The sequence below is a fragment of the Enterobacter cloacae complex sp. P1B genome, assembly GCF_014982345.1.
GTDB lineage: Bacteria > Pseudomonadota > Gammaproteobacteria > Enterobacterales > Enterobacteriaceae > Enterobacter > Enterobacter bugandensis.
In genome coordinates, this window is the sequence record NZ_JADCLF010000005.1 from 1 (window position 1) to 88713 (window position 88713).

An 88713-nucleotide genomic window follows, 5' to 3' on the forward strand; every position below is an offset into this window, starting at 1 on the left:
TTAAAGAGCAGTGCCGCTTCGTTTTCGCTGCGGCGCGGGGTGTGCATATTACGCTTTCCCGCTTCAGAGTCAAGCGTTTATTTCGCTTTTCTCTGCTGACCCGGCGGCGTGTGTGCCGTTGTTCCGTGTCAGTGGAGGCGCATTATAGGGAGTAATTCCGAAGCTGCAAGGATAAAGTGAAAATTATTTACTGACTGCTCACTTTCCAGGCAAAACGCATCCCAGACCTCAATTTTCGCCTGGTTTTTAAACAAAAACGAGCCGCAAGCGGCTCGTTTTTGCGTTTTGTGACTTACTGCACTGCCACAATACGATCGTCGTTGGCTTCCAGACGGATAACTTTGCCCGGAATCAGTTCTCCGGAAAGGATCTGCTGCGCCAGCGGGTTTTCGATCTGCTGCTGAATAGCACGTTTCAGTGGACGCGCACCATAAACCGGATCGTAACCATTCTCGCTCAGCAGCTTCAGCGCATCGTCGGAGATGTGAATTTCATATCCACGCTCTTCCAGACGTTTGTACAGACGCTGCAGCTGGATCTGCGCAATCGACGCAATGTGTTTCTCACCCAGAGGATGGAATACCACCACTTCGTCAATACGGTTAATGAACTCCGGACGGAAGTTATGGCTCACCACACCGAGCACCAGATCCTTCATATGGCTGTAGTCAAGTTCACCGAAACGTTCCTGAATCAAATCGGAACCCAGGTTCGAGGTCATGATGACGACCGTATTACGGAAATCGACCGTTCTCCCCTGCCCGTCCGTCAGACGACCATCATCCAGCACCTGAAGCAGGATGTTGAACACATCCGGATGCGCTTTTTCCACCTCATCCAGCAGGATGACGGAATAAGGACGCCGGCGCACCGCTTCGGTCAGGTAGCCGCCCTCTTCATAACCAACATATCCCGGAGGCGCACCGACCAGACGCGAGACGGAGTGTTTCTCCATGAACTCGGACATGTCGATACGCACCATCGCATCGTCGCTGTCGAACATAAAGTTTGCCAGCGCTTTACACAGTTCGGTTTTACCGACACCGGTCGGCCCCAGGAACAGGAACGAACCGATCGGGCGATTTGGATCGGAAAGCCCAGCACGGCTACGGCGAATAGCGTTGGAGACCGCTTCAACCGCCTCGTCCTGACCAATCACCCGCTGATGCAGATCCTGCTCCATACGCAGCAGCTTATCGCGTTCGCTTTCCATCATGCGCGCCACCGGAATACCGGTCCAGCGAGCGAGCACTTCGGCAATTTCGGCATCCGTCACTTTATTACGTAACAGACGCATGGTTTTGCCTTCAGACTGCGTGGCGATCTCAAGCTGTTTCTCCAGCTCAGGAATTTTGCCGTACTGCAGTTCAGACATACGTGCCAGGTCACCCACACGGCGAGCCTGCTCAATGGCAATTTTGGCCTGTTCGAGTTCCGCTTTAATGGTCTGCGTGCCAGAGAGGGAGGCTTTCTCGGCTTTCCACTCTTCTTCCAGCTCAGAATACTGGCGCTCTTTATCGTCCAGCTCTTCATTGAGCATATCCAGGCGTTTCTTACTGGCTTCATCAGACTCTTTTTTCAGCGCCTGCTGTTCCAGCTTGAGCTGAATGATGCGGCGGTCGAGTCGGTCCAGTTCTTCCGGCTTCGAGTCAATCTGCATACGAATGCTCGACGCCGCTTCATCGATCAGGTCGATTGCTTTATCAGGCAACTGACGATCGGCGATATACCGATGCGAAAGCGTCGCCGCCGCAACGATGGCCGGGTCAGTAATCTGCACATGGTGGTGCAGTTCATAACGCTCTTTCAGACCACGCAGGATCGCGATGGTATCTTCAACGCTTGGCTCGGCAACAAACACCTTCTGGAAACGACGTTCCAGAGCGGCATCTTTCTCAATGTACTGACGATACTCATCAAGCGTAGTGGCACCGACACAGTGAAGTTCACCACGCGCCAGCGCAGGTTTCAGCATGTTCCCGGCATCCATCGCGCCGTCGGCCTTACCAGCCCCCACCATGGTGTGCAGTTCGTCGATAAACAGAATGACATTGCCTTCCTGTTTCGCCAGGTCGTTAAGCACGCCTTTCAAACGCTCTTCAAACTCACCGCGGTATTTCGCACCGGCCACCAGCGCGCCCATATCCAGCGCCAGTACGCGGCGGCCTTTCAACCCTTCCGGCACTTCACCGTTTACGATACGCTGCGCAAGCCCTTCAACGATGGCGGTTTTACCGACCCCCGGCTCACCAATCAGTACCGGGTTGTTTTTGGTACGACGCTGCAGTACCTGAATCGTACGGCGGATCTCTTCGTCACGGCCGATAACCGGGTCAAGTTTGCCCTGCTCGGCACGTTCGGTCAGATCGACCGTAAATTTCTTCAAAGCCTGACGTTGGTCTTCGGCTCCCTGATCGTTCACGCTTTCACCTCCGCGCATTTTCTCAATCGCCTGAGTCACATTGGCGGTGGTTGCACCGGCAGATTTCAGCAGGTCGGTCAAGGTACCGCGTGATTCAAGCGCCGCCAGAACAAAGAGCTCCGACGAAATAAAGTTGTCCCCACGTTTTTGCGCCAGCTTGTCGCAAAGGTTCAGCACGCGCACCAGATCCTGCGACGGTTGAACGTCGCCGCCGGTACCTTCTACCTGCGGTAAACGGCTCAGTGCCTGATCAATAGCGGTGCGTAACTGGCCAGCATTAATGCCAGCAGACGTTAATAAAGGACGTACCGATCCCCCTTCCTGATTCAGCAAGGCGCTCATTAAATGAAGAGGTTCGATGAATTGGTTGTCGTGCCCCAGTGCAAGGGACTGGGCATCGGCGAGAGCAAGCTGGAATTTATTAGTAAGACGATCCAGACGCATAACTCCTCCCATAACAGGTCAAATTTGCTACTGGAGATTAAATGAGGTCATCCCTCAATTATTCAAGGTTAATGACCTGAATTATGTGAAAAGAAAACGGCACGTGCCGGATCGTCTTGATTCTTTAGGTTATATCAGCCAAATGAAACTTGCCATACGACCCGTCGTCTTGTCGCGGCGATAGGAGAAAAAATCACCCTTTTCGGTGAACGTACAGCGATCGCCGCCGAAGATCTGCGTTACGCCAATATTATTCAGACGCTGGCGGGCAAGCTGGTAAATATCCGCCAGATATTTTTCCCCGGCAGGCAGGAAGGCCTCAATGGCTTGCGGATCTTTTTCCATGAATGCTTCGCGAACCTCCGGCCCCACTTCAAAAGCACGAGGGCCAATCGCCGGACCTAGCCAGGCCATGATATTGGCGGGATCATCATTGAAGCAGGCGACGGTCTCTTCCAGCACGCCCTCGCATAAGCCACGCCACCCCGCGTGCGCTGCTGCTACCCCCGTACCGGCACGGTTACAAAACAGAACCGGCAGACAATCGGCGGTCATTACGGCACAAACCGTGCCCGGCGTATTACTGTAAGAAGCATCGGCGCGTTTGGAAGCGTAAGGTTCTCCCGTCAGCTTCAGTACCGCTTTGCCGTGAACCTGCTCCAGCCAAACCGGCTTCGACGGCAGATTTCCCGCAGCAAACAGACGCGTGCGGTTCTCTTCAACGTGTTCCAGGCTATCGCCGCAGTGCGCGCCGAGGTTTAAAGACTCCCACGCGCCCTGGCTCACGCCGCCAATACGGGTCGAACTACAGGCGGCCACGCCTGCAGGCAGCGGCCACTCCGGGACAATCAGCTTGGTCATAACCAGTCCACTTGATCCTTATGTTCTTCGAAATCGGCACGCATGGCATCAATGAGTTCCACCATATCCTGCGGGATAGGCGCATGCCATTCCATCTGGATACCACTGATCGGGTGATAAAGACGCAGCATGGTCGCGTGCAGCGCCTGACGATCGAATTTACGCAGTACGCTGATGAACTCATCCGACGCGCCTTTTGGCGGACGCGGACGACCGCCGTACACCTGATCCCCCACCAGCGGATGGGTAATGTGCGCCATGTGAACGCGGATCTGGTGAGTACGACCGGTTTCCAGGCGCAGGCGCAGGCGGGTATGAATACGGAAGTGCTCCATAATGCGATAGTGCGTCACCGCCGGTTTACCCATCGGATGCACCGACATATGGGTACGTTTCGTCGGGTGACGGCTGATCGGCTCTTCTACCGTGCCGCCAGCGGTCATGTGTCCAATCGCCACCGCTTCATATTCGCGAGTAATCTCACGCAGCTGCAGCGACTCCACCAGACGGGTTTGAGCGGGAACGGTCTTCGCCACCACCATCAGACCGGTGGTGTCTTTATCCAGACGGTGAACGATGCCTGCACGTGGGACGTCCGCAATCGGCGGATAATAATGAAGAAGTGCGTTAAGTACCGTACCGTCTGGATTCCCTGCGCCCGGATGAACAACCAGGTCGCGCGGCTTGTTGATCACCAGAATGTCATCATCTTCATAGACGATGTCCAGTGGGATATCCTGCGGCTCGAAGCGGATTTCCTCTTCGATTTCAGCATTGATGGCAACAGCTTCCCCACCAAACACTTTCTCTTTTGGTTTGTCCCAGATCTTGCCGTTTACCAGCACGCGCTGGTCAAGGATCCATTCTTTTATACGTGAACGCGAATAATCAGGGAACAATTCGGCCAAAGCCTGATCTAAGCGTTGACCGAGCTGATTTTCGGAGACTGTTGCGGTGAGTTCTACTCGTTGTGCCATAAACTGCTTCTTTGTTTAACGTTGGGTTTTACGGCTTTGCCGTTTAATATAGTGTGCTATTGTAGCTGGTCTTAATCGGGAGCAGGAACAGAGTTTCTCCCGGACAAACATTTGAGGAAAGTCAAAACGTCATGACGCGCATGAAATATCTGGTGGCAGCGGCCACGTTGAGCCTGGCTTTGGTGGGCTGCTCCGGTTCGAATGAACAGGTCCCTGACAATCCGCCGAATGAAATCTATGCGACTGCACAACAAAAGTTGCAGGACGGTAACTGGAAACAGGCGATAACGCAACTGGAAGCGTTGGATAATCGCTATCCATTTGGTCCGTATTCGCAGCAGGTACAGTTAGATCTTATCTACGCCTACTACAAAAATGCCGATCTGCCGCTGGCTCAGGCAACTATCGATCGTTTCATGCGTCTGAACCCGACTCATCCTAACATCGACTACGTCATGTACATGCGCGGCCTGACCAACATGGCGCTGGACGACAGCGCCCTGCAGGGCTTCTTCGGCGTAGATCGCTCCGACCGTGACCCGCAGCATGCGCGCGACGCCTTCAATGACTTCTCCAAGCTGGTGCGCGGCTATCCGAACAGTCAGTACGTCACCGACGCGACCAAACGTCTGGTGTTCCTGAAAGATCGTCTGGCGAAATATGAGTACTCCGTTGCGGAATACTATACCCGCCGTGGCGCATGGGTTGCCGTGGTTAACCGCGTAGAAGGTATGCTGCGTGATTACCCGGATACTCAGGCAACGCGTGACGGCCTGAAGCTGATGGAAAATGCTTACCGTCAGATGCAGATGACCGCTCAGGCTGAAAAAGTGGCGAAAATAATCGCCGCGAACAGCAGCAACACGTGATAGCGTTTCAATGCAAAACGGCAGCCCGAAGGCTGCCGTTTTTTTATTCAATTCCGACATCCGCTGAAGCGCTTTAGCCTCAACACATCCCGTCAACTATGACCGTAATTCGTACCTTCCACAAGGTAAATCTCATTTCTTCCTGCCCTGCCTCACAAAAAAGATTCCCTGACAAAAACCGACAAAATAACGTGATCTAAATCACACATTTTGACATTAGGTCGGGTATGCTGGAATCACCAAGACGGAAAGACAAGAGGTAAAATTTATGACAATGAACATTACCAGTAAACAAATGGAAATTACTCCGGCAATTCGCCAGCACGTCGCAGACCGTCTCGCCAAACTGGATAAATGGCAAACACATTTGATTAATCCACATATCATCCTGTCCAAGGAGCCCCAGGGTTTCATCGCTGACGCAACTATCAATACTCCAAACGGCCATCTGGTCGCCAGCGCAAAACATGAGGATATGTACACCGCAATCAACGATTTGATCAACAAGCTGGAACGGCAGCTCAATAAAGTGCAACACAAAGGTGAAGCCCGTCGCGCCGCAACGTCGGTGAAAGACGCCAGCTTCGCGGAAGAAGTTGAAGAAGAGTAATCCTTTAAATTGAGTGTACCGCCAACGCGCCTTCGGGCGCGTTTTTTATTGACAGGGTGAAAACAGTACGGGTACTTTAACGGTATCAATCACAGGATGACTTTATGAAACTTACGCCGTTCTTCTTCGCATTCTTTTTTACCTTCCCCTGAACGGGAGGCGTTTCGTCGTGTGATAAAGAATGCGAAGACGAACAACAAGGCCTCCCACACCGGGGGGCCTTTTTTATTGATAACGATAAAATGAGACAGGCAACACTATGACACCGGAAAACCCGTTACTGGATCTGCGAGTAAAAATCAGCGCGCTGGATGAAAAATTACTGGCGCTGCTGGCCGAACGTCGCGCCCTCGCCGTTGAAGTGGGCAAAGCCAAGCTGGACTCCCATCGTCCGGTCCGTGACATCGACCGCGAGCGGGATCTGCTGGAGCGTCTCATCCAGCTCGGCAAAGCGCATCACCTCGATGCCCACTACATCACCCGGCTGTTCCAGCTCATCATCGAAGATTCCGTTCTGACCCAGCAAGCGCTACTCCAGCAGCATCTCAATAAAACCAACCCGCACTCGGCGCGCATCGCCTTCCTCGGGCCTAAAGGCTCCTATTCTCATCTGGCCGCACGCCAGTATGCCGCACGTCATTTTGAAGAGTTTATTGAGAGCGGCTGCGCAAAATTCGCCGATATTTTTAACCAGGTTGAGACCGGCCAGGCGGATTACGCCGTGGTGCCGATTGAAAACACCAGTTCCGGTGCCATCAACGACGTCTACGATTTACTGCAGCACACCAGCCTGTCGCTGGTCGGCGAGCTGACGATCCCTATCGATCACTGCGTGCTGGTCTCCGGTTCAACGGACCTGAACACGATCGAAACGGTCTACAGCCATCCGCAGCCTTTCCAGCAGTGTAGCCAGTTCCTGAACCGCTATCCGAACTGGAAAATTGAGTACACCGAAAGCACCTCGGCGGCAATGGAAAAAGTAGCGCAAGCCAACTCCCCAACCGTTGCTGCGCTCGGCAGCGAAGCGGGCGGCGCGCTGTATGGCTTACAGGTTCTGGAACGCAATCTTGCTAACCAGACGCAAAACATCACCCGCTTCGTGGTGCTGGCCCGCAAGGCAATCAACGTGTCAGACCAGGTGCCGGCGAAAACCACGCTGCTGATGGCGACCGGCCAGCAGGCGGGCGCGCTGGTAGAAGCCCTGCTGGTGCTGCGCAACCACAATTTGATCATGACCAGGCTGGAATCACGCCCAATCCACGGTAATCCATGGGAAGAGATGTTTTACCTCGATATCCAGGCCAACCTGGAATCTGCATCCATGCAGAAAGCCCTTCGCGAACTGGGTGAAATTACCCGTTCAATGAAAGTGCTGGGCTGCTATCCGAGCGAAAACGTCGTCCCGGTCGATCCAAGCTAGCATTCGATAAAACGGCTTTTCTTCATCCCTGCCACATTAACCGGCAGGGTGAAGACGGCTCCGGAAAGCGGATACTTCGCCACCTCCTCCGCATCCATATTTTCCCGCGTGGTGGTAATGAACAGCGTTTTCATATCATCGCCGCCAAAGCAGACCATCGTCGGGCAACGCACCGGCATGCGGTATTCTTCCAGTTGCTCCCCTTGTGGAGAAAAACGCGCGATACGCCAGCCGTCAAACAGCGCGCTCCAGTAGCAGCCTTCCACATCCATCGCCGCACCGTCCGGTATCCCCTCGCCCTCTTTAAACTGACGAAACACCTCTCGCCTGCCGGGTTCGCCCTGTTCATCAACTGGCGTACGGTAAATTACGCCGTTTGGCGTATCAGAGGTAAACATCCACCGCTTATCCGGGCTAAACGCTAAGCCGTTATGACCGTGAATATCACACTGGATCACTTTCGGCGTCAGGTCGTTGTCGATGCGCATCAGCAGCGCGCCGTTGTAATCTCCCGGCCCCCAGAACGTGCCCGCATAGAAGCGCCCCTGGTGGTCGGTACCCCCATCATTAAAACGTGCGAGCTGCGGGTTTGAGGGGTTATCACACACCTTGCGCTGCAGGAGCCCATGCTTATCGGCAAGCCAGATGCCGTTGCGCATAGCGACGATAAAACCGCCTCGCTCACGCAGGGCAAAGCAGCCCACCTCTTCATGGAAGGAAAGCACGGTATGTTCCGCCGTCGGCAGGTGGTAGCGGTGGATCTCCCCTTCCAGAATATCCGCCCAGTAGAGCGCATTTTCTTCTGCGCTCCACGTCGGGCATTCGGGCAGATGCCCGGTGTAGTTCAACAGCAGCTGCGGTTCAGCCATGACAGTTCCCCAAAATGAAAAAAGCCAGCATTGCTGGCTTTCAGTATATACATCATTGGATTACTGGCGACTGTCATTTGCCTGGCGCAACAGCGTGCGGCTTTCACTCTGGAAACGCGTGGCGTAATCGCCGAACCAGTGCTCCACTTTGCGGAAGCTGTCGATAAACGCCTGCTTGTCTCCGTGCTCCAGCAGCGTAATGGCTTCGCCAAAGCGCTGATAGTAGCGCTTAATCAGCGCCAGATTATTTTCAGACGACATGATGATGTCGGCGTAAAGCTGGGGATCCTGCGCAAACAGACGCCCGACCATCGCCAGCTCAAGACGATAGATCGGTGAAGATAGCGCCAGCAGTTGTTCAAGCTGCACGTTCTCTTCCGCCAGATGCAGGCCGTAGGCAAAGGTCGCAAAGTGGCGCAGCGCCTGAATGAACGCCATGTTCTGATCGTGCTCGACCGCGCTGATGCGGTGCAGCCTCGCGCCCCAGACCTGAATCTGTTCCAGGAACCATTGATAGGCTTCAGGCTGACGGCCGTCGCAGTAAACCACCACCTGCTTCGCCAGGCTGCCGCTGTCCGGGCCAAACATCGGGTGCAGCCCGAGCACCGGGCCCGTATGCGCAGCCAGCATCGCCTGCAGAGGACCGTTTTTAACGGAAGCCAGATCCACCAGAATGCAGTCTTTTGGTAAAGGAGGAAGCTTCCCGATGATCTGCTCCGTCACGTGGATCGGCACGCTGACGATAACCATTCCGGCATCTTTCATCAGTTCCGGTGCTTGTGCCCAGTCCTCTTTTTCCAGAATGCGCACCTGATAGCCAGAAAGCGTCAGCATTTTCTCGAACAGACGCCCCATCTGCCCAGCTCCGCCAACAATCACCACCGGACGCAGGGACGGACAGAGGGTTTTAAAGCCCTTGTCGTTTTCGCTGGAATAGGATTCCCGCATCACGCGACGCAGAACATCTTCAATCAAATCCGGCGAAACGCCCAGCGCCTGCGCCTCTTTACGACGGGAGGCCAGCATTGAGGCTTCGCGCTCCGGGACGTAAATCGGCAGGCCGTATTTGCTTTTCACCTCACCGACTTCGGCAACAAGCGCCATACGGCGCGCCAGCAGGTCCAGCAGCGCCTTATCCACTTCATCAATTTGATCGCGCAGTGCGGTCAATTCAGCAACCATAACTACCCTCTTAAGCCAGACGCGTCGCCAGCTGGCCGCTTAAATCTTTATGGATCTCACGCAGCAGCGCATCTGTGGTTTCCCAGCTGATGCAGGCATCCGTCACGGAGACGCCGTTCTTCATCGCGCTGCGCGGCTGTTCTGATGACTGATTACCTTCATGAATGTTGCTCTCAATCATCAGGCCGATAATCGAACGGTTTCCGTCTTTGATCTGTGCGACCACGGATTCCGCAACCGCTGGCTGGCGACGGTAATCTTTATTCGAATTACCATGACTGCAATCTACCATCAGTGCCGGACGCAGTCCCGCCTGTTCCATCTCTTTTTCACACTGCGCCACGTCCGCAGGGCTGTAGTTTGGCGCTTTACCGCCGCGCAGGATCACATGACCGTCCGGGTTGCCCTGCGTTTGCAGCAGGCACACCTGGCCCGCCTGGTTGATCCCAACAAAGCGGTGCGGCATGGCGGCGGCGCGCATGGCGTTGATCGCCGTCGCCAGGCTGCCATCGGTACCGTTTTTAAAGCCAACCGGCATCGACAGGCCAGACGCCATCTCACGGTGGGTTTGCGATTCAGTCGTACGCGCACCAATTGCGGACCAGCTAAACAGATCGCCCAGGTATTGCGGGCTGTTTGGATCCAGCGCTTCGGTTGCCAGCGGCAGCCCCATGCTGACCAGTTCCACCAGCAGGCGACGCGCAATCTTCAGGCCTGCTTCCACATCAAACGAGCCATCCATGTGCGGATCGTTGATCAATCCTTTCCAGCCAACTGTCGTGCGTGGCTTTTCAAAATAGACGCGCATCACCAGATAGAGGCTATCGCTGACCTCCTCCGCTAATGCTTTAAATCGACGCGCATACTCAATGGCGGTTTCAGGATCGTGAATAGAGCAAGGACCACAAACCACCAGCAGGCGCGGATCGCGGCCAGCGATAATGTCAGAAATGGTCTGGCGAGAGTGCTCGATCTGAGCCTCCTGCGCGGCGCTCAGCGGAAACTCCGCTTTCAGTTGATCCGGGGTAATCAAAACCTGTTCGTCAGTGATATGTACGTTGTTCAGCGCGTCTTTTTGCATGATAGCGATCCTGTAAAGCTCGTTTGCGATAGTTGTTTTCCTCAGTGAGGTGAAACCACGATACCATAAAAAGTAAACATTTCAATCCAAAATACGTACACATTAGTTTACATTGGCACAATAAAGGCAAAAATCAGCCGCTAAAATCGTAAAGTTTAAATTACAGCCTAAATTTCTCCCGCCAGGCTATGCTGAAGAAAAAGGAGAAGGGTTATGCGATCGATTGCTTTCGTCCTGCTGTCGCTGTTTTTATCGGGCTGTCAGATTAATCCTTACACTTTCCAGCCCAACTGGACGAGCCCGGACTGGTTCAGCGCGGGTAAAGAAGACGCCATAAATGGCCTGCCGGTTAAAGATAACCAGACCCTGGCCGATAGTTTTAACGACCCCCACGTCGATCGTAATGAATATCTTCGCGGCTATGCTGATGGTCAGAAGAAAGTGTGTGAAGAAGGCTTTATTCATGCATGGGGATTAGCGGGCAAATCTTATCCAGCCAGTTGTGATACTGTTGAAAATGCAGCGAAACTGCATGCGTCATGGCAAAAAGGAATGGATGAAAGTATGCGTTCCAGCAGGCTTAATTAAGTCTGCTTTTATTCTTTGGAAAATAAACAACTGTAGGATTTAGCTTAGGTCAGCCATGGGCTATTTCTGACATAATGACGGTTCTGATAAACAATGGTATTCTGCCCGCAACTCTTAAGGACATCTATTTCCGGAGCGGTACGGCGGATTCTGGTGAGAAATTTATACTTGAACTCTTTGTTCCGACTCACTCTGGTGCTAATGCTGTTCCTTATGGTGGGCCCGGCGATGGCAGGCGCGCTCTCGGAGACAGATAAATCGGTACGTTCTATTGTCTCAGGCATAGTGAGCTATACGCGATGGCCGTCGCTTTCCGGTCAGCCTAAACTCTGCATCTATGCCACTTCTCACTATACGCACGCGCTCAGCGAAAACCAGGGGCATAACGAGTTACCTTATACCCCCGTTATTGTACGTAACGATCGGGAAGCCCTGGCCGCGACATGCGATGCTGTTTATTTCGGGACTGAACCACCTGCGAAACAACTTGAATTAATAAGTCAATATCAGGGCAGAGCATTGCTATTAATCTCAGAGCAAAATCCGGAATGTGTTATTGGCAGCGCCTTTTGCCTGATAATCGATCGTGGCCAGGTGCGATTTTCCGTCAATCTGGATGCGTTGACACGCAGTGGCGTCAGGGTTAACCCGGATGTATTGATGCTTGCACGGAATAAGCAGCATGGATAAAGATTTCATCTCGACGCAGCGTCCGACCTTTAAAAGAACGCTGAGGCGAAACAGCATGATAAGCGTCATCATCACAATGACGTTAATATGGCTGTTGCTCTGTTTTGCCTCGGTCGTAACATTAAAACAATACGCGCAAAAAAATCTCGAATTAACCGGCGCCACAATGAGCCACAGCCTTGAAGCCTCTCTGGTTTTCAACGATTCACTGGCGGCCAACGAAACGCTCGCTGCGCTGGGTAAGCAGGGGCAGTTTGCCGTAGCAGAAGTCATCAACGGGCATAAAAAGCGCTTTGCCTACTGGTCCTGGAACCCGAAGGATAATAACGACACGCTGGGGGCGCTGGTCAGCCGCTGGCTTTTCCCCGTTCCGGTTGCGCAGCCCATCCTGCACAACGGCGCGAAGATAGGTGAAATACGTCTTACCGCGCGTGACAGCCTTATCAGCCATTTCATCTGGATGTCGTTTGCCGTCCTCACCGGCTGTATTCTTTTTGCAACCGTCGTCGCGCTCACCATTACCCAGTCTCTGCACCGCGGCATGGTCACGGCGCTGCAAAATATCACCGACGTTGTGCATGACGTCCGCACCAATCGCAACTTTTCCCGTCGGGTGAAAGATGGGCGCATTGAAGAATTCCATCAGTTTGGAGAAGACTTTAACAGCCTGCTGGACGAGATGGAGGAGTGGCAGCTTAAGCTACAGGCGAAAAACGCTCAGCTGCTTCGTACCGCCATGCACGACCCGCTCACCGGTCTTGCTAACCGCGCTGCGTTTCGTAACAGTATTGCGGCATTAATGAATGACCCCTCGGCAAAAACAAACTCGGCCCTGCTCTTCCTCGACGGTGATAATTTTAAGTTTATTAACGACACCTGGGGACACGCGGCAGGAGACTGCGTGCTGATTGAAGTCGCCAGCAGGATGGTGGAATTTGGCGATAAACGCCATCAGTCCTACCGCCTTGGCGGTGACGAATTTGCCATGGTGCTGTACGGGGTGCATTCTGAACCAGAGGTTCAACACATTTGTGCTGCGCTAGCGCAGCAGTTTATCCGTCCGTTTGATCTGCACAACGGACAAAAAGCATCGATGTCACTCAGCATTGGCTTTGCTCTGGCGTGGGAAAATGCGTCCGTTGAAGCATTACTGGAGAAAGCCGACCGCAATATGTACCAGGTCAAGAACCAGCGTACAAAAACAATAAGTTAGGAAGGAAATTCTATGTTAAAACGTTACTTCGCGCCGTTAGTTATGGCCTCACTGGTTCTGGCAGGCTGTCAGTCGCCGCCCCAGGGCAAATTTACTCCTGAGCAAATCGCGGCGATGAAGTCATACGGTTTTAACGAACTGAACGGCGACTGGTCGCTTGGTATGTCGGACACCATTCTCTTTGATAAGAATGACGCCAGACTGCGCCCGGAAAGTGAAACACAGATCCAGTCCATGGCCTCTCGTCTGGCGAAAACTGGCCTGAATCACGCGCGAATGGACGGTCATACGGATAATTACGGTGAAGCAAGCTACAACGAAGCCCTGTCGTTAAAACGCGCCAATGCCGTGGCCGACGCGTGGGCGAAGGGCGCGAATATCCCGCGCAGCAATCTCACCACCCGGGGATTAGGCCAAAAATATCCGATTGCAAGCAACAGCACTGCACAAGGGCGCGCTGAAAACCGCCGGGTGTCAGTGGTTATCAGCGCGCCATAGGATTATTTAGCGGATGATTCGGTGAGCGACACGCCTGTTGCCGCTCGCCAGCGCAGCCAGTCAATCAGAACAAACAGCGCCAGACTCACGCCCATCACCGGCAAAGCCAGCCCCAGCAGTGCGCTGATGACCACGGTAACACCTCTTCCCCATCCTGACAGCGCCAGCCAGCTCTGAGTAAGCGTCTGCACCGGATTCATTGCCGACTTTGCCGGACGACGCATCCACCACATCCGGTATCCCCAGATGATAAGCACGCACAGGGCAAGGCCGAAAGCAACGAGCAGCAGCTGATTCACCAGCCCGAATAAGATCCCCATATGGAAATCCACGCCCCAGCGGGTCAGTTTTGCCATGAGCGGGAAGTCCTCGAATCGGGTTCTGTCGAGGATCTGCATCGTACCGGGATCAACCGCAACGGCGTCCACCTGAGTCGGCCAGCTGCGGTCGATTTCCGTCACTGTCCATGCGCGATCCATTGTTTTCGCCGGGCGGATCTCCAGCCTGTTGGCATCAATCCCCGCTTTACGCGCCGCGCTTAACACACCGTCAAACCGAGTCAGATCCATCGCCATTTCCGGCATCATCATTCCGCCGTGATGGCCACGGTGTTCGGCGTGCTCATCCACGCTCTCCGGCACGCCGGATAGCATCGTATTCACCTGCGGGGTTAGCCAGTTCAACTCAGCGCGCAGCTTATCAACATTCCCCCCCGCCCACTGGGACCAGGTCAGGCCGGTTGCAGAGAAGAGCAGCATGCCCCCCAGTAATATCCAGCCGAGCGTCACATGCACCCGACGACGGTTCTGGAAGCGATTGTTAATCCGGCGTTTTGGTCGGGTATAAAACCACAGGGCAATCCCTCCCAGTGCGGCCACCCACATCCAGGAAGCGGCCAGTTCGCTATAGAGCCGCCCGATATCGCCCAGCATCAGAGAGGTATGCAGATAATCAATGGTCTGACGCAGCGGTAAAATCCCGCTGGTGCCGTACACCGTCATATCCCCCCGCACCGCCAGGCTTACCGGATCGATAAAGATCGCCCGGTTTTCCGAAGGCCCCAGCGTCGGGTCAGCAAACATCACGCGGGTGGTTTCACCTTCAACCAGCCCCGGGCGAACGGCGTGCAAACGCAAATCTGAGCCAACGGCCTTTTCCGCCGTGGCGATTTGTTCCGCCAGCGGCTTTGGCTCTCCCACGGAATCCGTATGGAGCGCGTGCCGGTAGAGCGCATTCTCGAGCTGCGGGGTCGCCACGTACAGCGTACCGGTCAGCGCGGCGAAGAAGATAAACGGGCCGACAAATAGCCCGACGTAGAAATGGAGGCGACGCAGCAGGTTTCCCCATGCCGCGCGCGGAGTGCAGGTAGTCATACTTTTCCTTTTTAAGGCAAAAAGTTATCGATTGAGTTTTTAAAGGGAAAAAGCAGACTGCCGCGGCGGCGCGCGGGTATCAGGGTAAAGCCAGGGGAAAAAGTGCCAGTGGCTGACCGCCTGACGTGGCGGCTTAACGCGAAGCCTCTGCAGCACGATACTGAGCAGCACAATCAGCGCGAGCATCACGCCCGGCACGTGGGCTAACAGCACGCAGTAGCCGCACGCCTCCGCATGGTCGACAGGCATCGTGTGCGGCATATCGCCGTGATGCTCGTCCATCGACATCATGCTCATGTCATGATGCATGCCCGGCATGGCGCTCATGGGGTCTTTCTGCAGCGAGACGGAGATAAGGGGTGCTACCACGATCAGCAGGATCGCAAACAGCGCGGTCAAAGCCGCTGCGCGTTTCCGGTTAGGCTGATGCAGTACGTTATCCACTTCCCCTCCATTCAAGAGGCAAGCATTGTAAATGATTTATGACGAAAGGGTTAATGCGAGAGGTGCGATGGGATAAAAAAAGGGCCAGCCTTTCGGCCAGCCCTTTCTAACAGGATGTCGCTTAAGCGAATCTTAGTTCAGACGCTCTTTAATACGAGCAGACTTACCAGTACGCTCACGCAGGTAGTACAGTTTAGCTTTACGTACAGCACCACGACGTTTAACAGCAATGCTGTCAACTACCGGAGAGTGAGTCTGGAAGACACGCTCAACGCCTTCGCCGTTGGAAATTTTACGAACAGTGAATGCAGAGTGCAGACCGCGGTTACGAATAGCGATAACCACGCCCTCGAATGCCTGCAGACGTTTTTTGGAACCTTCAACAACCCATACTTTCACTTCCACGGTGTCACCTGGACGGAAGGAAGGTACGTCCTGCTTCATCTGCTCTTGTTCAAGTTGCTTAATAATGTTGCTCATAATTTAATCTCTTATCCTGGGTAAACTGATATTCGGGAGCGTATTACGCATTCCCATCATGTTCATGCTGCTGGTGCGCGTGTTCAGTTTTGAACTCGGCCAGCAACTTTGCTTGCTCTTCAGTCAGAGCCAGGTTTTCCAGAAGTTCAGGTCTTCTAAGCCAGGTTCGGCCCAGCGACTGCTTCAAACGCCAGCGACGTATCTCGGCATGGTTTCCAGACAGTAACACTGCCGGTACTTCCATCCCTTCTAACACTTCAGGACGAGTATAGTGTGGACAGTCCAGCAATCCATCGGCAAAGGAATCTTCCGTTGCCGAAGCTTCATGGCCCAGAACCCCCGGAATAAACCGGGCGACGGAGTCAATCAGCGTCATTGCGGGTAACTCACCACCGCTGAGAACGTAATCGCCGATAGACCATTCTTCGTCAATCTCGGTTTGAATTACGCGCTCATCTATCCCTTCGTAGCGCCCACAGACCAGAATCAGCTTTTGATTCATCGCCAGTTCGCTCACGCCCGCTTGATCAAGCTTGCGTCCCTGAGGTGACAGATATATCACCTTTGCGCCTTCACCTGCCGCGGCTTTTGCTGTGTGAATGGCGTCCCGTAAGGGTTGCACCATCATTAGCATCCCCGGTCCGCCGCCGTAAGGACGATCGTCCACGGTACGGTGCCGGTCATGAGTAAAGTCACGAGGACTCCAGCTCTGGATGCTCAGCAGGCCATTCTTTACTGCCCGGCCAGTTACCCCGTAATCGGTAATCGCGCGGAACATTTCAGGAAACAGGCTAATTATGCCAATCCACATAGCGCCGTCTTTTACCGTTTATCCGGAGAATTTAAAAACCAGGATCCCAATCTACTTCAATGGTTTGAGTAGTGAGATCGACTTTCTTGATAACCTGTCCATCGAGGAACGGGACCAGCCGCTCCTTGATGCCAAATGCATCTTTCAGGTTTGCCTTAATGACGAGAACGTCATTTGACCCGGTTTCCATCATATCGATGACTTTCCCCAGGCTGTAACCTTCAGTGGTGACTACCTGGCAGCCCATAAGGTCTTTCCAGTAGTAGTCGCCCTCTTCCAGCTGTGGCAACTGCGACGAATCCACGACAATTTCACAATTAGTCAGCGCATTCGCGGCATCACGATCGTCAATGCCTTTCAGCTTGATGATGATGTCCTGATTGTGGTGACGCCAGCTTTCCAGCTCGACCTCTTCCCACTTACCGGCTTTCTGGATGAACCAGGGCTGGTAATCAAAAATGCTATCAGCGTCTTCAGTGGAGGAAAACACTCTGAGCCAACCACGGATACCGTAGCAAGAACCCATTTTTCCCAATACGATCGGTTCAACAGGTGCTTTATTGCTCATCATGACCACCGTGACAGATTAAGCTGCTTTGTTTGCTGCTTTGATCAGCGTAGCAACGCGATCGGAAACAGTAGCGCCCTGGCCAACCCAGTGAGCGATACGATCCAGATCCAGACGGGTTTCTTCTTCTGCGCCAGAGGCCAGTGGGTTGAAGAAACCAACGCGCTCGATGAAGCGACCGTTGCGTGCATTACGGCTGTCAGTCACAACAACCTGGTAGAACGGACGCTTTTTAGCGCCGTGACGTGCTAAACGAATAGTTACCATAACATCCTCTTGTGTGAATAAAACAACCGGGCCCCATCGAGGAACGGAGCCCGGGTGTCATATTAAAAGCCCGAAAATTTTACTCATTTTCGGGCAAAAAGCAATCTCAAAAGCGATTAACGCCCTGGAAAACCGGGAGGCATCATGCCTTTCATGCCGCGCATCATCTTCGCCATGCCGCCTTTCTTCATTTTCTTCATCATGCGCTGCATGTCGTCGAACTGTTTCAGAAGGCGGTTAACGTCCTGCACCTGCATGCCGCAACCGGCAGCGATACGGCGCTTACGGGAACCTTTGATGATTTCTGGCTTGGCTCGTTCTTTCAGCGTCATGGAGTTAATGATCGCCTCCATACGCACCAGCACTTTGTCATCCATCTGGGATTTAACGTTGTCAGGGATCTGGCCCATGCCCGGCAGTTTGCCCATCAGGCTTGCCATACCGCCCATGTTTTTCATCTGACGCAGCTGCTCAAGGAAGTCGGTCAGATCGAAACCGTCGCCTTTTTTCAGCTTGCTGGCGAGTTTTTCAGCCTGCGCGCGGTCAACCTTGCTCTCGATATCTTCGATCAGCGACAGCACGTCGCCCATGCCGAGGATACGGGAGGCGATACGGTCCGGGTGGAACGGCTCCAGCGCTTCGGTTTTCTCGCCCACGCCGAGGAACTTGATCGGCTTACCGGTGATATGGCGAATAGAAAGCGCCGCACCGCCGCGGGCGTCGCCGTCCACTTTGGTCAGCACCACGCCGGTTAACGGCAGCGCTTCGTTAAACGCTTTCGCGGTGTTCGCCGCATCCTGACCGGTCATGGCGTCAACGACAAACAGGGTCTCTACCGGGTTGATAGAAGCGTGCACCTGCTTGATTTCGTCCATCATCGCTTCGTCAACGTGCAGACGACCGGCGGTATCCACCAGCAGCACGTCGTAGAATTTCAGCTTTGCTTCTTTCAGCGCGGCGTTAACGATGTCGACAGGCTTCTGGGCAACGTCGGACGGGAAGAAGTCCACGCCGACCTGCTCGGCCAGCGTTTCCAGCTGCTTGATCGCCGCCGGGCGATAGACGTCCGCAGAGACCACCAGCACTTTCTTCTTGTGCTTTTCGCGCAGGAATTTACCCAGCTTACCGACGCTTGTGGTTTTACCCGCACCCTGCAGGCCCGCCATCAGCACCACGGCCGGTGGCTGAGCCGCCAGGTTAAGCACCTGGTTCTCTTCGCCCATCGCCGAAACCAGTTCGTTACGAACGATTTTGACGAACTCCTGACCCGGGGTCAGGCTCTTGTTAACTTCATGACCAACCGCCTTCTCTTTTACGCGGTTGATAAAATCACGAACAACCGGCAACGCCACGTCTGCTTCCAGCAGCGCCATGCGCACTTCGCGCAGCGTTTCCTTGATGTTCTCTTCAGTAAGGCGTCCGCGGCCGCTGATGTTGCGCAGCGTGCGCGACAAACGATCGGTTAAATTATCAAACATTGTCTCTCGCCTGAGTAGAAACGTTGGGCCGCATTGAGCGACACATACACAGAATTTTGCCGGAGTATAACATGAAGGCGCCTTTGTTGTTATGCAACGGTTGGAGCAGGCGTCACGTAACGTTATACTGCTTCTCTTTCTTATTAAGACAACTGTCGATGCCTATATGCCTGTTTTCGCACTGATCGCCCTTGTTGCCTACTCTGTCAGCCTCGCGCTGATTATTCCCGGACTGCTGCAAAAAAACAGCGGCTGGCGGCGCATGGCTATTCTTTCGGCGGTCATCGCACTGATAAGCCACGCGTTTGCGCTGGAATCACGCATTATTCCCGGCGACGGCAGCGTGCAAAACCTGAGCGTCCTCAACGTCGGCTCGCTGGTCAGCCTGATGATCTGTACGGTAATGACCATTGTCGCGTCTAAAAATCGCGGCTGGCTGCTGCTGCCGATTGTCTATACCTTCGCGCTGATCAATCTGGCTTTAGCCACCTTTATGCCTAATGAATTCATTACGCATCTGGAGGCGACGCCGGGGATGCTGGTGCACATCGGCCTGTCGCTGTTCGCCTATGCGACGCTGATCATCGCCGCGCTTTACGCCATGCAGCTCGCCTGGATTGATTACCAGTTGAAAAACAAAAAACTGGCGTTCAACCATGAAATGCCGCCGCTGATGGTCATTGAGCGTAAGATGTTCCACATCACCCAGATAGGCGTGGTGCTGCTGACGCTCACGCTCTGCACCGGCCTGTTTTACATGAAGAACCTGTTCAGCGTGGAGAATATCGATAAAGCAGTGCTCTCCATCATCGCGTGGTTTGTCTATATTGTCCTGTTGTGGGGCCATTATCATGAAGGCTGGCGCGGTCGTCGCGTCGTCTGGTTCAACGTCGCGGGTGCGGGCATTCTCACCCTTGCCTATTTTGGCAGCCGCTTCATACAGCAATTTGCTGGCTAAGTTATAAAAGGAGTTCCCCCTGGAACACATCTCTACCACCACGCTGATCGTTATCCTGATCGTCATGGTGGTCATCTCCGCCTATTTCTCCGGCTCGGAAACCGGCATGATGACCTTAAACCGTTACCGGTTGCGTCATCGTGCTAAACAGGGTAACCGTGCCGCCCGCCGCGTTGAAAAACTGCTCCGCAAGCCGGATCGGCTGATAAGCCTGGTGCTTATCGGCAACAACCTTGTCAACATTCTGGCCTCAGCTCTCGGCACCATCGTTGGGATGCGCCTGTACGGCAACGCCGGGGTCGCGATTGCCACCGGCGTGCTGACGTTTGTGGTGCTGGTATTTGCCGAAGTACTGCCAAAAACCATCGCCGCGCTTTACCCGGAAAAGGTGGCCTACCCGAGCAGCTTCCTGCTGGCGCCGCTGCAGATCCTGATGATGCCGCTGGTCTGGCTGCTGAACATGGTCACGCGTGTTTTGATGCGGATGGTGGGGATCAAAGCCGACGTCACTATCAGCAGCGCGCTCAGCAAAGAAGAGCTGCGCACCATCGTGAACGAATCCCGCTCGCAGATCTCCCGGCGCAATCAGGATATGCTCCTGTCGGTGCTGGATCTGGAAAAGGTGAGCGTGAACGACATCATGGTGCCGCGCAACGAAATCGTCGGTATCGACATCAACGACGACTGGAAAGCCATTGTCCGCCAGCTGACGCACTCCCCGCATGGGCGCATCGTGCTCTATCGCGACTCGCTGGATGACGCCATCAGCATGCTGCGCGTGCGCGAAGCCTACCGTCTGATGACCGAGAAAAAAGAGTTCACCAAAGAGGTGATGCTGCGCGCCGCCGACGAGATTTACTACGTGCCGGAAGGTACGCCGCTCAGCACGCAGCTGGTTAAATTCCAGCGCAACAAGAAAAAAGTCGGCCTGGTGGTCAACGAGTACGGCGATATTCAGGGCCTGGTGACGGTCGAAGATATTCTGGAAGAGATTGTCGGAGACTTTACCACGTCGATGTCCCCTCCCCTCGCGGAGGAAGTGACTCCGCAGAACGACGGTTCGGTACTGATTGACGGTAGCGCGAACATCCGTGAACTCAACAAAGCCTTTAACTGGCATTTGCCGGAAGATGAAGCTCGTACCATGAACGGGATGATTCTGGAAGCGCTGGAAGAGATCCCGGCGGCGGGCACGCGGGTGCGCATTGAGCAGTACGATATTGATATCCTGGACGTGCAGGACAATATGATTAAGCAGGTGAAGGTGCTGCCCGTCACGCCACTTCGGGAAAGTATTGCCGAGTAAAGCGTAGGCCGGGTAAGGCGAATGCCGCCACCCGGCACTACAGGTAGCAAATTAGGCTTTCGCTTTCGCCACGGTCACCATCGCAGCGCGAATGGTACGGCCGTTCAGGGTGTAACCTTTCTGCATCACGCCCAGCACTTTACCGGCTTCAATCTCTTCAGATTCCACCATCGCAATGGCCTGGTGAACGTTTGGATCCAGCGGCACATCGGTATCCGCAATCACTTCCACGCCAAACTTACGCACGACGTCGAGCATGGATTTCAGCGTCAGTTCGATACCTTCGATCATCGCCGCGTTGTCCGGATTCGCTTTGTCAGCCACTTCCAGCGCGCGGTCGAGGCTATCGATCACCGGCAGCAGTTCGTTGACGAATTTCTCCAGCGCAAATTTATGCGCCTTCTCAACGTCCTGCTCGGTACGACGACGCAGGTTTTCCATTTCCGCCTTGATGCGCAGAACGGTGTCGCGTTCGCGATTCTGTGCTTCTACCAGTTGGGCTTCCAGATTCGCAATTTTTTCATCGCGCGGGTCCACCTGCTCAGCAGATGCGTCTGGCTCTACAGCCTCAACTTCATCGTGCTGTTCCGTGATAATTTCTTCAGGGGCTTGCCCCTCAGGCGTTTTCTGTTCTTTACTACTCATGAATTTCTCCGCGTTTTTCTGCATTCATCTCGCTAACTTCGCTTATTATGGGGATCAGTTTCCTGGATTCAAGGGAACAAGAGAGATTGTCATCATTCATCAGGCACAAGGACCTCCAGAAAATGAATAATCATTTCAGGTGTATTGGGATCGTCGGGCATCCGCGTCACCCTACCGCATTGACGACACATGAAATGTTGTATCGCTGGTTGTGTAGCAAAGGCTATGAAGTGATGGTCGAGCAGCAAATTGCGCAGGAACTGCAGCTGAAGAGCGTCAAAACCGGCACGCTGGCGGAAATTGGCCAACAGGCCGATCTCGCCGTGGTGGTGGGCGGCGATGGCAACATGCTCGGCGCGGCACGCACGCTGGCGCGTTATGACATCAAGGTCATCGGTATCAACCGCGGCAATCTCGGCTTTTTAACCGACCTCGACCCGGATAACGCGCAGCAACAGCTGGCCGACGTGCTGGAAGGTCATTATATCAGCGAAAAACGCTTTTTACTGGAAGCGCAGGTGTGCCAGCAGGACTGTCAGAAGCGCATCAGCACCGCGATTAACGAGGTGGTGCTTCATCCCGGCAAAGTGGCACACATGATTGAGTTCGAAGTTTATATCGACGAAATCTTTGCCTTCTCCCAGCGTTCTGACGGGTTGATTATCTCCACCCCGACCGGCTCAACCGCCTACTCGCTTTCTGCGGGCGGCCCGATCCTGACGCCCTCTCTGGATGCTATTACGCTAGTGCCGATGTTCCCGCACACGCTCTCCGCGCGCCCGCTGGTGATTAACGGCGACAGTACGATACGTCTGCGCTTCTCGCACCGCCGTAACGACCTGGAGATCAGCTGCGACAGCCAGATCGCGCTGCCAATCCAGGAAGGTGAAGATGTTCTTATTCGCCGGTGTGATTACCACCTGAACTTGATTCACCCGAAAGATTACAGCTATTTCAACACATTAAGCTCGAAGCTTGGCTGGTCAAAAAAATTGTTCTGATTTTGCATCCAGTACTTTACTGTATAAAAAACCAGTTTATACTGTATGAAAACACAGTTATGGTTTTTCATACAGGAAAACAATTATGCTGGCACAACTGACCATCAGCAACTTTGCCATTGTTCGTGAGCTTGAGATCGATTTCCACAGCGGCATGACGGCGATCACCGGCGAAACCGGTGCGGGTAAATCCATTGCCATTGATGCCCTCGGCTTGTGCCTTGGCGGCCGTGCAGAGGGCGACATGGTGCGCATGGGCGCAAACCGTGCCGATCTTTGCGCACGTTTCTCCCTGAAAGATACCCCTGCAGCCCTGCGCTGGCTGGAACAAAATCAGCTCGAAGATGGACGTGAATGTTTACTTCGCCGCGTGATCAGCAGCGACGGGCGCTCCCGTGGCTTTATCAACGGCACGGCGGTCCCGCTCTCCCAGCTCCGCGAACTCGGCCAGCTGCTTATCCAGATCCACGGTCAGCACGCGCATCAGCAACTCGTCAAACCAGAACAGCAGAAAGCCCTGCTTGATGGCTATGCAGGTGAGTACGCGCTTACTCAGCTTATGGCGGAGCACTACCGCCAGTGGCATCAGAGCTGCCGCGAGCTCGCCCAGCACCAGCAGCAAAGCCAGGAGCGCGCCGCGCGTGCGGAGCTGCTGGCGTACCAGCTTAAAGAGCTGAACGAATTCAACCCGCAGGCGGGTGAGTTTGAACAAATTGACGAAGAGTACAAGCGCCTCGCCAACAGCGGCCACCTGCTCTCAACCAGCCAGAATGCCCTCGACATGCTGGCAGATGGCGAAGACGTTAACCTGCAGAGCCAGCTGTATAATGTCCGTCAACTGGTCACCGAACTTGCCGGCATGGACAGTAAACTTTCTGGCGTACTGGATATGCTGGAAGAGGCCGCGATTCAAATCTCAGAAGCCAGTGACGAACTGCGTCATTATTGTGAACGGCTGGACCTCGACCCGAACCGCCTGTTTGAGCTGGAGCAGCGCCTTTCTCGTCAGATTTCACTGGCGCGCAAGCACCATGTCACGCCGGAAGAACTACCAGGCTATTATCAGTCTCTGCTCGAAGAACAGCAGCAGCTTGACGATCAGGCGGATTCGCAGGAAACCCTCTCTCTGGCCGTGAACCTGCATCATCAGCAGGCGCTGACCACGGCGAAAAAACTGCATGAGATCCGTCAACATTACGCTCAGGAGCTAAGCCAGCACATCACCGACAGCATGCACACGCTGGCGATGCCGCACGGTGTATTCACTATTGATGTCCGTTTTGAAGAGAACCACCTGACGGCAGAAGGGGCGGATCGCATCGAGTTCCGCGTCACCACCAACCCGGGGCAGCCGCTGCAGGCAATCTCCAAAGTGGCATCCGGCGGTGAACTGTCGCGTATTGCGCTGGCTATTCAGGTGATTACCGCACGTAAAATGGAAACCCCGGCGCTGATTTTCGATGAAGTGGATGTCGGCATCAGCGGCCCAACGGCGGCAGTGGTGGGTAAACTGCTGCGCCAGCTAGGTGAGTCAACGCAGGTGATGTGTGTCACCCACCTGCCGCAGGTCGCGGGATGTGGTCATCATCACTTTATTGTCAGTAAAGAAACCGACGGCGAAATGACCGAAACGCACATGAAGCCGCTGGATAAACGCGCGCGTCTGCAGGAGCTGGCACGACTGCTCGGCGGCAGTGAAGTCACGCGTAATACGCTCGCGAACGCGAAAGAACTGCTGGCGGCATAAACTTTTTCGGGATCTCAGGGTCATACAGAACAACAAAAACGCCGCCAGACCGGTTTCAAAGTGGGGCAAGGTCTATTATCATCGGCATATTACATATGAGCCGCGTTCTGCTCGGGCCCGAAAAGGAATCAAATCACTATGCGTTGTAAAATGCTGACCGCTGCCGCAGCGGTTCTTCTGATGTTGACCGCAGGCTGTTCCACTCTGGAGAAAGTGGTTTACCGTCCTGACATCAACCAGGGGAACTACCTTACCCCTAACGATGTGTCCAAAATCCGCGTGGGGATGACACAACAGCAGGTCGCTTATGCACTGGGAACCCCGATGATGACCGATCCGTTCGGCACTAACACCTGGTTCTATGTATTCCGTCAGCAGCCTGGCCACGAAAGCGTGACCCAGCAGACCCTGACGCTGACCTTCAGCAGCGCCGGTGTGTTGACCAACATTGATAACAAACCTGCCCTGACAAAATAATCAGAAGCCAGAAATGCAAAAAGGTGCTCAACGAGCACCTTTTTTGTTTTTCTTTATCCCTTCCCCCCTTTGGGAAGAGAGACAGGGTGAGGGGGAAACACGCTACTTAGCAGACTTCTCCGCGCGCTGACGACGCAGCTCTTTCGGGTCGGCAATCAGCGGACGATAAATCTCGACCCGGTCGCCCTCCCTCAGCACATCGCCCAGCTTCACCGGACGGCTGTAAATCCCGACCTTGTTCTTCGCCAGGTCGATATCTCTGCGAAGCTCAAGGATGCCGGACGCGCGGATAGCCGCCTCTACGGTTGCCCCCTCTTCCAGCATTACACGCTGTAGGTACTGCTTCTCCGGCAGCGCGTAGACCACCTCTACAGCAATCTTATGCGACACTGTAAACCTCTTTGGCGCGGGTGGTAAACGCCTGAACCATATTTGACGCCAGCTCTTTAAAGATGCGGCCAAACGCCAGCTCAATTAGCTTATTGGTGAACTCAAAGTCCAGATGGAACTCAATGCGGCAGGCGTCAGCGCTCAGTGGCGTAAACTTCCAGCCACCCATCAGGGTTTTAAATGGACCATCTACCAGATGCATCAAAATACTCTGATTGTTAGTCAGCGTATTGCGGGTGGTGAACGTCTTGCTGATCCCCGCTTTGGAGACATCCACCGCCGCAGTCATCTGCGTCGGGCCAGACTCCAGAACGCGGCTCCCGGTACATCCCGGGATAAACTCTGGATAAGACTGAACATCGTTCACTAACTGATACATTTGTTCCGCGCTGTAAGGAACGAGCGCAGTACGGCTAATCTGAGGCATAGCATTTTCCATGGTCACACAACGGACAAATAATAACATTTATCACCTGTTAAAAAAACGCTAAGCCTCATCTCGTGCTAAGATAGCGCGTTAGACCTCACAGGACGCAATGAGGTGACTTTTTGAAATCAGATTACCGACGGCTTTACGACACTTATGACGAAGAAAAAAGCACATAAACCAGGCTCGGCGACCATTGCGCTCAACAAGCGTGCTCGCCACGAGTATTTCATTGAAGAAGAATTCGAAGCTGGCCTTGCGTTGCAGGGCTGGGAAGTAAAATCGCTGCGCGCCGGGAAAGCCAACATCGGCGACAGCTACGTGATCCTTAAAGATAGCGAAGCCTTCCTGTTCGGCGCGAACTTTACGCCGCTGACCGTCGCCTCGTCGCACTACGTATGTGACCCAACGCGCACCCGTAAGCTGCTGCTGAACAAGCGTGAGCTGGAATCCCTCTACGGACGCATCAACCGTGAAGGTTTCACCGTGGTCGCCCTGTCACTGTACTGGAAAAATGCCTGGTGCAAAGTGAAAATTGGCGTCGCGAAAGGTAAAAAACAGCACGACAAACGTACTGACCTGAAAGAACGCGAGTGGCAGTTGGATAAAGCGCGCATTATGAAAAACGCAGGACGTTGATTCTGCACACTTATTGTACTATTCAATAAGTTAGCGTTCCGGGCTGGTATCCAGGAAGTGAAATCTGGTATACTTAGTTCAACACTATTGGGGCTGATTCTGGATTCGACGGGATTTGCGAAACCCAAGGTGCATGCCGAGGGGCGGTTTGCCTCGTTAAAAGCCGCAAAAAAATAGTCGCAAACGACGAAAACTACGCTTTAGCAGCTTAATAACCTGCTCTGAGCCCTCTCTCCCTAGCTTCCGCTCTTAAGACGGGGATCAAAGAGAGGTCAAACCCAAAAGAGATCGCGTGGAAGCCCTGCCTGGGGTTGAAGCGTTAAAACTAATCAGGCTAGTTCGTTAGTGGCGTGTCTGTCCGCAGCTGGCGTGCGAATGTAAAGACAAACTAAGCATGTAGTACCGAGGATGTAGAAATTTCGGACGCGGGTTCAACTCCCGCCAGCTCCACCAAAATTCTCCATCGGTGATTACCAGAGTCATCCGATGAAGTCCTAAGAGCCCGCACGGCGCAAGCCCTGCGGGCTTTTTTGTGTCTGCATTTTATCCCGCGAAGTTCTTAAAATATTCCGGCAACAATGGAACATTACGCCATCAAACATTGTTTCGCTCATGCTCAATGAGCCATTCTTTGCGCGAAATACCACCGCCGTAACCCGTCATCTTTCCATCTTTGCCAATTATCCTGTGACAAGGGATCACAATCGCAATCCGGTTTGCACCATTAGCTGCAGCGACGGCGCGCACAGCATTAGGCTTATTCATCCCTAGCGAAATGGCCTGATAGTGCGAAGTCTGTCCATAGGGAACTGCACGCAACTCATGCCAGACGGATTGTTGAAAATCACTGCCCGGGGCATCCACAGAGAGCTCAAACTGTCGGCGAGTTCCGGCAAAATACTCGCTGATTTCTTTTACTGTCTGCCGGGTATGGCTGTTTTCTCCGGTGACAATTCTGGCGTTAAATAAACGCTGGATATCGCGGAATTCCGTTTCTAACATCCGGCGATCGGTAAACTCCAGCAGACACACTCCCCGCTCAGTCGCGCAGACAAACATAGGCCCAAGCGTAGTGGTAAACCGATGAATGACAATCACCTCGGTTGCCTGAGTCGGCGCTGCGCCAGTAAGCCGCTTGTAGATGTAACCAAACCCGCTCAGGGATTCATAGCCATTGTCCAGCGCCACGTCAGTAGCCGCTCGTCCGCTTTTTAGCTCCTGCATGGCAACGTTCACCCGCTGCATTCGCTGGAAAGCCTGGAAAGTGATGCCGTGATGTTGCAGGAACCAGCGTCTTACCCGCTCCGGACTGATTCCGTGCTGGCGAAGCTGCGCGTCAGCCACACGGGATTTAATATCGCGCCTGACAAGCGCAAGCGCCTGTTCAACAAATAATGGCGCGCTGTGCGCATTTTCAGCGGGTCTGCAGACCTTACAGGGACGAAAGCCATCCGCCAGGGCGGATTTGGCATCTTTATAAAATTCAACATTTTCGCGCCTGGGCTTTCGCGCCCGGCATACCGAAATGCAGAATACGCCAGTAGTTTTGACGCCAACAAAAAATACGCCGGTATATTCTGAATCTCGTTCGAGTAATGCCTGATACCAGATATCACACAAATTCTTATCGGTTATTTTCATCGCTAAAAAGTCCTGCAAATGACTGACGAGTTCGAATCGCATGCATTACATCACTCAGCGTTGACTGCATGGCTGAATGAACAAAATTGCCCATTGAAATGCGGTTTACCCCGGCCCGTTTCAGCCTGTCGAACGACGGAAGATCGGGCATACACATGACGTTCAGAGGCAGACCCGTTGCCTCTGCAATGAGGCTGATGTCTTTCTCTGATGTAAGACAGGGAACAAAAAGGCCATCAGCACCTGCAGCTTTATAGCTCTGACCCCGTAATATCGTCTCCTGCAATGCGTCTTCATGCCCGAGCAGGTAAGTGTCAGTCCGAATGTTCAGAAACAGGCTACAGTTTTCACTTCTCAGCGCATTGCATACTGTTCTCAGATTACGGGAAAAATAAGAGATATCGTCAAGCTGACGCTTACCATTAATGACTCTGCTGTCTTCAAGGTTAACGCCTGCTACGCCTGTCTGAGCAAGGCGCCTGAGATTAGCGACTATCTCTTCGGCTGAATCACCATATCCTGCTTCCATGTCAACGCTTAATGGCAGGCTGCTGACAGCCCGGATACGGGTGACTACATAAAATAACGCATCAAACGGCATTCCCTGCCCGTCTTCATATCCCAGCATGGACGCTATTGCTGCACTGGACGTTCCCAGTGCCTGATAGCCTGCTTCTTGCGCTGCGGCAGCACTGGCGGCGTCCCAAACGTTAGCGATAAGCAGGGGCTGATCCTGGTTGTGGAGTTCTGCAAAATTCATATTCATTTCCTCTCAATAGATTGAAAATGAATCTAAGCGTTCAGTATGAACGTCACAACCGAAATTCAGACGACCATTTTTTAGCAAGCGTAGTCTGGATTCGCAGACCAGTCAGATCTGTTGTAAACCAGCTGCGCTAACCTGCATTTTTTCATCCGCAACATTAGTTCGCAGATGCCGTCGGTCTGATCGTAATTTCTGTTGTATCGACACTCTCAGGCGCCTCGATGATGTGGCGCACAGCGCGGGCGATATCAGCAGGTTTGAGGGCAATAGCACGGTACGCGTCCATCGCCGCCATGGTTTCCGGGTGCGTAATGGTCGAGGCCAGTTCGCTTTCCACTACCCCAGGGTTAACGCAGGTCACGCGGATGTTCGAACTTTCCTGACGTAAACCATCCGAAATCGCCCGTACGGCGAATTTGGTGGCACAGTAGACAGCAGCCGTGGGCACCACGGACAAGGCACCAATCGAGCCGATATTAATGATTTGTCCCGAGCCCTGGGCTTCCATAATCGGCAGCACGGCGCCTATCCCCCACAGCACGCCCTTGATATTCACGTCAATGGTGCGCTCCCACTCATCCTGCTTGCCTGCCGACAGCGGAGAAAGAGGCATGATGCCCGCGTTGTTAATCAGCACGTCAATGCGGCCCCACTTTTCACGCGCTGCCTGTACGAAGTCAGCCATCGACTGGCGGCTGGTAACGTCTAAGACTGCGGCCTCTGCTTCCCCCCCTGCACTGCGGATTTCAGCAGCCAGGGCGTTGATGCGATCCAGCCTGCGAGCGCCCAGGAAAACGTTCGCGCCTGCCTTGCCTAACTCTCTGGCAATACCTTCTCCGATACCGCTTGATGCACCGGTAATTAAGATAACTTTGTTCATGTTTTGCTCCTTACGTTGGGTTCAACGTGATAATAGATACTCACCATTGTTTCTTGTATCCTGCATTTACTGGACTCACTGGTTAGCAATGTTAAACAATGAAAATCGATCTCAATCTGTTACCTGTTTTTCTGGCGGTCGCCGAGGAGCGCAGCTTTAGCGCTGCCGCCGCGCGGCTGGGCATAACCCGCTCCGCTGTCAGTCAGGGGATTAGGCGTCTTGAAGATGGTTTTCAAACCCTGTTGGTGATGCGCACCACGCGCTCGGTAAGCCTCACTGAAGCAGGGGAACGGCTGCGTAAATCGTTGCAGGCTCCCATCGCCAATATTGAAGCGGCATTTGAAGACGTCGCGTCGGACAGCACACCGCGCGGTCAGCTCAGAATCGCGGTCACCTCAATCGCGGAAGCGTTTCTCTCTGGCCCGCTGCTCGCTTCGTTTGCGGCTGCGCATCCTGCGGTATCGCTTGATATCTTCGTGTCGGACGAGGAGTTCGATATCGTGGCGGCGGGCTATGACGCCGGGGTAAGGCTGGGTGAAGTTATTGAAAAAGACATGATCGCCGTTCCCCTTACGGGTCATCAGCGTGAGAGGGTAGTGGCTTCACCGTCCTATCTGGCGACTCACGGCGTACCTGAGCACCCCCGCGAGCTGGTGGCTCACCGGTGTATCGGCTGGCGCCCAGCCCCGGACGTTGCCCCCTATCGCTGGGAATTTGAGGAGGCGGGTGTTCCTTTCGATGTGGCGATTGAACCGCAGATCACCACAAACGATCTGCGCCTTATGCTCAGCCTGGCACTGGCCGGCGGCGGCATAACCTTAGCCACGGAGGATACATTCACTCCGTATATCGAAACGGGGCAGCTTGTTGCCCTGCTGGATACGTTTCTTCCGTCTTTTCCAGGCTTTTATCTCTATTTCCCCCAGCGTCACAATATGGCGCCCAAGCTAAGAGCCCTGATCGAGCACGTCCGCCAGTGGCGACAGCCAGCGGCAACGCACAGCGTTCAACGCTAACAAGGCCAGTAACTTTCATGCAGATTTTCCTTACCCTGCCGCTGCCCTTTGATAAACATCAACGACACCGCCCTCCTCCCATGGAAAAGTAAAAACGGACACAATTCACTTAGGGGATATGTCGTGCCGGGGATGGCTTAACGATGTAGCCCGCATGCTGGACAAGACATCACACAAGGATGGAGCCTTAAAATGTACAGACCCATGGTCGTTATTTTCTTTATTCTGCTGACCCTTGCAGCCCTCATAGAAATAGGTTTTTTATCCTTCGGGTGATCCTCAAGCAAGGAGGCGCTTACCTGGGTACTTTGATCTCATTACAGTTTTTTCCTAAAGCCACCCCGCTTCGTCTGTGCCATGCTGAATCACGCTCATAACCGATAACGTTAAATGAGGATATTATGAAAAAAACAATTATCGCATTATCTGCCGTTCTGCTGGCTTCCCCAGTATTTGCTGCGACCACACATGCAACTGACGATACCGTCGCTGCGGCGAACGCAAACGCCAACGAAGCGAAGCAAAAACTGCACGAAGAGCAGAACAAAGGCGAAGAGCTGAAGCTGAAACAGCAGCATGCTGCGGAAGGTAAGAGCGAAAGCTTTGGCAGCAAAGTCAGCGAAGATTCCCAGAAAGCCTGGCATAAAACCAAAGAAGGCACCGAGAAGGGGTGGGATGCAACTAAAGAAGGCGCAGAGAAAGGCTGGAACAAAACCAAAGAAGGTGCCAGCGAGCTGGAAAAGAAAGTCACTGAATAACCGACATACTCACCTCAGGGCCGCGTTAGCGGCCTTTTTTATTGCTTCGAATAAAAGCGATACGTCGTGTATATCTGCCCCTTTTTGTTCGCCGCCTTATGACGACAGATAGGATTGATGCAAATGTCCGGATGCCCATCCCTGCGGTCATTTTTTTTCGCCCTCAGTATCAGGTTAATGAATGACCGTATTGAAAATACAGCAGGTTATTATATTTCCTGCTCGCAGTAGCATAATTCCAACACCACATAAGAATATATTTTAAATCCCTATTAATATAATATATCCTACATCAAGAATGTTATCCTAACTTAAACCATGATTAAGCAGCTTTAAATAATAACATTTTTAATTGCATTCAAAAACGACACTACCAATTATTAAACTACATCTAAAACATAAATAAAAAAGCATACTGAAATCAGAAAATATCCAACAAAAACAATCTATTAATAAAACAAATACATAAACCTCATCAATAAATTAATGGCCTCTTTACGACCTACCTCTTTATTTACGAAAGCTTAATTTGCACATTCACCGTTTTCTGGCTATATCATTTTTATATTCTCAAAACCAAATCCTCTATTAATTACAGGGTTTTATAAGGCACAAAATACGCATAACAAACATTCTGTCTCGTAAGTAATTACATTCGCTCTGATGTTGCCACTCTGAATCCTGGCGGGCATCGTTCGCTCTAAAAAGACGGTGAGTGCTGTTTAAAAAACAGTAACTCCGCCGGGGGCGCCCTTTACCTTCTCCAGAGATGGCTCGTCTTGCTCGTCGTTCACGATAACTCTGCTGGAGTAATACCTAAATGAGCCAAATCTCTGTTATATCAAAACTCACTGGCGTGGAAACGACTACGGAAGGCACACAGGTTACGCTGAGCCATTCCTCTATCGTTGAGCTTCATGTAGAGCGAGCCGATGTCTCCCACTTCGCGCGAAGTGGTAACGATCTGGTGGTGACACTGCACTCAGGGGAAGTGATCACCCTTAAAAATTTCTATGTCACCGACGCGCAGGGCGTGAGCCAGCTGGTGCTCCAGGAGAGTGACGGTGCGTTATGGTGGATTGAAGATCCCACCGGAGCCGCCACGTACGAATCCATCGCGTCCACGGACGCCTTGCTGGCCGCATCCGGGAGTGATGCAGGTGGTGCCGCCATCTGGCCGTGGGCGCTGGGCGGCATTGTCGCGGCTGGCGCCATCGCGGCGGTGGCAAGCTCCAGTGGCGGCGGCGGCGGGGATGACGATGATGGGAATAACAACAATCCTAACCCTAACCCCAGTACGCCAGTCGATCCCACCAACCCGGATACAACACCGCCGAATGCACCCTCCAGCCTTCAGTTCTCGTCGGACGGTAAAAGCGTCACCGGTACCGCCGAGCCCGGCAGTACTATCACGCTGAAAGACGCGAACGGCAACGTCCTTGGCACCGGAAAAACCGGCAGTGACGGCAACTTTACCGTGTCTCTCGGCACTCCGATGACCAACGGCGAACAGGTGACCGCCACCGCGACGGATGCAGCCGGGAATACCAGCCAGGGCACAACGATTACGGCGCCGGATCTCACCGCACCCGATGCCCCAACGATCGGCAGCGTGACGGACGATATTGATCCTCAAACGGGGTCGGTCACAAACGGCGGCAGCACCAACGATCCACGCCCGCAGCTCAGCGGCACTGCGGAGGCGGGTTCCACCGTAACCATCTATGACGGCGGAGTCGCCATTGGCACGGCGCTCGTCGCCAGCAACGGCACCTGGACATTTACCCCGTCAGCCGATCTGACTGAAAGCACCCACCAGATTACCGTGCGGGCAACCGACGCGGCCGGCAACCTCGGACCGGCCTCGCCGGTATTTACCCTCACCGTGGATCTTACCCCGCCGACCGCGCCAACCGCGATTGTGCTGACCGACGACACGGGTGCGATCAGAGGGACCATAACCGCAGGCACGCCTACCGATGCGTCAAAGCCGATCCTGGCAGGAACGGGCGAGCCCGGTGGCACAATCACTATCTACGATAACGGCGTCGCGGTTGGAACCACAACGGTGCTGCCGAACGGCACCTGGAGCGTCACACCAGACGGCCCGCTCGCGGACGGAACGCACACGATAACCGTCGTTGAAACCGATGCAGCCGGAAACCAGAGTGCGGCCTCAGAGCCAATCATCTTCACTGTGGACACCACGCCGCCGCTGGCCCCCGGCGACCTCGTCGTATCGAATGATGGCGGCACCATCACCGGCACCGCGGAGCCTGGCAGCACGGTAACCATCCGTGAAGGCGACGCTATCCTTGGCACCCCGGTGGCCGACAGCGAGGGCAACTTTAGCCTGACGCTGACCCCGCCTAAGCTCAACGGCGAAATCCTGACCGCAGACGCCACCGACGCTGCGGGCAACACGGGGCCAGCAACCTCCGCAGCTGCGCCGGATGTCACCCCTCCGCAGGCCCCGGTTATCGTGTCGGTGATTGACGACGTGCTGAACACAACCGGTCCCGTGGACCAGAATGGGCTGACCAACGACCGGGCGCCGACCCTGAACGGCACGGGCGAACCCGGTTCGACCATCACGATTTTCAACGGCAGCGATATCATCGGCACGGTGGTCGTCCCCTCATCCGGCCTGTGGAACTTTACGCCGCCCTCACCGCTGGCCGATGGTACGTACGTGCTGACGGCAACGGCGACGGATGCCGCCGGTAACCCGAGCGAACAATCGAACGCGTGGACCATTATTGTCGACGGGACGGCGCCAGCCGCCCCGGTGATTACGCAGGTCGTTGACGATGTGCCTGAACGTACTGGCTCGCTCGACCTCAATGAGACCACCAATGATTCAACTCCGACGCTCAGCGGTACCGCCGCGGCCAACGCCACGGTCACCATCCGCGTGGATGGGGTTGATATTGGAACCGCCGTCGCCGATGGCCTCGGCGCGTGGAGCTTTACTCCGGACACCCCGATCGCTGAGGGTCAACATACCCTGACCGCCGTCGCAGCTGACGCGGCGGGCAACATTAGCGACGTTTCCAACAGCTGGGGCATCATCATTGACAGCGTTGCCCCGGATGCGCCGGTCATTACCCAGGTGGTGGATGACGTGCCAGAGCGCCTCGGCGCGCTCAACTCTGGCGACAGCACCAATGACACCACGCCGACGCTCAACGGCACCGCGGAGCCGGGCTCAACCGTCACCATCCGCCAGGACGGCGTCGATCTCACGACAATTGTGATCGACAGCAGCGGCACGTGGACCTATACCCCAACCACACCGCTTGTTAACGGCACCTATACCTTTACCGCCGTCACCACCGATGGAGCGGGTAATACCAGCCAGCCGTCAGGCGGCTTTACCCTGACCGTCGATACCACGCCGCCAGCGGCGGCCACCATCGCCACCGTAACCGATGACGTCGGCGGCGTTAACGGGCCGCTTACCAGCGGCGACACCACCGACGACACCACGCCTACCCTGAGCGGCACCGCGCCGGCAGATGCGGTGATTACCGTCTATGACGGCACCACCCTGCTCGGCACCGCGACCCTCGACGGCAGCGGCGGCTGGAGCTTTACCCCCGTTATCCCGCTCACCGACGGCCCGCATACGCTGACGGTGCATGCCACGGATGCCGCGGGCAATACCACCATCTCAACGCCGTTTGAACTGACGGTAGATACCGTTCCGCCAGCCACGCCGGAGATCCCGGCAATCACCGTCAATCCTGACGGCACAGAAACGCCGCTGAACCCGGGAGAAACCACCCGCGACACCACGCCGACCCTGAGCGGCACCGGCAATCCGGGCGATACCGTGACCATCTACAACGGTGGGGTCAAGCTTGATGATGTGCTCGTGGACGGCACCGGCAACTGGACCTGGACGCCAGCTACCCCGCTGCCTAACGGCACCTATGACATTACCCTGACCGTCACCAATATGGACGGCACGGGCAACGAAAGCGCCCCGTCGCAGCCGGTCACCATCACCATTGATACCGATGCGCCAACAGCACCAGCAGCACCGGTGATTACCGACAGCGTCAGCCAGATAACCGGCCCCGTTCCCGATGGCGGAACCACCAACGATCCGCGCCCGGTCCTGAGCGGCACCGGTACGGCGAATGACGTTATCAACATCACTGATACCGTTAACGGCACACCGACCATCGTGGGCACCGTGACGGTAGACAGCAACGGCAACTGGAGCTGGCGTCCTGACAGTAATATTGGGGAAGGCAGCCACGTCTATACCGCCACCGCCACCGATGAGGCGGGCAACGTCTCTGACCCGTCGCCAGCGATTACGATTACCGTGGATACCGTAGCACCGGATGTCCCGGTGTTTGACGCCGTCGGGGGCCAGCCGAATGGGGGCTTAATCACCGATGCGACGCCAACCGTCGGAGGTACCGGCACGACTGGCGACACGGTCATCGTTTACAACAACGGCGTTGAGGTAGGACGTGTCGATGTCGTTAACGGAGAATGGAGCTTTGTCCTGCCACCACAGCAGGACGGCCTGCTGAACATCACCGTTGCGGGAGTCGATGCCGCAGGTAACGTCAGCGCGCCGAGCCCGGTCGTTTCCGTCACGCTCGATACCCTTGCGCCTGAAGTCCCGGCCATTACCGAGGTTGAGGGCAGCCAGCTGTCTAATAACCTGCTTTATACGAATGACGGCACGCCGACCCTGACCGGGACCGGCGAGCCCGGCGCCACCGTTATCGTCTCCATCGACGGTACCCCGTCAGGAGCACCGGTAACGATACAGTCGGACGGCAGCTGGAGCTGGACCGCAGGCACAACGCTACCGGATGGCCAGTATGCCTTCACCGTCTCTTCCAGCGATCCGGCGGGCAATATTTCAGGGAGTTCCGCACCGGTGAGCGTGACGGTAGATACCGTTGCCCCGGCAGATCCGGGCAACATGAGCCTGCCAGATGAAGGAACACCGCTGACCGGTACCGGTGAAGCGGGCAGCATCATTACCGTGACAAACGGTACTACGGTCATTGGTACTGGCGTTGTCGGCAGCGACGGCAGCTTCTCCATTGCGCTGAGCCCGGCGCAGCTGGATCCAACCACGCTGACCGTGACCGCCACGGACGCAGCAGGAAATGCCAGCGCTGACGTGCCTTTTATCGTTACCGACTCGCCGCTTGAGCTGCCCCAGGTACCCGTCATTACGGCCATCGTCGATGACGTGGACCCGGTCACCGGCGATGTGAAAGGCAAAACCACCAACGACACCACGCCAACGCTTACCGGTACGGCCGAAGCGGGCAGCGTGATTACTATCTATCAGGACGGTAGCACGACGCCATTAACAACGGTGACCGCCGACGGCAGCGGCAACTGGAGCTATACGCCGGCCGCGCTTGGCGAGGGGCTGCACACCTTTGAGGTGACCGCGACCCTCAACGGTGCCACCAGCGGCCGCTCTCCGGCGGCCAGCGTAACCGTCGATCTGACCGCGCCGGGCACGCCAACCATTGGCTCGGTCATTGACGACGTGGGTCCTGTCACCGGTCCGCTGACCAGCGGCCAGACCACCAACGACAGCCAGCCGACCCTCACCGGCACCGGCGCGGTGGGTGATACCATCTCCATCTACAACAACGGCGTGCTGCTGGACAGCGTGGTGGTTGGTAATACCGGCACCTGGAGCTACACCACGCCCGCCCTTCCAGAAGGCAGTAATGTTCTGACCATCCGCGAGACCGATCCGGCGGGAAATCAGAGCGGTCCTTCGGCGGACTTCACCATCGTGGTAGATTCCATTTCCACCACGCCGGTCATCACCAGCGTAACGGATAATGTGGGCAATACCGCCACCCCGGTAGCGAGCGGCAGCGAAACGAACGACGCCACGCCAACCCTTTCGGGGACAGCGGACGCAAACAGCATCGTGACCATTTTCGATGGCGCTACCCAGATTGCCGTGGTTACGGCTGATGGCACCGGCGCGTGGAGCTTTACGCCAGAGACCGCGCTTGTCGAAGGGCCACACGCGTTCACGGTTCAGGCAACCGATCCGCAGGGTAACCTGAGCCTGGCCTCCGCCCCGTGGAGCGTGGTGGTTGACCTCACGGCGCCGACAGTTCCAACGCTGGATACGGTAAGTGATAACGTCCCTGGCGGCGTTACGGGCAACCTCACCAGCGGGCAGGCGACCAACGACAATACCCCAACGATTAGCGGCACCGGACAGGCAGGCAGCACCATCTACATCATGAATAACGGTACGCAGTTGGGTACGACGACCGTCGACGTAAACGGTAACTGGTCCTTCACCCCGACCACGCCGCTGGACGACGGCAGCTACTCCCTGCGCGCGTACGCAACGGATGCCGCGGGCAACGCCTCGGCGAACTCGTCGGTCTTCGCCTTCACCGTCGATACCGCAGGCCCCGGCGTGCCGGTGGTGACCAGCGTGATTGACGATGTCGCACCGACCACGGGGACGCTCACGTCGGGTAACAGCACTAACGACGCGCGTCCGACCTTCAACGGTACGGGCGACGTGGGTTCTACGGTGCACGTGATTGTTGATGGCAACGAAATTGGCACCGCCGTGGTCAATGCCCAGGGCAGCTGGACCTTCACGCCGGGTACCGATCTAATCGACGGACCGCATGCCATTACCTTCAACGCCACCGACGCGGCGGGCAACGTGGGTACTGCAACGGCACCGTTTAACCTGACGGTGGATACGGGCGTGCCGTCTGCGCCGGTCATTTCAGCCGCGGCAGATAACGTGGGCAGTATTCAAACCCCGCTCACTTCCGGGCAAAGCACCGACGACACCACGCCAACGCTGAGCGGCACCGCGACGGCCAACGCCACGGTCACTATCTATGAAAACGGGCAGCCTGTCGGCACCGCGCTGGCTGACGGTACCGGTGCATGGAGCTTTACGCCGTCCACGCCGCTGGCGGCTGGCAGCCACACCTGGACCGCCACGGTCACCGATGCCGCAGGGAACATCAGCCCCGCCTCGCCAGGCTTTACGCTGGTTGTCGATAGCACGGCACCCACCGCGCCGGTTATCAGCCAGGCGATTGACGATGTGGGGAGCATTACCGGGCCAATCACGTCCGGGCAGACGACCGATGACACCGTACCGCGGCTGGTCGGAACCAGCGAACCGTTTGCCACCGTGAATATCTATGAGGGAACCACGCTGGTCGGGACGGGCACCGCAGACGGCAGCGGCAGCTGGAGTATCTTACTCAATACCACGCTGACAGAGGGGGCGCACAGCTTCACCGCGCAGGCTACGGATGCCGCAGGCAACACCAGCGCGTCGTCCGCAAGCTTCAGTCTGACGATTGACACCGCGCCGCCAGCGCTGCCGGTGCTCACCAGCATTCTGGATGACGTCGGCAATGCGGCAACGCCAGTCGCGAACGGAGGAATAACCAACGACGCGCAGCCAACCCTCAGCGGTACGGCGGAAGCGGGTTCTACGGTGAAAATCTTCGATAACGGCGTGCAGATCGGCAGCGTGATCGCCACCGGCGGGGCGTGGAGCTATACGCCTTCTCCGGCGCTGGGCAACGGCCCGCACACGTTGACCTTTACCGCCACCGATGCGACGGGCAATGCCAGCGCGCCAACCGCCGGGTACACGATTAACGTCGATACTCTTGCCCCGGCAGCGCCAGTCATCAGCTCGGTAATTGATGATGTCGGCAGCGTCATCGGCCCGGTAACCGGCACCAACCCGACCAACGACACGCGTCCGGCGCTGAGCGGGACCGCCGAAGCGAATGCAACGGTACGGATCTACGATGGCATCACGCTGGTGGGCACCGTCACCGCCGACGGCAATGGCAACTGGACGCTGCCGGAAACCACCACGCTGACGCAGGGCACCCACAACTTCACCGCCACGGCCACCGATGCCGCAGGCAACACCAGCCCGGCATCGGCCGTGACGACGATTATCGTCGATCTGACCGCGCCAACGGCCCCAACCGGAACCTTCAACGCCGACGGTAGCGTATTAACCGGGAATGCTGAAGCAGGCAGTACCGTCACCATCCGACTCACGGACGGCTCGACGGTCACGACCACAGCGGGCAGCAACGGCACGTACAGCTACACCTTCGTTAACAAACAGACAGAAGGCCAGACGCTGCAAATCACCGCCACCGACGCGGCGGGCAATATCTCGCAGCCCGGCTCGGCGCTTGCGCCAGTGGTGCCGCTCTCCGCCAGCAATAATGTCGAAGAGCTGGATCTCAGCACCACGGCCACCGTCACCAACAGCCAGTACAGCGACTACGGCTTCCTGCTGGTCGGTGCCGTGGGCAACGTCCTGACGCTGCTCGGTAATGACACCGCTCAGGTCAATTTCACCGTGGGCAGCGGCGGCAGCGCGGATATCGTCGTGAACGCTAACGCCACGGGCGCGGTGCTCTCTCTGCTCAACACCCTTGAGCTGGTGGTTCAGCGCTTTGACACCGTTAACAACACTTGGACTACCGTAGTCGATACCGGACAGCCGCAGTTTGCCGACCTGCTGACCCTGGGGGCAACAGGCGTTTCGCTGAACCTGACCGGGCTGGCGGACGGCAACTACCGCGTGCTGAGCTATAACACTAACCTGCTGGCAACCGGCTCCTACACCAGCCTCGACGTGGCGGTGAAAGAGACCGGGCCGGGCACCGTTACGGGCGATACCAGCCTCGGCGGTAACGTGATCACCGACGTTGACCCAACCGCAGGCAGCGACAACGCTCCGGCAGGGGCAACGGTCACGGCCGTCACTAACGCCCAGGGTGTCACCACCAGCGTCACTGCCGACGGCACGGTGATCCAGGGTCAGTACGGTACGCTGACCATTAACCGCGACGGCAGTTACACCTACGATCTGACCAACACCAGCGCATCGGTGATTGGCCGGACGGAGAGCTTCAGCTACACCATCACGCATAACGGCGTCAGCGCGTCGGCGAATCTGGTGCTGTCGCTGGGCACCGGTACCGCCACCAGCGGTATTGTCGCGGTTGACGATACGAACTCGCTGACCTTCGATACCACCGTCAACGCGATTGACAACGGTACGTCGTCCCAGGGCGGCTTTACCCTGGTGGGAATCAATCTCGGCAACACGCTGGGGCTGAACCTGCTGGACGATATGACCAATCCCATCATCTATAACGTGGAGGAAGGCACTACCCGCACCATGACCATCCAGGCCTCCGTGGGCGGCGTGGCGCTGGCGTCGGTGTTTGATCTGTACGTCTATAAGTTCAACAACGCGACCCAGACCTTCGAGCAGATGCGCGTTGAACCAGGCTGGCTGCGCGCGCCGCTGTTGGGCGGCACCTCGCCTCAGCTGACGCTGCAACTGCCGGCCGGTGAGTACCTGTTCCTGCTGAATACGGCTGCAGGGATCACCGCCCTGACGGCCTACACGCTGAACGTGCTGCAGGATCATGTCTACAGCGTGGCGAGCGTCAGCGCGAGCACTACCGGGGACGTTCTGTCGGATGATATTGCGCCAGTCGGCACGCTGGTGACGGAAGTTAACGGCGTAGCGGTGAACAGCAGCGGTCTGACGAACATTACCGGCGAGTACGGTACGCTGAGCATCAACGCGGCCGGGGAGTACACCTACACCCTGAATAGCGGCGTCGGCGTTGACCACATCAGCACCCCGGATACCTTCGTCTACACCATTACCGCGCCGGACGGTACGAAAGACACGGCTTCGCTCAACATCACCCCAACCGCGCAGCCGATGAATGCGGTGAATGATGTCAGCACCGCAATGGACGTGACGTCGGTACACCACACCGCCGCGTACTCGGATACAACCGTCGGGTCGGCGAGCTGGAACGCCGCGCTGCTCGCTTCAACCCAGGGCTCCGGCTCCGGCACCTTCGTGGTGGATGCCAATACCGCGCTGCACAACGTGGTGCTGTCGTTTAACGTCGCCTCGTTGCTGACGCTTACAGGGTTGACGGTTGACTGGACGCTGACCAACGGCGCCACCACCGTCAGAACCGGCTCGTTCAACGGCGGGCTGCTGCTGGGCGGCACGGCAACGGTCAACCTGACGGGTCTCGACCTGGAGGCGGGGACCTACACCCTGAGCTATACCGGCAGAATGGGGCCGCTGGGAGTAGGAAATATCACCATCACCCCAAGCGTCACCGGCACAAGCTACTCGCTGTCGCAATTCGACGCCACGGGCACCCACACCGTTGATGGAAACATTTTCGACGGCACCGGTTCCGCAGGGACGATGGACCAGCTGCACTCGGTGGATACCCGCGTGAGCATTACCGGCTACGACGGCGTTACCACTACGCTGGATCCCTACACCGGCAGCACGCAGTCGAGCATCACGGGTCACTACGGCACGCTGGCGATTGCCGCAGACGGCAGTTACACCTATACGCTCAACCCGGGGATATCGCTCTCTACCATTACCACGAAGGAGGTCTTTAACTACACCCTGACCGATGCCAACGGCACCACGGACACCGCGTCGCTGACCATCAACATGGCGCCGAAATTTATCAGTTCGGAGCATAACGATGTGATTAGCGGTACGGCCTATGGCGACACGCTGATTTATCAGGTGCTGAACAGCACGGCGGGCAACGCGACGGGGGGCAACATCACCAGCGCTGGCGGCGACCACTGGACGAACTTCTCCCTGGCGCAGGGAGACAAGATCGACATTGGCGATCTGCTGGTGGGCTGGGACGGGAATACCGCCTCGCTGGGGAATTATATCAATGTCACGCAAAGCGGTAGCAACACTGTGATCTCCATCGACCGTGACGGCGCAGGGAGCACCTACACTAATACTGCACTCGTTACGCTTGATAACGTGCAGACCACGTACGACGAGCTTGTGAACCAGCAACACATCATTACCTGATAGCACCTGCAGGACATGACCCGGGCGCACAGCGCCCGGGCATAAATAATAAAGCTGTACTTATTTATTAGGGACAAGACATGGGAATAAAGATGCCTTACTGGTGGCTCTCGTGCTGCCTGATATCTGTACCCGCCATCGCGGCAAACCCGGCGGCAACCATCAATACCGGACAGCTCCGCGAAACGCAGGAACTCCCCTCACTGAATGGCCGCGTCGCCCCGGTGGCAGGCAAAGCCGCTCCCGGTTCACTACAGCTTGGCGAGGCCGTTAATCGCGCCGTCACCTGGCACCCGGCGATCGCTGAAGCCGTGGGCAAACTCTACGAACAGAACGAAGAGGTCGACGTCGCCAAATCGAAATACTATCCGCAAATCAACGCCGGCATGGACAACGGGTATTCCCACGACGGCGACCAGAACGGCTTTACGCCGTCGCTGGTGCTCTCTCTTTCACAGATGCTCTACGACTTCGGCAAAGTGGCAAGCCAGGTGCGGGCCGAAAACGCCGGGGTCGCCCAGCAGCAGGCCAACGTGCTGGTCAGTATCGACACCATCGCCCACGATACCGCTATCGCCATGGTGCAGGTGCAAACCTGGCAGCAGATGGTCGACACCGCCAAAGAGCAGCTTGACGCCCTCTCATCAATAGGCACCCTGACCCGCCAGCGTAACGACGAAGGGGCCACCTCGCTCTCTGACGTGGTGCAGACCGACGCGCGCATTGAAGGGGCACGCGCCCAGCTGATGCAGTATCAGGCCAGCCTCGACAGCGCCCGCGCCACGCTGATGAGCTTTCTGGGCTGGAACAGCCTGAACGATATCAGCAATGACTTTCCGCAAAAGCTGGCCCGCAGCTGCGATATCGCCGAGCCGGACGATCGTCTGGTGCCTGCGGTCCTCGCCGCCTGGGCACAGGCGAACGTCGCTCAGGCTAACCTTGACTACGCCGACGCGCAGATGACGCCAACCGTCTCGCTGGAGCCGGAAGTTCGTCACTATCTGAACGATCGCTACGCAGGTAACGAAACGCGGGACCGCACCCAATATTCCGCCTGGGTGAAAGTCCAGATGCCGCTCTATCAGGGCGGCGGGCTCACCGCCCGACGCAACGCCGCCGGTCACGCGGTGGAAGCGGCGCAGTCGACCATTCAGCGCACGCGCCTCGATGTCCGCCAGAAGCTGCTGGAGGCCCGCAGCCAGGTCATGAGCCTGCAAAGCACGCTGCAAATTCAGGGCCGCCAGGAGGCGCTCAGCGCCCGCACCCGCGAGCTCTACCAGCAGCAGTATCTCGATCTCGGCTCGCGCCCGCTGCTGGACGTGCTCAACGCCGAGCAGGAGGTCTATCAGGCGCGCTTTACCCAGCAGCAGACCCTCGGTCAGCTGCATCAGCTGCAGCTCAACTGCCTCTATAACACCGGGCAATTGCGTCATGCGTTCGATCTTGATAACCGCACCATCCAGACCGTGGAGATCCAGCCATGAAGCAACGCGACATCCCGCAGGGGGAAACGATGACGGATGAGGCGCTGGAGCAGTGGGCTCAGGCGTTTGGCTTTGTCGCCACGCGCTACCGCGTTGCCTGTTCGCCAGGCTCGCTCGTCGCGGGCGCGCCGTGGCTGAAAGGCAAACCGATGGTGCCCGCGCTGACTCAGCTTGCCCGTGAAGCCGGGCTGACGTTCCAGCTGCTGACGGCCGATCAGCAGTCGATCAACAGCTGGCGTCTGCCGGTGGTGGTGGCGCTGAACGACGGAAAAATCGGCGTGATCGAGAATTTCGACGGAGAAGATACGCTCGAGGTCAGCTTTTTCGACGACAAGACATACACCAACCGCCTGTCGATGAGCGCAATGCTGCCCGCCATCCGCCACGTTATCGCCCTGCGTCCGCTGGCCGCGCTTAAGGACAGCCGCGTGGACGCCTACATCTCAAAGTACCGTCCGGACTGGCTCTACCGGCTGGTGATGCGCGACCTGCGCCCCTACAGCTGGGTGATGCTGGCGGCGCTGTTTATCAATGTGCTCTCCCTCTCCGGCATTGTCTTTTCCATGCAGGTGTATGACCGGGTGATCCCCGCCCAGTCCTACCCGACGCTTTACGTGCTGACCATCGGGGTGCTGATCGCCACCCTGTTTGGCTTTGTGCTGCGCGTTGCGCGCGGGCACATTATGGATCTGCTGGGCAAACGCTCGGATCTGCGCGTCTCTGATCGCGTGTTCGGCCACGCGCTGCGGCTGCGCCACAGCGCCATTCCGCGCTCCACCGGCAGCTTTATCTCCCAGTTGCGCGAGCTGGAGCAGATCCGCGAGATGGTCACCTCCTCCACCATCTCGACGATTGTCGATCTGCCCTTCTTCTTCCTGTTTGTGGTGGTGCTGGCGATCATCGCGCCGCAGCTGGCGTGGATCGCCCCGGTGGCGGCAGTGATCATGGTGCTGCCGGGCCTGCTGCTGCAAAAAAAGCTGGCGGAGCTGGCGAAGCAGTCGGCGCATGAATCCACCCTGCGCAACGCGGTGCTGGTGGAGAGCGTGCAGGGGCTGGAGGACATCAAGCTGATGCAGGCGGAGAACCGCTTTTTGCAGCAGTGGAACAGCTATATCCAGATCGCCGCGGAATCCGGCCTGCGCACCCGCGAGCTGACCCAGAACCTGATCAGCTGGGGGATGACCGTCCAGAGCCTGGTTTACGCCGCCGTGATCGTGGTTGGCGCGCCGATGGTGATTGACGGCACGCTGACCACCGGCTCGGTGGTAGCCGCCTCAATGCTGGCCTCCCGGATGATCGCCCCGATGGCGACGCTGTGCGGCGTGCTCGCCCGCTGGCAGCAGGTTAAGGCCGCCAAAGAGGGGCTGGACAGCATTATGCAGCTTCCTACTGAAAATCAGCGTGAAGAGACGCCGATCCGCCAGGACGTGCTGCGCGGACACTATCTTTTCGAGCAGGCGCAGTTCCGCTATCAGCCGGAAGATCCGCGCATGGCGCTGCGCATTAACCGTCTGGAGATCAGGCCGGGCGAGAAAGTGGCGATCCTCGGGCGTAACGGCGCGGGCAAATCCACTCTCCTGCAGGCGATGGCGGGCGGCATGGATCTGGCCGCCGGCGAGTTGCGGCTCGACAACCTCAGCCTGCCGCATCTGGACGTGGCCGACGTGCGGCGAAACGTCGGCTTTATGACCCAGAACGCGCGGCTGTTTTACGGCACCCTGCGTGAGAACATCACCCTCGGCATGCCGCGCGCCACCGACGAAGAGATCTTCGAGGTGCTGGAGATGTGCGGCGCGGCCAGCTTTGTGCAGAAGCTGCCAAAGGGTCTGGACTACCCGATCATGGAGAACGGCGTGGGATTGTCCGGCGGGCAGCGGCAGTCGATTCTGCTGGCGCGGATGCTGCTGCGCGATCCGAATATCGTGCTGATGGACGAGCCGACCGCCTCCCTTGACGAACACACCGAGCGGGAATTTATCCAGCGCCTGGGGGCGTGGCTCGGCAACCGGACGCTGGTTGTCGCCACCCACCGCGTGCCGGTTCTGGAGCTGGTGGAGCGCGTGGTCGTGCTGAAAGATGGGATGCTGGTCATGGACGCGCCAAAAGCGCAGGCGCTGAACAACAGCCGCATGCAGCAACAGCAGCAGGCAGCAACCGGACGGGAGTGGAAAAATGAAAATCAGTCAGCGTGACGTGGCCGCGATGGACGATCTGGATAATGCGCTCGACTCCGAAAGCGGCTATACCGGCGCGCGGCGGATTGTGATCTTTTCGCTGCTGATGTTTGTGGCGCTGGGCGTCTGGGCGTGGTTTGGGATGCTGGATGAAGTCTCAACGGGAACCGGAAAAGTGATCCCCAGCTCGCGCGAGCAGGTGCTGCAGTCGCTGGACGGGGGGATCCTCACCGAGCTGAACGTTCACGAAGGCGATCAGGTGCAGGCCGGACAGGTGCTGGCGCGGCTGGATCCTACCCGCTCGGAATCTAACGTCGGCGAAAGCGCGGCGCGCTACCGCGCGTCGCTTGCCTCCAGCGCCCGTCTGTACGCCGAGGTGAACGATCTGCCGCTGAAGTTCCCGCCTTCGCTGGAGAAATGGACCGAACTGACCGCCGCCGAAACGCGGCTCTACAATTCGCGCCGCGCGCAGCTTGAGGACACGCAGCGTGAACTGCGTTCAGCGTTAGATCTCGCAAACAAAGAGCTGGCGATCACCCAGCGGCTGGTAAAAACCGGTGCCGCCAGCCACGTGGAAGTGCTCCGCCTGCAGCGGCAGAAAAGCGACCTGGAGCTGAAGCTCACCGACGTGCGTTCCCAGTATTACGTTCAGGCGCGCGAGGCGTTATCCAAGGCCAACGCCGAGGTGGATATGGTCTCGGCGATCCTCAAAGGCCGCGAGGATTCCGTCACCCGCCTGACGGTAAAATCCCCGGTGCGCGGGATCGTGAAAAACATCAAAGTCACCACCATCGGCGGCGTGATCCCGCCCAACGGCGAGCTGATGGAGATTGTGCCGGTGGACGATCATCTGCTGATTGAAACCCGCCTCTCGCCGCGCGATATCGCCTTTATCCACCCGAACCAGGAGGCGCTGGTGAAGATCACCGCCTACGATTACGCCATCTACGGCGGGCTGCACGGGGTGGTGGAGACTATATCCCCGGACACTATCCAGGACGAGGCCAAGCCGGAAGTGTTCTACTACCGCGTGTTTATCCGCACCAGCCAGGATTACCTGGTGAACAAGGCGGGCAGGCATTTCTCGATCGTGCCGGGGATGATTGCGACGGTGGACATTAAGACCGGAGAGAAAACGGTGCTGGATTATCTGATCAAGCCGTTTAACCGGGCGAAGGAGGCGCTGAGGGAGCGATAGTCTTCGCCGGGCGATGTGTTGCAGTATGAATATCTTGAGCCACTCAATCTGAAAATTAGCGATCTCGCGGAAATGCTTAACGTGCACCGTAACACCATCAGCGCTCTCGTTAATAATAATCGTAAACTGACGGCCGATATGGCAATCAGACTGGCCAAGGCATTCGATACCACCATTGAATTCTGGTTGAACCTGCAGCTAAACGTCGACGTCTGGGAAGCACAAACTAATTCCCGGACTCAGGAGGAGTTGAGCCGTATAAAAACGATTGCAGAAATCATGGCAAAAAGGAAATCAGGCCAGCCGGATGTGGCCTGAATCAAACCGGCTCTATAGCGCCACCTTTAATCCCCCACTGCCCCGGCGTTTTTCCGGTCCACATTCTGAAAACCTCAATAAATGCGCTGACGCTGCTGTAGCCGCAGGACAGCGCAATCCATCCCACCGGCTTCCCCGCCGCCAGCCACTCCATTGCCTGCATGACGCGCGCCAGCTGCCGCCAGTTGACGAAGTTCATTCCCGTCTGGGCGCTAAATCGACGGTTAAAGGTACGCACGCTCATCCCGGCATGGCTGGCATGGCTCTTGACCGTTTGATTATCATCGACACACTGCAGCAAGTGGCTGACCACGTTCTTCAGACGCGGATCCGTTGGTACGGGCAGATAAAAGCTCACCTGAGGCGTCAGGGCAAGCTCATCCAGCAGCAGGGTGAGCTTTCGCGGATCGTACTCGTTTTCTGCAACGCTTAAGCGGGAAAACAGTGCATGAGTGAGATCGTCGGGCTCGAACAGCGCGGGGGCATCGGGAAGCATTGCACAGCACGCAGGGTCAAGATAGATAGCGCAGCCTTCTATCGCGCTTTCAGAAAAGGCGGCGTGCTGCTGGCCCGGCGGGATCCAGCCAATATGGTTTGCCGGTACAACCGAACGCCCCTGTTGGGACTCAATCACCAGCAGCCCCATTGCAATACGCCAGAGCTGTCCGGTGGGATGGCTGTGCCACGCGGTGCGGTAACCGCCGGGATGGCGGAGCGTCTCTGTACCGATCATCTTATCCTGGCCGAAAATCGTTATTCATCGACGTATTACAGAAACTGCGCCGTCGACTGTCAAGGATAATGGTGGCTCAACTACACAAGGAGCCAACATGAGCATCATCACAACCCTGATAGCCCAGCCTGACAATACCCTACAGCGCGAAAAAATGGCGTGCCTGTTAAGCCGCTTGTTCAAAGGCGAATTAGATCCCGCAGAGGTGTTCACACCCGATTACCAGCAGTACACGGATGGTCACGCGCTTGATTATCGGGGTTTTGTGCAGCACCTGAACCACGTCCGCTCGCAGATCCGCGCGATCGCATTCAGGGTAGAAGAGCTGGCCTGTCACGAGAATCTTTTAGCAGACCGGCACTGGGCTACGGTGACGTATCCAGATGGTCGCCAGGCGGAATTAGAGGTGTATATGTTTGCCGCACTGCGTGAGGGGAAAATCTGTCGTATCCATGAAGTGACGCAGACGATCGGCGGCGATGCTTCAGACCGCGCGCTCGCCCACGCCACGCAATAAGCTCACCCTGCGCGCACAACGGCAACTGCCGTTATGCGCGCTCTGTTACAGGGAGATCTTCAGGCGTCGAACCGCTTCTTTAAGCTGCTCATCCGTTGGGGTGACGAATGACATGCGCAGCGTTGTCGGGTCCGGTTCGTTGCAGTAGAAGAACTCGCCCGGTACAAACACCACGCCGTTGCTTAAGGTTTTTTCCAGCCATTTCGTCGTATTCATGCCGTTGTTCATTTTTGCCCACAGGAACATCCCGCCCTTCGGCTTGTGGAACGACATCACATCACCCAGCTCGGCTTCCAGTTCCGTTGCAAACGTCTGGTATTTCTGGCGATAGGCTTCGCGGATCATTTTAATCTGGTTCGCCAGACGCCCGGTTTTCAGATACTCGTAGGTCATCAGCTGGGACAGCGTGCTGGTGTGCAGATCGGTGGTTTGCTTGAGGTTCACCACCGCGCGCTTCAGCCATTCCGGCACCAGCACCCAGCCCACGCGGGTGCCCGGCGCGAGGATTTTGGAGAAGGTAGAGGTGTACACCACGTTATCTTCATTGCCGATATCTTTCGCATGGGCAATCAGCGGGCGGAACACGTCGTCGGTGTAGTTAATTTCGCTGTACGGATCGTCTTCGATAATCACGAAATCATAGCGCTTTGATAATTCCACCAGCTGTTTACGGCGCGCTTCGGAAAGCGTTACGCCGCCAGGGTTACCAAAGGTTGGAACGATATAAACCGCCTTGATGGTTTTCTTCGCTACCAGCGCTTCAAGTTCATCGACCTTCATGCCGTCGCCGTCGGTGCCGACGGATTCAAAATTCGCCTGTGCCAGGCCAAAGACCTGCAGCGCGGCGAGATAGGTAGGACGTTCAACGACAACCGTATCGCCCGGATTAATTAACGCACGCGCCAGCACGTCCAGAGATTGTTGAGAGCCGGAAGTAATGACCACGTCATCGGCCTTACAGGCGATGCCGCGCCCCTCGCAGATGCGTTTAATTTCTTCACGCAGCCCCGGTACACCTTCCGTCAGGCCATACTGGAACGCCTCGCCAAAATTCTGTGACAACACGGCATCGGCGGCAATTTTAAGCCCTTCGCGATCGAACAGGTCCGGATTGGGAATACCGCCGCCCAGCGAAATCACGCCCGCCATTTTGCTATGTTTTAATAATTCACGGATGGCAGATGATTGCAGGCCCTGCGCGCTGCTGGCGAGTTTGTTTGCAGACATTCTTTGATTACCTTCTTTTTTTATATTGTGCCCAATCTTAGCAGAATATGAGCAATAAATTCCGTTAGCTTAGGAAGGGGACGCAAATCCTGACGCCACAGTAAATGCACCGGCCTCGGCGCGGGCGTGAACGGCTCCAGCACACGCACCAGCCTGCCGCTTGCCAGCTCTTCCGCCACCAGCACTTCCGGTTGCAGCAGCAGCCCTGCCCCGGCTCGCGCCGCCATGCGTAAGCCGTAGCCGTCGTTGCATCTTAAGATCGCATCCCGCTTCCAGCGCACCTCCCCTTCCGCACCCGGCAGCCGCCACTCGTTGCGCGCGGTCCACACCGTGTGCGACAGGCACAGATGATCCACCAGATCGGCGGGCGTCTGCGGCGTGCCGTGTCGCGCCAGATAATCCGGCGCGGCGCAGATCACCATGTTGTAGGGACACAGATATTTCGCCACCAGATCGTCATTGCGGATATCGCCAATGCGAATGGCCAGATCGACCCCCTCTTCCACCAGATCGACCATCCGGTTGGTGAGATCCAGTTCGATACGCACTTCCGGGTAGCGCTGCAAAAATGTGGCCGTCAGAGGGGCGATCGCGCAGCCGCCAAACGACGTGGGGGCGGTGACGCGCAGGGTGCCGGCGGGCCCCGCGCGCAGCCGTTCAACCGCGCTTTCGGCAATCGAGACCTGCTCCATCACGCGCCTGGCCTCTTCGAAATAAACGCGTCCGGCGTCGGTCAGGCTCTGGCGACGGGTATTGCGCTCCAGCAGCCGCGTGCCGAGCTGAGATTCGAGCAGCGCAATATATTTCCCGACCATCACCGCCGACATCTCCAGCCGCGCCGCCGCGCCGGTGAAGCTGCCGCTCTCTACCACCGCGATAAACGTTTCCATGCCGCGAAGCTTATCCATATTCCAAACCCCTGGTTAGTAATCATCTAACTTTAGCCCAGTTTATCTGACTTTTTATTTATTAAAGAATGAGGGCTCACAACATGAGGAGTCGGATATGAAAATCGTCATTATTGGTGCCAGCGGTACGGTCGGTCGTGCCGTAACCGAAGAGTTAAGCCGTCGTCACGAGATCATCCGCGTGGGCCGCACGCGGGGCGACTACCAGGTGGATATCACCTCGCAGGCGAGCGTGCAGGCGCTGTTTGAGAAAATCGGCCCGGTGGATGCGATTGTCTCCGCCAGCGGCGGTCTCTACTTTGGCCCGCTCGCGACCATGAAGGACAGCGACTTCAACCAGGGCCTGCAGGACAAGCTGCTCGGGCAGGTGCGTCTGGCGCTGACCGGCCAGCATTATCTGAACGAAGGCGGCTCGATTACGCTGATAAGCGGGATTGTGGCGCACGAGCCGATTGCGCAGGGCGTAAATGCCACCACGGTCAATGCGGCGCTGGAAGGGTTTGTCCGCGCCGCAGCTTGCGAACTGCCGCGCGGGATCCGCATTAACCTGATTAGCCCAACGGTACTGACGGAATCCGCCGAAGCGTATGACGGGTTCTTCCCTGGCTTTGAAAGCGTTCCCGCCGCGACCGTTGCTCAGGCCTACCGCCGCAGCGTGGAAGGGGTGCAGAGCGGGCGGGTGTACAAGGTAGGTTACTGAGCCTTACGGGCGGAAATCAGCACCAGCATCGGGCGCTCCGCCTCTTCGGACAATGCAGGCCAGGCGTCAATCTGCGCCTGCGTTGGTCCCCACTCATTGACTTCACTTATCGTTAACCCGGCCTTTATCAGCGCGTTAAGCGTGGTGCCCAGCGTGCGGTGGTATTTAATCACTCCATCCGCCAGCCAGTTGCTAACGCGCTGGCTTTCGTCCTGATAATGGTTCACGCCCCAGAACCGCTCGCCGCTGTCGTCGGTCAGCCAGCCCTGACGGGTGGCGCAGGTGTAAATCGGGTGCTCCATCGAGAAGACCAGGCTGCCACCCGGTTTTAGCGCGCGATGAACGTTGGCGAATAGCGTGTCCAGCTCCGGCAGGTAGTGTAGCGCCAGCGAGCTGTAGACCAGATCGAGACTGTTTTCGCGAAGCTGAAGAGATTCCAGATCGCTACGCTGATAGTGAATCTGCGCGTCATCCGTCAGTTCAGCCGCGCGGGCAAGCATTTTTTCTGAGATATCGACGCCCGTAACGTCGCTAGCGCCCAGCGCGCGCGCCGCGCGGCAGAACCAGCCGTAACCGCAGCCGAGATCGATAACCGCTTTGCCGGTTAAATCAGGCAGCATTGCCTTGAGCGCAGGCCACTCAGGCGCACCGTCCAGCCCCTGCACCGAGCGCGGAAGCTGAGCGTAGCCTTCAAAAAACGCCGGGTTGTCGTAGATGTTTTGTGCCATGACGGACTCCTTTATCGCAACAGAGGCGAGGGTAAAGCACCCCTCGCCCGTTGGCAACGTATCCGTCTGATAAATCACAGCCTACGCCGGATTTTCTCCACCATGGCTGTGGTTGAGATCCCGTAGCGGTCATGGAGGGTGGGCAACGCGCCCGCATCAAGGAACGCGTCCGGCAGCGCGACGGTATCGAAATCCACGTTCACGCGGTTGCGCATCAACAGCGACGCGACGGCTTCGCACAACCCGCCTACGCTGCTGTGGTTTTCCGCCACAATGACCAGCCGTCCCGGCTTCGCGGCCTGCGCCAGGATCGTCTCTTCGTCCAGCGGCTTAATGGTGGGCGAGTGCAGCACCGCCACGCTGACGTTATCCTTACGCAGCTGCTTCGCCGCCTCCAGCGCACGCATGGTCATCAGGCCTGAGGCGACGATCAGGACATCGCTCCCCTCTTCCAGCAGCGCAGCTTTGCCAATCTTAAACTGGTAGTTGTACTGGTCCAGCACCACCGGCACCTTGCCGCGCAGCAGGCGCATATAGACAGGGCCATCGTGCGCTGCCATCGCCGGCACCGCCTGTTCCGTGTCGATTGCGTCACAGGGATCGATAATCGTCATGCCCGGAATACCGCGCATAATCGCAATATCTTCCGTCGCCTGGTGGCTCGGCCCGTAACCGGTGGTTAGCCCCGGCAGCGCCGCGCAGATCTTCACGTTCAGGTGCTCTTCAGCAATCACCTGATGGATAAAGTCGTAGGCGCGGCGGGTAGCGAAGACGGCATAGGTTGTGGCGAAAGGAATAAAGCCCTCTTTCGCCATGCCGCCCGCGGCCCCCATTAGCAGCTGTTCGGCCATGCCCATCTGGAAGAAGCGTTCCGGGTAGGCCTGGGCAAAAATGTGTAGATCGGTGTACTTCGACAGATCCGCCGTCATGCCGACGATCTCCGGTCGCTGTTCCGCCAGCTTCACCAGCGCGTGACCGAACGGTGCGGCGCGCGTCTCCTGGCCCTCTTCCGCGATAGAGGCAATCATCGCCGACGTGGTTAAACGCGGTTTTTTCTCCGTGGTCTGGCTCATTACAGCACTCCTTCAGGTTTGTTGGCATCCAGCACGGCGAGTGCCTTTTGCCACTCGTCAGCATCCACGCGAATAAAATGGTTCTTGTCACGCTTTTCGAGGAACGGCACGCCCTTGCCCATCAGCGTGTCGCACAAAATGACGCGCGGCTGGTTTTCCGGGTAGCGTTTGGCATTATCAAACGCCGTCACCAGCGCAGGAACATCGTTGCCGTTCACGCGCTGGACGTACCAGCCGAAGGAGGTCCATTTATCCTCCAGCGGCTCAAAGCCGAGGATCGCGTGCGAGTTGCCATCCGCCTGCTGGCGGTTAATGTCCACCAGCACGATCAGGTTCGACAGGCCGTGATGTGCCGCCGACATCGCCGCTTCCCAGGTTGACCCTTCGTCCAGCTCGCCGTCCGACATGGAGTTAACGACCCATGCCGCGCTCTGCTTGTGCTTCAGCCCCAGCGCCATGCCAACGCCAATGCTTAAGCCCTGCCCCAGCGAACCGCCAGAGATCTCCATACCTGGCGTGTAGGTTGCCATACCGGACATCGGCAGGCGGCTGTCGTCCGCACCGTAGGTCTCCAGCTCCTCTTCAGGAACGATCCCGGCTTCAATCAGGGCCGCATAACAGGCAATGGCGTAATGGCCGTGGGAGAGCAGAAAACGGTCACGCCCTTCCCACTCCGGCTCGCCCGGCTTAAGGTTCATTCCGTGGGTAAACGCGGTGGCCAGCACATCGGCATAGCCCAGCGCCTGCCCGATGTAGCCCTGCCCCTGCACTTCGCCCATGCGCAGCGCGTAGCGGCGAATGCGCCAGGCCGCGGCGGCAACCTGTTGAACTGTGGTATCCGTCATCGTCGTATCTCCTTAATGGATCAGCATCCCGCCGTTCACGTCGAGCGTGATACCGGTGGAGTAAGAAGAGAGGTCGCTGCCGAGGAACAGCGCGGCGCGGGCAATATCCTGCGCGTCTCCGAGGCGGTTAAGCGGAATGCCCGCCAGAATGGACGTTTTCATCTCATCGCTCAGCTTGCCTGCGGTGATGTCTGTCTGGATAAGACCCGGCGTGATGCAGTTTACCCGCACATTGTCGGGCCCCAGCTCACGCGCCATGGCTTTTGCCAGTCCCAGCACACCCGCTTTTGCAGCGCTGTAGTGTGGGCCGCCGAAGATGCCGCCGCCGCGCTGGGCCGATACCGATGAAATGCAGACGATGCTGCCCGACTTTTGCGCGCGCATAGTGGGAATAACCGCCTGGGACATTAGCAGCGTGCCGCGCAGGCTGACGTCAAGCACCGCATCGTAATTTTCGCGTTTGATATCCATCAGCTTGATCGGCTGAGTAATGCCGGCGTTATTCACCAGAATATCGATGCGCCCGTATTTCCCCAGCACCTGCTCAATGGCGGCATTAACCTGTAATTCATTGCTGACGTTCGCCGCAAGGCCCAGATGTTCGTCGCCCAGGCTCACGGCGGCAGCCCGGCTGGCTTCAGCGTTTAAATCGATAATCACCACTTTCGCACCCTGTTCGGCATATAATTTCGCCGTAGCGAAACCCAAACCGCGTACGGAAGCCGCGCCGGTAATAACGGCGACTTTATTTTTCAGTAGCATATATTTACTCCATTCGGACAAGAGAGATTTAATGATTTATTTCGGCTCTTCCAGCAGCATAATCATAATTAAGCCAATGGCTGCGCAAATACCGAAATAAATAAACACGGAATTAAAACTACCTGTTTTATCCAGCAGATAACCTGCCAGCATCGGGGAAACAAATCCGCCGAGATTACCGCCGCTATTGATGATGGACGCGGCAATGGGATAGGTTTTACTGTCCGCAACAGCCATGCCATAAGCTGTAAAAGCGGGCCAGCCAATATTCAGACAGAGACCGACAAAAAATAGTCCGACGCAAACCGCCACGGTGCTTTGCGGAATATTCAGCATAATGACCATCATTAAAACGGTGCTGATGGCGGTAAACATCATGGTCGGTTTACGTCGGCGGCCGAGCAGTTTGTCTGAGACGTAGCCGCCAAAAATCGCACCGATAAATCCACCGATGCACGGCATGCTGGCGACCAGCCCCATGCTCATAAACGTAAAGCCTTTCTCTTTCACCAGATAGAGCGGGATCCACGTCAACAGTCCGTACAGCACGCTGACCATCATAAAATAGGCCAGGCAGTCGCCGAGAATATTCTTTGAGGTAAACAGCCCTTTCACCGTGCTTACCGGGGCTAACTCCCGCACGCGGATCAGCCGATCGAGGCGTGCAAAGCCCGGTGAAATCACGATGTTTTCACGTCTGGCGTCCGGCGTCTCCTGACCGGCGGTAATGGTCTCCAGCTCCGCTTTAGAGACGAATGCGCTCTCGGACGGCTTCGTGCGTACCAGCAGATACCACAGGACGGCAATGACCAATCCTGGGATCGCAAAGGAGAAGAAGACCCAGCGCCAGCCCCAGGTCATGGCGATCCACACGGCCAGCGGCGGCACGAGGATGGGCGCGAACATGGTGGCGGCGATGTAGACGCCCGTGGCCGTGGCCTTCTCCTTTGGCGGAAACCAGTTATTGATGGTGGAGGCCAGCCCAACCGGGCATGGCCCCTCTGTTAACCCCAGCCCCAGGCGGATACACTTCAGGCCCAGAACCGAGGTTGCGGTGCCCATCAGCCAGGTAAAGGCAGAGAAGCCGAATATCGACAGTGCCACCATGCCGCGAATTCCCTTTTTGGCAATAAAAAAGCCCGCAGGAATTTGGCTCAGGGCGTATCCCAAAAAAAACATGCTGGCGATGGCACCGGCTTCGAAATTATTGATATGAAATTCGTCAATGATAAACGGCAGTACCGCACCAATATTTGTTCGGTCAGCATAGTTAATGGCATAAACAATAAAAATTAATGCCAGCACAACGAAACGGTAATTGGTTTTTTTAGTCTTTATGTAGGGGACAGCTTGTTCTATACGAGACATAACTTACCTCATTATTCGAACACCGTGAGTCGTTTTATTATTGCGTTCAACGTCAATATATCGGCTCACCCATGAAACGCCATTCAATAAAGCTCATTTATTGCTGAGATAAATTTGATTCGCGATACAGCTCAAAAAAATAACATCGGGATAAAATTGCCCGCTCGCAGTCTCAATGTTATGTTTTTTATCAATTATCGTGTAAGGAGTAGGCCATGTCCGCGCAGGATCGCCAGACGTTATCGCTGCCCTCGCTCAGAAATTTGCAGGCGTTTATCGCCGTTGCTAACGCCCTGAGCATCCATCAGGCGGCGGAACAGCTCAACGTCACGCCTTCGGCGGTAAGCCACCAGATTGCGTCGCTGGAATCGTGGCTGGGCAAGAAATTATTTATCCGCAGCGGCAAAGGGGTTCAACTCACCCCGACGGGAGAAAAATATCTGCGGGAGGTCTCGGCGGCGATGAGCGCCATTGGGCGCGCCACCGATCAGATCGTGAAAGAAAAAGACAATGCTGTGCTTCGCGTGCACTCTTCCCCCACCTTCGGACTGTCATGGCTGTTGCGCCGTCTGGGCAGATTCCGCGCCGAATATCCTGATATCACCATCAATCTCACCTGCTCCTATGAGAACCTGCAGTTCGCCAGAGATAATATCGACATTGATATCCGTCATGGTATTCCGGACTGGGATGCTTACCGGGTGATGACCATTAAAAACGACACGCTGGTAGTATTGGCCTCGCCGGGCTATGCAGAAGAGCATCCCATCAGCACGCCCGCCGATCTGCTGCAACAGTCGCTTATCTCCTCCACCAGCACTCTGGTGAACTGGGAAAAATGGTTCGCCTGGCACAATATCGACAGGCCCTGGCTCAATTTCAGCCTCAGCTTCGACCGTTCCTATATGAGCTTTGAAGCGGCGCGCATGGGGCTGGGGTTTATTCTGGAGAGCAAAATGATGGCTACCGATCACCTGAAGGATGGCTCGCTGGTACAGGTGCTGCCGGATGAGATGGGAATCGCCATTAACGCGCATCATCTGGTAATGCCGCACATGAACGAACGCGCGTGGAAGATCCAGCAGTTCGTCGAGTGGATTGATCGGGAGTTGCGATTGTCGGGGTATCACCTGTAGCGATACCCCATCGTGGCGTCAGGCGACCGTGCCCCAGACGAGATTCCCCTTGTGGAACGTCGCGGTACGCGGAGAAATGCGCGCCACGGCCTCGGCGGAACAGGAGGCGTCCACCAGCACAAAGCTGGCGTCGTCCTGCGCTTTCGGCCATACGCGTTCACCTTTATCGTTCAGCGGCAGCACGTCGCCGGTGGCGATGCCGAGCGCGCGGGAGAGCGTCTGCTCGTTCGGGCGAATATAGAGCTGGGCGTACAGATTGGCTTTCTCCAGCATGTCCCCCAGACCGTACGGCGACCAGTGGTCGATCACGCTGTCGGTGCCGGTCATAACAAACACGCCCTTCTCCCGCAGCTGCTTCAGCGGCATGTGCAGGGTGCCAATCGGCACGGTGGAGGCGATGGTCACCTGCTGCGCCTCCATGCGGGTGGCAATCTCATCCACCTGCTGCTCGTTGAGCGTCGCCAGCGCGAAGGCGTGGCTGATGGTCAGCTTCCCCTTCAGCTCCGGCGTTTTCTCCACGGTTTCCACCATGTAATTCACCGCCGCCACGCCCGCCGGGCTGGTTTCATGGAGGTGAATATCCACCCCTTTGTCGTAATCCAGCGCAATCTGGAACATAGTATCGAGCGATTTCTCCATCGCGCCGTCAACGCTGGTTGGGTCCAGCCCGCCTACGTAGTGCGCCCCCGCCTGCATCGCCTCGCGCATCAGCTTTTCAGCGTTGGAGAGCAGCAGGCCGTGCTGCGGGAAGGCAACGATTTCGCAGTCAAAACCTGCGCTGCGGCGCGCCAGCACCGCCTGCAAATTTTCCAGGTTTTTCAGGCCGGAAACCGGCTCAATATTGCAGTGGCTGCGGGCGATGGTGGACCCTTTCGACTGGATCAGGTCGATCAGCTTTTCGGCGCGTTCTTGCGTGTAGGGCTGTAACTCCGGCAGCAGCGTCTGCTCCAGGCGGATCATGTCCTGAATGGTGGTGCCCGCCGGACGGTTCAGGGAGCGCCACGGGCCGCCGTAGAAGGTTTTATCCAGGTGAATGTGCATGTCGCGCATCGCCGGAAGCATCAGCTTTTTACCCGCGTCGTAGTGCGGCAGCGCGGCGTCGGCGTGGCTGCCGTTATCGCGCAGGGCGACAATTTTCCCGTCTTTGATCTCCAGCGTTTTCAGCTCGGTGCGGGTGCTCGTCGCCACGCTGCCCTCGAAATTAAACCCGGCTTCAAGCAGCACGTTGTCCAGATAGTAATGTTTTGCAGTGATGTTCATCGGTTTCCCCGTCTCGCAGGTTGCCTTTGCAGTGTCGGCAGCATACGCGACGGAGCCGGTGGCGCCAAACAGCGCGCAGGCGGTGACCATTTTGCCGCTCTGGCTGATAAACTCGCGGCGGCTTTTGTTTTCACTCATCTTATCTTCCTTCATTAACAATGTGGGTACCCGTTTCACCGCGCAGCGCCGCGGGCAGGCAGTCCGGCGAGGTGATGATCACGCGCCTGCCGCCGTGGCGTAAAAATGCCAGCGAGGCGACGATTTTGGGCAGCATGCTGCCCGCCGGAAAGTGTCCTTCGTCCATGTAGCGCGTCATCTGTGCCACGCTGACGGTGTCCAGCGCCTGCTGGTCTGGCTTGCCGAAGTTAACGCAGACTTTCTCCACGCCGGTGGTTATCACCAGCACGTCGGCGCAAATCTCACGGGCCAGCAGCGCGGTGGAGAGATCTTTATCGATAACCGCATCCACGCTCTGATAATCCCCCTGCTCGCTGCGCACCACGGGAATGCCTCCGCCGCCCGCGCCGATGACCACAAAACCTTTCTGCGTTAGCGCCTTAATCGCATCCGCCTCGACGATGCGCAGCGGCTGGGGCGAGGCCACCACGCGGCGATAGCCCCGGCCTGAATCCTCGACAAAATGCCAGTCCGGGTGCGCGAGCTGTAGCTCGTCGCGCTGCGCCTCGCTGAAGAACGCGCCGATCGGTTTTGTCGGGTGCGTAAAGCCGGGATCGTTTTTATCCACCTCCACCTGGGTGACGACCGTGACCGCCTTTTGCTCGCCACGCGCCGCCAGGCGGTTGTTGAGCGCCTGCTGGATCAGATAGCCGATACCGCCCTGGGTATCCGCCACGCAGTTTGCCAGCGGGGTCAGCGGCAGCCCTTCCCGCTCGTGGGCGATCTCGGCGCGGCGCAGATCCAGCCCCACCTGCGGGCCGTTGCCGTGGGTGAGGACGATGTCATAGTCGGAGGCCAGCATTTCAAGCACCGACTCGGCCACCGCTTTGACCGCCTGCGCCTGATGTTCAACCGACTGGCTGGCGTTGTCTTTGATAATGCTGTTGCCGCCGATGGCGACGACCATAAGCTCTTTCATACGTTTTCCTTCGCAACAGTAACTTCAGCGCTCGCAACTTCTCGGCTGTCGAGGAAATGCTTCACCACAAACATGCCGCCCATCATCAGGTAGGCCGTGACGAACATCAGGGAACTGCCCTCGGCAAAGCCCACCACTGGCGCGTGGATCACGCCAAACAGCGCCAGCAGCGCGCCTCCTGCGGCGGCGACGGCCCCGCGCAGCGGTTTGTTAATGATGGCGAAGATAGCGATACAGCCCCAGAGCATGCTGGCGAGCGGCGCACCGTTGCCGAGGTGCATCAGCCCCTCGTAGTAGATCCCTTTGCTGTGCAGCACGTCGGTGCCAATTTTCGCCGCGCTGGTTCCCGCCGCGCTCATCACGCTGTTCATCATGGTCAGCGCCCAGTTAGCGATCCACGGGAACAGGCAGATAAAGATGACGGGCACCTCCACTTTCGGCGTTTCCCGCACCACCTGGTTGGCGGTGACGACGCCGATAAACACCAGAATCGGCACGATAGCGGTCATCGGTATGATGGCGAGCATAAACGCCCCCAGCCCGAACAGCGGCACGATGAACATGGTCACGCCGGACGCCAGCGTGTAGCCGATGCTCGCCCCCATCGCCTTCCAGCCGGGATGGCCCACATAGACCGTGACCGGGAACGGGTTGCCCATCAGGCAGCCGAGCATGGAAGCCAGGCCGTTCGCCAGCATCACCTTGCGGGTCGGGTACTCATCCCCCGCTGCGTGGGCGCTTTCGATGTTCTCCAGGTCGAAGATGTAGTTCGCCAGCCCCAGCGGTACGGCGGACGCCAGATAAGGCAGAGCGTGCGGCAGGCCCTGCATAAAGCTGTCCACGTGCACTTCCGGCGGGTTAAAGCCGAAGGATGACATGGACGCCTTGATGGCATCCGGACTTTGCAGTCCGGAAATCCACGCCAGCGCCGTTCCGGCAATCAGCAGCAGCAGGCCGGTCGGGATTTTGGCGAAAATCGGCTTTTTACCGAACCAGTTAATGAAGATCAGCAGCAGAACGATGAACGACACGGTGGGCGCTTCGAACGCCTGCAACATCGGGTTCATCGCCAGCAGCAGCAGGCCAAGACCGGACAGGCACGACAGCAGCACGGTACGCGGGATCATCTTGCGGATGGTCTCACCCAGGAACGAGCCGCCCGCGAGGATCATCGCTTCCACGAAGCACCACACCAGGCCAATCTGAATCGCGAAATCCGCATCACCGGTTTGCTGGTAGACGGGCATCAGGACCAGGAAGGTCACGGTAAAAATCGAGGGTGCGCTCGGGCCGGACGGCAGCGCGGTGACGTCCGTACGTCCGGTGGCGCGCGCCATTTGCAGACCAAACCATGTGTAGCATAAACTCGCTACCAGCACCGCCAGCCCGAAGGCCGGCGCGATGCGTCCATAAACAATCTCCTTCGGGATGCCGACGACAAAAATGAGCAACCCCATCATGGTCAGCAAATTAGTCAGGTTGTTGGTCATCAACCCGAAATAGGCCGCCCAGTCACCTCTTTTCCACTCCAGTTTCATGTTTTTCATGGATGCATACCTTATAGAACGTAGCGATCGCGGAAGGTCAACAGCGCCTTTTCAAAACAGCTAAACGGCGGGTGAACGATGCCCGCCCCAATCATGCCGATGCCCGCGTCTTTGTGGGCAATGGCGGTGTTGATCACCGGCAGAATGCCGCTGCCCGCCACTCTGGTGATGTCGATGGCGGTTGGAATGCCCATAAACGACAGCAGCGGAATGGTGACGTTCGGGTTCTCGCCGAGGGTGATCTCGCGCATCTGGCGCGAGAAGTCGATGGCTTCCTCCACCGTGCCGCCCACCAGCGCAACGATGGCCGGTGCCGTCGCCATCGCAAAGCCGCCGATGCCGTAGGTTTCGGTGATGGCGCTGTCGCCAATGTCCAGCCCGGAGTCTTCCGGCTTATAGCCTGCGAACATCGGGCCAATCACCTGCTGCGCCGGACCGGTAAACCACTGCCCCGGCAGGCCGGAAACGCGCAGGCCGAACTCGTAGCCGTTGCGCGCCATGGTAGTCACGACGGTGCTGTATTCAATGCCGTGAGCGGCATCCAGCGCGGCTTTACACATCGCCATCCACGTCGGGCCGGAGAAATAGTCGCTGCTGGCGACAAACTCAAACACCTCGCGCTGCTGCTCCACCGGGTAGCCCGCCTGAATCAGCCCCGGCGTCAGCGCCTGGATCAGCAGCGTGGTGCCGGCGTTGTTGCGGTTGTGGCACTCGTCGCCCATGTGCAGCGCCTGGGCCAGCATCAGGCGCAGGTCGATTTCGCCGATGATATTCATCGCGTCGCGCAGCATCGGGCCGAGCACGTCGCGCATCCAGTTCAGGCGGTCGATCACGCTCTGGTCGTTAGCCCCCATGCGCAGGATCTTCGCCATCTGCTCGCTGAGGTTGGTGAACGCCCGGTTGCCGTAGGTTTTGTTCTCAACGATGTGCATAAACATTGACGCGGAGGTGACGCCCGCCATGGAGCCCACGCAGTCGTGCTCGTGGCACGGCGAGAAGGTGATCTCGCCTGAAGCCGCCAGCCTTGCCGCGTTCTCCAGATCCGTCGCCAGCCCTTCAAATACCAGCGCACCGGTAACCGCGCCCTTCATCGCGCCGCACATGTTTTCCCATGCGACGGGCGGACCGGCGTGCAGAATGGTGGTGCGGGTCATGCCCGGCACTACGTTAATTGCCTGGTCATAGCCCACCAGCACCGGGTGAGACTGGATAATGCGCTCAAGGGCGATTTTGTTCGCGGCGGCGATCTTCTCCGCCAGCGGTTTCTCTGCCAGCTGGTCGAGCGCTTCTACCACCTGCATGTTGCCCTGCCCCGGCGGCGTCCAGTCGAGCTGGGTCACGGGAACGTGCTGCTTTTTGAGGTCGTCGCTGAACATCGCAATGCCGACGTTAATGACGTTAAGCGGCTGGTTGAATAAAGTGGTCATTATGCGTTCTCCCCTTTGCAGATAAATTCGCGTGCCAGTAATCCGGTGTTGGTGCTGCTGCTGGCCCAGATGACGCCTGCGTCGGTCAGCCGCTGGCACTGCTGCGCCAGCGACTGCGGATCCTGGTCGGTGCCAAGCACGTAGCCGAGGATCTCCAGCGGACGGTTATCGGCTTTCGCGATCGCCTGTGCCTCTTTGATCGCGTCGATCATCACCCCCACCGGATCCTCGTGCGCGCCGAAGCCGAGCACGAAGTCCATCACGATGACGCCCACCTGCGGATCGCGCGCCTCCTGTAGCAGGCGGCTGATGCGGTTGGTCGGGTCGATCATTGGGTGCGGTTTGCCGTTGGTGAAGTCGTCGTCACCGAAGTCAAGGAAGGTGTGGGCCTGGCTGACGCTAATGTCCTTCAGGCGCTTAGCCGGATCGGGCTGGATATTGCTCCAGACATCGTCGAACTTCTCCAGCGCGGCAAACATCGCTTCGTCGCACAGGGTGCCGCCGCAGAACAGGCCGCGAATGTACTTCTGCTGTGGGGTCAGGCGGGCGCGCACCTCTTCAATCAAAGGCCAGTTGAGCGGATGCAGATCCAGAGACTCTTTTTTAATGCCGGTAAGCAGCACCGCCTTCAGCGCCGCCTCTTTGGTGCCACGCGCAAACTGCAGGCCGTCTTCATCGGCGGGCGGTTCGCTGCGGCCGAGGAAGCAAACAACCACCGGCTTGCGGCAGGCTCTGGCGCGGGCCAGCACCTTTTCTGCCACCGCTGGCGCAGGCGGCTTGGAGATGAGCGCAATCACCCGGGTGCCCTCATCCGCCTCAAGCATGTCGATGGCGTCGAGCATCATCAGGCCGCCGATTTTCTCGCTGAGATCGCGCCCGCCGGTGCCGATCAGCTGCGACACGCCGCCGCCGAACTCGTGAATGCGCACGCTCAGCTCCTGGCTGCCGGTGCCGGAGGCGCCAACAATCCCAATCGGCCCGCGACGCACCGCGTTGGCGAAGCACAGCCCCGCACCGTTGATGATGGCGGTTCCGCAGTCAGGCCCCATCATCAGCAGCCCTTTCTCATGCGACAGCTGCTTCAGCGCCAGCTCGTCGTCGAGCGACACGTTATCGGAAAAGAGCATGACGTTAAGATCGTTTTCCAGCGCCTGACGCGCTTCGCGGGCGGCAAAGGTGCCGTTGACGGAAATGACCGCCAGGTTGCTGTCCGGGCGATGAGTTTTGGCGCTGGCAATCGTCGCGTAGCGTGCTTCATGGGTGCCGCTGCTCGCTTTATGGGTAAATAAAGCTTCTATTTCCCCCAGCGTTTCATCGTTCGCCGCGTCGCCTTTAATCACGATCATCAGGTCGCCATTTTTGGCTTCCGCTAATTCCGGCGTGAGCAGCCCGAGATTTTTCAGAACGCCTTTATTCATTTCCGTCGCCATTGCCACAAACGCCTGTTCGACGCCCGGCAATTTATTGGCTTTGGTGGAAACCGACATTAAGGAAACCGAATCGAAATACGTGTTCTTTTTTATGACGATTTTGGTTGGCATTGTTTTCTCCTGAATACGGATAAAAGGGGGCCGCCGTCGCGCAGAATGCACGTCGGTAAAAATACTGTTTGAATTAACGGCCAGCCGGACGTGGCTGGCCGAATGCGTTATGCGCCCGCCGCCAGCAGCAGGTCGGCTATTACATCGAAGCCTTTTTCCCGCGCCAGTTCGAGCGGGGTTTTGCCGTATTTATCGGTCATGTGCGGATTCGCGCCGTGGTCCAGCAGCAGCTTCACAATTTCCTGCTGCTTTGCGCCGCCGTCATTCAGCACGATGGCTTCCAGCAGCGGCGTCCAGCCGACAAAGTTAGTGTGGTTGACGTTAATATCGGTTTTTTCCAGCAGCTCGCGCACGATTTCAACGTGGCCTTTTTCACTGGCAGGGGTAATGCCCACGCCGCCGAAGCGCGTCAGACGGTCGAGATCCGGATTCGCCGGAAGAACGATGCGCAGCAGGGTTAAATCATTAGTCAGGCAGCTTATCAGGAAGGGGTTAAAACAGGTCTGGTCCTGTTTATCAATATCCGCGCCGGCGGCAATTAAAAATTCCACGCAGGCATAATGCTTTTTCAGGCTGGCAATAATAATGGCGGTTCTTTTCTGGCGGTTGGTGGCGTTAATATCCACGCCGTTATCCAGGCAGGCTTTTAGCGCGTCGATGTTGCCCTCTTCTGCCGCCAGCAGAAATTCCGTAACGAGTGCGTTTGCAGACATATTCAGTCTCCCAATGTTTCACTTCTGATGACCTGAGAATAGCAACAGCCTGGTCACAAAAGAATCCGCTTAAAAATGATTCATCGACACGCAATTCATTATTGAGTTAAATTCAACAGTCAGGCTAAAACGTGCGTCTGTGCAACCTTTTTCTTATGGTTTACCGTTTTTTAGCGCCTCAGGCAGCATTATCCTTATGGTTGTAAAAGCCTTGCAGGACGCGGCTCCGCGTAAATAGTCAGAACTGTGACACACTTCAAATATGATGTAACGGCGCTGTTAAAATATGTTCAAAACTGATGGCTGAGGATGTTGTGATATGAATTCCATCTTTACCGAAGAGAACCTGCTGGCCTTCACCACCGCGGCACGCTTCGGCAGCTTCAGCAAAGCCGCCGCCGAGCTGGGTGTGACGACCTCCGCCATTAGCTACACCATTAAGCGCATGGAGACCGGGCTGGATGTGGTGCTGTTTGTGCGCAACACGCGCAGCATCGAGCTGACGGAGTCCGGGTTTTATTTTTACCGTAAAGCCACCGATCTGCTGAATGACTTCCACGCCATCAAGCGCGGGATTGATACCATTTCGCAGGGCATCGAGGCGCGAGTGCGCATCTGCATTAATCAGCTCTTGTATACGCCGCGCCATACCGCGCGTTTGCTGCAGGTGCTGAAAAAGCAGTTTCCCACCTGCCAGATCACGGTGACGACCGAGGTGTATAACGGCGTCTGGGATTCGATCATCAACAATCAGGCCAACATCGCGATTGGCGCGCCGGATACGCTGCTGGACGGCGGCGGGATTGATTACACCGAAATTGGCGCCATTCGCTGGGTGTTTGCCATCGCGCCGGAACATCCCCTCGCCTTTGTTCCCGAACCGATAGCGGAGAGCCAGTTGCGCCTGTACCCCAACATCATGGTGGAAGATACAGCGCATACCATCAACAAGAAGGTCGGCTGGCTGCTGCACGGGCAGGAGGCGATTCTGGTGCCGGATTTCAACACCAAGTGCCAGTGCCAGATTCTGGGGGAAGGGATTGGCTTTTTGCCGGAATACATGGCAAGAGAAGCGATGGAAGACGGTCTGCTCATCACGCGGCGTATTAACAATCCGCGTCAGGACTCGCGCATGCTGCTCGCCACGCAGCATGCGGCGACCGGCCAGGTGACGCGCTGGATCAAACAGCAGTTTGGCCCGGAAGGCGTATTAACCGGTATATACAGTGATTTACTGTGGCGTGCTTAGTTTTTCGTCTGCACCCAAAACGCGTGGATAAGGCCCGGGAAGTAACCCAGGATGGTCAGAAGGATGTTCAGAATAAACGCCCAGCCCAGTCCCTTGCCAAGCAGCACGCCCAGCGGCGGGAGAATAATCGTAAAAACAACGCGCCAAAAACCCATAATCACTCCGTGCAAGCTAACCAATTGAAAATTAAAAAGAGACATTTCTCTAAGCATAGCCAGTTTACGGGTTACTGCCATTCGTCTCTCGCGCTTTTACCTGCCTTTACCCTCTTTACACTGGCTTAAGCCCTTCCTTAAATGTTCTACTACTCATAAATTGACCGTAAGGAAACACCATGTCTCTTTCTCTTATTTCGCCACAGCAGGCGAACGCGCTTATTAAAGAAGGCGCAAAACTGATTGATATTCGCGATCCCGATGAGTATGCCCGCGAGCATATTCCGGCAGCACGCTCCATACCGCTGGATTCTTTACCCGGCGGGCTCAACGCTGCCCCTGGTGAAACGGTGATTTTCCACTGTCAGTCCGGGACACGGACATCAAACAATGCTGCGCGACTTGCGCAGGCAGCGTTGCCGGCTCAGGCCTTCGTGGTTGAGGGGGGCATTCAGGGCTGGAAGCAGGCCGGGCTGCTGACCGTTGAAGATAAATCCCAGCCGCTCCCGCTGATGCGGCAGGTACAAATTGCCGCCGGGCTGCTGATCCTCTGCGGCGTGGTGCTGGGTTATAGCGTCTCCAGCGGCTTTTTCCTGCTGAGCGGTTTCGTCGGTGCCGGGCTGCTGTTCGCCGGTGTGACAGGTTTTTGCGGTATGGCACGGTTGCTGAAAGTGATGCCGTGGAACCGTCATACCTCATAAGCAGTAATCAATGAATTACGCTGTACCCGACATCAGACGTCGGCTAAGGTGAAGATCGCTAAAACGATGAGGAGGTTATATGTTTTCTGTCGGTGATTATGTGCAACCGCTAAAAGGCGGCCCAAAGCTGAAAGTGCTCGAAGTGAACGGTGAAAACGTGGTGGCGGTACAGGCCAGCAATGAACAAGGCGAGAAATATACGCTGAAAGCGGCCGATTTGGCGCCGTATACCGAAGAAGGTGATTTCGGCGTCTGCTGAACAGACAACCGGGCGGCTTGTTCCGCCCGGTCCACGTATTAGATCAGAAAATCATCCAGTGATTTACCCTCTGCCAGCGCGCTGGCAATAGGCTTCGGCGTGCGGCCCTGGCCGGTCCACGTTTTTTCTTCACCGTTCTGGTCAATAAAGCGATATTTCGCTTCACGCGGTTTACGCTTTTTAGTCGGTTTACCCGCCTGCGCCAGTTCTGAACCCAGCAGGTCAGTCGGAGAAATACCATCGGCTTTCATCAGTTCCAGCAGGGTATTAATTTTTTCCTGCTGTTCAGCGCGCTGCTGCTCTAATTCCGCCAGCTCATTGCGTTTTTCTTCAGTAACGACCCTGACCTTTTCCAGCATTTCCTCAAGAACGTCCAAGGTTAATTCTCGCGCCATCGCGCGCAGGGTTCGGATATTATTAAGATTCTGTAACGTCAAAGACATATTATTGAAAACCTTTTCTTTGGGGTAAATAGATAAATCGCCCCAAGAATAATTCATTTCAGTTGAAATATCTACCCAAAGGTCCAAACGGGCATAAATGTAAATATATTTAAATATCGCCGTTAATAATAGCGCATAGCATTGGCGGGAAACACGTAGATCTAATCACCAAATCAATATAAATGGTCAACTTTAATCCAAATCACAGCATACTGCGCTCTCATCAGGGGAGTGGATTTCTGCGTCAAAAGCAAAACACCTAAGACACTGATTTATATAAGTAAAACATTTGATGAGACAGATTATAACGAACCGGATAAAAAACAACCGATTTTAGAGAATTTTGTGGACAAAAGGCGAGTAAATAAAAATTAATCACTAGTTGTTAGTTCAAACATAGAGATATACGCTATACACCTCAAACAAACCAACCTAAAGCACTAGCCGCTGAAGGAAAACCGATTCCACTGCGTTCTTCTCAAGGAGTTCAGACATGTTCTCGCCGCAATCTCGCCTGCGCCACGCGGTGGCGGATACTTTCGCGATGGTTGTCTACTGTTCCGTTGTGAACATGCTGATTGAAATATTCCTCTCCGGAATGACCTTCGAGCAGTCACTTTCTTCTCGTCTGGTGGCGATCCCGGTCAATATTATTATCGCATGGCCTTACGGGCTGTACCGCGATGCCGTTATGCGTTTCGCGCGCCGCATCAGCCCGGCGGGCTGGATGAAAAATCTTGCCGACGTGCTGGCGTACGTCACGTTCCAGTCGCCGGTATACGTGGCTATTCTCCTGACAGTGGGCGCGGACTGGCACCAGATCGCCGCAGCGGTCAGTTCGAATATCGTGGTATCAATGCTGATGGGTGCGGTATACGGCTATTTCCTCGACTACTGCCGCCGCCTGTTTAAGGTCAGCCAGTACGGCCAGGTAAAAGCGTAATGTGAAGCGACTGGCGAAAGCCAGTCGCAGATTTACTGTACGTCGCCAAACAGTCCCTTCAGAAACCGCTCCAGCGCCATACGCGAACTGAAACCGTGCGGAATACCATAATGCTCATGCCGTTCACCGCCTAAATAGAGCGGAAATTGCTGATAGTGATCGCAGGTTTTAATATCCGAGGCAGGCTCAGCAAATGACAGACTTCTGTCTTTCAGCGTCGGGTGAATAATGAGAGCGGTACGTCCCATCCTGGCTTCACGATTAACATAAACATAATTCTCGCCGCGGCGATATCCATACGCTTTTGGCGTCACCTCATCCATGGTGAATCCCTCTTTTTCAAGAACGCGTGCCACCTCGTCAGGTCGTAAATACATATCTTTTCCTCGTTATCTTTTCCTGCCCGGCAACCTTACAGTAATCAGCATTAGCAGGGCTTTCAGAATAGTCCATAAACTGGCGGATAACGCGTGACGCGCTTCAGATATTAAATTTCTGAACTAAACTAAACGGGAACACAAAATTACGGAGGATCGTATGTTTAACAGACCGAACCGAAACGATATTAACGACGACGCGCAGGATATTCGTAATGATGTCAGCCAATTAGCGGACACGCTTGAGGAAGTGCTGAAATCCTGGGGATCCGATGCGAAGGATGAAGCAGATGCTGCGAAACGTAAGGCTCAGTCTCTGCTCCGTGAAACCCGCGCCCGTATGAACGGACGTTCACGCGCTACGCAGGCGGCCTGCGACATGGCAAGCTGTGCTACGACCTTCGTACGTGAAAAACCACTGTGTACGCTGGGAACCGTCGCGGCGGTCGGCATTTTTGTCGGAGCCCTGCTCAGCCTGCGTAAGTAAGCCCGCATTCTCAACCCCGGTAGCCTCAGGCGCCGGGGCTTTTTTATGCCTGTAATCCTGAAAAACCCGTACAGCCCGCCCTGCCCCGCTGAGCTCATCATCAGGGCAACATTAATCTGAATTTCCCATATCTTGTATGGTTGAATCTTTTCTCGACTACATCTAGTATTCCCTTAAGAAAGACACACACTCTATGACGCGTTAACTCGCGCCGTTTTCTCATTCTAAATGGAAATACGAATCATGAGCATTATTATTTACACTCGTAACGATTGTGTTCAGTGCCACGCCACCAAACGGGCGATGGAGAGCCGCGGCGTGGCGTTTGAGATGGTAAATATCGACCTGGTGCCCGATGCCGCGGATACCCTGCGCGAACAGGGATTTCGTCAGCTTCCGGTGGTCATTGCCGGTGATACCAGCTGGTCTGGCTTTCGCCCGGACATGATTAATCGCCTGAGCGCTCAGGCCACGCGTGCATGAGTGGGCTGGTCTTCTTCTCCAGCAGCTCAGAAAACACGCTCCGCTTTATTGAGCGCCTCGGGCTGCCTGCGGTGCGTATTCCGCTCAACGAGCGGGAGCGCATTCAGGTAGACGAACCTTACATTCTGGTGGTGCCCAGCTATGGCGGCGGCGGTACGGCAGGAGCAGTACCTCGCCAGGTGATCCGCTTTCTGAACGATCCTCATAACCGGGTACTGATTCGGGGCGTGATCGCGGCGGGCAATCGTAATTTTGGCGATGCCTTTGGCCGCGCCGGGGATGTCATCTCTCAAAAATGCGGCGTGCCGTATCTCTATCGTTTTGAACTGATGGGGACACAGCAGGACGTAGAAAACGTGCGTAAAGGAGTGAACGAATTTTGGCAACGACAACCGCAGAACGGGTAATTCAGGCGACGCCGGACTACCACGCATTAAACGCGATGCTTAACCTCTATGACCGGGAGGGGCGCATTCAGTTTGGCAAAGATCGCGAGGCGGTAGAGGCTTTTTTCGCCGCCCACGTGCGGCCCAACAGCGTGACGTTTGCAAGCCAGAATGAACGTCTCGACTATCTGGTTAACGAGGGCTACTACGAGGAGCGCGTCCTGGCCCGCTACGATCGTCCCTTCGTGGTAAGACTGTTTGAACGTGCGCACGCCAGCGGTTTTCGCTTCCAGACGTTTCTTGGCGCATGGAAGTATTACACCAGCTACACCCTGAAAACCTTCGACGGCAAACGCTACCTGGAAAGCTTTGAAGATCGCACCGTGATGGTGGCCCTGACGCTGGCCCAGGGCGATGAAGCGCTGGCTGAACGGCTGACGGAGGAGATCCTCTCCGGCCGCTTCCAGCCCGCCACGCCGACGTTTCTCAACTGTGGTAAAGCCCAGCGCGGCGAGCTGGTCTCCTGCTTCCTGCTGCGCATCGAAGACAATATGGAGTCGATTGGCCGTGCGGTGAACTCGGCGCTGCAGCTTTCCAAACGCGGCGGCGGCGTGGCGTTTCTGCTCTCGAACCTGCGGGAAGCGGGCGCGCCGATCAAACGCATCGAAAACCAGTCTTCCGGCGTCATTCCGGTGATGAAGATGCTGGAAGATGCCTTCTCCTACGCCAACCAGCTTGGCGCACGCCAGGGTGCGGGCGCGGTTTATCTGCACGCGCACCACCCGGATATTCTGCGTTTTCTGGATACCAAACGTGAAAACGCCGACGAAAAAATCCGCATCAAAACCCTCTCGCTCGGCGTGACGATCCCGGATATCACGTTTAAGCTGGCCAAAGAGAATGCCGACATGGCGCTCTTCTCGCCGTATGACGTTGAACGGATCTACGGCAAAGCGTTTGGCGACGTGGCGATAAGCGAGCTTTATGACGAGCTGGTTGCAGACGATCGCATCCGCAAGAAATACATCAACGCCCGCGATTTCTTCCAGACGCTTGCGGAAATTCAGTTTGAATCCGGCTATCCGTACATCATGTACGAGGATACGGTAAACCGCGCCAATCCGATTGCCGGGCGCATCAACATGAGCAACCTGTGCTCGGAAATTTTGCAGGTCAACAGCGCCTCCGCTTACGACGAAAACCTGGACTACGCGGAGATCGGCAAAGATATCTCCTGCAACCTCGGATCGCTCAATATTGCCCACACCATGGATTCGCCGGATTTTGGCCGCACGGTGGAAACTGCCGTTCGCGGGCTGACGGCGGTATCGGACATGAGCCACATCCGCAGCGTGCCGTCCATCGAGGCGGGCAACGCCGCGTCGCACGCCATCGGCCTGGGGCAGATGAACCTGCACGGCTATCTGGCACGGGAAGGCATCGCCTACGGCAGCCCGGAAGGGCTGGATTTCACGAATCTCTATTTCTACACCGTCACCTGGCATGCGCTGCATACCTCAATGATGCTGGCGCGCGAGCGCAACCAGCGGTTCGCAGGCTTTGAGCAGTCGCGCTACGCCAGCGGGGCGTATTTCAGCCAGTATCTGGAAGGCGACTGGCAGCCGAAAACCGAAAAAGTGCGCGCGCTGTTTGACCGCGCCGGCATTACCCTGCCGACGCGCGAGATGTGGCAGCAGCTGCGCGACGACGTGATGCGCTACGGCATTTATAACCAGAACCTGCAGGCGGTGCCGCCAACCGGTTCGATTTCCTACATCAACCACGCCACGTCGAGCATTCACCCGATCGTGTCGAAGATTGAGATTCGTAAGGAAGGCAAAACCGGACGCGTCTACTACCCTGCCCCGTTTATGACCAATGAGAACCTGGCGCTGTACCAGGACGCGTACGAGATCGGCCCGGAGAAAATCATTGATACCTACGCCGAGGCCACGAAGCACGTGGACCAGGGGCTGTCGCTGACGCTCTTCTTCCCGGACACCGCCACCACGCGGGATATCAACAAAGCGCAGATTTACGCCTGGAAGAAAGGCATCAAAACGCTGTACTACATTCGCCTGCGCCAGCTTGCGCTGGAAGGCACCGAAATCGAAGGCTGCGTGTCCTGCGCGCTGTAAGGAGAAAGGATGAAACTGTCACGCGTGAGTGCCGTTAACTGGAACAAGATTCAGGACGATAAAGACCTGGAGGTGTGGAACCGCCTGACCAGCAACTTCTGGCTGCCGGAAAAGGTGCCGCTCTCCAATGATATTCCAGCCTGGCAGACGCTGAGCCACGCCGAACAGCAGCTGACGATCCGCGTCTTTACCGGTCTGACGCTGCTGGACACTATTCAGAATACCGTCGGTGCGCCCGCGCTGATGAGCGACGCGCTGACGCCGCACGAAGAGGCGGTGATGTCGAACATCAGCTTTATGGAGGCGGTGCACGCCCGCTCCTACAGCTCGATTTTCTCGACGCTGTGCCAGACCAAAGACGTGGACGCGGCCTACGCCTGGAGTGAAGAGAGCGCGTCATTGCAGCGCAAGGCGGAACTGGTGCTGGAGTATTACCGCGCCGACGAGCCGCTGAAGAAGAGGATCGCCAGCGTGTTCCTGGAATCCTTCCTCTTCTATTCCGGCTTCTGGCTGCCCATGTACTGGTCGAGCCGGGGCAAGCTCACCAACACCGCCGATTTGATTCGCCTCATTATCCGTGACGAGGCGGTGCACGGTTATTACATCGGCTATAAGTATCAGAAAGGGCTGGAGAAAGTCAGCCCGGAAAAACGCGAGGAACTCAAAGGTTTCGCCCTCGATTTGCTGATGGATCTGTATGACAACGAGTTGAGCTATACCGAAGAGCTGTACGCCGGAACGGGCTGGGAAGAGGACGTGAAGGCGTTTCTCTGCTACAACGCGAACAAAGCGCTGATGAACCTGGGCTACGACGCGCTTTTCCCGCCGGAGATGGCGGAGGTAAACCCGGCGATCCTCGCGGCGCTGTCGCCCAATGCGGACGAAAACCACGATTTCTTCTCCGGGTCCGGATCGTCGTACGTGATGGGTAAAGCGGTGGAGACAGAAGATGAGGATTGGGATTTTTAATGTATGAATTAACGTTCATTAATTAAATATAAATCTCATTATTTCCACACCACTATTTCACCAGGCACTACACTGTAATTTCCCCGTCATATTCGCCTGATTCACACCGATTCAGGCGAATTTCCCGACGCAGCAGCAAAAAATTGAGAAAAATTCAAACCGCCCTCAGCCCTTTATTCATGGGAAATTCAGCCGTTTCGCTTGCAGCAAAATTCCGGCGTCAGGCCAACTCAGGGTTGTCTCAGATTCTCAGTATGTTAGGGTTATGCCCGTTAACAATTTACCATGGTAATCATATCGACATAAACAAATAACAGGACACTCTCTATTGCATGGCAATTAAATTAGAAGTGAAAAATCTTTATAAAATATTTGGCGAGCACCCGCAGCGCGCATTCAAATATATTGAGAAAGGGCTTTCGAAAGAGCAAATTCTGGAAAAAACCGGGCTGTCGCTTGGCGTTAAATACGCCAGTCTGGCCATTGAAGAAGGCGAGATTTTTGTCATCATGGGGTTATCCGGTTCGGGTAAATCCACTATGGTTCGCCTTCTCAATCGCCTGATTGAACCCACCCGCGGACAGGTGCTGATTGACGGCGTGGATATCGCCAGAATCTCAGACGCAGAACTCCGCGAGGTGCGCAGAAAGAAGATCGCAATGGTGTTTCAGTCATTCGCGCTCATGCCGCATATGACGGTGCTCGATAATACCGCCTTCGGTATGGAATTAGCCGGCACGCCCGCTCAGGAACGTCAGGAAAAAGCCCTGGATGCTTTGCGTCAGGTAGGGCTGGAAAATTACGCTCATGCCTACCCGGACGAGCTTTCGGGCGGGATGCGTCAGCGCGTCGGATTAGCCCGCGCGTTAGCCATTAATCCAGACATATTATTAATGGATGAAGCCTTTTCAGCCCTCGATCCTTTAATTCGCACCGAGATGCAGGATGAGCTGGTAAAATTACAGGCCAAACACCAGCGCACCATTGTCTTTATTTCTCACGATCTCGATGAAGCCATGCGTATTGGCGACCGCATTGCCATTATGCAAAATGGCGAAGTGGTGCAGGTCGGCACGCCGGATGAAATTCTGAATAATCCGGCGAATGATTACGTGCGCACCTTCTTCCGCGGCGTGGATATTAGCCAGGTATTTAGCGCGAAAGATATTGCCCGCCGAACGCCAAACGGCATTATTCGAAAAACGCCAGGCTTCGGCCCGCGCTCCGCGCTGAAGCTGTTGCAGGATGAAGACCGTGAATACGGTTATCTGGTTGAACGCGGCAATAAATTTGTCGGCGTTGTCTCCATCGACTCTCTGAAAACCGCCCTGAGCGAAAACCAGGGAATCGATGCGGCGTTGATTGACGCTCCGCTTGCCGTGGATGCCGAAACGCCGCTTAGCGAGTTGCTCTCTCACGTGGGTCAGGCGCCTTGCGCCGTGCCGGTTGTCGGTGAAGAACAACAGTACGTTGGCATCATCTCAAAACGGATGCTGCTACAGGCTTTAGATCGCGAGGGGGCAAACAATGGCTGATCAATCAAACCCATGGGGTACCACTGAAGCTGCGGACAGCGCGGCGCAATCTGCCGATGCGTGGGGTTCCACGCCCGCACCTGCCGAAGGAGGCGGCGCGGCGGACTGGCTCAACAGCGCACCCGCGCCTGCGCCAGAGCATTTCAATATTTTGGATCCGTTCCACAAGACGCTGATCCCGCTGGACAGCTGGGTGACAGAGGGGATCGACTGGGTCGTTACCCATTTCCGCCCGGTGTTCCAGGGGATCCGCATCCCGGTGGATTACATCCTGAACGGCTTCCAGCAGCTGATGCTGGGCATGCCTGCGCCCGTGGCGATAATCCTGTTCTCGCTGATCGCATGGCAGTTCGGTAGCGCGGGTATGGGCGTCGCCACGCTGATCTCCCTGATTGCCATCGGCGCGATTGGCGCGTGGTCTCAGGCGATGATTACCCTGGCGCTGGTGCTGACTGCCCTGCTCTTCTGCATTGTCATCGGCCTGCCTATGGGGATCTGGCTGGCGCGCAGCCCGCGGGCGGCGAAGATTATTCGTCCCCTGCTGGATGCGATGCAGACCACCCCGGCGTTCGTCTATCTGGTGCCTATCGTGATGCTGTTCGGCATCGGTAACGTGCCGGGCGTGGTGGTGACCATTATCTTCGCCCTGCCGCCGATTATTCGCCTGACGATCCTGGGCATTAACCAGGTGCCTGCGGATCTGATCGAGGCCTCGCGCTCGTTCGGCGCCAGCCCGCGTCAGATGCTGTTTAAGGTTCAGCTTCCGCTGGCGATGCCGACCATTATGGCGGGCGTTAACCAGACGCTGATGCTGGCACTGTCCATGGTGGTGATCGCCTCGATGATCGCCGTTGGCGGTCTCGGCCAGATGGTGCTGCGCGGTATTGGCCGTCTCGACATGGGGCTGGCGACCGTCGGCGGCGTCGGGATTGTGATCCTCGCCATTATCCTTGACCGCCTGACCCAAGCTGTCGGTCGTGATTCACGCAGTCGCGGCAACCGTCGCTGGTACACCACCGGCCCTGTCGGGTTACTGACCCGCCCATTTACAAAATAAGGAACAACGATGCGACATAACGTACTTTTTGCCACAGCGTTTGCCACCCTTGTCTCCACCAGCGCGTTTGCCGCTGACCTGCCGGGCAAAGGCATTACCGTGCAGCCGGTGCAGAGCACCATTTCGGAAGAGAGCTTCCAGACCCTGATCGTCAGCCGCGCGCTGGAGAAGCTGGGCTATACGGTCAACATGCCGAGCGAAGTGGATTACAACGTGGGCTACACCTCGATTGCCTCCGGTGATGCCACCTTTACCGCCGTGAACTGGCAGCCGCTGCACGACGACATGTATGCCGCCGCAGGTGGCGATAAGAAATTCTATCGCGAAGGCACCTTCGTGACCGGCGCGGCGCAGGGTTATCTGATCGACAAGAAAACCGCTGATAAGTACCACATCACCAATATTGAGCAGCTGAAAGATCCGAAGATCGCCAGACTGTTCGACACCAATGGTGACGGCAAGGCCGACATGATGGGCTGCTCGCCGGGCTGGGGCTGCGAAGCGGTGATTAACCACCAGAACAAAGCGTTCGATCTGGCGAAAACCGTCGACGTGAGCCACGGCAACTACTCCGCGATGATGGCCGACACCATTGCCCGCTTTAAAGAAGGCAAGCCGGTGATCTACTACACCTGGACGCCGTACTGGGTGAGCGACGTGCTGAAGCCGGGCAAAGACGTGGTGTGGTTACAGGTGCCCTTCTCCTCCCTGCCGGGCGAGCAGAAAGATATCGATACCAAACTGCCGAACGGCATGAACTATGGCTTCCCGGTGAACACCATGCACATCGTGGCGAACAAAGCCTGGGCGGAGAAAAACCCGGCTGCGGCGAAGCTGTTCTCGGTGATGAAGCTGCCGCTGGCGGACATCAACGCCCAGAATGCGATGATGCATGCGGGCAAATCCTCTGAGGCGGATGTCAAAGGCCACGTGGACGGCTGGATCAAAGCCCACCAGCAGCAGTTTGATGGCTGGGTGAAAGAGGCGCTTGCGGCGCAGAAGTAAAAACACAACACAACCTTACCCCTCCCCCCAGCCCGTCCCCCCCTCTGGGGAGAGGGTTAGGGTGAGGGGATTAACCGCACAAACACACACATAACAATCCCCCAACATTCTCAATCATTAGCTATTATGGTTTCCGGAAAAATAATCACTTAACTCACGATTCCTGAAACTAATGACAAAAACATCTCAGGGGCTTAGCCCCGCACTCATCCTTTTAATGTCCGTGGCAACGGGTCTGGCAGTCGCCAGCAACTATTACGCACAACCTCTGCTTGATACTATCGCGCGCGCCTTCGATCTTTCAGCCAGCTCCGCCGGCTTTATCGTCACCGCTGCGCAGCTAGGCTATGCGGCAGGGCTGCTGTTCCTTGTGCCATTGGGCGATATGTTTGAGCGCCGGATGCTTATCGTCTCTATGACGCTTCTGGCGGCAGGCGGCATGCTGATCACCGCCAGCAGCCAGTCGCTGACGATGATGATCGTCGGTACCGCGCTAACGGGGCTTTTCTCCGTCGTCGCGCAAATCCTGGTGCCTCTCGCCGCAACGCTCGCCTCGCCGGAAAAACGCGGCAAAGTGGTCGGCACTATCATGAGCGGCCTGCTGCTGGGCATTCTGCTGGCGCGAACCGTTGCCGGGCTGCTGGCAAGCCTCGGCGGCTGGCGCACCGTCTACTGGGTGGCGAGCGTATTGATGGTGGTGATGGCGCTGGCGCTGTGGCGCGGGCTGCCGAAGGTGAAGCAGGAGAACCACCTGAATTACCCGCAGCTTCTGGCCTCCGTGTTTAGCCTGTTCACGCAGGATAAACTGCTGCGCACCCGCGCTCTGCTGGGGTGTTTAACCTTCGCCAACTTCAGCATTCTCTGGACGTCGATGGCATTTCTGCTGGCAGCACCGCCGTTCAATTATTCCGAAGGGGTGATTGGTCTGTTCGGTCTGGCCGGTGCAGCAGGTGCACTGGGCGCTCGCCCGGCAGGCGGGCTGGCTGATAAAGGCAAATCGCACATGACCACGACAGCCGGACTGATTTTGCTCCTGCTCTCCTGGGCGGCCATCTGGTATGGGCACGTCTCGGTGCTGGCGCTGATCGTCGGTATTCTGGTGCTCGATCTCACCGTACAGGGTGTTCACATCACCAACCAGACCGTGATTTACCGCGTGAAGCCCGAGGCGCGTAACCGCCTCACGGCCGGATACATGACCAGCTACTTCATTGGTGGTGCGGCGGGTTCGTTAATATCAGCGTCGGCGTGGCAGCATGCCGGCTGGTCAGGTGTGTGCGGGATAGGAGCACTCGTCGCCGCGCTTAACCTGGTTGTATGGTGGCGCGGCTATCATCGTCAGGAAGCAATTCATTAAGTTTTACATAGCTTTGGGCCTCTTAGGGTGTAAAGGGGCCCGGCAGTCTGTTAATGTAAACGTAATCATTTATCCCAGAAATTTTAATGTGGGTGACATATCTACAATTGGCATGAATAGTTCAGACCCCCGTCCCCACATCCTCTCTTCAGCGGGTTTATACCCTACGCTTTCTGTGCTCACCGGGTCACGGACTTACCCGGCGCTCTTTGATGGTGGCATTCGTTTGGCGGATATAACCGCACAAATAATTCATTTACATTATTTGTCACCATCGTTACTATATCAGCTGTAATTAATGAGGTTATGCCCAAAATGGATAGTTCGTTTACGCCCATTGAACAAATGCTTAAATTCCGCGCCAGTCGTCATGAGGACTTCCCTTATCAGGAAATCCTGCTGACCCGCCTGTGCATGCACATGCAGGGTAAGCTGCTGGAAAATCGTAATAAAATGCTGAAAGCTCAAGGGATTAACGAGACGTTGTTTATGGCGTTGATTACGCTGGAGTCTCAGGAAAACCATAGCATTCAGCCTTCTGAGCTGAGCTGCGCGCTGGGATCGTCCCGTACCAATGCGACCCGTATTGCCGATGAGCTGGAAAAGCGCGGCTGGATTGAGCGCCGTGAAAGCGATAACGATCGCCGCTGCCTGCATCTGCAATTGACCGATAAAGGTCACCAGTTCCTGCGTGAGGTGCTGCCACCTCAGCACAATTGCCTGCACAAACTCTGGTCTGCCCTCAGTACTTCCGAGCGCGACCAGCTTGAGCATATCACTCGCAAGCTGCTCACCCGTCTGGACCAGATGGATGAAGAAGGCGCTGTTCTTGAGGCGCTGCGCTAACGCGACGACACGCTCAACAATCCAGATTTATATAAGAAAACCGACAGGCCAGCACGTCACACTGCTGGCCTTTCTGACAACAGGTCGGCTCAGCCGATGTGAAAATAAGAAGATCGTGGAGAACAACAATGAGCGCAAATGCGGAGAGCACTACCCCGCAGCAACCGGCCAATAAGAAAGGCAAACGTAAAAGTGCCCTTCTTCTGTTGACCTTGCTCTTTATTATTATTGCCGTGGCATATGGGATCTATTGGTTTTTAGTATTGCGTCATGCAGAAGAGACTGACGACGCATACGTGGCAGGGAACCAGGTACAGATTATGGCGCAGGTGTCGGGCAGCGTGACGAAAGTCTGGGCTGACAATACCGACTTTGTGCAAAAAGGCGATGTGTTGGTGACCCTCGATCCAACCGACGCCCAGCAGGCCTTTGAGAAAGCCCAGACCGCGCTGGCCTCCAGCGTCCGTCAGACCCGCCAGCTGATGATCAACAGTAAACAGCTGCAGGCCAACATCGACGTGCAGAAAACCGCACTCGCGCAGGCGCAGAGCGACCTGAACCGCCGTGTACCGCTCGGCACCGCTAACCTGATTGGCCGTGAAGAGCTGCAGCACGCGCGCGACGCGGTTGCCAGTGCCCAGGCACAGCTGGACGTGGCGATTCAACAGTACAACGCCAACCAGGCGATGGTGCTCGGCACCAGCCTCGAAAACCAGCCCGCCGTACAACAGGCGGCGACTGAAGTACGCAACGCATGGCTTGCCCTGCAGCGTACCAAAATCGTCAGCCCGATGACCGGCTACGTCTCCCGCCGTTCCGTCCAGCCAGGGGCGCAGATTAGCCCGACCACGCCGCTGATGGCGGTCGTGCCGGCAGACAACCTGTGGGTAGACGCCAACTTTAAAGAGACGCAGCTCGCCCATATGCGTATCGGCCAGACCGCAACCGTGGTCAGCGACATCTACGGCGATGACGTGAAGTACACCGGGAAAGTGGTGGGTCTGGATATGGGGACCGGCAGCGCTTTCTCCCTGCTGCCTGCGCAAAACGCCACCGGCAACTGGATCAAAGTGGTTCAGCGTCTGCCCGTGCGTATCGAGCTGGATGCCAAACAGCTGGCGGATCACCCGCTGCGTATCGGCCTCTCAACGCTTGTAACGGTCGATACCGCCAACCGCGACGGTCAGATCCTGGCAAGCCAGGTGCGTAGCAGCCCGGTTTATGAAAGTAACGCCCGTGAAATTAGCCTCGATCCGGTCAACAAACTGATCGATGACATCGTGAAGGCAAACGCCGGTTAAACCGAAGGTGAGCGTTATGCAACAGCAAAAGCCGCAAAAACCGCTGGAAGGCGCGCAGCTGGTCATTATGACCATTGCGCTGTCGCTGGCGACATTCATGCAGGTGCTGGACTCCACCATCGCAAACGTGGCGATCCCAACCATCGCCGGCAACCTTGGCTCGTCGCTGAGCCAGGGGACCTGGGTCATTACTTCGTTTGGGGTGGCAAACGCCATCTCCATCCCTATCACCGGCTGGCTGGCGAAGCGCGTCGGTGAGGTGAAGCTGTTCCTCTGGTCCACGGTAGCGTTTGTTCTTGCCTCCTGGGCGTGCGGCATGTCCAGCAGCCTGACGATGCTGATTTTCTTCCGCGTCATTCAGGGGATTGTCGCCGGGCCGCTGATCCCGCTGTCGCAGAGTTTGCTGCTGAGCAATTACCCCCCAGCAAAACGTTCGGTCGCGCTGGCGCTGTGGTCAATGACCGTTATCGTCGCACCTATCTGCGGACCGATTCTGGGCGGGTACATCAGCGATAACTACCACTGGGGCTGGATCTTCTTTATCAACGTACCGATTGGCGCCGTCGTGGTATTGATGACGCTGCAGTCGCTGCGGGGACGAGAGACGCGCACCGAACAGCGCCGTATCGACAGCATCGGGCTGGCGCTGCTGATCCTGGGTATCGGCAGTCTGCAGATCATGCTCGACCGCGGTAAAGAGCTCGACTGGTTCAACTCGCAGGAGATCATCATCCTGACCATTGTCGCGGTGGTGTCGATAAGCTTCCTGATTGTCTGGGAGCTGACGGACGACAACCCGATTGTCGATCTCTCGCTCTTCAAATCGCGAAACTTCACCATCGGCTGCCTGTGTATCAGCCTCGCCTATATGCTCTACTTCGGCGCGATTGTTCTGCTGCCGCAGCTGTTGCAGGAGGTGTATGGCTATACCGCGACCTGGGCGGGTCTGGCCTCAGCGCCCGTTGGGGTGATCCCGGTTCTGCTGTCGCCGATTATTGGCCGCTTCGCCCACAAGCTCGACATGCGTCGGCTGGTGACGTTCAGCTTCATTATGTACGCCGTGTGCTTCTACTGGCGCGCGTACACCTTTGAGCCGGGAATGGACTTTGGCGCCTCGGCGTGGCCACAGTTCATTCAGGGCTTCGCGGTGGCGTGCTTCTTTATGCCGCTGACCACCATCACGCTCTCTGGCTTACCGCCTGAGCGTCTGGCGGCCGCGTCGAGCCTGTCGAACTTCACCCGTACGCTGGCGGGCTCTATCGGGACGTCGATCACCACCACCCTGTGGACCAACCGTGAATCGATGCACCACGCCCAGCTGACCGAAGCGGTGAACCCGTTCAACCCGAACTCCCGCGAAATGTACAACCAGCTTCAGGGAATGGGGATGACGGAGCAGCAGGCGTCCGGCTGGATTGCCCAGCAGATCACCAACCAGGGGCTGATTATCTCGGCCAACGAGATTTTCTGGATATCTGCGGGGATCTTCATCGTCCTGCTGGGGCTGGTGTGGTTTGCCAGACCGCCGTTTGGCGCCGGTGGCGGCGGCGGAGGGGCGCACTAATTCGCGTTGTCCAGAACGCGACAGCGATTGTCAGTTTCGATAAAGCAGCGCTCCTGAAATCACTTCACGATAGTGAAAAGACAACAGGAGCGCATTATGCTGAACACACCCGCCGACAAATACCAGCCTTATCCCACCGTTTCATTGCCCGACCGCCGCTGGCCGGAGCAGACCATCACCCGCGCGCCGCGCTGGCTCTCGACAGACTTACGCGACGGCAACCAGGCGCTTGCCGAGCCGATGGACAGCGCGCGCAAGCTGCAGTTCTGGGATTTGCTGCTGGGCTGCGGATTTAAAGAGATTGAGGTCGCCTTCCCGTCCGCCTCGCAGACCGACTTCAACTTTGTCCGCCAGCTTATCGAAGAGAACCGCATTCCGGATGACGTCACGATTCAGGTGTTAACACAGGCGCGGGAAGATCTTATCCATCGTACTTTTGAATCCCTGCGCGGCGCGAAGCAGGCCACCGTCCACCTGTATAACGCCACCGCCCCGCTGTTCCGCCGCCTGGTGTTCGGCATGGAGAAAGCGCAGATCGTCGAGCTGGCCACCCGCGCCACGCGGCTTATCCGCCAGCTTTGTGAAGAGAACCCTGAAACCCGCTGGCAGTACGAGTACTCCCCGGAAACCTTCTGCTTTACCGAGCCGGAGTTTGCGCTGGAGATTTGTGAAGCCGTGGCGGAGATCTGGCAGCCGTGCGATGAACGGCCAATGGTGATCAACTTACCCGCTACCGTCGAGGTCAGTACGCCGAACGTCTATGCCGATCAGATCGAGTATTTCTGCCGCCACTTCAGCCGCCGCCGCGACGTGTGCATCAGCGTGCATCCGCATAACGACCGCGGAACGGGCGTCGCCAGCGCGGAGCTGGCGGTGATGGCCGGGGCCGACCGCGTAGAGGGCTGCCTTTTTGGCAACGGCGAACGCACGGGCAACGTTTGCCTGGTAACGCTGGCGATGAACCTCTACAGCCAGGGCATTAGTCCCAATCTGGACTTTAGCGATATGAATCGGGTGGTCGAAACGGTAGAGGCCTGCAACCAGTTGCCTGTCCATCCGCGCCATCCGTGGGCTGGACGGCTGGCCTATACCGCCTTCTCCGGCTCGCACCAGGACGCCATCAAGAAAGGCTTTGATGCCCGCAGGCCTGGCGATCGCTGGGAGATGCCCTATCTGCCCGTCGATCCGCAGGACATCGGCTGCACCTACGAAGCGGTGATCCGCGTGAACAGCCAGTCAGGAAAAAGCGGCAGCGCCTGGCTTATTGAGCAAAACCACGGCCTGAAGCTGCCCCGTGCCCTGCAGCAGGATTTTAGCCAGCACGTGCAGCAGGAAACGGATCGCCACGGGAAAGAAATGACGCAGAACGCGCTGTGGCAGCTATTCCGCACCCGCTACGGGCTGGTAACGACGCCGCAGCTGGCGCTGCAATCCTACCGCAGCGACGGCCAGCAGGACGGCCAGCTGCGGCTGACGGCAAATGTCGTCACGCAGGGGGGAACGCGCCAGCTGGAGGGTCAGGGCAACGGTCTGCTCTCCGCTGCCGCGCAGGGCCTGAGCCGCTGGGTCAACGCGCCGTTTGTGATTAAGGATTATCACGAACATACGCTGGGCGAACGCAGCGACAGCCGCTCGGTGGCCTATATCCGCTGCCTGTTCCAGGACGGCACCAGCAGCTGGGGCGTGGGCATTGACAGCGACGTGGCGCGCGCGTCGCTTCAGGCGCTGTTTAACGCGGTCAGTCGTTCTTAAAGTAATCGCTGGGAGAGATACCCATCGCCCGGCGGAGCATCGCCGTAAAGGCGCTGTGGCTGCCGTATCCCAGATCCAGCGCCACGCGCAGCACCGGCTGGCCCTGCGCCAGCCGCACTAAGGCTTCCAGCAGGCGCGCCCTTCTCACCCACTCGCCGTAGCTTAACCCGGTCTGCTGCTGAAAATGGCGGTTCAGCGTACGCTCGCTCATGCCGAGCAAGCTCGCGCTCTGTTGACCGCTCCAGCTTTCACCTGGTAACTGACGGACCTGCCGACACAGCTGGCGTAACGCTTCACTTTCCGGCTCCGGCAGGTGAAACGGCAGCACCGGCATGATGCGAATTTCATCCAGAATGAGCTCATACACGCGCTCGTCACGGCTTCCCGGCGAGTACGACTCAGGTAGCGTCAGGGAGGTGAGGATCAGCTCACGCAGCAGCGGGGAGATCTGCACGATCTGACAGGTCGCCGGGAGATCGGCTCGCGCCAGCGGATCGATAAACAGCGTGCGGGCTGCAACGTTGCCGGTGATGCGAAGCGAGTGCTGTGTCCCCGCCGGTAGCCAGACGCCGCGCCCAGGCGGCACTACCCAGCAGCCGGATGCGGTATCGACCCGCACGACGCCCGCCAGGCTGTGCAGCAGCTGCGCGCAGTCGTGCTCATGCCACGGCTCGCTATCGCCATGAGCATAATCATGCGAAAACGGCACAAGTGGGCGATGGGTAAAGGAGAAGGTGGTGGTTGTCGTCATGAGGATTGTAAGCCCGGCCAGCGAAGCGCCACCGGGCATCCACAGGCACAATACTAGATGTGCAGTTCCTGCAGTTTTTCTTTTGGCAGGGCCAGCTCTTCATTGCTGTTCACGCGAACGTCACGCTCGATGATGTGACGGGCAATTTCCTGGGCTTCTTCCAGAGAGTGCATCTGGTAAGTGCCGCACTGGTAAACGTTAAGCTCAGGGATCTGGTTCTGCTCTTTCACTTTCAGCACGTCTTCCATCGCCGCTTTCCACGCATCGGCGACGCGTTTCTCTTCAGGCTGACCAATCAGGCTCATGTAGAAGCCGGTACGGCAGCCCATCGGAGAGATGTCGATGATCTCAACGCCGTTGCCGTTCAGGTGGTCACGCATGAAACCGGCGAACAGGTGTTCCAGGGTGTGAATGCCTTTCTCCGGCATCACTTCTTTATTCGGCACGCAGAAGCGCAGATCGAAGACGGTGATCGTGTCGCCGTGCGGGGTGTGCATGGTCTTCGCCACGCGGACTGCAGGTGCTTCCATACGGGTATGGTCGACAGTAAAGCTATCTAATAACGGCATACGTCACCTCCGATAGTGATTTTTTTTAAAATAAACTGAACTCTTCTACAGAATGCACGTCTGAGTATATGAAAGACGCGCATTTGTTATCATCATCCCTGAATTCAGAGATGTATATTTTGGCCACAGCGATGTGGCCTTTTTCTTTTCTGCTTAAGCCTGCTTCGCCAGAAACGCCTCAAACGACTCCGTATCCGCCGCTTCAACCTCTTTCTGACGCACCAGGGACGCGTCGCGCTCCGCGACAAAATCCGCTTCGCTCAGGATCTCTAACGGCTCCTGCATCAGCATCTCACGATACTCCGCTGAGAGTGAACGCCCCGTGCCGCCAATCCCCTGCTCGATCATGGTGCGCAAAATGCGCGCAGAGAACGTCAGTTCCGGGTTATCAAAGCATTCCACCAGCTGGTCGCAAATCTGTTGATACGCGTCGCCGCCGTCGATGCTGTCCAGAGTGCGGGCAACACGCTTCAGGTCACGGAACAGATCCTTACCAACCTTAGCCAGCGGGAACTGCGCTGTTTCGCAGCCAATACCCAGCGTCAGACCCGGTTTACGACCTTCCAGAATCACGCGGTTCCAGTTCGTGCGCGTACAAAGCAGTTCGTCTGAACTCATTTCCGGCGCATCCGCCAGCGCGCACCAGACCATAAACAGATCCAGGAAGCGAACCTGCTGCTCGTCAACGCCAACCGGTGAGAACGGGTTGATGTCCAGCGAGCGCACTTCAATGTATTCAATGCCGCCGCGCTGCAGCGCATCCGACGGCGTTTCACCGCTGCGCGTCACGCGTTTCGGACGAATTGGCGCATACAGTTCGTTTTCAATCTGCAATACGTTGCTGTTGATTTGCAGGCGCTTTCCGTCTTTTTCGAGGCCGATTTTCGCGTACTCTTCCGACGGAGTTTTAATCGCCCGCTTCAATCCTGCCACATATTCGTGCAATTCGTTAAACGTAATACCGAGATTGCTTTGCGATTTATTGGTATAGCCCAGATCGCTCATGCGCAGAGAAGTCGCGTACGGGAGATAGTACATGCCGCACTCGGTTTTTTCGAACGGCAGCGTGGTCGGTTTCCCCTGCAGGAACGATGAACAAATGGCAGGCGACGCGCCAAACAGATACGGAATCACCCAGCCAAAACGGTAATAGTTGCGGATCAGACGGAAATAACCGGCGGAGATCGCTTCTTTATCCGTTTCTCCCCCCTTCGCCTGCCAGAACGCCATCGGCAAAGAGAAATTGTAATGCACGCCAGAGATCGTCTGCATCAGCGCGCCGTAGCGATTTTTAAGACCTTCGCGATAGAGCGTTTTCAGCCGACCGATGTTTGACGTGCCGTACTGCGCCAGCTCAATCTCCTGGCCCTGCTCGATATAGCACGGCATGCTGAGCGGCCACATACGCTCATCGCTGAGATTGCGCGCGGTGTAGCGATGGATGTCGCGCAGGATCGTCAGCATATGATCAATATCGCCGTCCACCGGCGTAATGAACTCCAGCAGCGCTTCAGCGAAATCGGTTGTGATCCATTTATGTGTCAGCGCCGAGCCTAACGCCTTCGGGTGACCCGTCGTCGCTAAGCTACCGTCCGCGTTAACGCGCAGCGTTTCACGCTCAAGACCACGCTGAATACCCTTCAGAGCCTGAGGGTGGTTTTCCAGCCAGGCCAGCGCCTGAGATACGTCCGGGATCAAATTGACCTCCCGCCTGTCAAAGTAATGTTACTCAGCATAATTGTAATGGTTGACGATTGAAGGTCGCGTATTCATTCCACCAATTAGTGCCACCACGTCATACCCTGTAGTGTTGCCCACGCCACGAGAACATAGCGCAACGCCTTGCCAAGGCACAAAAAAAAGAGCACCGGTCCCCAGGAGATGCGCATCCATCCCGCCAGCAGACACAGTAAATCGCCTATTACAGGCATCCAGCTTAATAACAGCGTGGCAGCGCCATAGCGTTTTAGCCAGCCGACTGCCTTTTCCTGCCAGCGCGATTTTTCGCGCAGCGGAAAGAAACGCCCAAGAATAACGTTAGTCAGCCCTCCAAGGCTATTACCCATTGTTGCTATTAATACAAGCAGCCAGGGCTGACTCACGCCGGACAACAGCATCGCCACCAGTACCACTTCCGAATTTCCCGGTAACAGCGTGGCGCTTAGAAAACTGCTGGCGAATAATGAGGCAAGTGACAGCGCGTCACTCACAGTAAGCGCACATCCACCGCCGCCATTCCGGCATCACGCGCGGCCTGAATACCGAAGTCGGCATCTTCAAACACGACGCATTTTGCCGCCGGTACGCCCATTAATTCTGCGCAAAGCAGGAAGGTATCCGGCGCGGGCTTGTGATTTTTAACATGATCGGCGGCCACCACGGCAGAAAAATAGTGGCGCAGGCCAAGATGGTTGAGCAACGCTTCTGCTATCGCGCTCTCGCTGCCCGTCCCGACAGACATCGGGCGACGCCCGTGCCACTCTTTTACCACATCAATCAGTGGCAGAGGGCGTACGGTATCTAAAAGCATGGCTTTTACCGCATCGGTTTTTTCACGCGCGAGAAGGTGTGGGTCGAGATCGGCCTGATTCAGTTCAATCACGGCCTGCGCAATACGCCAGGTTGGGGATCCGTTGAGGGCAATCATCGCCTGAAGGTCGAAACGCATGCCGTAGCGGCCAAGGACCTCGGTCCAGGCTTGACGATGCGTGGGTTCAGTATCCAGGATGGTGCCATCCATGTCGAAGATCAAACCGTCATACTGTGCGTACATCGTGCTCTCGCTAAACGATTAACAAAGCATTACTTTATCGTAAAAGGGGGTTTTTGTCGCTGACAGAGAGTGTGATTGCTGACGGAACGTCGAAGGAATAGACAAAAGAAGAGAAGATGGTGCATCCGGGAGGAT

Annotated in this window: 82 protein-coding genes, 1 other RNA gene and 1 other annotated feature; of the genes, 42 read left to right on the forward strand and 41 right to left on the reverse strand. The window is 56.6% G+C overall.

Going from position 1 to position 88713, the window contains the following annotated elements:
- Window positions 1–292 precede the first annotated feature (292 nt).
- The 3 genes from clpB to rluD form a co-directional block, all read right to left on the reverse strand.
- Window positions 293–2866, reverse strand: a complete 2574-nt coding sequence (gene clpB, locus INF77_RS04260; RefSeq protein ID WP_041908644.1) for an ATP-dependent chaperone ClpB — start codon at window positions 2864–2866, stop codon at window positions 293–295.
- Between the two features lie 129 nt (window positions 2867–2995).
- Window positions 2996–3727 carry a purine nucleoside phosphorylase YfiH gene (yfiH, locus tag INF77_RS04265; protein WP_193532625.1) on the reverse strand — a complete coding sequence of 244 codons (732 nt, stop codon included), beginning with the start codon at window positions 3725–3727 and terminating at the stop codon, window positions 2996–2998.
- Window positions 3724–4704, reverse strand: a complete 981-nt coding sequence (rluD, locus tag INF77_RS04270) for a 23S rRNA pseudouridine(1911/1915/1917) synthase RluD (protein WP_028014116.1) — start codon at window positions 4702–4704, stop codon at window positions 3724–3726. The genes yfiH and rluD overlap by 4 nt, the downstream gene beginning before the upstream one ends.
- 131 nt (window positions 4705–4835) lie before the next feature.
- On the opposite strand from rluD, the gene bamD reads away from it, so the two are divergent.
- The 4 genes from bamD to pheA all read left to right on the forward strand — a co-directional run bounded on the left by bamD (window position 4836) and on the right by pheA (window position 7603).
- Window positions 4836–5573: an outer membrane protein assembly factor BamD gene (gene bamD, locus INF77_RS04275; RefSeq protein ID WP_023308867.1), complete on the forward strand. Its 738-nt coding sequence runs from the start codon at window positions 4836–4838 to the stop codon at window positions 5571–5573.
- 268 nt (window positions 5574–5841) lie between these two features.
- Window positions 5842–6183 carry a ribosome-associated translation inhibitor RaiA gene (gene raiA, locus INF77_RS04280; RefSeq protein ID WP_003863162.1) on the forward strand — a complete coding sequence of 114 codons (342 nt, stop codon included), beginning with the start codon at window positions 5842–5844 and terminating at the stop codon, window positions 6181–6183.
- A 103-nt stretch (window positions 6184–6286) separates the two neighbouring features.
- Window positions 6287–6412, forward strand: a sequence feature (Phe leader region).
- Window positions 6288–6335 (forward strand): pheA operon leader peptide PheL, encoded by a 48-nt coding sequence (gene pheL, locus INF77_RS04285; RefSeq protein ID WP_100249759.1) that lies wholly within the window; start codon window positions 6288–6290, stop codon window positions 6333–6335. It overlaps the preceding feature by 48 nt.
- Before the next feature lie 30 nt (window positions 6413–6442).
- Window positions 6443–7603: a bifunctional chorismate mutase/prephenate dehydratase gene (pheA, locus tag INF77_RS04290; RefSeq protein ID WP_028014117.1), complete on the forward strand. Its 1161-nt coding sequence runs from the start codon at window positions 6443–6445 to the stop codon at window positions 7601–7603.
- Here the strand turns inward: pheA and INF77_RS04295 are convergent.
- Genes INF77_RS04295 through aroF form a run of 3 tightly spaced genes read right to left on the reverse strand, consistent with a single transcriptional unit; the run spans window position 7600 to window position 10735 of the window.
- On the reverse strand, window positions 7600–8472 hold the full coding sequence (locus INF77_RS04295; RefSeq protein ID WP_193532624.1) for an SMP-30/gluconolactonase/LRE family protein: 873 nt from the start codon (window positions 8470–8472) through the stop codon (window positions 7600–7602). The two genes, pheA and INF77_RS04295, sit on opposite strands and share 4 nt — an antisense overlap.
- Window positions 8473–8532: 60 nt before the next feature.
- Complete coding sequence (gene tyrA, locus INF77_RS04300) at window positions 8533–9654, reverse strand: bifunctional chorismate mutase/prephenate dehydrogenase (RefSeq protein WP_028014119.1); 1122 nt, start codon at window positions 9652–9654, stop codon at window positions 8533–8535.
- Between the two features lie 10 nt (window positions 9655–9664).
- Window positions 9665–10735: a 3-deoxy-7-phosphoheptulonate synthase AroF gene (gene aroF / locus INF77_RS04305; protein ID WP_193532623.1), complete on the reverse strand. Its 1071-nt coding sequence runs from the start codon at window positions 10733–10735 to the stop codon at window positions 9665–9667.
- A gap of 213 nt (window positions 10736–10948) precedes the next feature.
- On the opposite strand from aroF, the gene INF77_RS04310 reads away from it, so the two are divergent.
- From INF77_RS04310 to INF77_RS04325, 4 genes are all read left to right on the forward strand, one after another.
- A complete protein-coding gene (locus INF77_RS04310) occupies window positions 10949–11323 on the forward strand; it encodes a DUF2799 domain-containing protein (RefSeq protein ID WP_041908636.1) in 375 nt (124 codons plus the stop codon).
- A 228-nt stretch (window positions 11324–11551) separates the two neighbouring features.
- Entirely contained in the window at window positions 11552–12013 is a 462-nt protein-coding gene (locus INF77_RS04315) for a YfiR family protein (protein WP_370528543.1), read from the forward strand.
- On the forward strand, window positions 12006–13226 hold the full coding sequence (dgcN, locus tag INF77_RS04320) for a diguanylate cyclase DgcN (protein ID WP_028014122.1): 1221 nt from the start codon (window positions 12006–12008) through the stop codon (window positions 13224–13226). Before INF77_RS04315 ends, dgcN begins: the two co-directional genes overlap by 8 nt.
- A gap of 12 nt (window positions 13227–13238) precedes the next feature.
- Entirely contained in the window at window positions 13239–13724 is a 486-nt protein-coding gene (locus INF77_RS04325; protein ID WP_028014123.1) for an OmpA family protein, read from the forward strand.
- 2 nt (window positions 13725–13726) lie between these two features.
- Here INF77_RS04325 and INF77_RS04330 read toward each other — a convergent pair whose 3' ends face one another.
- The 7 genes from INF77_RS04330 to ffh form a co-directional block, all read right to left on the reverse strand.
- Window positions 13727–15097, reverse strand: coding sequence for a PepSY domain-containing protein (locus INF77_RS04330; RefSeq protein ID WP_193532622.1), 1371 nt, complete (start codon window positions 15095–15097; stop codon window positions 13727–13729).
- Window positions 15098–15136: 39 nt separating this feature from the next.
- Window positions 15137–15541 carry a DUF2946 domain-containing protein gene (locus tag INF77_RS04335; RefSeq protein WP_045260864.1) on the reverse strand — a complete coding sequence of 135 codons (405 nt, stop codon included), beginning with the start codon at window positions 15539–15541 and terminating at the stop codon, window positions 15137–15139.
- A gap of 132 nt (window positions 15542–15673) precedes the next feature.
- Entirely contained in the window at window positions 15674–16021 is a 348-nt protein-coding gene (gene rplS / locus INF77_RS04340; protein WP_002914145.1) for a 50S ribosomal protein L19, read from the reverse strand.
- Window positions 16022–16064: 43 nt separating this feature from the next.
- Window positions 16065–16832 (reverse strand): tRNA (guanosine(37)-N1)-methyltransferase TrmD, encoded by a 768-nt coding sequence (trmD, locus tag INF77_RS04345; protein ID WP_193532621.1) that lies wholly within the window; start codon window positions 16830–16832, stop codon window positions 16065–16067.
- A 31-nt stretch (window positions 16833–16863) separates the two neighbouring features.
- Window positions 16864–17403, reverse strand: coding sequence for a ribosome maturation factor RimM (rimM, locus tag INF77_RS04350; RefSeq protein WP_003863136.1), 540 nt, complete (start codon window positions 17401–17403; stop codon window positions 16864–16866).
- A 15-nt stretch (window positions 17404–17418) separates the two neighbouring features.
- The gene (gene rpsP / locus INF77_RS04355) at window positions 17419–17667 is read right to left on the reverse strand and encodes a 30S ribosomal protein S16 (protein WP_022649067.1); all 249 of its coding nucleotides are present in this window, start codon (window positions 17665–17667) and stop codon (window positions 17419–17421) included.
- Window positions 17668–17783: 116 nt separating this feature from the next.
- On the reverse strand, window positions 17784–19145 hold the full coding sequence (ffh, locus tag INF77_RS04360) for a signal recognition particle protein (protein ID WP_003863132.1): 1362 nt from the start codon (window positions 19143–19145) through the stop codon (window positions 17784–17786).
- A gap of 166 nt (window positions 19146–19311) precedes the next feature.
- Here ffh and INF77_RS04365 point away from each other — a divergent pair, with 166 nt between their 5' ends.
- Entirely contained in the window at window positions 19312–20103 is a 792-nt protein-coding gene (locus tag INF77_RS04365) for an inner membrane protein YpjD (RefSeq protein WP_032645009.1), read from the forward strand.
- 19 nt (window positions 20104–20122) lie between these two features.
- Entirely contained in the window at window positions 20123–21409 is a 1287-nt protein-coding gene (locus tag INF77_RS04370) for an HlyC/CorC family transporter (protein WP_193532627.1), read from the forward strand.
- Between the two features lie 51 nt (window positions 21410–21460).
- Here INF77_RS04370 and grpE read toward each other — a convergent pair whose 3' ends face one another.
- Window positions 21461–22054 carry a nucleotide exchange factor GrpE gene (grpE, locus tag INF77_RS04375; protein ID WP_032644906.1) on the reverse strand — a complete coding sequence of 198 codons (594 nt, stop codon included), beginning with the start codon at window positions 22052–22054 and terminating at the stop codon, window positions 21461–21463.
- A 122-nt stretch (window positions 22055–22176) separates the two neighbouring features.
- On the opposite strand from grpE, the gene nadK reads away from it, so the two are divergent.
- From nadK to bamE, 3 genes are all read left to right on the forward strand, one after another.
- Window positions 22177–23055 carry an NAD(+) kinase gene (gene nadK / locus INF77_RS04380; protein ID WP_008502500.1) on the forward strand — a complete coding sequence of 293 codons (879 nt, stop codon included), beginning with the start codon at window positions 22177–22179 and terminating at the stop codon, window positions 23053–23055.
- Between the two features lie 85 nt (window positions 23056–23140).
- Window positions 23141–24802, forward strand: a complete 1662-nt coding sequence (gene recN / locus INF77_RS04385; RefSeq protein ID WP_063943928.1) for a DNA repair protein RecN — start codon at window positions 23141–23143, stop codon at window positions 24800–24802.
- A 138-nt stretch (window positions 24803–24940) separates the two neighbouring features.
- Window positions 24941–25279: an outer membrane protein assembly factor BamE gene (bamE, locus tag INF77_RS04390; RefSeq protein WP_028014132.1), complete on the forward strand. Its 339-nt coding sequence runs from the start codon at window positions 24941–24943 to the stop codon at window positions 25277–25279.
- Between the two features lie 102 nt (window positions 25280–25381).
- On the opposite strand, the gene INF77_RS04395 is transcribed toward bamE, so the two are convergent.
- Window positions 25382–25669, reverse strand: coding sequence for an RnfH family protein (locus INF77_RS04395; RefSeq protein ID WP_048959070.1), 288 nt, complete (start codon window positions 25667–25669; stop codon window positions 25382–25384).
- Complete coding sequence (locus INF77_RS04400) at window positions 25659–26096, reverse strand: type II toxin-antitoxin system RatA family toxin (protein WP_008502504.1); 438 nt, start codon at window positions 26094–26096, stop codon at window positions 25659–25661. Before INF77_RS04400 ends, INF77_RS04395 begins: the two co-directional genes overlap by 11 nt.
- Before the next feature lie 156 nt (window positions 26097–26252).
- Between INF77_RS04400 and smpB the strand changes: the two genes are divergently transcribed.
- Both smpB and ssrA read left to right on the forward strand, forming a co-directional pair.
- Window positions 26253–26735 (forward strand): SsrA-binding protein SmpB, encoded by a 483-nt coding sequence (smpB, locus tag INF77_RS04405; protein WP_193532620.1) that lies wholly within the window; start codon window positions 26253–26255, stop codon window positions 26733–26735.
- An 89-nt stretch (window positions 26736–26824) separates the two neighbouring features.
- Window positions 26825–27188: a transfer-messenger RNA gene (ssrA, locus tag INF77_RS04410) on the forward strand.
- A gap of 141 nt (window positions 27189–27329) precedes the next feature.
- Here the strand turns inward: ssrA and INF77_RS04415 are convergent.
- The 3 genes from INF77_RS04415 to INF77_RS04425 form a co-directional block, all read right to left on the reverse strand.
- Window positions 27330–28376 (reverse strand): bifunctional transcriptional activator/DNA repair enzyme AdaA, encoded by a 1047-nt coding sequence (locus tag INF77_RS04415; protein WP_193532626.1) that lies wholly within the window; start codon window positions 28374–28376, stop codon window positions 27330–27332.
- Window positions 28360–29136, reverse strand: a complete 777-nt coding sequence (locus INF77_RS04420) for an isocitrate lyase/phosphoenolpyruvate mutase family protein (RefSeq protein ID WP_193532619.1) — start codon at window positions 29134–29136, stop codon at window positions 28360–28362. Before INF77_RS04420 ends, INF77_RS04415 begins: the two co-directional genes overlap by 17 nt.
- Window positions 29137–29299: 163 nt before the next feature.
- Entirely contained in the window at window positions 29300–30022 is a 723-nt protein-coding gene (locus tag INF77_RS04425) for an SDR family oxidoreductase (protein WP_047367534.1), read from the reverse strand.
- Between the two features lie 98 nt (window positions 30023–30120).
- Between INF77_RS04425 and INF77_RS04430 the strand changes: the two genes are divergently transcribed.
- The 7 genes from INF77_RS04430 to INF77_RS04460 all read left to right on the forward strand — a co-directional run bounded on the left by INF77_RS04430 (window position 30121) and on the right by INF77_RS04460 (window position 47897).
- Window positions 30121–31038 (forward strand): LysR family transcriptional regulator, encoded by a 918-nt coding sequence (locus INF77_RS04430; protein WP_193532618.1) that lies wholly within the window; start codon window positions 30121–30123, stop codon window positions 31036–31038.
- A 401-nt stretch (window positions 31039–31439) separates the two neighbouring features.
- Window positions 31440–31796 (forward strand): hypothetical protein, encoded by a 357-nt coding sequence (locus INF77_RS04435; RefSeq protein ID WP_028014145.1) that lies wholly within the window; start codon window positions 31440–31442, stop codon window positions 31794–31796.
- Between the two features lie 820 nt (window positions 31797–32616).
- Window positions 32617–42723, forward strand: coding sequence for a BapA/Bap/LapF family large adhesin (locus tag INF77_RS04440; RefSeq protein ID WP_193532617.1), 10107 nt, complete (start codon window positions 32617–32619; stop codon window positions 42721–42723).
- Between the two features lie 80 nt (window positions 42724–42803).
- Window positions 42804–44207 (forward strand): TolC family outer membrane protein, encoded by a 1404-nt coding sequence (locus INF77_RS04445; protein WP_041908566.1) that lies wholly within the window; start codon window positions 42804–42806, stop codon window positions 44205–44207.
- The gene (locus INF77_RS04450; RefSeq protein ID WP_193532616.1) at window positions 44204–46399 is read left to right on the forward strand and encodes a type I secretion system permease/ATPase; all 2196 of its coding nucleotides are present in this window, start codon (window positions 44204–44206) and stop codon (window positions 46397–46399) included. Before INF77_RS04445 ends, INF77_RS04450 begins: the two co-directional genes overlap by 4 nt.
- Window positions 46400–46409: 10 nt before the next feature.
- A complete protein-coding gene (locus INF77_RS04455; protein ID WP_088204896.1) occupies window positions 46410–47579 on the forward strand; it encodes an HlyD family efflux transporter periplasmic adaptor subunit in 1170 nt (389 codons plus the stop codon).
- A gap of 15 nt (window positions 47580–47594) precedes the next feature.
- Complete coding sequence (locus tag INF77_RS04460) at window positions 47595–47897, forward strand: HigA family addiction module antitoxin (protein WP_088204882.1); 303 nt, start codon at window positions 47595–47597, stop codon at window positions 47895–47897.
- A 1-nt stretch (window position 47898) separates the two neighbouring features.
- Here INF77_RS04460 and INF77_RS04465 read toward each other — a convergent pair whose 3' ends face one another.
- Window positions 47899–48630 carry a helix-turn-helix domain-containing protein gene (locus INF77_RS04465; RefSeq protein ID WP_193532615.1) on the reverse strand — a complete coding sequence of 244 codons (732 nt, stop codon included), beginning with the start codon at window positions 48628–48630 and terminating at the stop codon, window positions 47899–47901.
- A 97-nt stretch (window positions 48631–48727) separates the two neighbouring features.
- Here INF77_RS04465 and INF77_RS04470 point away from each other — a divergent pair, with 97 nt between their 5' ends.
- Window positions 48728–49147: a nuclear transport factor 2 family protein gene (locus tag INF77_RS04470; RefSeq protein ID WP_023619020.1), complete on the forward strand. Its 420-nt coding sequence runs from the start codon at window positions 48728–48730 to the stop codon at window positions 49145–49147.
- Window positions 49148–49192: 45 nt separating this feature from the next.
- Here INF77_RS04470 and INF77_RS04475 read toward each other — a convergent pair whose 3' ends face one another.
- A complete protein-coding gene (locus INF77_RS04475) occupies window positions 49193–50374 on the reverse strand; it encodes a PLP-dependent aminotransferase family protein (protein ID WP_047367525.1) in 1182 nt (393 codons plus the stop codon).
- 20 nt (window positions 50375–50394) lie between these two features.
- Complete coding sequence (locus INF77_RS04480; RefSeq protein WP_193532614.1) at window positions 50395–51282, reverse strand: LysR family transcriptional regulator; 888 nt, start codon at window positions 51280–51282, stop codon at window positions 50395–50397.
- Between the two features lie 97 nt (window positions 51283–51379).
- Here INF77_RS04480 and INF77_RS04485 point away from each other — a divergent pair, with 97 nt between their 5' ends.
- Window positions 51380–51982 carry a short chain dehydrogenase gene (locus INF77_RS04485; protein ID WP_047367523.1) on the forward strand — a complete coding sequence of 201 codons (603 nt, stop codon included), beginning with the start codon at window positions 51380–51382 and terminating at the stop codon, window positions 51980–51982.
- Here the strand turns inward: INF77_RS04485 and INF77_RS04490 are convergent.
- The 5 genes from INF77_RS04490 to INF77_RS04510 all read right to left on the reverse strand — a co-directional run bounded on the left by INF77_RS04490 (window position 51976) and on the right by INF77_RS04510 (window position 56758).
- A complete protein-coding gene (locus INF77_RS04490) occupies window positions 51976–52710 on the reverse strand; it encodes a bifunctional 2-polyprenyl-6-hydroxyphenol methylase/3-demethylubiquinol 3-O-methyltransferase UbiG (protein WP_193532613.1) in 735 nt (244 codons plus the stop codon). The genes INF77_RS04485 and INF77_RS04490 overlap by 7 nt on opposite strands.
- 74 nt (window positions 52711–52784) lie before the next feature.
- On the reverse strand, window positions 52785–53783 hold the full coding sequence (locus INF77_RS04495) for a transketolase family protein (RefSeq protein ID WP_047364369.1): 999 nt from the start codon (window positions 53781–53783) through the stop codon (window positions 52785–52787).
- Window positions 53783–54628: a transketolase gene (locus INF77_RS04500; RefSeq protein ID WP_048957980.1), complete on the reverse strand. Its 846-nt coding sequence runs from the start codon at window positions 54626–54628 to the stop codon at window positions 53783–53785. Before INF77_RS04500 ends, INF77_RS04495 begins: the two co-directional genes overlap by 1 nt.
- A 12-nt stretch (window positions 54629–54640) precedes the next feature.
- Window positions 54641–55390: an SDR family NAD(P)-dependent oxidoreductase gene (locus INF77_RS04505; protein WP_063155562.1), complete on the reverse strand. Its 750-nt coding sequence runs from the start codon at window positions 55388–55390 to the stop codon at window positions 54641–54643.
- Window positions 55391–55426: 36 nt separating this feature from the next.
- The gene (locus INF77_RS04510; RefSeq protein WP_041908551.1) at window positions 55427–56758 is read right to left on the reverse strand and encodes an MFS transporter; all 1332 of its coding nucleotides are present in this window, start codon (window positions 56756–56758) and stop codon (window positions 55427–55429) included.
- A gap of 215 nt (window positions 56759–56973) precedes the next feature.
- Between INF77_RS04510 and INF77_RS04515 the strand changes: the two genes are divergently transcribed.
- Window positions 56974–57894: a LysR substrate-binding domain-containing protein gene (locus INF77_RS04515; protein ID WP_028014161.1), complete on the forward strand. Its 921-nt coding sequence runs from the start codon at window positions 56974–56976 to the stop codon at window positions 57892–57894.
- An 18-nt stretch (window positions 57895–57912) separates the two neighbouring features.
- Here INF77_RS04515 and INF77_RS04520 read toward each other — a convergent pair whose 3' ends face one another.
- The 6 genes from INF77_RS04520 to INF77_RS04545 form a co-directional block, all read right to left on the reverse strand.
- The gene (locus INF77_RS04520; RefSeq protein WP_150144946.1) at window positions 57913–59292 is read right to left on the reverse strand and encodes an amidohydrolase family protein; all 1380 of its coding nucleotides are present in this window, start codon (window positions 59290–59292) and stop codon (window positions 57913–57915) included.
- Between the two features lies 1 nt (window position 59293).
- On the reverse strand, window positions 59294–60250 hold the full coding sequence (locus tag INF77_RS04525) for a carbamate kinase family protein (RefSeq protein ID WP_028014163.1): 957 nt from the start codon (window positions 60248–60250) through the stop codon (window positions 59294–59296).
- Window positions 60247–61797, reverse strand: a complete 1551-nt coding sequence (locus tag INF77_RS04530; RefSeq protein WP_045260886.1) for a hypothetical protein — start codon at window positions 61795–61797, stop codon at window positions 60247–60249. Before INF77_RS04530 ends, INF77_RS04525 begins: the two co-directional genes overlap by 4 nt.
- A gap of 11 nt (window positions 61798–61808) precedes the next feature.
- A complete protein-coding gene (locus INF77_RS04535; RefSeq protein ID WP_193532612.1) occupies window positions 61809–63224 on the reverse strand; it encodes a DUF1116 domain-containing protein in 1416 nt (471 codons plus the stop codon).
- On the reverse strand, window positions 63224–64765 hold the full coding sequence (gene fdrA / locus INF77_RS04540; protein WP_193532611.1) for an acyl-CoA synthetase FdrA: 1542 nt from the start codon (window positions 64763–64765) through the stop codon (window positions 63224–63226). The genes INF77_RS04535 and fdrA overlap by 1 nt, the downstream gene beginning before the upstream one ends.
- A gap of 107 nt (window positions 64766–64872) precedes the next feature.
- Window positions 64873–65478, reverse strand: a complete 606-nt coding sequence (locus tag INF77_RS04545; RefSeq protein ID WP_193532610.1) for an ankyrin repeat domain-containing protein — start codon at window positions 65476–65478, stop codon at window positions 64873–64875.
- A 319-nt stretch (window positions 65479–65797) separates the two neighbouring features.
- Between INF77_RS04545 and INF77_RS04550 the strand changes: the two genes are divergently transcribed.
- Window positions 65798–66727 (forward strand): LysR substrate-binding domain-containing protein, encoded by a 930-nt coding sequence (locus INF77_RS04550; protein WP_028014168.1) that lies wholly within the window; start codon window positions 65798–65800, stop codon window positions 66725–66727.
- On the opposite strand, the gene INF77_RS04555 is transcribed toward INF77_RS04550, so the two are convergent.
- On the reverse strand, window positions 66724–66882 hold the full coding sequence (locus tag INF77_RS04555; protein WP_032644909.1) for a YqaE/Pmp3 family membrane protein: 159 nt from the start codon (window positions 66880–66882) through the stop codon (window positions 66724–66726). The genes INF77_RS04550 and INF77_RS04555 overlap by 4 nt on opposite strands.
- 179 nt (window positions 66883–67061) lie before the next feature.
- Between INF77_RS04555 and INF77_RS04560 the strand changes: the two genes are divergently transcribed.
- Both INF77_RS04560 and INF77_RS04565 read left to right on the forward strand, forming a co-directional pair.
- Window positions 67062–67583: a rhodanese family protein gene (locus INF77_RS04560; RefSeq protein WP_028014169.1), complete on the forward strand. Its 522-nt coding sequence runs from the start codon at window positions 67062–67064 to the stop codon at window positions 67581–67583.
- A gap of 79 nt (window positions 67584–67662) precedes the next feature.
- Window positions 67663–67842, forward strand: coding sequence for a hypothetical protein (locus INF77_RS04565; RefSeq protein WP_028014170.1), 180 nt, complete (start codon window positions 67663–67665; stop codon window positions 67840–67842).
- A gap of 38 nt (window positions 67843–67880) precedes the next feature.
- Here the strand turns inward: INF77_RS04565 and stpA are convergent, their stop codons facing one another.
- Window positions 67881–68285, reverse strand: coding sequence for a DNA-binding protein StpA (gene stpA, locus INF77_RS04570; RefSeq protein WP_041908535.1), 405 nt, complete (start codon window positions 68283–68285; stop codon window positions 67881–67883).
- 493 nt (window positions 68286–68778) lie between these two features.
- On the opposite strand from stpA, the gene alaE reads away from it, so the two are divergent.
- Window positions 68779–69228, forward strand: a complete 450-nt coding sequence (alaE, locus tag INF77_RS04575; RefSeq protein ID WP_028014172.1) for an L-alanine exporter AlaE — start codon at window positions 68779–68781, stop codon at window positions 69226–69228.
- A gap of 32 nt (window positions 69229–69260) precedes the next feature.
- Here the strand turns inward: alaE and INF77_RS04580 are convergent, their stop codons facing one another.
- Window positions 69261–69605, reverse strand: coding sequence for a DUF2002 family protein (locus INF77_RS04580; RefSeq protein ID WP_023308923.1), 345 nt, complete (start codon window positions 69603–69605; stop codon window positions 69261–69263).
- Window positions 69606–69765: 160 nt separating this feature from the next.
- On the opposite strand from INF77_RS04580, the gene INF77_RS04585 reads away from it, so the two are divergent.
- The 13 genes from INF77_RS04585 (at window position 69766) to leuA (ending at window position 84485) form a co-directional block, all read left to right on the forward strand.
- On the forward strand, window positions 69766–70092 hold the full coding sequence (locus INF77_RS04585) for a DUF883 domain-containing protein (RefSeq protein WP_023308924.1): 327 nt from the start codon (window positions 69766–69768) through the stop codon (window positions 70090–70092).
- A gap of 243 nt (window positions 70093–70335) precedes the next feature.
- Entirely contained in the window at window positions 70336–70575 is a 240-nt protein-coding gene (gene nrdH, locus INF77_RS04590) for a glutaredoxin-like protein NrdH (RefSeq protein WP_032644910.1), read from the forward strand.
- On the forward strand, window positions 70572–70982 hold the full coding sequence (nrdI, locus tag INF77_RS04595) for a class Ib ribonucleoside-diphosphate reductase assembly flavoprotein NrdI (protein ID WP_041908531.1): 411 nt from the start codon (window positions 70572–70574) through the stop codon (window positions 70980–70982). Before nrdH ends, nrdI begins: the two co-directional genes overlap by 4 nt.
- A complete protein-coding gene (gene nrdE / locus INF77_RS04600) occupies window positions 70955–73099 on the forward strand; it encodes a class 1b ribonucleoside-diphosphate reductase subunit alpha (RefSeq protein WP_150144955.1) in 2145 nt (714 codons plus the stop codon). The genes nrdI and nrdE overlap by 28 nt, the downstream gene beginning before the upstream one ends.
- Window positions 73100–73108: 9 nt before the next feature.
- Window positions 73109–74068, forward strand: a complete 960-nt coding sequence (gene nrdF, locus INF77_RS04605; protein WP_193532609.1) for a class 1b ribonucleoside-diphosphate reductase subunit beta — start codon at window positions 73109–73111, stop codon at window positions 74066–74068.
- A gap of 332 nt (window positions 74069–74400) precedes the next feature.
- Window positions 74401–75603 (forward strand): glycine betaine/L-proline ABC transporter ATP-binding protein ProV, encoded by a 1203-nt coding sequence (gene proV, locus INF77_RS04610; protein ID WP_193532608.1) that lies wholly within the window; start codon window positions 74401–74403, stop codon window positions 75601–75603.
- On the forward strand, window positions 75596–76660 hold the full coding sequence (gene proW, locus INF77_RS04615) for a glycine betaine/L-proline ABC transporter permease ProW (RefSeq protein WP_069732788.1): 1065 nt from the start codon (window positions 75596–75598) through the stop codon (window positions 76658–76660). Before proV ends, proW begins: the two co-directional genes overlap by 8 nt.
- Window positions 76661–76669: 9 nt before the next feature.
- Window positions 76670–77665, forward strand: a complete 996-nt coding sequence (proX, locus tag INF77_RS04620) for a glycine betaine/L-proline ABC transporter substrate-binding protein ProX (RefSeq protein ID WP_193532607.1) — start codon at window positions 76670–76672, stop codon at window positions 77663–77665.
- Window positions 77666–77837: 172 nt separating this feature from the next.
- Window positions 77838–79022, forward strand: a complete 1185-nt coding sequence (locus tag INF77_RS04625) for an MFS transporter (RefSeq protein ID WP_028014180.1) — start codon at window positions 77838–77840, stop codon at window positions 79020–79022.
- Between the two features lie 315 nt (window positions 79023–79337).
- Window positions 79338–79868 carry a transcriptional repressor MprA gene (gene mprA, locus INF77_RS04630; protein ID WP_041911975.1) on the forward strand — a complete coding sequence of 177 codons (531 nt, stop codon included), beginning with the start codon at window positions 79338–79340 and terminating at the stop codon, window positions 79866–79868.
- Window positions 79869–79996: 128 nt separating this feature from the next.
- Window positions 79997–81169 (forward strand): multidrug efflux MFS transporter periplasmic adaptor subunit EmrA, encoded by a 1173-nt coding sequence (emrA, locus tag INF77_RS04635; RefSeq protein ID WP_021241959.1) that lies wholly within the window; start codon window positions 79997–79999, stop codon window positions 81167–81169.
- Between the two features lie 16 nt (window positions 81170–81185).
- The gene (gene emrB, locus INF77_RS04640; RefSeq protein ID WP_126344973.1) at window positions 81186–82733 is read left to right on the forward strand and encodes a multidrug efflux MFS transporter permease subunit EmrB; all 1548 of its coding nucleotides are present in this window, start codon (window positions 81186–81188) and stop codon (window positions 82731–82733) included.
- Between the two features lie 96 nt (window positions 82734–82829).
- Window positions 82830–84485: a 2-isopropylmalate synthase gene (gene leuA, locus INF77_RS04645; RefSeq protein ID WP_193532606.1), complete on the forward strand. Its 1656-nt coding sequence runs from the start codon at window positions 82830–82832 to the stop codon at window positions 84483–84485.
- Here the strand turns inward: leuA and INF77_RS04650 are convergent.
- The 5 genes from INF77_RS04650 to yqaB form a co-directional block, all read right to left on the reverse strand.
- The gene (locus INF77_RS04650) at window positions 84472–85236 is read right to left on the reverse strand and encodes a helix-turn-helix domain-containing protein (protein ID WP_193532605.1); all 765 of its coding nucleotides are present in this window, start codon (window positions 85234–85236) and stop codon (window positions 84472–84474) included. The two genes, leuA and INF77_RS04650, sit on opposite strands and share 14 nt — an antisense overlap.
- Window positions 85237–85289: 53 nt before the next feature.
- Window positions 85290–85805, reverse strand: coding sequence for an S-ribosylhomocysteine lyase (gene luxS / locus INF77_RS04655; RefSeq protein WP_008499539.1), 516 nt, complete (start codon window positions 85803–85805; stop codon window positions 85290–85292).
- Between the two features lie 153 nt (window positions 85806–85958).
- Window positions 85959–87503, reverse strand: a complete 1545-nt coding sequence (gshA, locus tag INF77_RS04660) for a glutamate--cysteine ligase (RefSeq protein WP_193532604.1) — start codon at window positions 87501–87503, stop codon at window positions 85959–85961.
- 83 nt (window positions 87504–87586) lie between these two features.
- Window positions 87587–88015: a YqaA family protein gene (locus INF77_RS04665; protein WP_008499541.1), complete on the reverse strand. Its 429-nt coding sequence runs from the start codon at window positions 88013–88015 to the stop codon at window positions 87587–87589.
- Entirely contained in the window at window positions 88012–88578 is a 567-nt protein-coding gene (gene yqaB / locus INF77_RS04670) for a fructose-1-phosphate/6-phosphogluconate phosphatase (protein WP_028014186.1), read from the reverse strand. The genes INF77_RS04665 and yqaB overlap by 4 nt, the downstream gene beginning before the upstream one ends.
- Window positions 88579–88713: the final 135 nt, after the last annotated feature.

Coding starts and splice junctions, on each gene's coding strand:
- INF77_RS04445 (WP_041908566.1), top strand. CDS start 42,804: ATGGGAATAAAGATGCCTTACTGGTGGCTCTCGTGCTGCCTGATATCT.
- grpE (WP_032644906.1), bottom strand. CDS start 22,054: ATGAGTAGTAAAGAACAGAAAACGCCTGAGGGGCAAGCCCCTGAAGAA.
- INF77_RS04580 (WP_023308923.1), bottom strand. CDS start 69,605: ATGTATTTACGACCTGACGAGGTGGCACGCGTTCTTGAAAAAGAGGGA.
- INF77_RS04500 (WP_048957980.1), bottom strand. CDS start 54,628: ATGACGGATACCACAGTTCAACAGGTTGCCGCCGCGGCCTGGCGCATT.
- INF77_RS04295 (WP_193532624.1), bottom strand. CDS start 8,472: ATGGCTGAACCGCAGCTGCTGTTGAACTACACCGGGCATCTGCCCGAA.
- INF77_RS04530 (WP_045260886.1), bottom strand. CDS start 61,797: ATGAAAAACATGAAACTGGAGTGGAAAAGAGGTGACTGGGCGGCCTAT.
- yfiH (WP_193532625.1), bottom strand. CDS start 3,727: ATGACCAAGCTGATTGTCCCGGAGTGGCCGCTGCCTGCAGGCGTGGCC.
- INF77_RS04520 (WP_150144946.1), bottom strand. CDS start 59,292: ATGAGTGAAAACAAAAGCCGCCGCGAGTTTATCAGCCAGAGCGGCAAA.
- trmD (WP_193532621.1), bottom strand. CDS start 16,832: ATGTGGATTGGCATAATTAGCCTGTTTCCTGAAATGTTCCGCGCGATT.
- INF77_RS04650 (WP_193532605.1), bottom strand. CDS start 85,236: ATGACGACAACCACCACCTTCTCCTTTACCCATCGCCCACTTGTGCCG.
- INF77_RS04400 (WP_008502504.1), bottom strand. CDS start 26,096: ATGCCTCAGATTAGCCGTACTGCGCTCGTTCCTTACAGCGCGGAACAA.
- dgcN (WP_028014122.1), top strand. CDS start 12,006: ATGGATAAAGATTTCATCTCGACGCAGCGTCCGACCTTTAAAAGAACG.
- INF77_RS04415 (WP_193532626.1), bottom strand. CDS start 28,376: ATGAAAATAACCGATAAGAATTTGTGTGATATCTGGTATCAGGCATTA.
- yqaB (WP_028014186.1), bottom strand. CDS start 88,578: ATGTACGCACAGTATGACGGTTTGATCTTCGACATGGATGGCACCATC.
- ffh (WP_003863132.1), bottom strand. CDS start 19,145: ATGTTTGATAATTTAACCGATCGTTTGTCGCGCACGCTGCGCAACATC.
- nadK (WP_008502500.1), top strand. CDS start 22,177: ATGAATAATCATTTCAGGTGTATTGGGATCGTCGGGCATCCGCGTCAC.
- INF77_RS04425 (WP_047367534.1), bottom strand. CDS start 30,022: ATGAACAAAGTTATCTTAATTACCGGTGCATCAAGCGGTATCGGAGAA.
- INF77_RS04440 (WP_193532617.1), top strand. CDS start 32,617: ATGAGCCAAATCTCTGTTATATCAAAACTCACTGGCGTGGAAACGACT.
- fdrA (WP_193532611.1), bottom strand. CDS start 64,765: ATGCCAACCAAAATCGTCATAAAAAAGAACACGTATTTCGATTCGGTT.
- clpB (WP_041908644.1), bottom strand. CDS start 2,866: ATGCGTCTGGATCGTCTTACTAATAAATTCCAGCTTGCTCTCGCCGAT.
- rluD (WP_028014116.1), bottom strand. CDS start 4,704: ATGGCACAACGAGTAGAACTCACCGCAACAGTCTCCGAAAATCAGCTC.
- INF77_RS04555 (WP_032644909.1), bottom strand. CDS start 66,882: ATGGGTTTTTGGCGCGTTGTTTTTACGATTATTCTCCCGCCGCTGGGC.
- proV (WP_193532608.1), top strand. CDS start 74,401: ATGGCAATTAAATTAGAAGTGAAAAATCTTTATAAAATATTTGGCGAG.
- INF77_RS04420 (WP_193532619.1), bottom strand. CDS start 29,136: ATGAATTTTGCAGAACTCCACAACCAGGATCAGCCCCTGCTTATCGCT.
- INF77_RS04470 (WP_023619020.1), top strand. CDS start 48,728: ATGAGCATCATCACAACCCTGATAGCCCAGCCTGACAATACCCTACAG.
- recN (WP_063943928.1), top strand. CDS start 23,141: ATGCTGGCACAACTGACCATCAGCAACTTTGCCATTGTTCGTGAGCTT.
- bamE (WP_028014132.1), top strand. CDS start 24,941: ATGCGTTGTAAAATGCTGACCGCTGCCGCAGCGGTTCTTCTGATGTTG.
- INF77_RS04565 (WP_028014170.1), top strand. CDS start 67,663: ATGTTTTCTGTCGGTGATTATGTGCAACCGCTAAAAGGCGGCCCAAAG.
- INF77_RS04505 (WP_063155562.1), bottom strand. CDS start 55,390: ATGCTACTGAAAAATAAAGTCGCCGTTATTACCGGCGCGGCTTCCGTA.
- rpsP (WP_022649067.1), bottom strand. CDS start 17,667: ATGGTAACTATTCGTTTAGCACGTCACGGCGCTAAAAAGCGTCCGTTC.
- stpA (WP_041908535.1), bottom strand. CDS start 68,285: ATGTCTTTGACGTTACAGAATCTTAATAATATCCGAACCCTGCGCGCG.
- mprA (WP_041911975.1), top strand. CDS start 79,338: ATGGATAGTTCGTTTACGCCCATTGAACAAATGCTTAAATTCCGCGCC.
- bamD (WP_023308867.1), top strand. CDS start 4,836: ATGACGCGCATGAAATATCTGGTGGCAGCGGCCACGTTGAGCCTGGCT.
- rplS (WP_002914145.1), bottom strand. CDS start 16,021: ATGAGCAACATTATTAAGCAACTTGAACAAGAGCAGATGAAGCAGGAC.
- INF77_RS04515 (WP_028014161.1), top strand. CDS start 56,974: ATGTCCGCGCAGGATCGCCAGACGTTATCGCTGCCCTCGCTCAGAAAT.
- INF77_RS04550 (WP_028014168.1), top strand. CDS start 65,798: ATGAATTCCATCTTTACCGAAGAGAACCTGCTGGCCTTCACCACCGCG.
- proX (WP_193532607.1), top strand. CDS start 76,670: ATGCGACATAACGTACTTTTTGCCACAGCGTTTGCCACCCTTGTCTCC.
- INF77_RS04365 (WP_032645009.1), top strand. CDS start 19,312: ATGCCTGTTTTCGCACTGATCGCCCTTGTTGCCTACTCTGTCAGCCTC.
- INF77_RS04450 (WP_193532616.1), top strand. CDS start 44,204: ATGAAGCAACGCGACATCCCGCAGGGGGAAACGATGACGGATGAGGCG.
- INF77_RS04430 (WP_193532618.1), top strand. CDS start 30,121: ATGAAAATCGATCTCAATCTGTTACCTGTTTTTCTGGCGGTCGCCGAG.
- INF77_RS04480 (WP_193532614.1), bottom strand. CDS start 51,282: ATGGATAAGCTTCGCGGCATGGAAACGTTTATCGCGGTGGTAGAGAGC.
- smpB (WP_193532620.1), top strand. CDS start 26,253: ATGACGAAGAAAAAAGCACATAAACCAGGCTCGGCGACCATTGCGCTC.
- proW (WP_069732788.1), top strand. CDS start 75,596: ATGGCTGATCAATCAAACCCATGGGGTACCACTGAAGCTGCGGACAGC.
- INF77_RS04455 (WP_088204896.1), top strand. CDS start 46,410: ATGGACGATCTGGATAATGCGCTCGACTCCGAAAGCGGCTATACCGGC.
- INF77_RS04510 (WP_041908551.1), bottom strand. CDS start 56,758: ATGTCTCGTATAGAACAAGCTGTCCCCTACATAAAGACTAAAAAAACC.
- INF77_RS04315 (WP_370528543.1), top strand. CDS start 11,552: ATGGCAGGCGCGCTCTCGGAGACAGATAAATCGGTACGTTCTATTGTC.
- raiA (WP_003863162.1), top strand. CDS start 5,842: ATGACAATGAACATTACCAGTAAACAAATGGAAATTACTCCGGCAATT.
- pheA (WP_028014117.1), top strand. CDS start 6,443: ATGACACCGGAAAACCCGTTACTGGATCTGCGAGTAAAAATCAGCGCG.
- INF77_RS04475 (WP_047367525.1), bottom strand. CDS start 50,374: ATGTCTGCAAACAAACTCGCCAGCAGCGCGCAGGGCCTGCAATCATCT.
- INF77_RS04465 (WP_193532615.1), bottom strand. CDS start 48,630: ATGATCGGTACAGAGACGCTCCGCCATCCCGGCGGTTACCGCACCGCG.
- nrdH (WP_032644910.1), top strand. CDS start 70,336: ATGAGCATTATTATTTACACTCGTAACGATTGTGTTCAGTGCCACGCC.
- INF77_RS04545 (WP_193532610.1), bottom strand. CDS start 65,478: ATGTCTGCAAACGCACTCGTTACGGAATTTCTGCTGGCGGCAGAAGAG.
- INF77_RS04485 (WP_047367523.1), top strand. CDS start 51,380: ATGAAAATCGTCATTATTGGTGCCAGCGGTACGGTCGGTCGTGCCGTA.
- nrdF (WP_193532609.1), top strand. CDS start 73,109: ATGAAACTGTCACGCGTGAGTGCCGTTAACTGGAACAAGATTCAGGAC.
- INF77_RS04490 (WP_193532613.1), bottom strand. CDS start 52,710: ATGGCACAAAACATCTACGACAACCCGGCGTTTTTTGAAGGCTACGCT.
- leuA (WP_193532606.1), top strand. CDS start 82,830: ATGCTGAACACACCCGCCGACAAATACCAGCCTTATCCCACCGTTTCA.
- INF77_RS04585 (WP_023308924.1), top strand. CDS start 69,766: ATGTTTAACAGACCGAACCGAAACGATATTAACGACGACGCGCAGGAT.
- luxS (WP_008499539.1), bottom strand. CDS start 85,805: ATGCCGTTATTAGATAGCTTTACTGTCGACCATACCCGTATGGAAGCA.
- INF77_RS04560 (WP_028014169.1), top strand. CDS start 67,062: ATGTCTCTTTCTCTTATTTCGCCACAGCAGGCGAACGCGCTTATTAAA.
- nrdI (WP_041908531.1), top strand. CDS start 70,572: ATGAGTGGGCTGGTCTTCTTCTCCAGCAGCTCAGAAAACACGCTCCGC.
- INF77_RS04310 (WP_041908636.1), top strand. CDS start 10,949: ATGCGATCGATTGCTTTCGTCCTGCTGTCGCTGTTTTTATCGGGCTGT.
- emrB (WP_126344973.1), top strand. CDS start 81,186: ATGCAACAGCAAAAGCCGCAAAAACCGCTGGAAGGCGCGCAGCTGGTC.
- emrA (WP_021241959.1), top strand. CDS start 79,997: ATGAGCGCAAATGCGGAGAGCACTACCCCGCAGCAACCGGCCAATAAG.
- INF77_RS04535 (WP_193532612.1), bottom strand. CDS start 63,224: ATGACCACTTTATTCAACCAGCCGCTTAACGTCATTAACGTCGGCATT.
- INF77_RS04625 (WP_028014180.1), top strand. CDS start 77,838: ATGACAAAAACATCTCAGGGGCTTAGCCCCGCACTCATCCTTTTAATG.
- INF77_RS04325 (WP_028014123.1), top strand. CDS start 13,239: ATGTTAAAACGTTACTTCGCGCCGTTAGTTATGGCCTCACTGGTTCTG.
- tyrA (WP_028014119.1), bottom strand. CDS start 9,654: ATGGTTGCTGAATTGACCGCACTGCGCGATCAAATTGATGAAGTGGAT.
- aroF (WP_193532623.1), bottom strand. CDS start 10,735: ATGCAAAAAGACGCGCTGAACAACGTACATATCACTGACGAACAGGTT.
- INF77_RS04495 (WP_047364369.1), bottom strand. CDS start 53,783: ATGAGCCAGACCACGGAGAAAAAACCGCGTTTAACCACGTCGGCGATG.
- alaE (WP_028014172.1), top strand. CDS start 68,779: ATGTTCTCGCCGCAATCTCGCCTGCGCCACGCGGTGGCGGATACTTTC.
- INF77_RS04435 (WP_028014145.1), top strand. CDS start 31,440: ATGAAAAAAACAATTATCGCATTATCTGCCGTTCTGCTGGCTTCCCCA.
- INF77_RS04525 (WP_028014163.1), bottom strand. CDS start 60,250: ATGAAAGAGCTTATGGTCGTCGCCATCGGCGGCAACAGCATTATCAAA.
- INF77_RS04330 (WP_193532622.1), bottom strand. CDS start 15,097: ATGACTACCTGCACTCCGCGCGCGGCATGGGGAAACCTGCTGCGTCGC.
- rimM (WP_003863136.1), bottom strand. CDS start 17,403: ATGATGAGCAATAAAGCACCTGTTGAACCGATCGTATTGGGAAAAATG.